Annotated in this window: 114 protein-coding genes and 3 tRNA genes (2 of these 117 only partly in view); 92 read left to right on the top strand and 25 right to left on the bottom strand. The window is 65.3% G+C overall.

Annotation, left to right across the window (positions count from 1 at the left end; all coding sequences use genetic code 11):
* On the bottom strand, nucleotides 1-290 hold the start of the coding sequence (locus AL3_RS02375) for a protein kinase domain-containing protein (protein WP_066296115.1). 1096 nt of this gene lie to the left of the window's left edge; the window shows 290 of its 1386 coding nt (coding positions 1-290); the start codon lies at nucleotides 288-290; its stop codon lies off the left edge, out of view.
* A 236-nt stretch (nucleotides 291-526) separates the two neighbouring features.
* Between AL3_RS02375 and AL3_RS02370 the strand changes: the two genes are divergently transcribed.
* The 6 genes from AL3_RS02370 to AL3_RS02345 all read left to right on the top strand — a co-directional run bounded on the left by AL3_RS02370 (nucleotide 527) and on the right by AL3_RS02345 (nucleotide 6646).
* Nucleotides 527-598, top strand: a tRNA-Thr gene (locus AL3_RS02370).
* Between the two features lie 72 nt (nucleotides 599-670).
* Nucleotides 671-744, top strand: a tRNA-Met gene (locus tag AL3_RS02365).
* Between the two features lie 449 nt (nucleotides 745-1193).
* Nucleotides 1194-1745, top strand: coding sequence for an Ltp family lipoprotein (locus AL3_RS02360; protein WP_066296114.1), 552 nt, complete (start codon nucleotides 1194-1196; stop codon nucleotides 1743-1745).
* Between the two features lie 787 nt (nucleotides 1746-2532).
* Nucleotides 2533-4503: an AAA family ATPase gene (locus AL3_RS18715; protein ID WP_174522106.1), complete on the top strand. Its 1971-nt coding sequence runs from the start codon at nucleotides 2533-2535 to the stop codon at nucleotides 4501-4503.
* A 156-nt stretch (nucleotides 4504-4659) separates the two neighbouring features.
* The gene (locus AL3_RS02350; RefSeq protein ID WP_246168409.1) at nucleotides 4660-5172 is read left to right on the top strand and encodes a type 1 glutamine amidotransferase domain-containing protein; all 513 of its coding nucleotides are present in this window, start codon (nucleotides 4660-4662) and stop codon (nucleotides 5170-5172) included.
* A 250-nt stretch (nucleotides 5173-5422) separates the two neighbouring features.
* Nucleotides 5423-6646 carry a CaiB/BaiF CoA transferase family protein gene (locus tag AL3_RS02345; protein WP_083521419.1) on the top strand — a complete coding sequence of 408 codons (1224 nt, stop codon included), beginning with the start codon at nucleotides 5423-5425 and terminating at the stop codon, nucleotides 6644-6646.
* 48 nt (nucleotides 6647-6694) lie between these two features.
* Here the strand turns inward: AL3_RS02345 and AL3_RS02340 are convergent, their stop codons facing one another.
* Nucleotides 6695-8209 carry a PucR family transcriptional regulator gene (locus AL3_RS02340; protein WP_066296105.1) on the bottom strand — a complete coding sequence of 505 codons (1515 nt, stop codon included), beginning with the start codon at nucleotides 8207-8209 and terminating at the stop codon, nucleotides 6695-6697.
* Between the two features lie 81 nt (nucleotides 8210-8290).
* On the opposite strand from AL3_RS02340, the gene AL3_RS02335 reads away from it, so the two are divergent.
* The 8 genes from AL3_RS02335 to AL3_RS02300 all read left to right on the top strand — a co-directional run bounded on the left by AL3_RS02335 (nucleotide 8291) and on the right by AL3_RS02300 (nucleotide 14629).
* Nucleotides 8291-9484: an acyl-CoA dehydrogenase family protein gene (locus AL3_RS02335; protein ID WP_066296102.1), complete on the top strand. Its 1194-nt coding sequence runs from the start codon at nucleotides 8291-8293 to the stop codon at nucleotides 9482-9484.
* 97 nt (nucleotides 9485-9581) lie between these two features.
* Complete coding sequence (locus AL3_RS02330) at nucleotides 9582-10493, top strand: hypothetical protein (protein WP_066296100.1); 912 nt, start codon at nucleotides 9582-9584, stop codon at nucleotides 10491-10493.
* A 74-nt stretch (nucleotides 10494-10567) separates the two neighbouring features.
* A complete protein-coding gene (locus AL3_RS02325; protein WP_066296098.1) occupies nucleotides 10568-10798 on the top strand; it encodes a hypothetical protein in 231 nt (76 codons plus the stop codon).
* Nucleotides 10795-11244 (top strand): FAS1-like dehydratase domain-containing protein, encoded by a 450-nt coding sequence (locus AL3_RS02320; RefSeq protein ID WP_066296095.1) that lies wholly within the window; start codon nucleotides 10795-10797, stop codon nucleotides 11242-11244. Before AL3_RS02325 ends, AL3_RS02320 begins: the two co-directional genes overlap by 4 nt.
* Before the next feature lie 2 nt (nucleotides 11245-11246).
* On the top strand, nucleotides 11247-11678 hold the full coding sequence (locus AL3_RS02315; RefSeq protein ID WP_066296091.1) for a MaoC family dehydratase: 432 nt from the start codon (nucleotides 11247-11249) through the stop codon (nucleotides 11676-11678).
* 5 nt (nucleotides 11679-11683) lie between these two features.
* A complete protein-coding gene (locus AL3_RS02310) occupies nucleotides 11684-12757 on the top strand; it encodes a UDP-N-acetylmuramate dehydrogenase (protein WP_066297018.1) in 1074 nt (357 codons plus the stop codon).
* A 117-nt stretch (nucleotides 12758-12874) separates the two neighbouring features.
* Complete coding sequence (locus AL3_RS02305; RefSeq protein ID WP_066296089.1) at nucleotides 12875-13360, top strand: MarR family winged helix-turn-helix transcriptional regulator; 486 nt, start codon at nucleotides 12875-12877, stop codon at nucleotides 13358-13360.
* Nucleotides 13361-13387: 27 nt separating this feature from the next.
* Entirely contained in the window at nucleotides 13388-14629 is a 1242-nt protein-coding gene (locus AL3_RS02300; RefSeq protein ID WP_066296087.1) for an MFS transporter, read from the top strand.
* 70 nt (nucleotides 14630-14699) lie between these two features.
* On the opposite strand, the gene asd is transcribed toward AL3_RS02300, so the two are convergent.
* The 10 genes from asd to AL3_RS02250 form a co-directional block, all read right to left on the bottom strand.
* Nucleotides 14700-15845, bottom strand: coding sequence for an aspartate-semialdehyde dehydrogenase (gene asd, locus AL3_RS02295; protein ID WP_066296083.1), 1146 nt, complete (start codon nucleotides 15843-15845; stop codon nucleotides 14700-14702).
* 10 nt (nucleotides 15846-15855) lie between these two features.
* The gene (locus AL3_RS02290; protein WP_246168410.1) at nucleotides 15856-16533 is read right to left on the bottom strand and encodes a dihydrofolate reductase; all 678 of its coding nucleotides are present in this window, start codon (nucleotides 16531-16533) and stop codon (nucleotides 15856-15858) included.
* Between the two features lie 13 nt (nucleotides 16534-16546).
* Nucleotides 16547-17353, bottom strand: a complete 807-nt coding sequence (locus tag AL3_RS02285) for a thymidylate synthase (RefSeq protein WP_066296080.1) — start codon at nucleotides 17351-17353, stop codon at nucleotides 16547-16549.
* Nucleotides 17350-17772, bottom strand: a complete 423-nt coding sequence (locus AL3_RS02280) for a GntR family transcriptional regulator (protein ID WP_066296077.1) — start codon at nucleotides 17770-17772, stop codon at nucleotides 17350-17352. Before AL3_RS02280 ends, AL3_RS02285 begins: the two co-directional genes overlap by 4 nt.
* Nucleotides 17769-19532 carry a hypothetical protein gene (locus tag AL3_RS02275; protein ID WP_066296075.1) on the bottom strand — a complete coding sequence of 588 codons (1764 nt, stop codon included), beginning with the start codon at nucleotides 19530-19532 and terminating at the stop codon, nucleotides 17769-17771. Before AL3_RS02275 ends, AL3_RS02280 begins: the two co-directional genes overlap by 4 nt.
* Before the next feature lie 80 nt (nucleotides 19533-19612).
* Nucleotides 19613-20137, bottom strand: a complete 525-nt coding sequence (locus AL3_RS02270) for a ferritin (protein ID WP_066296073.1) — start codon at nucleotides 20135-20137, stop codon at nucleotides 19613-19615.
* A gap of 104 nt (nucleotides 20138-20241) precedes the next feature.
* Nucleotides 20242-21300 (bottom strand): NUDIX hydrolase, encoded by a 1059-nt coding sequence (locus AL3_RS02265; RefSeq protein ID WP_083521369.1) that lies wholly within the window; start codon nucleotides 21298-21300, stop codon nucleotides 20242-20244.
* An 11-nt stretch (nucleotides 21301-21311) separates the two neighbouring features.
* A complete protein-coding gene (locus AL3_RS02260) occupies nucleotides 21312-23537 on the bottom strand; it encodes an RNA degradosome polyphosphate kinase (protein WP_066296070.1) in 2226 nt (741 codons plus the stop codon).
* Between the two features lie 96 nt (nucleotides 23538-23633).
* A complete protein-coding gene (gene mshD, locus AL3_RS02255) occupies nucleotides 23634-24608 on the bottom strand; it encodes a mycothiol synthase (protein ID WP_066296065.1) in 975 nt (324 codons plus the stop codon).
* A 42-nt stretch (nucleotides 24609-24650) separates the two neighbouring features.
* Nucleotides 24651-25361: a winged helix-turn-helix transcriptional regulator gene (locus tag AL3_RS02250; protein ID WP_066296063.1), complete on the bottom strand. Its 711-nt coding sequence runs from the start codon at nucleotides 25359-25361 to the stop codon at nucleotides 24651-24653.
* A 135-nt stretch (nucleotides 25362-25496) separates the two neighbouring features.
* Here AL3_RS02250 and AL3_RS02245 point away from each other — a divergent pair, with 135 nt between their 5' ends.
* The 4 genes from AL3_RS02245 (at nucleotide 25497) to AL3_RS02230 (ending at nucleotide 28679) form a co-directional block, all read left to right on the top strand.
* Nucleotides 25497-26249: a hypothetical protein gene (locus tag AL3_RS02245; protein ID WP_161599338.1), complete on the top strand. Its 753-nt coding sequence runs from the start codon at nucleotides 25497-25499 to the stop codon at nucleotides 26247-26249.
* A gap of 231 nt (nucleotides 26250-26480) precedes the next feature.
* Nucleotides 26481-27080 carry a nitrobindin family protein gene (locus AL3_RS02240; protein WP_066296061.1) on the top strand — a complete coding sequence of 200 codons (600 nt, stop codon included), beginning with the start codon at nucleotides 26481-26483 and terminating at the stop codon, nucleotides 27078-27080.
* Between the two features lie 79 nt (nucleotides 27081-27159).
* Nucleotides 27160-28263, top strand: a complete 1104-nt coding sequence (gene ygfZ, locus AL3_RS02235; protein ID WP_066296060.1) for a CAF17-like 4Fe-4S cluster assembly/insertion protein YgfZ — start codon at nucleotides 27160-27162, stop codon at nucleotides 28261-28263.
* Entirely contained in the window at nucleotides 28263-28679 is a 417-nt protein-coding gene (locus tag AL3_RS02230; protein ID WP_066296058.1) for an ankyrin repeat domain-containing protein, read from the top strand. Before ygfZ ends, AL3_RS02230 begins: the two co-directional genes overlap by 1 nt.
* A gap of 60 nt (nucleotides 28680-28739) precedes the next feature.
* Here AL3_RS02230 and AL3_RS02225 read toward each other — a convergent pair whose 3' ends face one another.
* From AL3_RS02225 to AL3_RS02205, 5 genes are all read right to left on the bottom strand, one after another.
* Complete coding sequence (locus AL3_RS02225; protein WP_066296050.1) at nucleotides 28740-29456, bottom strand: hypothetical protein; 717 nt, start codon at nucleotides 29454-29456, stop codon at nucleotides 28740-28742.
* A 64-nt stretch (nucleotides 29457-29520) separates the two neighbouring features.
* Nucleotides 29521-30549, bottom strand: a complete 1029-nt coding sequence (locus AL3_RS02220) for a 6-phosphofructokinase (protein WP_066296049.1) — start codon at nucleotides 30547-30549, stop codon at nucleotides 29521-29523.
* A 131-nt stretch (nucleotides 30550-30680) separates the two neighbouring features.
* On the bottom strand, nucleotides 30681-30920 hold the full coding sequence (locus AL3_RS02215; RefSeq protein ID WP_066297009.1) for a PspC domain-containing protein: 240 nt from the start codon (nucleotides 30918-30920) through the stop codon (nucleotides 30681-30683).
* A 72-nt stretch (nucleotides 30921-30992) separates the two neighbouring features.
* The gene (locus AL3_RS18845; protein ID WP_246168411.1) at nucleotides 30993-31298 is read right to left on the bottom strand and encodes a hypothetical protein; all 306 of its coding nucleotides are present in this window, start codon (nucleotides 31296-31298) and stop codon (nucleotides 30993-30995) included.
* Nucleotides 31298-32782 (bottom strand): PspC domain-containing protein, encoded by a 1485-nt coding sequence (locus tag AL3_RS02205; RefSeq protein ID WP_066296047.1) that lies wholly within the window; start codon nucleotides 32780-32782, stop codon nucleotides 31298-31300. The genes AL3_RS18845 and AL3_RS02205 overlap by 1 nt, the downstream gene beginning before the upstream one ends.
* Nucleotides 32783-32917: 135 nt before the next feature.
* On the opposite strand from AL3_RS02205, the gene AL3_RS02200 reads away from it, so the two are divergent.
* Entirely contained in the window at nucleotides 32918-34195 is a 1278-nt protein-coding gene (locus AL3_RS02200; protein WP_066296044.1) for an ATP-binding protein, read from the top strand.
* A complete protein-coding gene (locus AL3_RS02195) occupies nucleotides 34192-34869 on the top strand; it encodes a LuxR C-terminal-related transcriptional regulator (RefSeq protein WP_246168412.1) in 678 nt (225 codons plus the stop codon). Before AL3_RS02200 ends, AL3_RS02195 begins: the two co-directional genes overlap by 4 nt.
* A gap of 10 nt (nucleotides 34870-34879) precedes the next feature.
* Here the strand turns inward: AL3_RS02195 and AL3_RS02190 are convergent, their stop codons facing one another.
* A complete protein-coding gene (locus AL3_RS02190) occupies nucleotides 34880-36103 on the bottom strand; it encodes a pyridoxal phosphate-dependent aminotransferase (protein WP_066296041.1) in 1224 nt (407 codons plus the stop codon).
* A gap of 324 nt (nucleotides 36104-36427) precedes the next feature.
* On the opposite strand from AL3_RS02190, the gene AL3_RS02185 reads away from it, so the two are divergent.
* The 13 genes from AL3_RS02185 (at nucleotide 36428) to rplL (ending at nucleotide 47456) form a co-directional block, all read left to right on the top strand.
* Nucleotides 36428-36500 (top strand) — tRNA-Trp (locus AL3_RS02185).
* A 102-nt stretch (nucleotides 36501-36602) separates the two neighbouring features.
* The gene (secE, locus tag AL3_RS02180; protein ID WP_083521368.1) at nucleotides 36603-36872 is read left to right on the top strand and encodes a preprotein translocase subunit SecE; all 270 of its coding nucleotides are present in this window, start codon (nucleotides 36603-36605) and stop codon (nucleotides 36870-36872) included.
* Between the two features lie 98 nt (nucleotides 36873-36970).
* Nucleotides 36971-37762 (top strand): transcription termination/antitermination protein NusG, encoded by a 792-nt coding sequence (gene nusG / locus AL3_RS02175; protein WP_066296036.1) that lies wholly within the window; start codon nucleotides 36971-36973, stop codon nucleotides 37760-37762.
* 126 nt (nucleotides 37763-37888) lie between these two features.
* Nucleotides 37889-38320, top strand: a complete 432-nt coding sequence (gene rplK / locus AL3_RS02170; protein ID WP_066296034.1) for a 50S ribosomal protein L11 — start codon at nucleotides 37889-37891, stop codon at nucleotides 38318-38320.
* Nucleotides 38321-38454: 134 nt separating this feature from the next.
* Nucleotides 38455-39162 (top strand): 50S ribosomal protein L1, encoded by a 708-nt coding sequence (rplA, locus tag AL3_RS02165; RefSeq protein ID WP_066296030.1) that lies wholly within the window; start codon nucleotides 38455-38457, stop codon nucleotides 39160-39162.
* A 239-nt stretch (nucleotides 39163-39401) separates the two neighbouring features.
* On the top strand, nucleotides 39402-40496 hold the full coding sequence (locus tag AL3_RS02160; RefSeq protein ID WP_066296028.1) for a GNAT family N-acetyltransferase: 1095 nt from the start codon (nucleotides 39402-39404) through the stop codon (nucleotides 40494-40496).
* 68 nt (nucleotides 40497-40564) lie between these two features.
* Nucleotides 40565-41269: a FadR/GntR family transcriptional regulator gene (locus AL3_RS02155; RefSeq protein ID WP_066296026.1), complete on the top strand. Its 705-nt coding sequence runs from the start codon at nucleotides 40565-40567 to the stop codon at nucleotides 41267-41269.
* Nucleotides 41270-41420: 151 nt separating this feature from the next.
* Nucleotides 41421-42842 carry a four-carbon acid sugar kinase family protein gene (locus tag AL3_RS02150; protein WP_066296020.1) on the top strand — a complete coding sequence of 474 codons (1422 nt, stop codon included), beginning with the start codon at nucleotides 41421-41423 and terminating at the stop codon, nucleotides 42840-42842.
* A gap of 11 nt (nucleotides 42843-42853) precedes the next feature.
* The gene (locus tag AL3_RS02145; protein ID WP_066296018.1) at nucleotides 42854-43768 is read left to right on the top strand and encodes an NAD(P)-dependent oxidoreductase; all 915 of its coding nucleotides are present in this window, start codon (nucleotides 42854-42856) and stop codon (nucleotides 43766-43768) included.
* A gap of 78 nt (nucleotides 43769-43846) precedes the next feature.
* Nucleotides 43847-45265, top strand: a complete 1419-nt coding sequence (locus AL3_RS02140) for a GntP family transporter (RefSeq protein WP_066296016.1) — start codon at nucleotides 43847-43849, stop codon at nucleotides 45263-45265.
* Between the two features lies 1 nt (nucleotide 45266).
* Complete coding sequence (locus AL3_RS02135; protein WP_066296015.1) at nucleotides 45267-46136, top strand: class II fructose-bisphosphate aldolase; 870 nt, start codon at nucleotides 45267-45269, stop codon at nucleotides 46134-46136.
* 311 nt (nucleotides 46137-46447) lie between these two features.
* Nucleotides 46448-47017 carry a 50S ribosomal protein L10 gene (gene rplJ, locus AL3_RS02130; protein WP_066296013.1) on the top strand — a complete coding sequence of 190 codons (570 nt, stop codon included), beginning with the start codon at nucleotides 46448-46450 and terminating at the stop codon, nucleotides 47015-47017.
* 61 nt (nucleotides 47018-47078) lie between these two features.
* The gene (gene rplL / locus AL3_RS02125) at nucleotides 47079-47456 is read left to right on the top strand and encodes a 50S ribosomal protein L7/L12 (RefSeq protein ID WP_066296012.1); all 378 of its coding nucleotides are present in this window, start codon (nucleotides 47079-47081) and stop codon (nucleotides 47454-47456) included.
* A gap of 107 nt (nucleotides 47457-47563) precedes the next feature.
* Here rplL and AL3_RS02120 read toward each other — a convergent pair whose 3' ends face one another.
* The gene (locus AL3_RS02120) at nucleotides 47564-48055 is read right to left on the bottom strand and encodes an aminoacyl-tRNA deacylase (protein WP_066296010.1); all 492 of its coding nucleotides are present in this window, start codon (nucleotides 48053-48055) and stop codon (nucleotides 47564-47566) included.
* Complete coding sequence (locus AL3_RS02115; RefSeq protein WP_066296008.1) at nucleotides 48055-49275, bottom strand: acetyl-CoA C-acetyltransferase; 1221 nt, start codon at nucleotides 49273-49275, stop codon at nucleotides 48055-48057. Before AL3_RS02115 ends, AL3_RS02120 begins: the two co-directional genes overlap by 1 nt.
* Nucleotides 49276-49923: 648 nt before the next feature.
* Between AL3_RS02115 and rpoB the strand changes: the two genes are divergently transcribed.
* From rpoB to tuf, 17 genes are all read left to right on the top strand, one after another.
* Nucleotides 49924-53424, top strand: a complete 3501-nt coding sequence (gene rpoB, locus AL3_RS02110) for a DNA-directed RNA polymerase subunit beta (RefSeq protein WP_066296002.1) — start codon at nucleotides 49924-49926, stop codon at nucleotides 53422-53424.
* Nucleotides 53425-53608: 184 nt separating this feature from the next.
* Entirely contained in the window at nucleotides 53609-57499 is a 3891-nt protein-coding gene (locus AL3_RS02105; protein WP_066295991.1) for a DNA-directed RNA polymerase subunit beta', read from the top strand.
* A gap of 114 nt (nucleotides 57500-57613) precedes the next feature.
* Nucleotides 57614-58408: an IclR family transcriptional regulator gene (locus AL3_RS02100; RefSeq protein ID WP_066295988.1), complete on the top strand. Its 795-nt coding sequence runs from the start codon at nucleotides 57614-57616 to the stop codon at nucleotides 58406-58408.
* 133 nt (nucleotides 58409-58541) lie between these two features.
* A complete protein-coding gene (locus AL3_RS02095; protein WP_066295985.1) occupies nucleotides 58542-59738 on the top strand; it encodes a 4-hydroxybenzoate 3-monooxygenase in 1197 nt (398 codons plus the stop codon).
* Between the two features lie 139 nt (nucleotides 59739-59877).
* The gene (gene pcaH, locus AL3_RS02090) at nucleotides 59878-60702 is read left to right on the top strand and encodes a protocatechuate 3,4-dioxygenase subunit beta (protein WP_066295984.1); all 825 of its coding nucleotides are present in this window, start codon (nucleotides 59878-59880) and stop codon (nucleotides 60700-60702) included.
* A complete protein-coding gene (pcaG, locus tag AL3_RS02085; protein ID WP_066295982.1) occupies nucleotides 60702-61268 on the top strand; it encodes a protocatechuate 3,4-dioxygenase subunit alpha in 567 nt (188 codons plus the stop codon). The genes pcaH and pcaG overlap by 1 nt, the downstream gene beginning before the upstream one ends.
* A gap of 4 nt (nucleotides 61269-61272) precedes the next feature.
* The gene (locus tag AL3_RS02080; RefSeq protein ID WP_066295980.1) at nucleotides 61273-62670 is read left to right on the top strand and encodes a lyase family protein; all 1398 of its coding nucleotides are present in this window, start codon (nucleotides 61273-61275) and stop codon (nucleotides 62668-62670) included.
* Nucleotides 62667-63467, top strand: a complete 801-nt coding sequence (locus tag AL3_RS02075) for an alpha/beta fold hydrolase (RefSeq protein WP_066295973.1) — start codon at nucleotides 62667-62669, stop codon at nucleotides 63465-63467. Before AL3_RS02080 ends, AL3_RS02075 begins: the two co-directional genes overlap by 4 nt.
* A 76-nt stretch (nucleotides 63468-63543) precedes the next feature.
* Complete coding sequence (gene pcaC, locus AL3_RS02070) at nucleotides 63544-63930, top strand: 4-carboxymuconolactone decarboxylase (RefSeq protein ID WP_246168471.1); 387 nt, start codon at nucleotides 63544-63546, stop codon at nucleotides 63928-63930.
* Between the two features lie 207 nt (nucleotides 63931-64137).
* Nucleotides 64138-65340: a thiolase family protein gene (locus AL3_RS02065; RefSeq protein WP_066297004.1), complete on the top strand. Its 1203-nt coding sequence runs from the start codon at nucleotides 64138-64140 to the stop codon at nucleotides 65338-65340.
* 16 nt (nucleotides 65341-65356) lie between these two features.
* Entirely contained in the window at nucleotides 65357-66040 is a 684-nt protein-coding gene (locus tag AL3_RS02060; protein WP_066295969.1) for a 3-oxoacid CoA-transferase subunit A, read from the top strand.
* Complete coding sequence (locus AL3_RS02055; RefSeq protein WP_066295963.1) at nucleotides 66037-66717, top strand: 3-oxoacid CoA-transferase subunit B; 681 nt, start codon at nucleotides 66037-66039, stop codon at nucleotides 66715-66717. Before AL3_RS02060 ends, AL3_RS02055 begins: the two co-directional genes overlap by 4 nt.
* A gap of 19 nt (nucleotides 66718-66736) precedes the next feature.
* Complete coding sequence (locus AL3_RS02050) at nucleotides 66737-67528, top strand: IclR family transcriptional regulator domain-containing protein (protein ID WP_066295962.1); 792 nt, start codon at nucleotides 66737-66739, stop codon at nucleotides 67526-67528.
* 349 nt (nucleotides 67529-67877) lie between these two features.
* Complete coding sequence (gene rpsL / locus AL3_RS02045) at nucleotides 67878-68252, top strand: 30S ribosomal protein S12 (protein ID WP_055239341.1); 375 nt, start codon at nucleotides 67878-67880, stop codon at nucleotides 68250-68252.
* Nucleotide 68253: 1 nt separating this feature from the next.
* Nucleotides 68254-68724 carry a 30S ribosomal protein S7 gene (gene rpsG, locus AL3_RS02040; protein ID WP_055239342.1) on the top strand — a complete coding sequence of 157 codons (471 nt, stop codon included), beginning with the start codon at nucleotides 68254-68256 and terminating at the stop codon, nucleotides 68722-68724.
* A gap of 115 nt (nucleotides 68725-68839) precedes the next feature.
* A complete protein-coding gene (gene fusA / locus AL3_RS02035) occupies nucleotides 68840-70954 on the top strand; it encodes an elongation factor G (protein ID WP_066295961.1) in 2115 nt (704 codons plus the stop codon).
* Between the two features lie 227 nt (nucleotides 70955-71181).
* Nucleotides 71182-72372 carry an elongation factor Tu gene (gene tuf / locus AL3_RS02030; protein ID WP_066295960.1) on the top strand — a complete coding sequence of 397 codons (1191 nt, stop codon included), beginning with the start codon at nucleotides 71182-71184 and terminating at the stop codon, nucleotides 72370-72372.
* Nucleotides 72373-72425: 53 nt separating this feature from the next.
* Here the strand turns inward: tuf and AL3_RS02025 are convergent, their stop codons facing one another.
* The 3 genes from AL3_RS02025 to aroA are packed head-to-tail and all read right to left on the bottom strand — an operon-like array spanning nucleotide 72426 to nucleotide 78836.
* Nucleotides 72426-74582: an oxidoreductase gene (locus AL3_RS02025; RefSeq protein WP_083521366.1), complete on the bottom strand. Its 2157-nt coding sequence runs from the start codon at nucleotides 74580-74582 to the stop codon at nucleotides 72426-72428.
* A 34-nt stretch (nucleotides 74583-74616) separates the two neighbouring features.
* The gene (locus AL3_RS02020) at nucleotides 74617-75807 is read right to left on the bottom strand and encodes an acyl-CoA dehydrogenase family protein (RefSeq protein WP_205054078.1); all 1191 of its coding nucleotides are present in this window, start codon (nucleotides 75805-75807) and stop codon (nucleotides 74617-74619) included.
* Nucleotides 75804-78836 (bottom strand): 3-phosphoshikimate 1-carboxyvinyltransferase, encoded by a 3033-nt coding sequence (gene aroA / locus AL3_RS02015; protein ID WP_066295957.1) that lies wholly within the window; start codon nucleotides 78834-78836, stop codon nucleotides 75804-75806. Before aroA ends, AL3_RS02020 begins: the two co-directional genes overlap by 4 nt.
* A gap of 242 nt (nucleotides 78837-79078) precedes the next feature.
* Between aroA and AL3_RS02010 the strand changes: the two genes are divergently transcribed.
* The 39 genes from AL3_RS02010 (at nucleotide 79079) to glmM (ending at nucleotide 109501) form a co-directional block, all read left to right on the top strand.
* A complete protein-coding gene (locus AL3_RS02010; protein WP_066295951.1) occupies nucleotides 79079-84193 on the top strand; it encodes a hypothetical protein in 5115 nt (1704 codons plus the stop codon).
* Between the two features lie 32 nt (nucleotides 84194-84225).
* Nucleotides 84226-84357: a hypothetical protein gene (locus AL3_RS18840; protein WP_255220882.1), complete on the top strand. Its 132-nt coding sequence runs from the start codon at nucleotides 84226-84228 to the stop codon at nucleotides 84355-84357.
* A gap of 553 nt (nucleotides 84358-84910) precedes the next feature.
* On the top strand, nucleotides 84911-85219 hold the full coding sequence (rpsJ, locus tag AL3_RS02005) for a 30S ribosomal protein S10 (protein WP_003803825.1): 309 nt from the start codon (nucleotides 84911-84913) through the stop codon (nucleotides 85217-85219).
* A gap of 16 nt (nucleotides 85220-85235) precedes the next feature.
* Nucleotides 85236-85892, top strand: a complete 657-nt coding sequence (gene rplC, locus AL3_RS02000) for a 50S ribosomal protein L3 (protein WP_066295948.1) — start codon at nucleotides 85236-85238, stop codon at nucleotides 85890-85892.
* A 4-nt stretch (nucleotides 85893-85896) separates the two neighbouring features.
* Nucleotides 85897-86511 (top strand): 50S ribosomal protein L4, encoded by a 615-nt coding sequence (gene rplD / locus AL3_RS01995; RefSeq protein ID WP_066295941.1) that lies wholly within the window; start codon nucleotides 85897-85899, stop codon nucleotides 86509-86511.
* Entirely contained in the window at nucleotides 86508-86813 is a 306-nt protein-coding gene (gene rplW / locus AL3_RS01990) for a 50S ribosomal protein L23 (RefSeq protein ID WP_066295939.1), read from the top strand. Before rplD ends, rplW begins: the two co-directional genes overlap by 4 nt.
* A gap of 30 nt (nucleotides 86814-86843) precedes the next feature.
* Nucleotides 86844-87683 (top strand): 50S ribosomal protein L2, encoded by an 840-nt coding sequence (gene rplB / locus AL3_RS01985; protein ID WP_066295936.1) that lies wholly within the window; start codon nucleotides 86844-86846, stop codon nucleotides 87681-87683.
* Between the two features lie 12 nt (nucleotides 87684-87695).
* Nucleotides 87696-87977, top strand: coding sequence for a 30S ribosomal protein S19 (gene rpsS / locus AL3_RS01980; protein ID WP_066295933.1), 282 nt, complete (start codon nucleotides 87696-87698; stop codon nucleotides 87975-87977).
* A gap of 38 nt (nucleotides 87978-88015) precedes the next feature.
* Nucleotides 88016-88381, top strand: coding sequence for a 50S ribosomal protein L22 (gene rplV, locus AL3_RS01975; RefSeq protein WP_066295929.1), 366 nt, complete (start codon nucleotides 88016-88018; stop codon nucleotides 88379-88381).
* Nucleotides 88382-89221 carry a 30S ribosomal protein S3 gene (rpsC, locus tag AL3_RS01970; RefSeq protein ID WP_066295924.1) on the top strand — a complete coding sequence of 280 codons (840 nt, stop codon included), beginning with the start codon at nucleotides 88382-88384 and terminating at the stop codon, nucleotides 89219-89221. It abuts the gene before it with no gap.
* Complete coding sequence (rplP, locus tag AL3_RS01965) at nucleotides 89222-89638, top strand: 50S ribosomal protein L16 (RefSeq protein ID WP_055239353.1); 417 nt, start codon at nucleotides 89222-89224, stop codon at nucleotides 89636-89638.
* Between the two features lie 2 nt (nucleotides 89639-89640).
* On the top strand, nucleotides 89641-89961 hold the full coding sequence (gene rpmC, locus AL3_RS01960; RefSeq protein WP_066295918.1) for a 50S ribosomal protein L29: 321 nt from the start codon (nucleotides 89641-89643) through the stop codon (nucleotides 89959-89961).
* On the top strand, nucleotides 89958-90263 hold the full coding sequence (gene rpsQ, locus AL3_RS01955; protein ID WP_066295916.1) for a 30S ribosomal protein S17: 306 nt from the start codon (nucleotides 89958-89960) through the stop codon (nucleotides 90261-90263). The genes rpmC and rpsQ overlap by 4 nt, the downstream gene beginning before the upstream one ends.
* 388 nt (nucleotides 90264-90651) lie before the next feature.
* Nucleotides 90652-91020 (top strand): 50S ribosomal protein L14, encoded by a 369-nt coding sequence (gene rplN, locus AL3_RS01950; RefSeq protein WP_055239356.1) that lies wholly within the window; start codon nucleotides 90652-90654, stop codon nucleotides 91018-91020.
* A 3-nt stretch (nucleotides 91021-91023) separates the two neighbouring features.
* Nucleotides 91024-91383: a 50S ribosomal protein L24 gene (rplX, locus tag AL3_RS01945; protein WP_066295915.1), complete on the top strand. Its 360-nt coding sequence runs from the start codon at nucleotides 91024-91026 to the stop codon at nucleotides 91381-91383.
* Nucleotides 91383-91952 (top strand): 50S ribosomal protein L5, encoded by a 570-nt coding sequence (gene rplE, locus AL3_RS01940; protein WP_066295909.1) that lies wholly within the window; start codon nucleotides 91383-91385, stop codon nucleotides 91950-91952. The genes rplX and rplE overlap by 1 nt, the downstream gene beginning before the upstream one ends.
* A gap of 83 nt (nucleotides 91953-92035) precedes the next feature.
* Nucleotides 92036-92434, top strand: a complete 399-nt coding sequence (gene rpsH, locus AL3_RS01935) for a 30S ribosomal protein S8 (protein ID WP_066295906.1) — start codon at nucleotides 92036-92038, stop codon at nucleotides 92432-92434.
* 18 nt (nucleotides 92435-92452) lie between these two features.
* Nucleotides 92453-92989, top strand: a complete 537-nt coding sequence (gene rplF / locus AL3_RS01930; protein ID WP_066295904.1) for a 50S ribosomal protein L6 — start codon at nucleotides 92453-92455, stop codon at nucleotides 92987-92989.
* 2 nt (nucleotides 92990-92991) lie between these two features.
* Complete coding sequence (gene rplR / locus AL3_RS01925; RefSeq protein WP_066295900.1) at nucleotides 92992-93375, top strand: 50S ribosomal protein L18; 384 nt, start codon at nucleotides 92992-92994, stop codon at nucleotides 93373-93375.
* A 29-nt stretch (nucleotides 93376-93404) separates the two neighbouring features.
* Complete coding sequence (gene rpsE, locus AL3_RS01920; protein WP_174522105.1) at nucleotides 93405-94079, top strand: 30S ribosomal protein S5; 675 nt, start codon at nucleotides 93405-93407, stop codon at nucleotides 94077-94079.
* Nucleotides 94079-94291, top strand: a complete 213-nt coding sequence (rpmD, locus tag AL3_RS01915; RefSeq protein ID WP_066295895.1) for a 50S ribosomal protein L30 — start codon at nucleotides 94079-94081, stop codon at nucleotides 94289-94291. Before rpsE ends, rpmD begins: the two co-directional genes overlap by 1 nt.
* Before the next feature lies 1 nt (nucleotide 94292).
* Complete coding sequence (rplO, locus tag AL3_RS01910) at nucleotides 94293-94751, top strand: 50S ribosomal protein L15 (protein ID WP_066295893.1); 459 nt, start codon at nucleotides 94293-94295, stop codon at nucleotides 94749-94751.
* Between the two features lie 269 nt (nucleotides 94752-95020).
* Nucleotides 95021-96334: a preprotein translocase subunit SecY gene (secY, locus tag AL3_RS01905; RefSeq protein ID WP_066295891.1), complete on the top strand. Its 1314-nt coding sequence runs from the start codon at nucleotides 95021-95023 to the stop codon at nucleotides 96332-96334.
* On the top strand, nucleotides 96331-96903 hold the full coding sequence (locus AL3_RS01900; RefSeq protein WP_066295889.1) for an adenylate kinase: 573 nt from the start codon (nucleotides 96331-96333) through the stop codon (nucleotides 96901-96903). The genes secY and AL3_RS01900 overlap by 4 nt, the downstream gene beginning before the upstream one ends.
* An 18-nt stretch (nucleotides 96904-96921) precedes the next feature.
* Nucleotides 96922-97743, top strand: a complete 822-nt coding sequence (gene map / locus AL3_RS01895) for a type I methionyl aminopeptidase (RefSeq protein ID WP_255220881.1) — start codon at nucleotides 96922-96924, stop codon at nucleotides 97741-97743.
* Between the two features lie 277 nt (nucleotides 97744-98020).
* Nucleotides 98021-99016: a carbohydrate ABC transporter permease gene (locus AL3_RS01890; RefSeq protein WP_066295888.1), complete on the top strand. Its 996-nt coding sequence runs from the start codon at nucleotides 98021-98023 to the stop codon at nucleotides 99014-99016.
* Complete coding sequence (locus AL3_RS01885; protein ID WP_066295885.1) at nucleotides 99013-99831, top strand: carbohydrate ABC transporter permease; 819 nt, start codon at nucleotides 99013-99015, stop codon at nucleotides 99829-99831. Before AL3_RS01890 ends, AL3_RS01885 begins: the two co-directional genes overlap by 4 nt.
* A 77-nt stretch (nucleotides 99832-99908) precedes the next feature.
* On the top strand, nucleotides 99909-101279 hold the full coding sequence (locus AL3_RS01880; RefSeq protein WP_066295883.1) for an ABC transporter substrate-binding protein: 1371 nt from the start codon (nucleotides 99909-99911) through the stop codon (nucleotides 101277-101279).
* The gene (locus tag AL3_RS01875) at nucleotides 101276-102073 is read left to right on the top strand and encodes a glycerophosphodiester phosphodiesterase (protein WP_066295881.1); all 798 of its coding nucleotides are present in this window, start codon (nucleotides 101276-101278) and stop codon (nucleotides 102071-102073) included. The genes AL3_RS01880 and AL3_RS01875 overlap by 4 nt, the downstream gene beginning before the upstream one ends.
* Before the next feature lie 158 nt (nucleotides 102074-102231).
* Entirely contained in the window at nucleotides 102232-102453 is a 222-nt protein-coding gene (gene infA / locus AL3_RS01870; protein WP_055239372.1) for a translation initiation factor IF-1, read from the top strand.
* A 68-nt stretch (nucleotides 102454-102521) separates the two neighbouring features.
* On the top strand, nucleotides 102522-102635 hold the full coding sequence (gene rpmJ, locus AL3_RS01865; protein ID WP_012397712.1) for a 50S ribosomal protein L36: 114 nt from the start codon (nucleotides 102522-102524) through the stop codon (nucleotides 102633-102635).
* Nucleotides 102636-102822: 187 nt separating this feature from the next.
* A complete protein-coding gene (gene rpsM / locus AL3_RS01860; RefSeq protein WP_066295877.1) occupies nucleotides 102823-103200 on the top strand; it encodes a 30S ribosomal protein S13 in 378 nt (125 codons plus the stop codon).
* 67 nt (nucleotides 103201-103267) lie between these two features.
* Nucleotides 103268-103669: a 30S ribosomal protein S11 gene (gene rpsK / locus AL3_RS01855; RefSeq protein ID WP_066295874.1), complete on the top strand. Its 402-nt coding sequence runs from the start codon at nucleotides 103268-103270 to the stop codon at nucleotides 103667-103669.
* 190 nt (nucleotides 103670-103859) lie between these two features.
* Nucleotides 103860-104870, top strand: coding sequence for a DNA-directed RNA polymerase subunit alpha (locus AL3_RS01850; protein WP_066295871.1), 1011 nt, complete (start codon nucleotides 103860-103862; stop codon nucleotides 104868-104870).
* A gap of 61 nt (nucleotides 104871-104931) precedes the next feature.
* Entirely contained in the window at nucleotides 104932-105498 is a 567-nt protein-coding gene (gene rplQ / locus AL3_RS01845; protein ID WP_066295868.1) for a 50S ribosomal protein L17, read from the top strand.
* 38 nt (nucleotides 105499-105536) lie between these two features.
* Complete coding sequence (locus tag AL3_RS01840) at nucleotides 105537-106466, top strand: tRNA pseudouridine synthase A (RefSeq protein WP_066295861.1); 930 nt, start codon at nucleotides 105537-105539, stop codon at nucleotides 106464-106466.
* A 285-nt stretch (nucleotides 106467-106751) separates the two neighbouring features.
* Entirely contained in the window at nucleotides 106752-107195 is a 444-nt protein-coding gene (rplM, locus tag AL3_RS01835) for a 50S ribosomal protein L13 (RefSeq protein WP_066295859.1), read from the top strand.
* Nucleotides 107196-107234: 39 nt separating this feature from the next.
* Nucleotides 107235-107732, top strand: a complete 498-nt coding sequence (gene rpsI / locus AL3_RS01830; RefSeq protein ID WP_066295858.1) for a 30S ribosomal protein S9 — start codon at nucleotides 107235-107237, stop codon at nucleotides 107730-107732.
* Between the two features lie 398 nt (nucleotides 107733-108130).
* On the top strand, nucleotides 108131-109501 hold the full coding sequence (gene glmM, locus AL3_RS01825; RefSeq protein WP_066295857.1) for a phosphoglucosamine mutase: 1371 nt from the start codon (nucleotides 108131-108133) through the stop codon (nucleotides 109499-109501).
* A gap of 81 nt (nucleotides 109502-109582) precedes the next feature.
* Here the strand turns inward: glmM and mscL are convergent, their stop codons facing one another.
* Nucleotides 109583-110008 (bottom strand): large conductance mechanosensitive channel protein MscL, encoded by a 426-nt coding sequence (gene mscL, locus AL3_RS01820; protein WP_066295850.1) that lies wholly within the window; start codon nucleotides 110006-110008, stop codon nucleotides 109583-109585.
* A 77-nt stretch (nucleotides 110009-110085) separates the two neighbouring features.
* Complete coding sequence (coaA, locus tag AL3_RS01815; protein WP_083521363.1) at nucleotides 110086-111066, bottom strand: type I pantothenate kinase; 981 nt, start codon at nucleotides 111064-111066, stop codon at nucleotides 110086-110088.
* Nucleotides 111067-111179: 113 nt separating this feature from the next.
* On the opposite strand from coaA, the gene glmS reads away from it, so the two are divergent.
* The 3 genes in view from glmS to AL3_RS01800 are tightly spaced (at most 33 nt apart) and all read left to right on the top strand, a layout consistent with a single transcriptional unit that may run on beyond the window.
* Nucleotides 111180-113057 carry a glutamine--fructose-6-phosphate transaminase (isomerizing) gene (glmS, locus tag AL3_RS01810; protein ID WP_066295848.1) on the top strand — a complete coding sequence of 626 codons (1878 nt, stop codon included), beginning with the start codon at nucleotides 111180-111182 and terminating at the stop codon, nucleotides 113055-113057.
* 33 nt (nucleotides 113058-113090) lie between these two features.
* Nucleotides 113091-113441, top strand: a complete 351-nt coding sequence (locus tag AL3_RS01805) for a holo-ACP synthase (RefSeq protein ID WP_066295843.1) — start codon at nucleotides 113091-113093, stop codon at nucleotides 113439-113441.
* 10 nt (nucleotides 113442-113451) lie between these two features.
* Nucleotides 113452-113856, top strand: the start of a protein-coding gene (locus AL3_RS01800) for a bifunctional ADP-dependent NAD(P)H-hydrate dehydratase/NAD(P)H-hydrate epimerase (RefSeq protein ID WP_066295841.1). The gene runs 1113 nt beyond the window's last position; 405 of the gene's 1518 nt are visible here — the first part of the coding sequence; it begins with the start codon at nucleotides 113452-113454; its stop codon lies off the right edge, out of view.

Genomic DNA, 113856 nt, shown 5'->3' with positions numbered 1-113856 from the left:
TCCATGGCCAGCCACACGATAGACGTTCCGGACGGAGAGACCTCCGTCCCGGCGTCGAACAATGTGATCAGGCTGTGATGGCTCAGGCGTGAAAGCACCTTCGCCTCAGCCTCGTGGCGCTGCCGATCGCCGGCAGTCCGGGCGCGCGAAGCAATGAGCTTCACTGCTACATCGCGGCCCAGCAGTTCATCCACCGCACGGTGTACCGATCCCATGGACCCGTAACCGATCCGTTCCTGGAGTTTGTATCTGCCTCCGACTACCGTCCCGGGTCCCATTTGCTTCGGCATGAGCGTGCTCCTGTACGATTCTTGTCCGTGCAGCGAGGCATCGGCGGGGGCAGGAAACCCAGTCGTCTCCAGCTACGGATTCTATGCCCAGCGGCCATCTCATGTTCAGCACGACAGGCCACCTGACATGCGCAGACAGTGTCTTCGGTCACACTGAGGCACTTTGCCCCGAATCGATTTCGCGATGCGGAGATAGTGCTGGTAGAGTTTTATGTCGTTGCCCCGGTGGGGGCGATGCCCCGATAGCTCAGTGGTAGAGCGCCATCTTGGTAAGATGGAGGTCCCGGGATCGATTCCCGGTCGGGGCTCTCAATGGGAGGGTCCGCGTTTCTAAGCCTGTTGTTCGCAATGGCTTTAGCACGCGGGCTTGACTCATTTATGGCGGTGTAGCTCAGTTGGTTAGAGCGCACGACTCATAATCGTGAGGTCGGGAGATCGAGCCTCCCCACCGCTACTGGAAAACCCCCGGATTGCCGGGGGTTTTTTGGTTCCCGGGCCAAGTTGAGGCCGTTCACTGTAGCCGCCGCTGTAGCCTTCCGCTTTCGGAAGTGGTCAGCTTGCGTCAGCCTACTTCAGCACATTCCAGCGCGCCACTGACGGCCTTTGACGTCCGCGGTGAGTCTGTGTATCTAGTGAGTGTTACGAGTGTCACCGACGCCTCGTACTGTGTGTGGCATGACTACACCGCCCGATGGAGACCAGGCTTTGCTTGAGCTGCTCGAAGAAACTGTTGAGCGACGCCGTGCTGGGAGCCCATCCCCGCTTCCTGCGGGCTGCCCGACGAAGGGCGGCGAGTCGTCGGGATGCGTCGCTGATCCTGAATAAGGTCGCCTAACTAACCGTTGTCCGTGCCGTGTGGCACACTTATTTCGATCTGATCTATCACTCACTTATGGGGGAATTTTGAGCACTGAAACTGTGCAGTCGGCACCGGCTAAAAAGAAGAAGAAATGGCCGTGGGTACTGCTGGCCATCCTGGTCGTCATCATCTTCGCGAGCGTCCTTGGTGGGGGTGGCGATAAGGAGTCGGCTGCTGACAGTGCGCCGGCGACAACCCCGTCCGCTGCAGCTTCGGATGCCCCCGCAACGGAAGCCGCTCCCGCCCCGGCAGCTCCTGCCCCGGCCGAGGCCACGCCCACGGCTGCGGACGTGCCCAGCGAGTACAAGTCCGCACTGAAGCAGGCGCAGACCTACTCGGACATGATGCACCTGAGCAAGGCCGGTCTTTACGATCAGCTGACCAGCGAGTACGGCGGTAAGTTCACTGCTGAGGCAGCTCAGTACGCCATTGACAACGTCAAGGCCGACTTCAAGGTCAACGCGCTGGAGCAGGGCCAGAGCTACCAGGACACTATGGCACTGTCGCCCGAGGCGGTCCGCGATCAGCTCACCAGCGAGTACGGCGGCAAATTTACTCCTGAAGAGGCTGACTACGCGGTGACCAACCTCAAGTAAGGTCCACCCATTCGGGTTGAACAAAGAACGTGCCCCACTCCCTCACTGGGAATGGGGCACGTTGCGTTTGGAGTGTGGGCGCGTTCTTCACTCCGGCAGGTCGTAGGGGTCTCTCCAGTTTGATTCGTCCCGCGGGATCCTTTTGACGGCTGTTTGGGGAATCGGACGCGGATGTAAAGTTCGTGCCTGTGCTGGGCGTGGGCGACGTTCCCGGGAGGATGGTTATCACGCCCGCTGTGGAGTCCCTTGCTGGCCCCTGGCATCCACTTTGTTCACGGTGAGCGGTCGTCAGCCGGCGATGACATAACGACGAAAGGCGCCTCACCTTTCCGATGAGAATGACGGGGATGCGGAGGCGGCCTGACAATGCCAAGCAACCTCGAAGCTTCGTGTAATTTCCCCGTTGTACGGTCCGATAAAATGAAAATGATGGGTTCGCGCGGCGTCAACGTAAGAAACAACACCGTAATGCTTCGGGCCCCTATCTCTGCTTAGTCCATTCAAAATCACAGAAGCCCGAGGCCAGTCGTGTGGTGAATCCGCGGGACCTATTCTCGGAGATGACGTAGTTGTCCATGGAGATAGAACGCAATGCGCTGGAAGGGGTGCTGGCCAGGTTGGAACCGAAGGTGTTGGCAATGAAGTTCCAGCCAGACTCATGATCACCGAGCTCAACTCCCGGCCCCGCGGGCCGTCGGTGAAGGGCATGGGCTTGTAGGATCGTTTGGGAGAAGAGCACACCGTCCCGATCAATCGCACCGAGCACGGAACGAAAGATGCAGACCCGATGACTGAAAACCTGCCCGCCCCGGGACAACCCGAGCCTCTGTCCACCCGGCGGGGCCGCCGGGCCGCGGAGGCCCGGTTGGCCGCACAGACCGAAGACCAGGCACCGGACGGGGACGACGCGGCTGCTGCTGCGCCCGCGGACGCTCCGGCTGAGGGCGCTTGGGAGGCCGTGCAGAACACCAGTGGTTGGGACACCAGCGTCCGGGACCACGGTCAGGATGACGGCGGGACCGCGGCCGCGCCGGCCGTGAGCGGACGCCGGAGCCGTGCAGCCCAGGGCCGCGGGGAAACCGAACCTGCGTATGAATTACGCGAATGGACGGAAGCCGGATCCGCTGTCCAGGAAAACCACGGGGCCGTGGGACCCGACACCCAGGCAGAATTGGCCGGTGCTGGCGTGGGGGCGCCCGGCGCGGGTGCATCGACAACTGAAAGCGATACGAACATCTCTACCGAGCACGCCGCCCCTGTTGAAGAATCTGACTCGGTGGAAGAAACCGACTCCGTGGAGAAAACCGACGCCGCGGAAAAAACCGAGTCGGTGCAGCCGGCCAGTGGGCTGCCTTCCGGCGAGGAACTGCCAAACGAGTTCCCGAACGAAACGGAACCGGCCCGGGGTGCCGGAGAGCTGGAACAGGTGCCCGCACCGGAAGCGCCCACCTATGCCTGGGACGGCCCGGAACCGGCGACGGCCGGCATGTCCCGGATTCCGCTGCTGAGCGATCTTCCGGCGTCGGTTTTCCCCGCCGTCCTTCCTCAGCCCCCGGCTGAACCGCCGGTCAACTCCGAAGAACTTCCCCTCGTGGACGGTTCGGGGCCCGCTGATGACGCTTTCCCTTCCGGGGGCGCTGCCCCTTCCGAGGACGCCGCCCCTTCCGGAGGTGCTCTTCCCTCCGATGCCCCTGCCGCCTCCGGCGATGCTGAAGCACCCGTGGAAGACGGCACCGCGCGCCCCGCGGCCGAGGTTGCGGTGCTGCCCCCGGCCCCCGCCCAGATGCCCGCGGACCTGCGCGAACGCACGCGCCTTGCCGTCCGCGGGGAGCCTAACGACGTCCGCCGGGCGACCTTCCTGGACACCGGCACCGCGAAGATTCCAGCAGCACGCGGATTCCGCGGCTTCCTGGCCTCTATGGGACTGCGCATCGCACCGTCCTCGAAGGAGCTCGCCGAACGGCGGGACACCCGTGCCGTCAGCCAGCACTGGCCGGGACCGCGGACCATTTCCGTGGTGAACGGCAAGGGCGGAGCCAATAAGACCCCCACCACGGTGATGCTGGCAGCGTTGTTTGCCCGCAACGGCGGCGGGCCGGTTTTGGCGTGGGACAACAATGAAACCCGCGGAACCCTCGGCTGGCGCACGGAACAGGCGCAGCACGATTCCACCGTTATGGACCTGCTCCCGGAGACCGGACTGCTGCTCTCACCGGTGGCGCAGTCGGCGATGCTCGCCCGGTTTGTGCACCACCAGACCGATGACAAGTACGACGTCCTCCGCTCGAATCCGAATGTCCTGGCCTCCGAGCAGAAGGTCACCCAGGCAGACTTCGATGCCCTGCATGAAGTGGCCTCGAAATACTTCCGGCTGAACATCGTGGACTCCGGCAATGACGAAAGTGCCGAGCGCTGGCTGCGGATGATTGACCACACCGATCAGCTGGTCATCGCGACGACCACCGTCGAAGAGCATGCCGAGGCTGGGGCCCTGCTGCTGGAGGCGCTCCAGGAACGCGGTGGACGCTCCGCCGAGCTGGCGCGCGGCGCCGTCGTGATTGTCTCCCAGGCTGACCGCAACGGCACCGAAGCCCAGGCCCGCCGGGTGGCCGAAGCCTTTAAGGTGCTGGCCCGGGCCGCTGTGACCATTCCTTATGACCCCGCGCTGGTGAAGGGCCAGATCCGGTACGCCTCCCTGCGGCCGGCAACCCAGCGGGCCTGGCTGAAGGCTGCCGCCGCCGTCGCCGAGGGCCTGTAGCAAAAAGATTAATTCGTCAGCTTGCTTAGTATTGGCTCTTGTTCCTAGGGTGGAAGGCAGCGGCGGTCCAGGCCGGACCGCCTGACCCACGAACGGAGGCAAAATGTCAGCACATGATATTCCGGCAAGAAGGTCGCTTTCCTGCTCACGGACGGTGTGGAGCAGATTGAACTTACAAGCCCCTGGGATGCGGTGAAGCAGGCCGGCGGCCAGCCGGTGCTGGTCTCGCCGGCCAGCGGCACCCTCCAGGGCTTCAACGGTGTGGACAAGGCAGATACGTTCACCGTTGACCTGGACGTTGCCAAGGCCAACGCTGCGGACTTTGACGCACTGGTCCTCCCCGGCGGCGTGATCAACGCCGACTACCTGCGCGTAAACGAAGACGCGCGGCGGTTCACCCGGAACTTCTTCGAAGCCGGCAAGCCGGTGGCGGCGATCTGCCACGGCCCCTGGCTGCTGATCGACGCCGGCGTGGTCAAGGGGCGGGACCTGACATCCTTCCACACCCTCGCCACGGACCTGCGCAACGCTGGCGCGAACTGGTCCGACGAGGAGGTAGTCGTGGATCAGGGCCTGGTCACCAGCCGCACGCCGGATGATCTTCCGGCCTTCAACGACAAGGTCGTAGAGGAAATCTCCGAAGGCCAGCACGCCGGCCAGCACGCCTAGGCCTGCACGCATTTCCGCCCCGGCTGCCCGGGATACCCTGTGGCAGCCGGGGCGGACTGCTGTCTAAACCGGCTTCTGGTCCTGTGCAGGTTGTCCAGCACTGTTGGATGAGAAGTCCCTGCGCTTTTCCGGCCCACTGCCTAGGGTGGAAACATCCGGGGAAATCAGCCTCCCGGGCCTAGCGAAGGGGAGCGTGTCTGTGCCCAGCGAAGAACCCGTACCGGAGGAACCCGCCGCCGGCGGCTCTGCCGTGACAGACGGGCAGCGTCCGCTCGAGGGAATCCTGGTAGCCGATTTCTCCCGGGTCCTGGCCGGTCCGCTGTGCAGCATGACGCTCGCCGACCTGGGTGCCCGGGTGATCAAGGTGGAACGCCCCGGTGCCGGCGATGACACACGCAGCTGGGGGCCGCCCTGGTCGGAAACCGGTGCCACCTACTTCGAGTCCGTGAACCGGAACAAGGAGTCCGTGTGCCTTGATCTGAACGACGACGGCGGCAGGCGGCTGGCGCGGGAGCTCGCCCTCCGCGCGGACGTGCTGGTGGAGAACTTCAAGCCGGGCGGCCTTGCCCGGCTGGGCTTGGCGTACCCGGAACTCAGCGCAGAGAATCCGGGCCTCATCTGCGTCTCCATTTCGGGGTTCGGCGCTGAAGGCGGACGGGACCTTCCCGGCTACGATTTTGTGGTCCAGGCCCTGGGCGGTCTGATGAGTATCACCGGCGAGGTTGACGGGCCGCCCATGAAGGCCGGAGTGGCGCTGGTGGACGTACTGACCGCTAAGGACGCCGCCATTGCCGTTCTTGCCGCGCTGCAGTCCCGCCGCAGCACCGGCCGGGGCAGCCACATCCAGCTGAACCTGCTCTCCAGCCTGCAGGGCGCCCTGGCGAACCAGGCCCAGGCATATCTCGGGGCCGGGTCAGTTCCGGCCAGGATGGGCAACGCGCACCCCTCGATCGTGCCGTACCAGCTGCTGGGCTGCGCCGACGGGCCGCTGGCCGTCGCCTGCGGAAATGACTCCCAGTTTGCCCGCTTGGCTGCAGAGCTGGGGGCGCCCGAACTGGCTGAGGACCCACGTTTCGCCACGAACAGCGCGCGGGTGGAGCACCGGGACGTGTTGATTCCCCTGCTCGAGGAGCTGCTGGAAACCGCACCGGCCGCCGTCTGGCAGCAGCGCCTGACCGGTGCCGGAGTCCCCGCCGGGAGGGTTGCCGGAATCGATGAGGGCATCGCCTATGCCGCGTCGCTGGGCCTGCAGCCCACCATGGAAGTGCGGGATTCCTCCGGACAGGCCGCCGGACGGCAGATCCGGCATCCCGCGCTCTGGGATCCGCCCCTGGCGCCCCGGGCAGAGGCCCCGCCGCGGCTCGGCCAGCACACCGGCGAAGTGGTGGCCTGGCTGCAGGACAGGACGGACGGCGCTGCGGAAGCGATGACGGAAACCACTGGGGCGGAGGCGGGCCTGCCAGCGCAGCGATAGCCTCAGCGCTGGCGGGGTGGGCCTGCCGGCCCCGGAGCAGCCGGTTGGCTACCGCTCGTACTGGCGCAGCTCCAGCCACAGCGGCGCGGAGACATCCGGATCATCCAGATCCACACCCAGCAGGGAAACAGCGATCCCGATGCGGTGCCGCAGCGAGTTGCGGTGCACGCCCAGGGCACGGGAGGTGTTTTCCCAGTGTCCCCGGTGCCGCAGGTACTCGGCGACGGTGCCGACCAGATCAGCCCGCGGATACTGCGCCAGTTTCTGCACCCAGGCCTGCGCCGCGGCGTGGTGCGGATTGCCGGTGCCGGCCAGCACGCCCGGGGGAACCTGGCCCAGCGCGCGGCGCAGCCCCGGAATCAGGCCCGCCACCTCACCCAGGGAAACCGGTTCACTGACGACGCCTCCCCGCCCGGGAACCGCGGTCTCTGCCGCGATGACAGCGGTGTCCGGTCCCGCGTCAGCTTCCGCAGGTAACCCGTCGTTTGGAAGCAGGACATAGAGGACCCCCTCGCGTTCGTACCGGAGGGAGCATGCCGCCAGAGCCCGGGGGAGCGGCTGCACGCCGCCCTCGGGGACCAGTGCCCGGGCACTCCGAACCAGCTCCGGGGCATCGGCGCCGTCGGACGGAAGCGCCAGTACCCGCACCCGCTGTGGAAGCTCGGCCAGCCCAACCTCCTCGGCGAGGAGCCGGGCTGCTTCCGGATGCCCGTGCAGCAGCAGCTTGGCCGCGGCTGAAGCCAGTGCCGAGGTGGTGCCGGAGGCGGCTTCGCGCTGCCTGGCCTTCAGTGCCAGGAGCGTGCAGACGGTCATAATGACCTGGCGGTCCGCCGCAGTGAGCTTCCGCCCCGGACCAACCGCGAGGAAGCCGTGGATCCTCCCGGTGCGCCCGCTCACCGGAATCGGATACTCCACAACGGCCTGCCCATGGATTTCGAACGTCGCGGCAGAATGCGTGCCGGCCCGGTTCAGCCGGATGGTTTCGGTCCGCAGCAGGGGCAGGAGGGATCCAGTGCTTTCCGGCCAGTACCGGGCCGGTCCCTGATCCGCCGGGAGGAAGGCAGCCCAGCCGCCCAGGGCCTGCGCCAGCCCACGGACGACGGCGGAGGTTCCATCCGGCCGCATCGTCGCCTGCGCGAGGGCGGTCTGGGTGCCGAGGCTGCCGAGCAGGTCGGCCTGCCCGCTGCGGGCTGAAAGACCCCAGAAGGCGCGGGAGACCTGCTGGAAGGGCACGCCGTCGGGCACGGTCAGCAGGTGGATTCCGGCCTCGTCGCAGGCCTCGGCCAGCTGCGCCGGAACCTGCTCCAGCCAGGGGCCGAGTCCGATCCCCAGGGCGTGGATACCCCTTGCCCGGAGCCTGGCCACATAGCCGGCTGCGGCGGAGGGGGAACCGCCCAGCGGCATACCCGTGGTCAGGAGGAGCTCCCCGCCTTCCAGATACGGAGTGGGATCCTCAAGCTCGGATACGTGGACGCCGGTGAGCTGACGGGACGGGAGGGTCCGGCGGCTCACGGGCACCAGGCTGGATCCGAGGGCAATGCTGAGCTCAGTGAGTGAAACCATAGGACAAATCATCCGTCATCTGCTGCCAGTGTGGCCGGAATGCTCAATGACGCATGTCGCCGGCGACCGTAGCGTGGGCTCATGACCCAAACTGCATCTGCTGCCACGGGGGAAACCCTGGAACCTGCTGACCTGATTGACTTCGATTCCCTGCTCAGCGGCGAGGAGCTGGCCCTGCGATCCACGGTGCGGACCTTCGTGGACGACGCGATCCGCCCGAATATTGCCGGCTGGTTCGAGGCAGCGCACTTCCCGCTGGAGATCGTCCCGGAGCTGGGCAGGCTTGGCCTGCTGGGGATGCACCTGCAGGGCTACGGCTGCGCCGGACGCACAGCGGTGGAGTACGGCATTGCCGGAGCCGAACTTGAGGCAGGCGATTCCGGGCTGCGGACGTTTGTTTCGGTGCAGGGCTCCCTGGCGATGAGCGCCATCGCCAAATGGGGTTCCGAGGAGCAGAAGTCCCGGTGGCTGCCCGGCATGGCGAAGGGTGAGCTGATTGGCTGTTTCGGCCTGACCGAACCCACGGCCGGCTCCGATCCGTCCGCCATGAAGACCTTCGCCCGGCGGGACGGCGAAGACTGGGTGCTGAACGGAACGAAGCGCTGGATCGGCCTGGCCAATGTGGCGGACGTAGCCGTGATCTGGGCACAGACAGACGGCGGCATCCGCGGCTTTGTTGTTCCCACCGGAACCAGGGGGTTCTCCGCCACACCGATCGAGCCGAAGCTCTCCATGCGGGCCAGCATCCAGTGCGAGATCGAACTCACTGACCTCCGCCTCCCGGCCGGCGCGCTGCTCCCTGACGCGCAGGGCCTGCGCGGTCCGTTCTCCTGCCTGAACGAAGCCCGCTACGGCATTATCTGGGGCGCCATGGGAGCGGCCCGGGACTCCTTCGAGGCCGCCCTCGCCTACTCCAAGGACCGGCTGCAGTTCGACAAACCCCTGGCGGGCTACCAGCTCACCCAGCAGAAACTCGTGGACATGGCCCTGGAAATCAACAAGGGATTCCTGCTTGCCCTGCACCTGGGCCGGCTCAAGGACGCCGGAACCCTGCAGAACCACCAGATTTCCGTCGGCAAGCTCAACAACGTCCGTGAGGCCATCGCCATCGCGCGGGAGGCCCGGACGATCCTCGGCGGCAACGGCATCACCCTGGACTACTCACCGCTGCGCCACGCGAACAACCTGGAGTCGGTCCGCACCTACGAAGGGACCGATGAGGTCCACACCCTGATCCTGGGGCAGCGGCTCACCGGTCTTCCCGCGTTCCGCTGATTCCAGCAGAAGCCGGCGGCAACGGGTGGGGTACCGTGAAATGTTGCCCCACCCCTTTCCGCGCCCGGAGGCCGTGCACGAATGACCGTCCGCTTTGATGAGTGACCTTCGCTGCCTGTGCGCCGGCACGGCCTGGGACGACGGCGGCGCGGCGCTCAGGCTGCAGACACCCGGCGGCAGCACGCACCCGCTGCGGCTGGACCCCGGCACCGAACTGCGTTTCCGGATCCAGCCCGGGTCACCGCGGTACTGCCTGGGCTATGACCTGGTGCGGGAAACCGGCCGCGGGTCCCGCCCCTGCCCGGCACAGGCCCCGGCTGAACGCGGTTACCAGTGCGGGAGCTGCTTTGCCCGCGATGAGGGCCGGCTGGTGCACAACAGCCACCGCGGCGGGCCCCTCCCTACCGGGCTGCGGAGCTATCTTTCCCGGCCGCAGTGGCTGTATATCGCCACCTTTGCCGACGGCACCACCAAGGTAGGAACCGCAGCAGACCAACGGAGGGTGCTGCGCCTGACGGAGCAGGGCGCCGTTGCGGCCCAGTACGTGGCCCGGGCCGCGGATGGGCTGCGGGTGCGGATCCTGGAGGACACGGTGTCCTCCGGCCTCGGCCTCACCCAGGCCGTGCGGTCCGGGGCAAAATGTGCGTCGCTGGCAGCTCCGCTTCCGGCAGAATCCATCACGGACATCAACACCGCCCACGCGGATGCCGCCCGGGCGCTGCTCTTCACCCTGGACCCCGAAGGCTTCCAGGTGGTCAAGGATTCCTGGCCCCGTCCGGCTGCCTTTGATGCGGTGCTGGGCCACGGCGGCGCGGGAATCTATCCGCTGCCGCTGGCATCCGGTGAGCACGGCCTGCTGCTCCACGGCCTGCTGGGCAGCACCGCGCTGGTGTCGACGGACAGCGCGGTGCTCCGATTCCTGGCGGACCTCACCCAGCTCAAGGGGCAGCGGCTGGAACTGGGCCGGTTCCGCACTGCGCTGCCTGCCCTGCAGGAATCGCTCTTCTAAACGCCCGGCTGCTTCGGTGCGGCGCCGGCCACACGGTTTCGGTAACGCCGGGGCCCCGACTGTATTCTGAAACTATGCTTAACACCCCTTGGGAAACCGGATCTCCGCTGTACCGCCGTCTGGTCGTCATTGCGCTCTCCGTGACGGGCGCCGGAATCCTGATGGTCCTCCTCGGGGCGGTGACCAACCAGCAGATCATTATGTACCTTGCCCTGCCGGTGATCGTGGTGGGCATGAGCGCGCACCTCAGCGGTATGGTGGTGCGTGCCCGCGACGCCAAACGCCGGATGAAGGGAAACAAATGAGCATCAACCCCGACCTGCAGGGCCGCAGCTACCCGGCGGGGGAGCCTTACCAGGTGGGGCGGGAGAAAATCCGCGAGTTCGCCCGTGCGGTGAAAGCGACCCATCCGGCGCACTTCGAGACCGCCGCCGCGGAGAAGCTCGGTTATGCAGACCTGGTCGCCCCTCCGACGTTCGCGATCATCGTGGCCCAGCAGGCCGACGCCCAGCTGATCAACGATCCTGAGGCCCGGATCGATTTCTCCCGCGTGGTCCATGCCGACCAGCGGTTCACCCACCACCGGCCCATTGTGGCCGGCGACGAACTGGTGGCTGAACTTCACGTCGACTCCGTGCGTGCCATGGGCGACGGCGCCCTGATCAGCACCCGTGCGGAAATCTCCACGCTGGAAGGCGAAAGGGTCGCCACCACCGTCTCATCCATCCTCGTCCGGGGAGAGGGCCAGTAACCATGTCCATTGCACTCAGTGAACTGGCAGCCGGCCAGGAAATCGGCAGCACCACGCTGGAGATCAGCCGGGCGGACCTGGTCCGCTACGCCGGTGCCTCCGGCGACTTCAACCCGATCCACTGGAACGAGCGGTTCGCCCGGTCGGTGGAACTGCCCGGCGTGATCGCGCACGGTATGTTCACCATGGGCGCTGCCGTCCAGCTGGTCACCGATTGGATCGGCGATCCCGGGGCCGTGCTGGACTACCAGACCCGCTTCACCCGGCCGGTGCTCGTCGAGGACTTCGACGATGCTCCCGGTGCGGTTGTGAACGTCACCGGCACGATCGGGGCACTCGACGCCGACAACTCCACCGCGCGGGTGGATCTGACTGTCACCTTCAACGGCCAGAAGGTTCTGGTCAAAGCGCAGGCGGTCGTCCGGATCTGGTGAGCGCACTGACCTCGATGCAGCTGGCATCACTGACTACATCCCGCGTGGGCGGACCCGCGCGGCGCTATCTGTTGGCCGAAACGCCGGATGAGCTCATCGGTATGGTCCGGGCGGCGGACGAGGCGTCCGAACCGCTTCTGCTGGTGGGTGGAGGATCCAACCTGCTGATTTCCGACACCGGCTTTGACGGTGCAGTAGTGCATGTCGGGAACCGCGGAGTAACCATCCGGAACGGCAAGGGCGGCACCGCAGTCGTCGAAGCCCAGGCTGGCCATCCCTGGGATGAGCTCGTCGCCCACACCGTGGCCGAGGGGTATTCCGGGCTGGAAGCTCTCTCCGGCATCCCGGGCCTGGCCGGAGCGACGCCGGTGCAGAACGTGGGTGCCTACGGAGCCGACGTTTCCCACAGCATCGTCTCCGTGCAGACCTGGGACCGCGAAACCCGGCAGCTGCGCCGCTTCGGCGCCGCGGAACTGGAATTCGGTTACCGCGATTCCCTCCTGAAACGCACCACCGTCAACGGTTCGCCCCGCTATGTTGTGCTGAGCGTGGAGTTCTCTCTCACCCAAGGCACAGCCAGTGCACCGATCCGCTACGCCGAGCTGGCCCGGGCGCTCGGTGTGGAAGTTGGAGACAGCGCCGACGCCACGGATGTCCGCCGCGAAGTGCTTAGACTGCGAGCCGGCAAGGGCATGGTCCTGAACCCTGCCGATCCCGATACCCACAGCACCGGTTCCTTCTTCACCAACCCCATCCTTCCGGCTCCGGACGCGGACAGGCTCCCCGCCGAGGCGCCGCGCTACCCGGTTGCCGAACCGGGCATGGTTAAACTCAGTGCCGCCTGGCTGATCGAGCATGCGGGCTTCGGCAAAGGTTTCGGACTGCCCGGAAACCCGGGGAGTGGGATCGCCGGCGGCCGGGCTTCCCTGTCCGCTAAGCACACCCTCGCCGTGACCAACCGCGGCGATGCGTCGGCACAGGACCTGCTGGCGATCGCCCGTGCGGTGGCCGACGGCGTCGAACAGGCGTTTGGTATCCGGCTGCAGCCGGAGCCGCTGCTGATCAACTGCTCCCTGTAAACCACCTGCTGTAAGCGGCCGTCCGGATCTCCGGGCGGCCGCTTTTTTGCTGCCGCAGGGGGCATGGACTCCGCACTGATTTAAACTTCGGCTCTTGAATAGTTAGACTTTCTAACCATGAGCTTCGATGATTCCCTCGAACTATCCCGGCAGCTGCGCCCGATGCTGCCCCGGCTCTACCATCTGAGCCGCCGGCGTCTTCCGGGGTGGGACCTGACGGCGTCGCAGTCCTCCACGATGACCACTCTGGTGGACCGTGGCCCCCTGCGGATGGGCGAGCTGGCAGCGCTGGAAGGCGTTCAGCTCCCGTCCGCCACGTCGGTGGTCAACGGCCTGGTCAAACTGGACCTGGTCGAGCGCCGGGCGGACCCTGCGGACCGCAGGGCGGTCGTCATTGATCTGACCGGGAAGGGCCGGAAGCAGGTGCAGGAGCTGGTGACCCGGCGGAACCAGGCCTTCGCTTTGCTGCTCGAGCGCCTGCCCGAGGCAGACCGCAGGCTGCTGGAGAGTGCGGTTCCGGCCATAGGGCGCCTGCTGGCGCTGGGGACGGGGCCCGCAGGGGACCGGGCCGGAGCCGTGCCCGCGGATGACGAAGAGAACTAACACGCAACCGGAAAGGCAAACAAGCATATGAGCAAAGCCGCAGCCACTGAACCCCATCCGGCACATCCGCGGCTTACGGATGCGCTGCGGGGGCAGCCGAAAACGGTGTGGGTTACTGCCTTTGCCGCCGTGATCGCTTTTATGGGCATCGGACTGGTTGATCCCATCCTCAACACCATCACGGAAGAACTGGGAGCGTCGCCCACAGAAACCACGCTGCTCTTCGGCTCCTACCTGGGCGTCCAGGTGGTGGCCATGCTGCTGACCGGCGTGATGTCCTACCGGTTCGGAGCCAAACGGACGCTCATCACCGGCCTGGTGCTGATTGTGCTGGCCGCCGGAGCCTGCTCCCTGGTGAACAGCATCGAGGCGCTGGTGTGGCTCCGCGCCCTCTGGGGACTGGGTAACGCCTTCTTCATCGCCACGGCCCTCTCGGTTATCGTCGGCGCAGCGGCCGGCGGCCAGGCCGGCGCCATCCTGCTGTATGAGGCCGCCCTCGGCGTCGGACTCGCCGTCGGGCCGCTCCTGGGTGCCGCACTGGGCACCATCTCCTGGCGCGGTCCGTTCGCCGGCACCGCCGTGCTGATGGCTGTTGGTGTCATCCTCTGCGCCACCATGCTGGCCAAGGACAAGGGAAAGGCCGAGCGTCAGCGGATCCGGCTCATCGACCCGCTCCTGGCCCTGCGCAACCGCAACCTGCTCCTGACCTCCCTGGGATCGGCCTTCTACACGGCGGCGTTCTTCGCCATCATCGCCTGGGCGCCCTTCGTCCTGGAGGAAGGCGCCTTCTACGTGGGCTTCGTCTTCTTCGGCTGGGGCCTGTGCGTGGCAGTCTCCGGCGTGGTGCTTGCCCCCAAGGTGGCCCGGTGGTTCGGCGAACGCGGAGGAGCCGTCCTCGCCGTGCTGATTTACGCCCTGGTCCTGCTCGCCATGGCCGTGGGCAACAAGACCGTTGTGGTCATCGGGATCATTGTGTCCGGTATCTTCTCCGGCATCCTGAACACCCTCTTCACCGGTACCGCCATGAGTTCGGGAACGGCCCCGCGCGCCGTCAACAGCGCCGGCTACAACTTCCTGCGCTGGTTCGGCGGAGCAGTTTCCGCCGTGCTGGTGGGCCACGTGGCCGGGTGGCTGGGCCTGCGGGCCCCGTTCTGGGTGGGTGCCATCTGCTGTGCCTTAGCCGCAGGGCTGCTGCTGCTCCGCCAGGAGGCCGGCGACCCGGATCCGCACACCGTGCCGGAGGAAGCTGCCGCCGTCGGCGCAGACTGACGCCCGGCCCGGGACAGCGAAAAAGCGGCCGTTTGGAACTCCAAACGGCCGCTTTTCGCGTTTTGCGGGGCTACAGGTTTCCGGTCGCGATGCGCAGCATCCGGCGCAGCGGCTCGGCCGCGCCCCAGAGAAGCTGGTCGCCGACGGTGAAGGCGCTGATGTACTGCGGACCCATTTCCAGCTTGCGGATCCGGCCCACGGGAATGTCCAGCGTGCCAGTGACCGCTACCGGGGTCAGCTGCGCCATGGTGGCTTCCTTGGTGTTCGGAACCACCTTTGCCCACTCGTTGTCGGCGTCGATGATCCGCTCAATCTCGCCGATGGAAAGGTCTTCGGTGAGCTTCAGGGTCAGGGCCTGGGAGTGGGAGCGCATGGCACCGATGCGGACGCAGAGACCGTCGAACGGAATCCTGGCAGCTTCAGCGGTATGGCGGCCGAGGATCTTGTTGGTCTCCGCTCCGCCCTTCCACTCTTCCTTGGACTGCCCGTTGCCCAGGTCAGCATCGATCCAGGGGATGACGGAACCGGCCAGCGGAACCCCGAACTGGGAAGCATCCATGGACGGATCCTTCTGCTGGGCCAGGACCGCGCGGTCGATTTCCAGGATGGCCGACGCCGGATCGGCCAGGTTGGCCGCGACGGCGGAGTTCAGGGTGCCGAACTGGTTCAGCAGTTCACGCATATGGCGGGCGCCGCCGCCGGAGGCTGCCTGGTAGGTCATGGAGGTGCCCCACTCAACGAGCCCGTTGCGGAACAGCCCGCCCAGGCCCATCAGCATGCAGGACACGGTGCAGTTGCCGCCCACGAAGTTCTTTACGCCCCGGGCCAGCCCGGCGTCGATGACGTCGCGGTTGACCGGATCCAGCACGATGATCGCACTGTCATCCATGCGCAGCGTGGAGGCGGCATCGATCCACAGGCCGTCCCAGCCGGCGTCGCGCAGCTTGGGGTAGACCTCGGCGGTGTAGTCGCCGCCCTGGGTGGTGACGATAATCGGCAGCTTGGCCAAAGTCTCAATGTCGTACGCGTCTTCCAGGGTGCCGGCACCCTGGGCGAAGGCCGGTGCCTGGCCGCCCGCGTTCGAGGTGGAGAAGAAGACGGGGTTGATCAGGTCGAAATCGCCTTCATCCTGCATGCGCTGCATAAGGACGGAACCGACCATGCCCCGCCAGCCGACGAAGCCCGCGGTGGGAACAGAGGTAGCTGCTGATGTCATGGGAATCAGTCTAGGCCAGTGGCTGGCCGCTGTCCTGATCGGTTACGCCGCGGTTCCGGGTCCACAGGGCAATGCGGTACTGCAGCCCGTTGGCGGAGGTATACCAGTCCTGGGCAGGGCTGACGGCGGTAAAGGTCCAGTCCGGTCCCAGCCGGGGCGCATAGCTGTCCCCCTCGGTCTCCGTGTTGATCACCGTGACGATTGCAACATCAGCCAGCGGTTCAGCTGCGGCGTACAGCTGGGACCCGCCCACGATCCAGATCTGGCTGCTGCCTTCGCTGCCCTCCGCAGCTTCCAGGGAGGCTTCCAGGGAGGGGACGACGACGGCGCCCTGGGGGCCGAGCTCGGCTGCCAGTCCCGGGCGGGAGGAGATCACGATGTTGGTGCGGCCGGGCAGCGGCCGGTAAGCCTCGGGGAAGGATTCCCAGGTGCGCCGGCCCATGATCACCGGATGTCCCTGGGTGCTGGCCTTGAAATGGGCCAGGTCCTCCGGCAGGTGCCAGGGCATCCCGCCGTCCTTGCCGATCACGCCGTCGCCCGTCTGAGCCCAGATCATCCCGACCAGCGGCACGCCCGTTGTGCCGAACCCGCGGGCAGCCAGGGCCTCATCGAGCTCCAGTCCAGGCTTCCCCGGATCGCCGGCAGGGTAGTAGCGGGTGGAAGCAGCGGACTTGTTCTTCTCATTCAAGGCGAATGCCCTTTCACACGGCGATAGGTGCTTTGATACCGGGGTGGTGCTGGTAATCCAGGACCTCGAAGTCCTCAAGCTCATAGTCGAAGATGCTGGCCGGCTTCCGCCGCAGCCGCAGCTGAGGATACGGGAACGGCTCGCGGGACAGCTGTTCGGTGACCTGGTCCATGTGGTTGTCGTAGATGTGGACATCGCCGCCGGTCCAGACAAACTCACCGGGCTCCAGGCCCACCTGCTGCGCCACCATCAGGGTCAGCAGGGCGTAGGAAGCAATGTTGAAGGGGACGCCCAGGAACGTGTCCGCGGAGCGCTGGTAGAGCTGGCAGGAGAGTTTTCCGTCCGCGACATAGAACTGGAACATCGCGTGGCACGGCGGCAGGGCCATGTTCTCCACTTCTGCCGGATTCCAGGCGGTGACGATGTGCCGGCGTGAATCGGGGTTCGTCTTCAGCCCGTTAATGAGCTTCTCGATCTGGTCGATCTGCCCGCCGTCCGGAGTGGGCCAGGAGCGCCACTGGACACCGTAGACCGGGCCCAGCTCGCCGTCGTCGTCCGCCCACTCGTTCCAGATGCTGACGCCGCGTTCCTGCAGCCAGCGGACATTCGAATCCCCGCGCAGGAACCACAGCAGTTCCAGCGCCACGGACTTGAAATGCACCCGCTTGGTGGTGATCAGCGGAAAGGACGTGCTGAGGTCAAAGCGCATCTGCCGGCCGAAAACGCTGCGGGTGCCGGTGCCGGTGCGGTCGGACTTTTGGGTCCCGTTCGCCAGGACGTCGCGGAGCAGGTCTTCGTACGGTGTGGGAATGGTGGTCACTGCTCCAGTGTAGTGGGCGTGCGTTGATGATCCCCGGGCACAGAGCGCAATGCAGTCCCCAGCAGCTGAAGCAGTGCGGGGCCGCTGATGCCGTGCCGGCGGGCGAGTGTGAGGAGGTTCTCGACGGCGGCGGTGAGCTCCGGCGGCGTGGCCTGCACGGACCGTGTTCCCGGCGGCCGCGGGGCGATGACCGTGCCGCGCCGGCGCATGGCGGTGACGGTGCCTTCGGCTTCGAGCTCCTTGTAGGCCCTGGCCACGGTGCCCGGCGCGACGCCGAGGTCCGCGGCCAGCATCCGGATGGTGGGCAGCCGGTCGCCGGGGGAGAGGACGCCGGAAGCAGCCAGCGCGCTGACCTGACCGCGGATCTGCTCATACGGAGGAACTGGAGACTCCAGATCCACACTGATCTCTGCGCTCATGTCCGCAGGGCCGGAGGAACGTCCTCACGGTCGGCGTAGCCCGGCAGGTCCGGAAAGTGGGACGGGCCGAACTGCCGCAGCGCAATGACCAGCGCGGCCAGCAGCCACAGCCAGGCCCCCGCGCCTGCCTGCTGGACCAGCGGTGCCAGCCAGGTCAGCGGCGGTTCGAGTTCGATGCCGTTCCATGAGCTGTGTGCCCAGGCGCTGTGCAGCGAGAGGTTGAAGATGGAGACACCCACGGCCGCAACACTGGCAGCCGCTGTGGTCCGGGCGATCCGGAAGAGCGCCACGCGGCGCAGGCGCAGGTCCACGGTGCGGTCTGCTTCCGGGAAAGCGGGACGCTCCAGGACCCGGCGGGAGAGGAAATCCGTCAACACGGGCAGCAGCAGCACCAGGACGGCTGCGGAAAGGGCGAAGCGCCAGTCAAAGAACGGGTCAATGTCAATGGTGTCAATGGTTAGGCCCGGGGGATTCGTCCCTTGCGGGCCGTATGCGTTCGCGGCAGCATCCACGGCATAGGCGCGGGCTGCCGGGTCAACCGACGGACCAATCAGCGCCGAGCCCAGCTGGATCAGCAGGACGACGGCGGCTGCACCGGTGGGGGTCCACCCCAGCCAGCGGGGCGGCCGGAGGAAATTCAGGTCCTCCGGGTCCAGCTCGCCGATGTTCCCGATGTTCCCGGTGCTCCCGCTGCAGAGGCGCACGGTGCGCCGGGCAATCCAGCGATCCGTGAAGAATGACAGAACCAGGAACACCAGCGCGCCGCCTGCCACGGCCAGCAGCGCACCGACCCGGTCCTGCCAGGTCAGGGCGAATAGGACCGATCCGGCTGCGGCGGCCGCGATGGGACCGGCGAGGGTGAGGCGCAGGCTCGCCGCAAGGGACCTGACCGCCAGCGGCGACCGCGGGGGAGCTTCGGCTTGCCCCAGCGGTTCGTCCTCCGGAGCCTCGGGCAGCGGCACCCGAGGTGCGCGCTTCAGCAGGGCAAACAGGCCGGCGTAGAAGAGGGGCAGGCTGATAATCCTCAGGACATCCCCCGTCTGGCTCAGCCCAGGCGGTGTGGGGTAGTTGGAGAGGAAGATGGCACCGGAGGTGTTCAATGACATCAGGAGGGCGGCGGCCACCCGCAGGACCCGGTGAGCCGAGGCCCGACGCAGTGCGGCGTCCGCTTCCACGGTGGTGCCTGGGACCATGGGCCGCACAGAGATGAGTTTGAGGATTCCCGCCGTGGCTCCGGCCGTCAGCAGGAGCCAGGGCAGCCACCCGAACAGCAGTGCCATGGCTGGTGGCGAGAACGGATCGCGTTGAAGCACGGTCCCGAGGAGCAGCAGATCCAGGACCAGGAAGATCAGGGCAACGCAGGCCATATACCTTGGCACGAGCGTGCGCAGGCTGCGGTGCCGGAGGACGGCGGTGCGGACAGCGCCACGCGGCCGCGGCCAGGTCAGTTCACCGACGGCGAGGACTGCGAGTGCGAAGACTGTGGGCGGCCCCAGCTGCAGGAGCGCGGCGGGGATGCTGAAGTGGCCGTTCCACCACAGGTCCCCGCTCACTTCCACGAGCGCGGGCCGCAGGACACCGGGGAGCCACATAGCCGTTGCCAAAGCAACGATCCCGATCCGCCGGGCGTACTTTTGCGCGGCCTCAGTGACGGTCCGGGCGTCCGTTCCCGGCTTGGGCCGGACGGACAGCACCATCAGGGTGAGGACAACCGCCCAGAACAGCAGGGTGCCGAGTGTGGATAGGACAACCGCTGCCATAAGGATCCCCCGGAGCTATGAATCGAATGTACCGAGTATTTGATACATAACTCCGGGGGTCAAGGGTTTGAGGGCAACCCTTAGAGAGCGCCGCCGGCGGCCTCGGGGGCACCGGCGTCGTCGCCGCCGTCGCCTACGCGCTCGCGGGCCATGAAGTTCTCCAGATCGAACAGGTTGTCCGCCCGGCGGGCCACGGCAAGCAGCGTGCTCATGGAAGCGACTTCCTCCACCTGCTCCTTGAGGAACCACAGCATGAACTGCTCGCCGAGGGCGTCGCCTTCCGTGCGGGCCGCCGCGAACAGCGCCTCGATCTGGGAGGTCACCTGCTTTTCCTGGGCCAGGGCCAGGGAAATCGGCTCCACCACATCGGTGAAATCGTTCTTGACCGGCTCAATCCCGGGAATCCGGACGGGCAGGTCCCGGTCCAGCATGTACTGGACCAGCATCATCGCGTGGTTCCGCTCTTCCACTGACTGCGCGTAGAAGTGGCGGGCCAGCTGCGGGAGGTCCTCGCCGTCAAAGTACACGGCCATGGCCACGTACTGCTGCGAGGCATTGAATTCGTTACCGATCTGGGCTTCAAGGAGTTCAGTGAATTTGCTCATGACGCTAACAATATGCGTGCTGACCTGCGCAGAAAAGGACGGATAGGCTTAGCTCGCCAAGGCTAGGCTAAGCACTCCTGTGGGTTTCCCCAGCCGCCGCAGCCCTAGTCATCGAAGGGCCGGTACCGCTCCAGTGAGACGATCCGCCGCGGATTGCGCCGGCTGACATGGCAGATTACGGCCTCGCCTGGAACCAGATACGGATCCTTGTCCGGAAGCCGGGCTGACATCGCGTCCGCCATGTGCGCTGACAGGACTTCGAAAACCAGGGGCAGGACCGGCCGGTGGGTGCACAGCGCCACCGGTTTGGCTTTCTCAAACAGACTGTCGACGGCGGCGCGGGCCTTGCCGGGCTTGCGTTTGGCGCTGTGCTCGGTCAGGGCGTCCACTGTCTTGAACTTCGGCTTGCGCGCATTTACGTAGGGGCCCATGGTCTGGACGCAGCGGAGCCAGGGGCTCGTGGCCACCCGGTCCGGGCTCCAGGCCACCAGCAGGCGGGCCACCGCCTTGGCCTGGCGCTGGCCGGTGGCTGCGAGCGGACGTTCGCCCTCGGCCCGGGCCCAGGAGGACCGGGGCTTGGCTTTCGCATGCCGGACGACGATCAGCGGCCAGGTAGCCAGGTCACCAGCCTCGTACGCTGCCACCAGGGCCTCCAGCGGCAGCCGGTCGGTGGGGTTGGTCAGCAGCCGGGCAGCTTCCTCGGGGGCGCACCAGCGTACGCCGTCGACCTCCTTGCCATCGGGGCGCGGTTTAGCCGACTCCACGTGGGCGGCCCAGTAATGCACGGCTTTGAGGCCGGATGCCACGGGATACCGGGTCTGGGGGAGCGGGATGCCCAGCCTGATGTGGAGCCCGATTTCTTCCCGCACCTCCCGCACGGCGCACTCAGGAACCGTTTCGCCGGCGTCGAGCTTCCCCTTCGGCCAGGACCAGTCGTCATAACGCGGCCGGTGGATCATCAGGACCTCCAGTTGGTCGGCCTGCACCCGCCAGCAGATAGCTCCGGCGGCCACGACCTTCGGCTCGCCGGACAGATCCAAGGCGTAGGGCGTCTCACCCAGCAGCAGGGCAGCCGTCTCTTCCGGGGCATCCCGGCCGTCCTCCGGGAGGGAGAGCGCCGAAGCGGCCGGTCCCGGCCCATCCGCTGCGGGCGCGGAGCCCATGGAACCCTGTATCAACGGCGGACCAGCGCGCGCTGGCGCGAGCGGGAAGCGAGCAGCCAGGACTGCACGTCCTCCAACAGATTCCCGTCGGCGTCCTTATGGTGCCGGGTCCAGATGCCGTCGGCATCCAGGTGCCAGCTGGCGGTCCCGGGGTCCAGATAACGGTCCATGAGGTCGATCAGGTTGGTGATGTCGTCCGGTGACCCCAGCTGCACCAGCGCCTCGACGCGGCGGTCGAGGTTCCGGTGCATCATGTCCGCGGAGCCGATGAACACCACCGGGTCCCCGCCGTTGGCGAAGGCGAACACCCGGGAGTGTTCGAGGAACCGGCCCAGGATGGAACGGACCGTAATGTTCTCGCTCAATCCCGGAACCCCCGGGCGGACGGAACAGATACCGCGGACGATCACGTCAACCTGGACACCGGCCTGGGAGGCGCGGTACAGGGAGTCGATGATCGCCTCATCGACCATGGAGTTGACCTTGATGATCACCCGGCCGGGAAGGCCGGCCTTCTTGTTGGCGATTTCCCGTTCAATCCGGTCGATCAGTCCCGACCGGACGGAGCGCGGGGCCACCAGGAGGCGTTTGAACGTGGACTTGGGGGCGTAGCCGGAGAGCTGGTTGAAGAGCTTGGTGAGGTCTTCACCCACCTTTTCGTTGGCGGTGAGCAGGCCCAGGTCCTCGTAGTAGCGGGCAGTGCGGGGATGGTAGTTGCCGGTACCGATATGGCAGTAACGGCGCAGGCCGTCCACTTCCTGGCGGACCACCAGGGAGAGCTTGCAGTGCGTCTTGAGTCCGACGATGCCGTACACCACGTGCACCCCGGCCTGCTCCAGTTTCCGCGCCCAGGAGATGTTCGCCTGTTCGTCGAAGCGGGCCTTGATTTCCACCAGTGCCAGGACCTGCTTGCCGGACTCCGCGGCGTCGATCAGTGCATCAACAATGGGGGAGTCACCGGAGGTCCGGTACAGGGTCTGCTTAATCGCCTGCACCCGGGGATCAGCAGCCGCCTGCTCCAGGAACGCCTGGACCGAGGTGGAGAAGGAATCGTAGGGGTGGTGCAGCAGGATGTCACGGCGCCGCATGGCGGCGAAGACATCTGCAGGCTTGGAGGTCTCGGATTCCTTCAGGTGCAGCGAGGTGTGCGGGACCTGCTTGGGGTAGTGGAGGTCCGGCCGGTCGATCCGGCTGATCGGGCTGAGGCCGCGCAGGTCCAGCGGCGCCGGCAGGGTGTACACCTCGTCCTCTTCGACACCGAGTTCGCGCACCAGCAGTTCCCGGACACCCGGGTTGATGTCCGGAGTAACTTCCAGCCGGACCGGCGGGCCGAACCGGCGGCGCAGCAGCTCCTTCTCCAGCGCCTGGAGCAGGTTCTCGGCGTCGTCCTCTTCAACTTCGAGGTCCTCGTTGCGGGTCACGCGGAAGGTGTAATGCTCCACCACGTCCATGCCGGGGAACAGCTGGTCCAGGTGCTCGGCGATCATGTCTTCCAGCGGGATGAACCTCGCGGTGCGTCCCGCAACGTTCCCGGCACGGGGACCGTCCACGGAAATCAGCCGCGGCAGCTGGTCCGGCACCTTGACCCGGGCGAAGAAGTCCTTGCCGCTGACCGGGTTGCGGACCACCACGGCAAGGTTCAGCGACAGGCCGGAGATGTACGGGAACGGATGCGCCGGATCCACGGCGAGGGGCGTGAGGATCGGGAAGACCTTCGCCGCGAACTGCCGGTGCAGCTGGGCCTTCGAGGCGTCGTCGAGTTCCTTCCAGCTGACCAGGTGGATGTTCTCCTCCGCCAGCGCCGGGCGGATCTGCCGCGCAAAAACCTCTGCGTGCCGCTGCTGCAGCCGGTAGCCGGCCTGGGTGATCTCCTCCAGCTGTTCAATGGGGCTGAGCCCGGCTGCGGAGGGAACGGCCAGGCCGGTCGCGATGCGGCGCTTCAGGCCGGCCACCCGGACCATAAAGAACTCATCGAGGTTGGAGGCGAAGATCGAGAGGAAACTGACGCGTTCCAGCAGGTAGAGCTCCGGATCCTCGGCCAGTTCCAGCACCCGGGCGTTGAAGTGCAGCCAGCTGATCTCCCGGTCCAGGAAACGGTCCGGGGTGATGTCGCCGCTCGGCAGCAGGGCAGGACCAAAATCCGGAATGTCGATGCGGTCCTGCGTGGCCCGCGGCGCGGGCATCGCTTCGGCAGAACCGAAGGACAACCGCGTGCTGGCTACGGTCTCGGAATCCATAGTATTTCTCCCTGGCAGTTCTGGCTGGCTGCTTCGGCTCCCGGGAACCGGAGTGCCTGGGCGGCCGTCATTCTCAACACTACAAGCCGCGGACGGCTATTCGGCCGCGTACATGACGTCCACGTCCCAGCGGACAAAACCGAGCCGGCGGTACAGCGCGACGGCGGGAGCATTATCCGCGTCAACGTAGAGCATCACTGCGCGCAGGCCCGCCTGCCGAAGGTGCTCGATTCCGGCCAGGGTCAGGGCCTTGCCCAGTCCGCTGCCCTGCGCCTGAGGGGTCACGCCCACCACGTAGACCTCGCCCATGGCAGGGTGGCTGCCGCTGCGGGGGTGGACCTTTGTCCAGTGGAAACCGAGCAGCTCCCCGTCTGACTCGCGCACGGCCAGCAGGAATCCCGCAGGATCGAACCAGTCCTCTGCCATGCGGGCCTCAAGGTCGGCCCGGGTCATCGCCCCTTGCTCAGGATGGTGGGCGAAAGCGGCGGCGTTGGCCTGCAGCCACGCGGTTTCATCGCGGCCGGGCTCGAACGGCCGCAGCACCACTCCCTCCGGCAGTGCGGGTGCCGGCAGCTCCTTTTCCAGGGCGTCGTGGGAGAGGCGCATCCGCCACAGTTCCCGGACCGGGCGGTAGCCGAAGCGGGCGGCCAGTTCGACGGCGGCCTCATGGTTGCCGTGTGACCAGGCTTTGACGCCCCTGCCGGTATCCGCCTGCACAGCCTGCGCCAGCGCGGTGCCGACACCCTGGTTCCGGTAGTTCGGATGGACCACCAGTTCCAGCACTCCGGCTTCCGGATCGCCCGGCGGGGAGTTCAGCACGGCGACGCCGGCAAGATACTGGGCTGTGGAAGGATCGGAGTGCTCATCCAGGGCCAGGGTCGAGTACACCCGCAGCAGGTCCGGATCGGCGTCCGGGGAGCGCAGGTCAACGAGGGTCTGCTCCGACAGGGGAGGATTCCCGTCGGCTTCGGCGGCCGCTGCGGCCAATTCCCGGATTCCGCGGAGCGCCGCCTCGTCGGGGGCGCCGCGGGTAGTGAGGATAGGCCATCTGGTCAGGGGGTTCTCGCTCATTGAAGAAGCCTAACCGCCCAAGGGCGCGGGAGGGGAGACGCGTCAGCTCTCGTGCCGCGCGGCGGCCGGCTGGTCCTCCGGAGTGCGGGTGCGGGTGAACCGGTATCCCACGTTGCGCACGGTCCCGATGAGGTTCTCATGGTCCGGTCCCAGCTTCGCCCGGAGGCGCCTCACATGGACGTCCACCGTTCGTGTGCCCCCGTAGTAGTCGTATCCCCAGACCTCGTGGAGCAGCTGGTCCCGGGTAAAGACCCGTCCGGGGTGCTGGGCCAGGTACTTGAGGAGTTCAAATTCCTTGTAGGTGAGGTTCAGCGCGGTGCCGCTGACCCGGGCCGTGTAGCTGGCCTCATCAATCACCACACCCGAAGCATGGATTTCGGTGCTGGCAGCACCGGACGCTGCCTGGGTGCGGGAGACGGCCAGCCGGAGGCGGGCTTCGAGTTCCGCCGGCCCGGCACTGTCCAGGACGACGTCGTCCGCGAGCCAGTTCGCTGCCACCGCTGCCATGCCGCCCTCGGTGAGGACCAGGATCAGGGGGGTGTCCAGTCCGGTGGCCTTGAGCAGCTGGGTGAGGGAACGCGCGCCGATCAGGTCTTTGCGGGCATCCACCAGCACAACGTCGCAGGGTTCAATATCCAGCAGGGCGGTCGGTTCCGCGGGGACCACATGGACCTTGTGGTTCAGCAGTTCCAGCGCGGGCAGGATTTCAACAGACGCCCCGGAGCTGTTGGTGAGAAGCAGAATGTGCGGCATAGGTCCTCCGAAAGTTGGGCGCACATCGTCGGGCACGTTATCCATCCGGTCCTCAGCGGCCGAAGAGTGGTGAAAGTATATCCACCGATCCGCCCGCAGGCCGTAGCTTTTATCCGTGCCGCGTAATAAGGCAGTATGGCTAGGGTGAAACTTTGGAGCATTGCGGTGCCGGCGGCAGTTGTCCTGATCGGCATCGTGGTGGCTTCGTACCTTTCAGTCGAGGCGACGGCCATAGTTACGGGAGCCGCCGCGGCGCTCGCGGGATTCGGCTGGCCCTATCTGCTGGGCGTGCCCGCCCGCAAGACCCAGGGCGGCGTCCTGGCGTTTGTCGGCGCCGGCAGTGTCGCAGCCGCCTACCTGGCCCCGGCCACGTCCATGCTGACCTGGCTGCCGGCTTTCACCGCCGTCGGAGTCGGGTCTGTCTTCCTGATCCAGCTGCTGCGCGGCACCGGCCAGGCCCACCGGCTGGAATCGACCATCGGAGTTATTGGCGGCGCCCTGATCTCCGGGATGGCTTCCGGCTGGGTGGCAGCTGACCGGCTGCCTGCTCCGGAGGGATCCTACGGACTGATTACCGCCAGTGGCGCAGCCATCCTCAGTGCCATCCTGGTTTCCCTGATTCCGCTGCCGGACCGCATCACTGCGCCCTTCGCCGTCGTCGCCGGGGCAGTTGCGGGCGGAGCGGCCGCAGCGCTGGTCCCCGGGCTGCCGGTTGCCGCCGGGGCAGTTATCGGCGCCGTCTGTGCCGGAGTGATCGCAGCTGTCCGCCGGCTGGCACTGACCCGGGATGAGGCACCCGGGCTGCTCGGCGTCCTCTCGGCAGGACTCGCCCCGGTCCTCGCGCTGGGCACGGCCGTCTACTTCGCCGGCCGCCTGCTCATCCCCTAGGCGGGGCGGGAGGTATCGCCCCCGGCCGTCACAGGAGACAAAGCATCCGGTGAGCGGGTTAGGATGTAGGCATGTCGCTTGTAGCTCTCGAAATCTTTTTCATCGTCCTCCTGGGTATCACCGGCCTGGCAATGGCCGGCTTCGCAGGCCTCGTAGTGGCGCGCCTGTACAAAGGCCAGAAGTAGCCTCCCACCCCGTATTACCCCGTAATCCAAGGGAAGGGCCCCTGCCATGCCAATGGAGATCCCCACAGATCTGACACCCGGACTGGTTCCGCTGTCCTGGCTCCTTGGAGTCTGGGAAGGCTCCGGCCGGCTCGGTGAAGGTGAAGCCGGCTCCGAGCACTTCACGCAGCGGGTCACGTTTACGCAGAACGGCCTGCCGTACCTGCAGTACACGGCGGAAAGCTGGTTGACGGACGAGGAAGGTACCGTCCTGCGCCCGCTTGCCGTGGAAACCGGTTTCTGGGCTTTGGACCGTCCCCTGAACGACGCCGACGGCGGGCCGGGCCTGATTCCCGCCGACATTGTGCCCGCCCTGCGCAGCGCCGATGAAGTCGAGGCCCTGCGCAACGACGCCGGCGGGTTCGACATCACGGCAACCATCGTGCACCCCGGCGGCATTGCCGAGCTGTACTACGGGCAGATCAAGGGCCCGCAGATCCAGCTGACCACCGACCTGGTGATGCGCGGCGTGAACTCCAAGGAATACACCGCCGCGACCCGCATTTACGGGCTGGTCAACGGTGACCTGTACTGGCGGTGGGATGTAGCTGCCGAGGGCAAAGCCCTGGAAGCACATGCTTCAGCCATCCTGAAAAAGCAGTCTTAGCCGGTCCGGGTGCCCGCCCTGCGACGGGCGGAGTGCCGCGGCCGGAATACTCCTCCACGCCAAGGACGTTGCACTTAACATGAGCCCCAAAAGCCCCTTGCTTGCCCGCGCCGGAGCCGTTGAAGCCGGCGGACTCGATTCCGGTACCGCTGCCCATTACGGGGACCCGCTGCGGGAGCAGCGGGCGCTGGCCCGGGGAGAAGCTGTTACCGACCTCTCCAGCCGGGGTGTTGTCACCGTTTCCGGTCCCGACCGGCTGAGCTGGCTTAACACCCTGTCTTCACAGAAGCTCCTCTCCCTGGCCCCGGGGGAAAGCACCGAGCTGCTGCTCCTGAGCGTGCAGGGCCGGATCGAGCACGACGCCCGGGTCCTTGACGACGGTGAACGCACCTGGCTGATCGTCGAGGGGACGGATGCACCAGCCCTGGCGGCCTGGCTGAACAGCATGAAGTTCACCCTCCGCGTCGAGGTCCAGGATGTCAGCGACGAGTGGGCGGCCGCCGGTTCGGTGACCCAGGTTCCGGCCTGGACAGACTATTTGGTGTGGACGGATCCGTGGCCGCGGGTCTCGCCCGGAGGCTACGCCTACACGGAAGCTGAATCAGCAGAACACCCCGGACTCGAACGGCCCTGGCACGAGTACCTCATTCCGCGTTCCGGCCTTGAGCAGGCAGTGGAGGACTCCGGCCGGACCCTCGCCGGGTCCATGGCGGCCGAAGCCCTTCGCATTGCCGCCTGGCGGCCCCGGCTCGGCGCGGAAACCGACGACAAAGCGATTCCGCATGAGCTGGACCTGATCCGTACCGCCGTGCACCTGGACAAGGGCTGCTACAAGGGGCAGGAGACCATCGCGCGGGTGCATAACCTGGGCCGCCCGCCCCGCCGGCTGGTGTTCCTGCAGCTGGACGGCTCCCAGCACACCCTGCCGGAGGCCGGCAGCCGGATCCTGTTCGGCGAACGGGAGGTGGGGCGCGTGACCTCCGTAGCGCAGCACTATGAGATGGGCGCGGTGGCCCTGGCCCTGGTCAAGCGCTCCGTGGACCCCTCCGCGGACCTGGTGGTGGACGACGGCGGTGAACTGTACGCCGCTGCACAGGAACTGATTGTGTCCCCCGGCGCAGGGCAGGCAGTGGGCCGGCAGACCGGCTTCCTGCGGGCGCCGCGGACGGAAAGGAATAACTGATGACTGAATTCCCCGACGCTTCCCCGGACGCACAGTCCGCAGCCGACCAGGAGACGCTGGCACTGGCGGAACGGCTCTTTGACGCCGCCCGTGCCGGTGACACGGAAACGCTCCGGACCTATGTCAGCGCCGGCGTTCCCGCCACGCTCACCAACGCTGCCGGGGATTCGCTGCTGATGCTCGCGGCCTATCACGGCCATTCCGCGGCCACGGCACTGCTTATTGAGCTTGGTGCGGAGGTTAATACCCTCAACGACCGCGGTCAGTCACCGCTGGCCGGTGCGGTGTTCAAGGGCTACGCGGACGTTGTCCGTGTGCTGGCGGTAGCGGGAGCAGACCCCGACGCCGGAAATCCCTCAGCCCGGGCGGCCGCAGCCTACTTCCAGCGCACAGAGCTGCTGGACATCCTGGCCTAGCGCCCGGTTACCCTGCTCAGGCCGCTGACTTAGCTCAAACCGGGAGGCCGCTGACTTAGCTCAGGCCGGCAGGGCCACGGAGGCCCGGATTCCCGCCGCGACAAATCCCGCACCGGCCGCGGTGCGGGAGGCTCCGACATTGTTGAACGGGGCCCGCCACTGGGGAATCAGGCCCGCTGCCATGGCGTCTTCCACCGCTATGGCGCTGATGTAGCTGCCCAGGCCGCGCATGCGGTGGCCGGGGGCGGTGAGGGCACCCATATCCGCGAGGATGCCGTCCTTGATGCTGTAGCCCGCTCCCGCGAGGGGAGCCGGAACTTCGGGGTTGGCGTCGTCCATCAGCAGGAACAGGGCCTCACGGGCGCTGAGCTTTGCTTCCAGGACGTCGTCCGGAGGGCATAGGCGTTCCAGGGTTTCGGCGAACCGGCGGTCTTCGGCAATGGCCAGTTCGCTGGCGGGCACCTCGGGATAGAAATCCGCGTAGAACAGATGCTCGGTGCCAGTCCCGCGGCCGCCGTGGTCCGCAGAGAGCCGCATCAGCGCCGCGCCGCTGCTGAGTTCAGCGGCACTTTTGGACCTGACCTGCGCAGCCGCCCAGGCGGGACCCGAGAAGACCTCGCGGCCGAAGAGCCTGACGAAGGAAACCTCGCTGGCTTCCTCGTGGACATCGTAGATGCGCTCATCGCTGTCCGCGGCTGCCAGTGCGTCATCGTCAAGACCGAGCCTGCGGGACCAGGCCAGCTGGATGATGGAGATCGTGCTCGTGTCTAGCTGCATGAGCTTCAACCTACACGGGGTGGAGGAGGGCAGCGCAAGCCGCAGGGGCGATTTGTTAGGCCGCCTAACCGAAAAGAATTGCGGCCTCTTCGTAGCGGCGTTCCGGAACGGTCTTGAGGTTGCCCAGCGCCTTTTCGAATCCGACCCGGACAATGTCGGTGCCATGGAGCGAGACCATGGTGCCCCACAGGCCCTCCACCACGGAATCCACGGCCGCCATTCCCAGCCGGGTGGCAAGCACCCGGTCGAACGCGGTGGGAACACCGCCGCGCTGGATATGGCCCAGGACGGTGGCCCGCGTTTCGATGCCGGTCCGTGCCTCGATTTCCGGGGCCAGCAGTTCACCGATTCCGCCGAGCCTCGGCCGTCCGAAGGCATCCAGTCCACGTTCGGAATGCGGAGCTTCCATATCCGTGGTGACGAAGCCTTCGGCGACGACCACCAGGGGCGCGCGGCCACGGTCCCTGGCCTCATTGACCCACTGCGCGATCTGGTCCAGGCTGACGGGCTTTTCCGGGATGAGGATGGCGTGGGCTCCGGCTGCCATGCCGGAGTGGAGGGCGATCCAGCCGACGTGGCGGCCCATCACTTCGGCCACCATGCAGCGGTGATGGGATTCGCCCGTGGTGCGGAGCCGGTCGATGGCCTCGGTGGCGATCTGCACGGCAGTATCGAATCCGAAGGTGAAGTCAGTGGCGTCGAGGTCGTTGTCCACCGTCTTGGGCACACCCACGATGTGCAGTCCCGCGTCGGTCAGCCGCTGCGCGGCTGCCAGGGTGCCTTCGCCGCCGATGGCGATGACGGCGTCGATCCCCAGCCGGTCCAGCGTGGCCTTGATTTTCTCCGGCCCGCCGTTCGGACCTTCGAACGGGTTGGTGCGGGAGGTGCCCAGGATGGTGCCGCCCTGCTTGGAAATACCGCGGACCCGGGTACGGGGCAGGTCGATGATGTCGCCGTCAACCACACCCCGCCAGCCGTCAAGGAATCCTACGAACTCCACGTCATGCGTTTTGATGCCGTTGAGCACCGCTCCGCGGATCACCGCATTGAGCCCGGGGCAGTCGCCCCCGCTGGTGAGAATGCCGATCTTCATTAGCGTGACCCCTGGATCTGGTAGGTGAGCGGCGGCCTCCTACGATTCTAGTCACGAGCGGGCGCCATACTGGCACCCGCGGCGGTCACGGAGCGCCGGGGCAGCGGAATCCTCCCTGCCCCGGCATCGCCTCAGCCGCCGATGAGCCGTTCCAGGACGATTTTTCCGTCCGTGGTGGGCAACAGCAGCCAGGCAACCAGATAGGTGCCGATGCCGATGAACGGGAGCAGGAAGCTCAGCAGCACGGCAATCCGGACCAGTGACACATCCCAGCCGAACTTCTGGGCGATTCCGGCGCAGATCCCGGCGATCCAGCCGCCGCGTGCACGTTTGATCGGTGATGAGCGCAGTGCGTTGTAGAACTTTTCCATGGAGTTTTTCTGCCTGCTTTCCATTCAGTGGTGTTTTCCATACAGCGGGGCGGTTCCAGTAGTGGCGCGCGGTCAGGGGTTCCGGCTCCGGCCCAGGACGGAGATTAGCCCGCCGATCACCAGCGCGGCACCCGCTCCGATGAGTACGCCCAGCAGGACCATGCCTGCATCGAGCCGGATTTCGGTGAGCTGGACGGCCAGGATCAGCCCGCCCAGGGCTGCGAGGACCAGGCCCCAGACGATGGTTCCCACCCGCAGCGGGCGGTGTTCGGTCTCCGGCTCGGGGACGTAGACCCCGTCTGACGGCGAGGCCGGAGACGAAAAGGTGCCGGAGGATGCGGCGTCGTGGTTGCGGGGTTCATTCCTGAATTCACTCATCAGTCGAGGCTGCTTTCATCTGTGGTCACCAGGACGTTGCTGGCGACTCCCTTGATCTGGATGATCATCCGGTTGCCGGTGGCATCCGGATTCAGGTCCGGAAGCTGCCTGCCGGCCCAAAGACCTCCGGTTGACGTGATGGTCCCGCTGCGGTCCAGGTCGATGTTGCCCATGGCCATATCTGCCTCGACCGAAACCCGGACATTGTCCGGAACCAGGATCACCAGGTCTCCGGCTGCGATGCTCACCGGCACCCGGACATCCCCGTCTTTTAGATCGTCGGCCAGACCGCGGAGGTCAAGGTTCCCGCCGGCGGCCGCCATGGAGTAACCCTCCCGGGCTGTGCCGGACTGGCCGGCGTTCCAGTTGACGTCATTGGCGACGGCCACGTTGCGGTAGGCGTAGTTTCCGCCGAACAGCACTGCCGCGATCAGGGACACGACGGCGAGGCCGCCCGCGATTCCTGAGGAGCGGCCCGCCGCACCGAGGCCCACGATGCCAAGGCCCAGCACCACTGCAGCTCCGGCGAGTGCCACGGCCGCAGAGGAACGGAAATCGTAGATCCCGGCGTAATCCAGGGCGAGCAGGACGCCTGCGGCAAGCAGGGCCGTCCCGCAGATAAGCGCAGCCCAGGATGCGGGAGCGGAGGTAGAAGGTTTCACGGCTTTCGGAGCGGGCGGCGGGAACTGTACGTAGGCTCCGCCGAAGCCGCGCTCGGGTGCTCCCGGGGTCCGGCTGTACTCGTGGGCACCGCCCGGGGCTGGCAGCGGCATCGTCGGGGCATCCGGGCCGGGATACCCGGCGGCCGGAAACGCGCTGGTGCGCGGGCCCGGGGTATCTGCGGCATTCCCGTCGAAACCGGCTGGACTTTCTCCGGGGCGGCCGTTTTCTCCGGGCCGGTTGCCGGCCGGATACGGCCCCGGCCCCTGGTTTGGCTGCTGATGCGCGGCCGGACCAGCTGATTTTGCGTGGCTGCGGCTGGTCACCCAGTAGATGCACAGGATGATGGCGGCAATCCAGAACAGTCCCCAGAAGATTCCGCCCAGCCAGCCGTCCTCGGCCCAGAAGGAGACTCCCGGGGCGCCGAAGCCGAGGATGGTGAACGTCAGGGCACCGGTCATTCCGGAGCTCCAGGTGCCGCGGATCGCCTCCTCGAGGTGGATCCGGCCGTCGGGCTCGGGCAGCAGTGCCCAGGCCACGCCGTAAAAGACAACGCCCACACCGAAGAGCGAGAGCAGGATAACCAGTCCGCGGACCAGCGTCGGGTCAAGGCCGGTGCGCTGGGCGATTCCGCCGGCAACGCCGCCGATCCAGCGCTGTGGTGAGCGCTGGATTCCCAGCTGGCGGAGCCAGGTGAAGAAAGAGTTGTCCCCGGAGCTGCGGCGGAAGGGAACCTGGTCCTGGGGCTCCTGTGGTGGCAGATACTGCGTGGATCCCGTTGTGGCGGGCTGCCCGTCTCCGGGCTCGGATGGATGCGAGTTCATGCTTCCAGTCTTCCGTCCGGGACGCCCCGGCGCATCGGGGATCCCCCTGAGGGACCCCTGAACCTGCCCCTGATACCGTGCGCAGGCTTTCCATCGGGTAGCAGTTTTGCCGTCCGGCCGTGTTTGGATTATGGCATGAGACCTCCCCTGCTCCGCTCCCCGGACCGGGTGGTGGCCGGTGTCTGTTCGGGACTGGCCGCGCACCTGGGCATGCCGGTGCGTACCGTCCGCGTGCTCATGGCTGTGCTGTCGCTGCTGGCAGGTGCCGGCGTCCTCCTGTACGCCTGGCTCTGGATCATGGTGCCGACTACGGAGGAAGAGGCGGCGTCGGGTGAACGGAATCCGCGCAGTGTGGCGGAGAACTTTGCCCGCTACCTGCAGGAGGAGCAGGGAAACCGGGCAGCGCCGGGGAAAACCGCAATCGGCACCCGTGAAATTCTGATCGGCCTGCTGCTGCTGCTGGCGGCGGCCGCCGTCGTGGCCCAGCGGCTGGGAGCGGAAATCAACCTTGGGATGCTCCTGCCGTTTGCGGCGATCGCATCCGGAGCCGTTCTGGCCTGGTCCCAGCTGGATGCTTCCCGCCGGGCCGGCCTGGTGGCTGGCGCCGGAGCGGACCGCAAGTCCGGCCTTACCCGGCTGATCATCGGGCTGCTGCTCGTGATCGCCGGTTTCCTGCTGATTCTCTCCGGCTCCATCACCTGGGACGTCCTGGTGCCGGCGGTGCTGGCTTCCCTGGCTGTCCTGGCGGGCATCGCACTGGTCCTGGCTCCCTGGGCCGTGAAGTACTGGCGGGCTTTCCAGACGGAGCGGGCTGGACGCATCCGCCAGACCGAGCGCGCCGAGATCGCAGCGCATCTGCATGATTCCGTGCTGCAGACCCTGGCATTGATCCAGAACCGGGCCGGATCCGAGTCCGAGGTCATCAAGCTTGCCCGGGCCCAGGAGCGTGAACTGCGCCAATGGCTGTACGCCGATCCGGAGAAGGGCACCGGAACCCTGGCAGACGCCCTGAAAGGCGTTGCGGCGGAGGTCGAAGATGCGTACGGCCACCCGGTGGATTTTGTCGCCGTCGGCACGGCTGAACTGACGGTGCAGAGCTCGGCGCTGGTGCAGGCGGCAAGGGCAGCGCTGTTCAATGCTGCCCAGCATGCCGGCGGCCAGATCTCGCTTTACCTGGAGTGCCGGCCGGATGCCGCAGAGGTGTTCGTCCGGGACCGCGGGAGCGGATTCGACCCGGAGGCCGTTCCGGAGGACCGGCTGGGGCTGCGGGAATCAATCGTCGGCCGCATGCAGCGGCACGGCGGTACAGCCAGGGTGAAGAGCAGCAGCGCCGGCACCGAGATACATTTGGCACTGCCCCTGGCCGGCGCGGACGCACCGGCACAGTCTGAACGGGAAACGGAGAACAGGTGAGCAGCGCAGCACCGCCCCTTGAAGCAGCCCAGCCAATATCGGTGGTGGTGGTTGATGACCACGCCATTTTCCGGTCAGGTTTGAAAGCGGACCTGGACGGACGGGTCAACGTCCTTGCCGAGGCAGCATCCGTGGAGGCCGCCGTCGCCGCGATCCGGCAGTCCCGGCCGCAGGTAGTGCTGCTGGACGTGCATCTGCCCGGCGGATCCGGAGGCGGAGGAGCCGAGGTGATTGCCGGCTGCGCAGACCTGCTGGCTACGACCCGTTTCCTGGCCCTGAGCGTCTCCGATGCGGCGGAGGACGTTGTGACAGTGATCCGGGCCGGCGCCCGCGGTTACGTCACCAAGACCATTTCCGGCACGGAGATTTCCGACGCCGTCCTCCGCGTTGCCGGGGGCGACGCGGTGTTTTCCCCCCGGCTCGCCGGATTCGTGCTCGATGCGTTCGGGGCGTCCACCGCCGTCAGCGTAGATGACGAGCTGGACCGGCTTTCGGCACGCGAACGCGAAGTGATGCGGCTGATCGCCCGCGGCTACAGCTACAAGGAAGTTGCCAAGGAACTCTTTATCTCCGTCAAGACGGTGGAAACCCACGTCTCCGCAGTCCTGCGGAAGCTGCAGCTTTCCTCCCGGCACGAACTGACCAGGTGGGCTGCAGCCCGCAGGCTGCTCTAGCGGGCGCGGTTCACTTCTTGGCCTGGCCGAGGAAGTCCTTGAGCCGGTCCATGCCGGTTTTGAGGTCCTCGTCGCCCAGGGCGTAGGACAGGCGCAGGTAGCCGGAGGGGCCAAAGGCTTCACCCGGTACGACGGCGACTTCCACGGTATCCAGGATCATCGCCGCCAGCTCCGCGGACGTCTGCGGACGCAGGGGGCCGGCAGCACCCGGGAATTCCCGCCCCAGCAGCCCGCGCACGTCGGCGTAGGCATAGAAGGCACCCTCGGGCATGGGGCAGTTGACGCCGTCGATGGAGTTCAGTGCCTCGACCATGGCCCTGCGGCGGCGGTCGAAGGCCAGTTTCATGTCATCAACGGCCGTCAGCGGCCCGGAAACAGCGGCCAGCGCTGCCATCTGCGAGATGTTCGAGACGTTGGAGGAGAGGTGGGACTGCAGGTTGGTGGCTGCCTTGATGACGTCCGGTGCGGCAATCATCCATCCCACCCGCCAGCCGGTCATGGCGTAGGTCTTGGCCACACCGTTGAGGATGACAACCTTGTCGCCCAGCTCCGGGCAGCGCGTTGCAATCGAGGTGAAGGGCACGCCGTCGTAGGTCAGGTGTTCGTAGATTTCATCGGTCACGACGAACAGGCCGTGGTCCGCTGCCCACATGCCGATCTCAGCAACCTCCTCCGCCGGGTAGACAGCTCCGGTGGGGTTGGACGGGGAAACGAACAGCAGCACCTTGGTTTTGTCGGTCAAGGCGGCGTCGAGCTGGGAGACGGTCACCATGTAGCCCTGCTCTGGGCCGGCGAAGACCTCGACGGGAACTCCGCCCGCCAGCCGGATGGCCTCGGGATAGGTGGTCCAGTAGGGGGAAGGCACCAGGACTTCATCCCCGGGGTTCAGCAGCGTGGCGAAGGCTTCATAGACGGCCTGCTTGCCGCCGTTCGTCACCAGCACCTGGGCAGGATCGACGCTGTAGCCGGAGTCCCTGAGCGTCTTTTCCGCAATTGCCTTCTTCAGTTCCGGCAGCCCGGCAGCGGGGGAGTAGCGGTGGAACCGCGGGTCCTTGGCGGCAGCCACGGCTGCGTCCACAATGTAGCCCGGCGTCGGGAAGTCAGGCTCGCCGGCGCCGAAACCGATGACCGGACGGCCCGCGGCCTTCAGGGCTTTGGCCTTCGCGTCGACGGCAAGGGTGGCGGATTCCGCAATGGAGGCGATGCGTTCTGAGATTCGGCCGTTGGAAGGCATGGCGTTCCCGTCTGGTTTGGTGCGGTTTGCTTTTGTCAGCCCCGGTGCGGGGCTCTTAGTAAGGCAACGTTTACCGTTCCTTTATGGAAGCCAAGCTTAGACGCGACGCGGTCACATTTCAGTCTTTTACACTGGCACGGCCCGGTGCGTCCCGGGGTTAAAGGCCCTCCGCCGCTGGTCCCGCGCCGGCACTTGGCGGGCCGGTTCGACTCAGGGCAAAAGATTGCGTAGACTTGATCCTCGGTGTTGATCTCTCGATGCTGGTTTATGCCCACGTCCGGTTAGGTCGAGGGCAGGGAAACCGGTAAAGTGGGATTCTCCCAAAGGGTAGTGGCGCAATTGGTAGCGCAGCGGTCTCCAAAACCGCAGGTTGCAGGTTCGAGTCCTGTCTGCCCTGCGCATGACGTCGGTTTCGCCGTCTAACGCAGTCCTTCATGAAGCAGCAGTTCCCCGGCACGCGCTGCGGGACTGTGAACCGAACAGATGAGTGAGGCGAAAGGTGACCGAGACAGCTGCCAGCAGCTCCAAGGGACACCCCTCAGGCAAGTCGCCTAAGAAGCGCGGCTTCTTTGGCGGTATCGCCCTCTTCCTCCGTCAGGTCATTGCTGAGCTGAAGAAGGTGGTGACGCCCACCCGCAAGGAGCTGCTGAGGTACACCATCGTGGTTATGGCCTTCGTGGTCGTCATGATGATCATCGTGTCGGTTCTGGACTTTGTCTTTGGTACTGGCGCACTGTGGATCTTCGGTTCGGGCAGCGGCGAAAGCTAGCCCCCGACGGCGTTTCGTCCGCAGCTGCGGTGGTTATGCCGAAGAACTGAGCTAGTGACAAACCCAATAAGGCTCTGAAGAAGAAAGCAGGAATCTACGTGTCCGAGCAAGAACTCGAATCACAGATCAATGAAGAAACCGCTGATCTGGATGCCGAGGAGCAGGTTACCGAAGCAGACGCCGCGGCGGCTGACGGTGACGCATCGGCCGAAGACGCGGAAGAAGCCCCTGTTGAGGAGGCTTCAGCCGACGACGCCGCGGATGCCGCGCCTGCCGACGAGCCCGAAGAAGACCCTGTTGTTGCCTTCAAGGCAAAACTGCGCCGCCAGGAGGGTGACTGGTACGTCATTCACTCCTACGCCGGCTATGAGAACCGCGTAAAAGCGAACCTCGAGACCCGCATCCAGACCCTGGACATGGAAGAGAATATCTTCGAAATCCAGGTTCCGATGGAGGAAGTCGTCGAGATCAAGAACACCACCCGCAAGATCGTCAACCGTGTGCGCATCCCGGGCTACGTCCTGGTCCGCATGGAACTGACGGATGCTTCGTGGGGCGTTGTCCGCCACACCCCCGGTGTCACCGGCTTCGTGGGCAACGCACACAACCCGGTCCCGCTGAGCCTGGATGAAGTTTTCTCCATGCTTGAGCACACCGTGGTATCCCCGACGACTGCCGGCGGTGCTCCTGCGAAGGCAGCCCAGTCCGAAATTGCCGTGGACTTCGAGGTTGGCGAATCCGTCACCGTCAACGAGGGACCGTTCGAGACCCTCCCCGCGACGATTTCCGAGATCAAGCCTGAATCGCAGCAGCTCGTGGTCCTGGTGACCATCTTCGAGCGCGAGACTCCGGTAACGCTGGGCTTCGGCCAGGTCACGAAGATCCAGTAACCAGAACTTCGCTGCCCCAGGACCGCTTTATCCTGGCCGGCAGCGTACGGCCGCCACGCCATGGCGGCCACCACCCGGATGGACGCTCCTGTCCTTCGGGAACATAATTTAGAGAAGGACCCTTTCATGGCCCCCAAGAAAAAGGTCACCGGCCTTATCAAGCTGCAGATCAATGCAGGTGCCGCCAACCCGGCTCCTCCGATTGGTCCTGCGCTTGGCCAGCACGGTGTCAACATCATGGAATTCTGCAAGGCGTACAACGCTGCAACGGAATCCCAGCGCGGCAACGTTATCCCGGTTGAAATCACGGTCTACGAAGACCGCTCCTTCACCTTCATCACCAAGACGCCTCCGGCAGCTGAGCTGATCAAGAAGGCAGCCGGCGTCGCCAAGGGCTCGGGCACCCCGCACACCGTCAAGGTCGCGAAGCTGACCCAGGCACAGGTGGAAGAGATCGCCACCCAGAAGATGGACGACCTGAACGCCAATGACGTGCAGGCCGCAGCGAAGATCATCGCCGGCACCGCCCGTTCCATGGGCATCACCGTCGAAGGCTAATCAAGCACCACCCGCACGGGTCCGCCCGGGCAAAACCAAAACATCATCGCCGCACCACCCCTGACGGGACGGGCGGCACGTGGCAGGGCCGAGCGCGGTCCGACAGACCACAACTGCACAAGGAGAAAAAGCAGATGGCAAAGCGCAGCAAAGCATATGAAGCCGCTGTAGCTAAGATCGACGCGGACAAGCTGTACGCGCCGGTTGAAGCTGTAGCACTGGCGAAGGAAACCAACCCGTCCAAGACGGACGCTACCGTTGAGGTTGCCTTCCGCCTGGGCGTCGACCCCCGCAAGGCCGATCAGATGATCCGCGGCACGGTCAACCTTCCCAACGGCACGGGCAAGACCGCCCGCGTCCTCGTCTTCGCCACCGGCGAGAAGGCTGAAGCAGCTATCGCTGCCGGCGCCGACTTCGTTGGTTCCGACGACATGATCGAAAAGGTCGCAGCAGGCTGGACCGACTTCGACGCAGCCGTGGCTACGCCGGACCTCATGGGCAAGGTCGGCCGCCTGGGCCGCGTGCTCGGCCCGCGTAACCTCATGCCGAACCCGAAGACCGGCACGGTTACCCCGAACGTTGCCAAGGCAGTGTCCGACATCAAGGGTGGCAAGATCGACTTCCGCGTCGACAAGCACTCCAACCTGCACTTCATCATTGGCAAGACGTCCTTCGATGCGCAGAAGCTGGCCGAGAACTACGCCGCTGCCCTCGAAGAGGTCCTTCGCCTGAAGCCGTCGGCTGCCAAGGGCCGCTACATCCAGAAGGCAACCGTGACCACGACCTTCGGCCCCGGCATCGCCGTGGACCCGAACGTCACCAAGGTCCTCGCCGACGCATAGCATTTTCCCCAGGCCCTCTGCCTGGCTAAAAAAGCGGCCGCAGCATTTGCTGCGGCCGCTTTTTTGTGTGCCGGACGGATCTGGACCGTGTCACCGGACGCACCGGAGAGCTGCAGGGAATATCCGGCCGCCGGGCTGCCGCCTAGATGGCCGCCGCGCAGATGGCCGCCGCACCGATCACGCCGCCCAGGTGACCGGCCACAGGTGACAGGAAGCAGCGATACCAGCAGGATTGATTCATGGATTTCCATGCTCAGCCCGTCCGCGAAAACCCGATCCCCCGAAGGCTGGGGGAGGAGGGCACCGAAGGGTTCCTCACCGTCGCCAGGTTGGTGAACGAACGGAACCAGCGGTTCTGGGGCAACTCGGACTTTGCTGAGTCGCCCGAGGCCCAGCTGGCAGTGATGCAGCCGCGGAAAGCAGGCCGGAGGGTGATCCTGCTGCCGGACGGGCCAGAGCCGGCCGGAGCGGCGCTGCTGATCGTTCCGCTGACCGATAACACCCACGCCGTATGGGTGGATGTGCTGGTGGATCCGGCCGCCCGGAACGCCGGCCTGGGGCGCAGCTTGCTCCTGGCCGCCGAGGAGTACGCCGCCGCCCTTGGGCGAAGGGTGCTGGACGCGGAAACCGAGCACCCGCTGACCCTATCCGGCGCCGGCGGGTCCGTGCTTCGCCCGGCCACCGGAACGGGCGAGATCCCGGCGGACGCTTCGGCCCGTTTTGCCCGGGCCGCCGGGTTCGTTTTGGAGCAGGTGGAACGGATCAGCCTGCTCCGGCTGGAAGAGGCCGCGGACTTTGCAGCACAGTATGCGCAGGCCAGCGCGGCTGCCGGAGCCGGCTATGCGCTGGAAACCTGGACCGGACAGTGTCCGGACGCCCTGGTGGACGACTATGCGCACCTGAAACAGCGGATGAGCACCGATGCACCGATGGGCGGCCTGGACTGGGAAGAGGAAGCCTGGGATGTGGAGCGGGTACGGGAGAGCGAGGCAGCCCAGGCCGCAGCCGGTGTGGACCTGCTGTGCTGCGCTGTCCGGGACCTCGCCACCAATACCCTGGCCGGCCACACCGTCCTGTGGGTGCAGCAGGAACAGCCGCCCGCCGCGATGCAGGACGACACACTGGTTCTCCGGGCCCACCGCGGGCACAGCCTGGGCATGCTGCTCAAGACGGCGAACCTGCGGCGGCTTCAGCAGGAACGGCCGCAGGTGCGGCGCGTCTACACCTGGAACGCCGAAGAGAACACGCACATGCTCCGCATCAACGAAGCCCTGGGATTCCGGGCCGCGGCCTGGGGCGGGCAGTGGCAGCGGCACCTGGCGGCGGGACACTGAATGCCGGGTCCGGGTGGGTAGGATTGGTTATCTGACATCCGGACGGATGACTGCACTTCAGGGGGAGCATGGAACGCAAGACGCTGGTGGATACCGTCGCGGACCAGCTGCTCGACCGCATCATCGATGGGGATATCGAGATCGGATCGGCCCTGCCCTCGGAGGCCGACATCGCCGAGGCTGCCAACGTCAGCCGGCTCACCGTCCGTGAAGCCCTGAAGTCGCTGCGGGCCAAAAATGTGGTCAACGTCCAGCGCGGACGGGGTACCTACGTCAACCCACCCCGGGCCTGGACCTCGCTGGAAGCCACGGTCCGTGCCGCGGCCCACGGTGTCGGCGAAAACAACGTCTCCGTTCAACTGCTGGAAGTCCGGCGCATGATCGAAACCGGCGCAGCCGCCCTGGCTGCGCTCCGCCGGGAACCAGAGGACCTGGACCTGCTGGAGCGGCATCTGGCCGGCATGTGTGAGGCGGCGGACGCGGGCGACGTCGATGCGTTCGTCCGTGAGGACATCGCGTTCCACGAGGTGATCCTCCGGGCCTCCGGGAATGTGCTGGTGCCCGCGATGTATGAGCCCCTGGGACGGCTGCTGTCCGCAGGGCGCAGGGAGACTTCGGCAGTTCCCGTTATCCAGGAGCACGCGATCGCCATGCACCGGGCGGTCCTCAAAGCCATCGCTGCGGGCGACGCCGAAGAATCCCGGCTCGCCATGGACGCCCACATGGACCAAACCCAGGCGGATCTGATCGAGCACGTCCTGCGTTCGTCCTAGCCAAAGAGCTGCACCCGAATCCACTGCCCTGCCCCGCCGATCCTGGCGCGGTGCCTTCCTGAACCGGCGGCTGTAGCCGGCTGTCCTGCCAGTCTTCGGCCTCCAGCTTCCATGTGTAAGATGTCAGACATCTGATTACAAAGGAGTGTTCATGGAAGACCTGAGGAGCCTGCTCTCCGGTTACCCCGAAGCGGTATCCGTTTCCGCGGCGGAGGTGGCCAAAGGTGCCACCGGTGCCGTCTTCATCGTCCTTGACGATGACCCCACCGGGACACAGTCCGTTGCCGGACTCCCGGTCCTGACCTCCTGGGAAGAAGCGGATTTCGCCTGGGCGCTTTCAACCGGGGCAGCTGCCGTCTACGTCCTGACGAATTCCCGCAGCCTGGCCCCTGCCGACGCCGCCCGCATCAACCGCGAAGTCGTCGCGAACGCCCAGGCCGCCGCAGCTGCGCAGACCGCCCGTCTTGCCTTCGTTTCCCGCAGTGACTCCACCCTGCGCGGACACTTCCCGCTGGAAACCGACGTCCTGGCCGAATCCATGGTGGATTCTGGACTGCGGGCCCCGGACGCCGTCGTGCTGGTCCCGGCCTTTCCCGACGCGAACCGGGTGACGATCGGCGCTGTCCACTACATGCGCAGCGGCGCAGGCCTGCAGCCCATCGCCGAGACTGAGTTCGCCAGGGATGCCACCTTCGGCTATGCCAGCTCCCACCTGGCGGCCTACGTCGAAGAGAAAACCGGCGGCCGGATCGGCGCCGCCGAGGTTGTGACGCTCACCCTGGACATCCTCCGCGGGGGACCGGAGAAAATCGCTGCCGCCCTGGCCGGTGCCGCCAACGGAGTCCCCGTCGTTGCCGATGCCGTTTCCGAGGACGACCTGCGCCTGCTGGCCCTGGGCCTGCAGCGTGCGGAAGCCGACGGCAAGACGTTCCTCTACCGGGTCGGCCCGCCCTTCGTGCGCGCCGCGATCGGCCAGGAACAGCATGCCCCGCTGACCGCGGAAGAGGTCTACGGGAACGACCCGGCAGGCCGCAGCCGCGGCGGCCTGATCGTGGTCGGATCCCACGTTGGGGTGACCACGCGTCAGCTGAACCACCTGCAGGACGTCCGCCCGCCCTCGCTCACCGTGGAAATTGACGTTGCCTCCGTCATTGACCCGGAAGCCCGCGAACGGCACCTGGCCGCTGTCAGCGACCAGGTGGCCGCCGGGCTGAAAGCCGGGGACGTCGTCCTGCACACCAGCCGCCAGCTGGTCACAGCCTCGACGGGGGAGGAGTCCCTCGATATCTCGCGCCGCGTTTCCGCAGCAGTGGTCGACGTCGTCCAGCGTGTCCTTGCCGCAGCCCCGCCCCGGTTCGTCATCGCCAAGGGCGGCATCACCTCCTCCGACGTTGCGTCCAAGGGCCTGCAGATCGGCCGCGCCATCGTCCGCGGTCCGATGCTGCCCGGAATCGTTTCCCTCTGGGAGCCGATGGACGGCCCCGCCGCAGGCATTCCCTACATCGTTTTCGCCGGCAACGTCGGCGATGACTCCTCCCTCGCCGCCGTCGTCGACATCCTCTCGGAAAAGTAAGGACCCCCCTCATGCAGACCAACACAGCCAATACCGCCTACACCGTCGCCGTCCTGGGCCTTGGCGCCATGGGACTGCCGATGGCAACCCGGCTGGCCACCGGACTCACGGTGCACGGGTTCGACATCGCCGCCGCACGGCTGGAACTGGCCGAGGCTGCCGGCATCAGGACTTTCGGCTCCGGCGCGGACGCCGCCGCCGGTGCCGACGCCGTCCTGCTGGCCGTGCGCAACGGCGCGCAGCTGAACGACGTGCTCTTCGGCGACACCGGCATCGCCCCGGCGCTGAAACCCGGCGCCGTGGTCGTGATGACCAGCACCGTCGGCGTCGCCGCGGTCACCGACGTCGCCGCCCGCCTCGCTGAGCAGGACGTTGAACTCGTCGACGCCCCGCTGTCCGGCGGCCCGGTGCGTGCCGGTGAAGGCGACCTGCTGATCGTGGTTGGTGCTACCGAAGCAGCCCAGGCGGCAGCCAAGCCCGTCCTGGAACTGCTCGCCTCCACCCTGAGCATCGTCGGGAACAAGCCCGGTGACGGCCAGGCCCTGAAGACCGTGAACCAGCTGCTCTGCGGTGTCCACATCGCCGCGGCTGCCGAGGCTATGGCCCTGGCCGACGCCCTCGGACTGGACCGCGAAAAAACGCTGGATGCGCTGCAGGCCGGCGCCGCTGCGTCCTTCATGCTCGGCAACCGCGGACCGCGCATGCTCCAGGCCTACGAGGAAGAAGGCGCCGAGGTGCTCTCCCGGCTCGACATCTTCGTCAAGGACATGGGGATCGTCACCAAGGCTGCCCGCGAAACTGCGCTGCCGACTCCGGTCGCCGCAGCCGCCGAACAGCTCTACCTGCTGGGCCAGGCAGCCGGCCTGGGCGCAGCGGATGACTCCGCCGTCATCAAGGTCGTTGCACCGGTCCGCCCCGCACCGTAACCGGTTCGCCCCGCACCGTAACCGGGCACATCTTCCACAGTTCAAAAACATCACCCGCACCTGTCAAAGGAGACACCCATGAGCGCTATGACGCTCTTGATCATTGCGGTGGCCGGCGTTGCAGTCCTGCTGCTCGCCGTCATCAAGTTCAAGATTCCGGCCTTCCTGGCCCTGCTGACTGTCAGCGTCCTGGTGGCGATCGCCGCCGGCATCCCGCTGGACGAAGTCATCACCTCAGTCCAATCCGGCCTCGGCGGAACCCTCGGATCCGTCGCCATCCTGGTGGGGCTGGGCGCCATGCTCGGCAAGATGATCGAGCTTTCCGGCGGCGCTGAGGCGCTGGCCGGCAAGTTCACCAAGATCCTCGGCCCGAAACGGGTTACCGCCGCCCTGACGGCCGCGGCCTTCCTGCTGGCCATCCCGGTGTTCTTCGACGTCGGCTTCATCATCCTGGTGCCGATCGTCTACGGCTTCGCTAAAGCCGCCGGTGTTAACCCGCTCAAGGTGGGCCTGCCCGTGGCAGCGATCATGCTTGCCGTGCACGTGGTTGCCCCGCCGCACCCGGGAATTGTCGGCGGCGCGGGCGTCATCGGCTCGGACATCGGCTGGATCACGATCATTGCCCTGGCCATCTGCGCCGTCCTGGGCGTGCCGGCCTACTTCACGGCCAAATGGATGAACCGCCGTGACTACCCCATGCTGCCTGCCACGGCAGAGCAGTTCCGCCTCTTCGGCAGCGGCAAGTCCGAAGTGGAGCTGGAATCCGGTGCCGGCGGCACCGCCGTCAAGACGAAGACCGAAGTGCAGGCACCGCCCAGCCCGGCCATGATCATCGCACTGATCGTCCTGCCGATCGTGATGATCATGCTCGGCACGGTCAGCGCCGTCGTCCTTCCCGAGGGATCCGCTGCCCTGCCGGCCCTGGGCCTCATCGGTTCACCCGTCATCGCACTCCTGGTGACCGTGTTCCTGGCCTTCATCTTCCTCGGCATCCGCCGCGGCTGGAGCGCCTCCACAACGGGCGAGGTCATGGACGCCGCCCTGGCTCCGGCCGCAATCGTCATCCTGGTGACCGGTGCCGGCGGTGCGTTCGGCAAGGTCCTTACCGAATCGGGCATCGGTACCGCTCTGGCGGACACGCTGTCTTCAGCCGGGCTGCCGATCCTGCTGATGGGTTACCTCCTGGCCGCAGTGCTGCGTGCTGCCCAGGGCTCGGCGACGGTCGCCATCGTCACCACCGCCGGCCTGCTGGCCGCATCGGTCGGTGCGGGGGAGTACTCCGCCCTGCAGATGGCCCTGATCACCATTGCCATCGGATTCGGCGCGTTCGGTTTCTCCCACGTCAACGACTCAGGTTTCTGGATCGTGACCCGTTACCTCGGGCTGTCCGTCGCGGACGGGCTCAGGACCTGGACGGTCCTCACCACCATCCTGGGCCTCTGCGGCTTCGCGCTGACCAGCCTCCTGTGGCTGGTCCTGTCCCCGCTGGCAGGCTGACTTGCGGGCCCGGCTGAACGACGTCGTTGCGGGTGAACTGGCGGGCGGCGGTGCCGTACCGGCACTGACCTGTTACGACTTCACCACGGCACTGGCTGTGGTGGGCGCAGCAGAGGAGGCCGCTCGACCGGTCATCCTGCTGGTGGCGCCCAAGACCGCCGCGGGACCTGGCGGGATGCGGTTCATTACGGCTCTGCGCGGCCTGGCCGACGCAGCGTCCGTGCCGGTCCTGGTCCAACTGGACCACGCCGCCGACCCGGAACTCATCCTCGCCGCGGCCACAGCCGGTGCGGACAGTGTCCTCGCCGACGGATCGCCGCTGGAACCCGCGGCGAACGCGGCGTTCGTGGCCGGCGTCGTGCGCTCACTGGCCGGGCTGGACATTGTCGTAGAGGCTGAGCTTGGAGCCCTGCCCGGTGACGAGGATGACGCCTCGGCAGCCGCGGAAGCAGACCGCTTTGCCGGAATGACGGACCCGGCACTGGTGACCGGGTTCCTTGCGGCCTCCGGCGCCGGCCTGCTGGCAGTCGCCGTCGGCAACGTCCACGGCAACTACAAGGGTGCGCCGCACCTGGACTGGAACCGGCTCGGTGCGGTGAAGGCCGCGGCCGGGACCGTTCCGCTGGTCCTGCACGGTGCCTCGGGCCTCGACGAGGCGGACCTGCGCCGCGCTGCCGGTGCCGGGATCGGCAAAGTCAATATCAACACGGAACTGCGGACCTCCACGCTTGCCGCGGTGGCCGAAGCCCTTCCGGGCATGCAGGCAGCGGGCCAGAACATGCTGGGACTGCTGGGTGTCTGGAGCGGCTCCGCAGCGGCGACGGCCGCCTGGGCGCTGGAACTGCTGCGCCCGGGGGTCCGGAACCTGTAGGGGCGTGAATCGCCGGCGCGGCCATGGCTGCGCCGGCGATTTGGCCTCCCGGGGATTCTCCCCTAAGCTTGAACTACCAAAGACCGTCGGTCGATGTGCATTCAATCCCACCGTTTGGCTGAACCATCAGTCTTCCACGTGTGGAACCCGGTTGGAGAAACATCCGAAAGTCCCTTTATAGGGCGGCCTGCGCAGGTGAACGAACTGAACTCCGGACCCAGGTCTGTTGAGTAAAGCCCCGTGCATCTGCCCGGGGCGTTTTTTATGTTCGGGACCCGATCCACCGGCACTATTTCCCCGGAAGGAGGGTTATGGCAACGCCAACAAAGGTGTCAGCAGTCGAAGAGATCGCCAACGATTTCAAGGATTCGACCGCTGCTGTCCTAACCGAATACCGCGGGCTCACCGTTGCACAGCTCAAGGAGCTGCGCCGTTCGCTCGGCCAGGACACCAAGTACTCGGTCGTGAAGAACACCCTGACGGGCATTGCAGCCAAGGAAGCCGGCATCGATGCATTCGATGGCCAGCTCTCCGGCCCCACTGCAATCGCCTTCATCAAGGGTGACGCAGTTGCGGCTGCAAAGAGCCTGACGGATTTTGCCAAGACCAACCCGCAGCTGATCATCAAGACCGGTGTCTTCGAGGGCAACAACCTCGACGCAGCCGGTGTTGCTGCCCTTGCTGCGCTTGAATCCCGTGAGTTCCAGCTTGCACGTGTCGCCGGTGTCCTCAAGGCTCCGATGTCCATGCTGGCCCGCACGGCAGATGCACTGCGTCTGAAGCTCGAAGAGGAGAGCGGCGCTCCCGCTGCTCCTGCTGCAGAAGAGGCCCCGGCCGCTGCAGAAGAAGCTCCCGCCGCAGAAGCAGCCACCGAAGAGTAGAACCTCTTCTCATCCAATCTCCGGTGCCTGCGAGCACCAACTATAGGAAGGACGCCACATCATGGCGAAGCTCACCAACGAAGAGCTCATTGAGGCTTTCAAGGAACTGTCCATCATCGAGCTCTCCGACTTCGTGAAGCTCTTCGAAGAGACGTTCGACGTCACCGCTGCTGCTGTTGCAGTTGCCGGTCCGGCTGGCGGCGGCGCTGCTGAAGCTGCTGAAGAGCAGAGCGAATTCGATGTTGTTCTCGAATCCGCTGGCGAAAAGAAGATCGCAGTGATCAAGGAAGTCCGCGCGCTGACTTCCCTGGGCCTGAAGGAAGCCAAGGACCTGGTTGACAGTGCTCCGAAGGCCATCCTCGAAGGTGCCAACAAGGAGACCGCCGAAAAGGCAAAGGAAGCCCTCGAGGCTGCCGGCGCAACGGTTACCCTCAAGTAGCACTGCCTTGCGGCCCAGCCGTATTGCTTCGAAAACCCCCGCTTCCTGCACAGGAAGCGGGGGTTTTTGCTTTGCCCCGGACGGCAGCCTTCGGCTATGGAAGCAGGCTAGGGGAGGGGCAGCGGTTCGGTGATGTCGATGACCTGGGCGTCCAAGACAGCGAGCAGGTCATCACCGTTTACGAAAAGGCTGGCCCCGTGCTCGCCGGCACCCATCGACACCCGTTTGCCCCGGATGGCGGGAGCTGCGAAGACCGGCCAGCTGATGGTGCTGCCCAGCGGCGTAATCGTGCCGCGGGCGTAGCCTGTGGCTTCGAAGGCTTCCCCGGCCGGTGGCAGGGTGAGCTTGTTGGCGCCGGCCGCCGCCCGCAGTTTGGGCCAGGAAATCTGCTCGTCGCCGGGGACCAGCACAAACAGGTACTCCCCGGCCTTCCGCCGGACCACCAGGGACTTCACAATCTCCCCGGGGCTGATGCCCAGTAAAGCGGCCGCTTCGGCCAGGGAGGACGCATCCGGGCGGTCAATGATCTCGACGTTCAGGCCCAGTTCCCGGGCGGCAGCCTGCACCCGTTCCCGGCCCCGGACCGGCTCGGCGGCCACTACGCGCGGTACAGCAGGAGGGCTTCGCCCTGGCCGCCGCCTCCACAGAGCCCGACGGCGGCACGCCCCGAGCCGCGCCGGTTGAGTTCGTGTGCGGCGTGCAGGGCCAGCCGTGCCCCGGACGCCCCGATCGGGTGGCCGAGGGCAATCGCTCCGCCGTGGATGTTGCAGTCGGCCAGGTCCATGCCCAGCTCCTGCAGCGACTGCACCGCAACGGAACCGAAGGCCTCATTGATCTCCACGAAATCCAGGTCACCGGCAGTCCACCCGGCCCGCTTGAGCGCCTGTGATATTGCGTTGGCCGGCTGGGAATGCAGGCTGTTGTCCGGTCCGGCAACCTGGCCGGGCATACCCACCACGGCGAGGATCTGCAGACCCTGCTCCTCGGCGAAGGCCCGCGAGGTCAGCACGACGGCGGCAGCGCCGTCGGAAAGCGGAGAGGAGTTACCTGCCGTGATGGTGCCCTCCTCGGCGAAGGCCGGACGCAGGCCGGCAAGTGTTTCCACTGTGGTGCCCGGACGGATGCCTTCATCCGCCGTGAGCACCAGCGGTTCACCCTTGCGCTGCGGCACGCTGACCGGTGTTATCTCGACGTCGAAAATTCCCGCCGCTGCCGCCGCTGCGGCGCGCTGGTGGGAGGCAGCCGCCACCTCATCCTGAGCGGTGCGCCCGATACCCAGGGCGGCATTGCCCCGTTCGGTGGAGACACCCATCGATTCGTTGTCGAAAGCGTCGGTAAGGCCGTCGTGGGCCACGGAATCCAGCACCGACATGCTGCCGTAGTTCCAGCCCTGCCGTGAACCGGGCAGGACGTGCGGCCCGCGGGTCATCGATTCCTGCCCGCCGGCTACGGCCACCGTAGCCTCCCCGCTGCGGATCAGGCGGGCTGCATCGGTAATCGAGGCCAGCCCGGAGAGGCAGACCTTGTTGATGGTCACCGTCGGCACGTCCCAGCCCAGGCCTGCCTTGATGGCCGCCTGCCGCGCCGGATTCTGCCCGCACCCGGCCTGGACCACGTGCCCCATGATCAGCGTGTCCACCTGGGACGGATCGACGCCGGAACGCTCCAGCGCGCCGGCGATGGCGAAGGCGCCCAGCTCGACGGCGGTAAACGGGGCGAGCTGGCCGTTCAGCCGGCCCTGCGGGGTGCGGGCTCCACCCACGATCACCACGTCTGTGGCTCGGGTTGATCCGGGTTCTGCAGTTGCGGGGGTGCTCATGCGGCCAGTCCACTCTCGTCGAAGGGAATCAGTTCCTGAAGGAAACAGCTGCCCCTAGGCTACCTTTTGGACGTGGTGCGGGACACACCGTTGGAAGAGCGCCCGGGCGGGTCATTCCCGCACCGCCCTCCCGCACCGCACTCCCGCCGCTTTGCGGTCCGGGCTGCCCGGCTCAGGAAGCGGGAGAGGGCCGGCAGAGGATGCGGCACGGGCCCGGTTCAGGACGCGGCGCAGGTAAATCGCGCACACCCGGCGGACTTGGGGTACGCTTATTCCTAGCCAGCCACAAATCGGTACGCTGGCACCACGCCCGTAGCTCCCCGGACAGGAAGCCGCAGTCAGGAACCTTTTGGTTCAGAGCTGCTGGATCCAGGGTTGAGCTGGCAGGGGTTTCGAATACCGGGTAGACTTCTGTGTCCCCAATGCCATATAGTAGATATTTGCTTCCCTCTCTTAACCTTCAGCCTTCATATAGCGGTGGGCTGTGTCACGGGCCAGGCGGCGTCCGGATCGTTCAAATGCATGGTAAATGCTCCCTTTTGAACCATTCCGACGTGCGTTACGCCCGGTCAGGACGCACGCGGACCAGGTCCGTCAGTGCAGAGGGGGAGCGTGAAACACGCCTGAAGGTCTGTGGAAGGATCCCTCTTGGTCGCCTCGAGCACCTCTAATAATGCAACCGCTACCAATCCGGAGAACGCAGCGTCCCGGATTTCATTCGCAAAGATTCACGAACCGCTGGATGTTCCCAATCTTCTTGCCCTGCAGACGGACAGCTTTGACTGGCTCGTCGGCAACGAGCGCTGGAAGGAACGCGTAAGGAAGGCGCAGGAAGCGGGCGAGGCAGGCTTCGCCACAACCTCCGGCCTCTCGGACATCTTCGAAGAGATCTCCCCGATCGAGGACTTCCAGGGCACCATGTCCCTGAGCTTCTCCGAGCCGGAATTCGCGGACCCGAAGTACACCATGGCCGAATGCAAGGACCGGGACGCAACGTACTCGGCTCCGCTGTACGTCAAGGCCGAGTTCATGAACAACAACACGGGCGAAATCAAGCAGCAGACCGTGTTCATGGGCGACTTCCCGCTGATGACCGACAAGGGCACCTTCGTCATCAACGGCACCGAGCGCGTCGTCGTCTCCCAGCTGGTCCGTTCCCCGGGCGCCTACTTTGAGCGCACCGCTGACAAGACCAGCGACAAGGACATCTACACCGCGAAGATCATCCCTTCCCGCGGTGCATGGTTCGAACTCGAAATCGACAAGCGCGACCAGGTGGGCGTCCGCCTGGACCGCAAGCGCAAGCAGTCCGTCACCATCCTGCTGAAGGCTCTGGGCTGGACCGAGGGCCAGATCCTGGAAACCTTCGGCGAGTACGACTCGATCCGCGCCACCCTGGAGAAGGACCCCACGGAGACCCAGGAAGATGCCCTGCTGGACATCTACCGCAAGCTCCGTCCGGGAGAGCCGCCCACGGTCGAGGCAGCGAAGACCCTGCTGGAGAACCTGTACTTCAACCCGAAGCGCTACGATCTGGCCAAGGTTGGCCGTTACAAGATCAACCGCAAGCTCGGCGTCGAGAAGGCCATCACCGATTCCGATGCCTCGGTCCTGAACATCGACGACATTGTCGCCATGATCAAGTTCCTCGTTGCGCTGCACGCCGGCGAGAAGACTGTTCCGGGCAAGCGCAACGGCGAAGACGTGGACATCCGCGTTGAGGTCGACGACATTGACCACTTCGGCAACCGCCGTATCCGCGCCGTGGGCGAGCTGATCGAGAACCAGATCCGCACCGGCCTGTCCCGCATGGAGCGTGTGGTCCGTGAACGGATGACCACCCAGGACGTCGAGGCCATCACGCCTCAGACCCTGATCAACATCCGTCCGGTCGTGGCTGCGATCAAGGAGTTCTTCGGAACCTCCCAGCTCTCGCAGTTCATGGATCAGAACAACCCGCTGGCCGGTCTGACCCACAAGCGCCGCCTGTCCGCGCTGGGCCCGGGCGGTCTGTCCCGTGACCGTGCAGGCATGGAAGTCCGAGACGTCCACCCCTCGCACTACGGCCGTATGTGCCCGATCGAAACCCCTGAAGGCCCGAACATCGGCCTGATCGGTTCGCTGGCATCCTACGCCCGGATCAACGCCTTCGGTTTCATCGAAACCCCGTACCGCAAGGTTGTGGACGGCGTCGTTACCGACCAGGTCGACTACCTGACGGCAGATGACGAAGTCGAGCGCACGATCGCACAGGCAAACGCCCCGCTGCGTGCCGACAACCACTTCGAAGAGGACCTGGTCCTCGTCCGTGCCCGCGGCGGATCCGGCGAGCCCGTGCTCGTCGAGCCCACCGAGGTCGAGTACATGGACGTTTCCCCGCGCCAGATGGTGTCGGTGGCAACCGCCCTGATTCCGTTCCTTGAGCATGACGATGCCAACCGTGCCCTCATGGGTGCGAACATGCAGCGCCAGGCCGTGCCCCTGCTCCGCTCCGAGCGTCCCGTGGTGGGCACCGGCATGGAGAAGTACGCAGCCATCGACGCCGGCGACTCCGTCACCGCCGTCAAGGCCGGCGTCGTCACCGAGGTGTCCGCTGACCTCGTCACCGTCATGAACGACGACGGCACCGAGACCAGCTACCCGATCATGAAGTTTGCGCGCTCGAACCAGGGCAACGCCTACAACCAGCGCGTGATCGTTTCCGAAGGCACCCGGGTTGAGGTCAACGACGTTATCGCCGACGGCCCCTCCACCGACCAGGGCGAACTGGCACTGGGCAAGAACCTGCTCGTGGCATTCATGTCCTGGGAAGGCCACAACTACGAGGATGCGATCATCCTCTCCCAGCGCATGGTCTCCGACGATGTCCTGACCTCGATCCACATCGAGGAGCACGAAGTTGATGCCCGCGACACCAAGCTCGGTGCCGAGGAAATCACCCGTGACATCCCGAACGTGTCCGAGGAAGTGCTCTCGCAGCTCGACGAGCGCGGCATCATCCACATCGGTGCCGAGGTTGAAGCAGGAGACATCCTGGTTGGCCGCGTGACGCCGAAGGGCGAAACGGAACTCACTCCCGAAGAGCGCCTGCTGCGCGCCATCTTCGGCGAGAAGAGCCGCGAAGTCCGCGACACCTCCCTGAAGGTTCCCCACGGCGAGTCCGGAACCGTCATCGGCGTGCGTATCTTCGACCGCGACAACGACGACGAGCTGCCCCCGGGCGTCAACCAGCTGGTGCGCGTCTACGTTGCCCACAAGCGCAAGATCACCGACGGCGACAAGCTGGCCGGCCGCCACGGCAACAAGGGCGTTATCTCCAAGATCCTGCCGATCGAGGACATGCCGTTCATGGAAGACGGCACCCCCGTCGACATCGTCCTGAACCCGCTGGGTGTTCCGGGCCGAATGAACGTTGGCCAGGTCCTGGAAATCCACCTGGGCTGGGCTGCCAAGCAGGGCTGGAAGATCGAGGGAGAGCCGGACTGGGTCAAGGACCTGCCCGCACTGCCGCGTGAATCCGCTCCCACCACGGTTGCCACCCCGGTGTTCGACGGTGCCAGCGAGGATGAAATCACCAACCTCCTGGATGCCACGAACGTGACCCGCGACGGCGACCGCCTGATCGGTGCTTCCGGTAAGGCCCGTCTGTTCGACGGCCGCTCCGGCCAGCCGTTCCCGGATCCGATCTCCGTTGGCTACATGTACATCCTGAAGCTGCACCACCTTGTCGACGACAAGATCCACGCACGCTCCACGGGTCCGTACTCCATGATCACCCAGCAGCCGCTGGGTGGTAAGGCACAGTTCGGCGGCCAGCGCTTCGGTGAAATGGAAGTCTGGGCCCTGGAAGCCTACGGTGCCGCGTACACCCTGCAGGAACTGCTCACCATCAAGTCCGATGACATCCACGGCCGCGTCAAGGTCTACGAAGCCATCGTGAAGGGTGAGAACATCCCGGAGCCCGGCGTTCCGGAATCGTTCAAGGTGCTCATCAAGGAAATGCAGTCGCTCTGCCTGAACGTGGAAGTACTCTCCACCGAGGGCAACACGATTGAAATGCGTGACTCGGATGAAGAAGTCTTCCGGGCCGCGGAAGAGCTGGGTATTGATCTGTCCCGCGCAGAGCCGAGCTCAGTCGAAGAAGTTTAGGTTTTCCATCCCGGCTGGCGCCGGGAGGCCCGGAACGGCGGCAACGAAATTCCGCAGCTCGCAGAGCTCGCCCGGAATATTAAAGCCGCCTAACCCGGACCACCCGGCGCCGTTGGGGTAGTCACCTTAGTTCTTCCCGTACCCGAGACATTCAGATTTAGAGAACAAGAGAGAACAGGGACCCATGTCCAACGATTCCACGTTCGGCCTCATGCGAATCGGCCTTGCCACTGCGGACGAAATCCGCAACTGGTCTTACGGCGAGGTCAAAAAGCCGGAAACCATTAACTACCGAACCCTGAAGCCGGAGAAGGACGGTCTTTTCTGCGAGAAGATCTTCGGTCCGTCCCGCGACTGGGAATGCTACTGCGGTAAGTACAAGCGTGTGCGCTTCAAGGGCATCATCTGTGAGCGCTGTGGTGTTGAAGTAACCCGTGCCAAGGTCCGCCGCGAGCGGATGGGCCACATCGAGCTTGCTGCTCCGGTTACCCACATCTGGTACTTCAAGGGTGTTCCCTCCCGCCTGGGCTACCTGCTGGACCTGGCACCGAAGGACCTGGAGAAGGTCATCTACTTCGCTGCCTACATGATCACCTCGGTGGACGAAGAGAACCGCCACACCGAGCTGCCCAACCTGCAGGCCGAGCACGACCTGGAGCGCAAGCACCTCGTCGACCAGCGCGACTCCGACATCGCCGCGATCGCCAAGGACCTCGAGAACGAGCTTGCCCGTCTCGAAGGTGAAGGCGCCAAGGCTGCCGATAAGAAGAAGGCCCGCGACTCCGCCGACCGCCAGATGGCCAAGGTCCGCCGCGACGCTGACAACAACATCGAACGCCTCGAGCAGGTCTGGGAGCGCTTCAAGAACCTCAAGGTCGGCGACCTCGAGGGCGACGAAGGCCTCTACCGCGAACTGCGCGACCGTTACGGCCTGTACTTCGAAGGCTCCATGGGTGCCGAAGCCATCAAGAAGCGTCTTGAAGACTTCGACATGCAGGCAGAGTCCGAGAACCTGCGCGAGATCATCCAGAACGGCAAGGGCCAGCGCAAGACGCGTGCCCTGAAGCGCCTGAAGGTTGTCAACGCGTTCCTGACCACGACCAACAGCCCGATGGGCATGGTCCTCGACGCCGTACCGGTGATCCCGCCGGAACTGCGCCCGATGGTTCAGCTCGACGGCGGCCGTTTCGCGACGTCCGACCTCAACGACCTGTACCGCCGTGTGATCAACCGCAACAACCGCCTGAAGCGGCTGCTTGACCTCGGTGCTCCCGAGATCATCGTGAACAACGAAAAGCGGATGCTCCAGGAAGCCGTTGACTCCCTGTTCGACAACGGCCGCCGCGGCCGTCCGGTCACCGGACCGGGCAACCGCCCGCTGAAGTCGCTCTCGGACATGCTCAAGGGCAAGCAGGGCCGGTTCCGCCAGAACCTGCTCGGCAAGCGCGTTGACTACTCCGGCCGTTCCGTGATCGTGGTTGGTCCGCAGCTGAAGCTGCACCAGTGTGGCCTGCCCAAGCAGATGGCACTGGAGCTCTTCAAGCCGTTCGTGATGAAGCGCCTGGTTGACCTCAACCACGCACAGAACATCAAGAGCGCCAAGCGCATGGTCGAGCGTTTCCGTCCGCAGGTCTGGGACGTACTGGAAGAGATCATCACCGAACACCCGGTGCTGCTCAACCGTGCACCTACCCTGCACCGCCTCGGTATCCAGGCCTTCGAGCCGCAGCTGGTTGAGGGCAAGGCCCTGCAGCTGCACCCGCTGGTCTGTGGCGCCTTCAACGCTGACTTCGACGGTGACCAGATGGCAGTCCACCTGCCGCTGAGCCCCGAAGCACAGGCTGAAGCCCGCATCCTGATGCTGTCCTCGAACAACATCCTGAAGCCGTCCGACGGCCGTCCGGTGACCCTGCCTTCGCAGGATATGATCATCGGCCTGCACCACCTGACCACCAAGCGTCAGGGCGCAGCCGGCGAAGGCCGCGTGTTCTCCTCGATGGCGGAAGCCGTGATGGCACACGACCTTGGCGAACTGCACCTGAACGCACCGGTCCGGATCCGCGTCGAGGGCTTCATCCCCAGCGAGGACCAGCCGGCTCCGGAAGGCTGGGAAGAAGGCACTCCTGCCCTCATCCCGACCTCCCTTGGCCAGGTCCTCTTCAACCAGACCCTGCCGGCGGACTACCCGTGGGTTGAGTCGGTTGCAGACAAGGGCCAGCTCTCGAAGATCGTCAACGATCTTGCCGAGCGCTACCCGAAGGTCGTCACCGCGGCAACGCTGGATAACCTGAAGGATTCCGGTTTCTACTGGGCCACCCGCTCGGGCGTCACCGTCGCCATCTCGGACATCGCTGCTCCGATCGACAAGCCTGCCATCATGGAGGTTTACGAAGCACGTGCCGCCAAGGTTGAAACCCAGTACGGCAAGGGCCTGATCGCTGAAGACGAGCGCCGTCAGGAACTGATCGACATCTGGAACCAGGCAACGAACGAAGTTGCCAAGGCTATGCGCGACAACATGCCGATCGAGAACAACATCAACCGCATGGTTTCCTCGGGTGCCCGAGGTAACTGGCTGCAGGTCCGGCAGATCGCCGGTATCCGTGGCCTGGTGGCCAACCCGAAGGGCGAGATCATCCCGCGCCCGATTAAGTCCTCCTACCGTGAGGGCCTGTCGGTGCTGGAATACTTCATCGCCACGCACGGTGCCCGTAAGGGCCTGGCTGACACCGCCCTGCGTACCGCCAACTCGGGTTACCTGACCCGTCGTCTGGTGGACGTTTCGCAGGACGTTATTGTCCGCGAAGAGGACTGCGGCACCGAGCGTGGCCTGAACGTCACGATCGCTGTTCCGGATCACAACGGTGAGCTGCAGCTGCACGAAGAGGTCGAGAACTCGGCGTACGCCCGTACGCTGGCCACCGACGTCTCCGATGCGGAAGGCAACGTCCTGGCCAAGGGCGGCGACGACGTCGGCGATGTGCTGATCGAGAAGCTGTTCAACGCCGGTGTCACCGACATCAAGGTCCGCTCCGTGCTGACCTGTGAGTCCGCCGTTGGTACCTGTGCCCTTTGCTACGGCCGTTCGCTGGCCACCGGCAAGACCGTGGACATCGGCGAGGCCGTCGGCATCATCGCCGCACAGTCCATCGGTGAGCCCGGTACCCAGCTGACCATGCGTACCTTCCACACCGGTGGTGTTGCTTCCGCGGAAGACATCACCCAGGGTCTGCCCCGTATCCAGGAGCTCTTCGAAGCACGTACCCCCAAGGGTGTTGCTCCGATCTCCGAGACGGCCGGACGGGTCACCATCGAAGAGACCGACCGCCAGATGCGTCTGGTTGTCACTCCCGATGACGGCTCCGAGGAAATCGCCTACCCGGTTCTGCGCCGTGCCCGCCTGCTGGTTGCCGACGGCGACCACGTTGAGGTTGGCCAGCAGCTGGTTGCAGGTGCAGTGGATCCCAAGCAGATCCTCCGCATCCTCGGCCCGCGCAAGGCACAGGAGTTCCTGGTGGACGAAGTCCAGCGCGTGTACCGCAGCCAGGGTGTAGGCATCCACGACAAGCACGTGGAAGTCATCGTCCGGCAGATGCTGCGCCGCGTGACCGTGATCGAGTCCGGCGATTCCGACCTGCTCCCGGGTGAGCTGGCCGAGCGCCGCCGCTTCGAGAGCGAGAACCGCCGCGTGGTCTCCGAAGGCCGCCGTCCGGCTGCCGGGCGTCCGGAGCTGATGGGTATCACCAAGGCATCCCTGGCGACCGAGTCCTGGCTGTCCGCTGCTTCCTTCCAGGAAACCACCCGCGTCCTGACGCAGGCGGCCATGGAAGGCAAGAGCGATCCGCTGCTCGGCCTCAAGGAAAACGTCATCATCGGTAAGCTGATCCCGGCCGGAACGGGCCTGCCCCGTTACACCGAGGTCACTGTCGAACCGACGGAGGAAGCAAAGGCCAATCTCTTCACCGGCCCGAGCGCCTTCAGCGACTTCGACTACGCCGGAGTTGACGGCGGCCTGAGCCCTGAGTTCCACGCCATCCCGCTGGATGACTACGACATGGGCAGTGAGTTCCGCTAAACCGGAGCAAAGCCAAGTGGAAGGACCCCGCCTTTGGGCGGGGTCCTTCCCCGTTTAAGCCCGCGCCCGCCGCTTCCAGGCGTTGCGCCAGAGCAGTTGTGCCAGAGTATGGGTATGGCCAATTCACCTTCCGGCGACTCCATGGCCGAGCGCATCCTGCGGCTGATCTCGGCTTTCGACGCCGAACACCCCACCATGCCGGCGGCCACGCTGGCCCGGCGGGCCGGGCTTCCGCTGTCCACCACCCACCGGCTGGCCGGTGAGCTGGTGGCGCTGCAGGTCCTGCAGCGTGGGGACAGGGGCGAACTGCGCCTTGGCCTGCGGCTCTGGGAACTGGCCAACCGGAGTTCCGCCGCCCTGGACCTGCGGCAGGTTGCGATGCCCTTTATGGAGGACATCCAGGCGGTCATCCGCCAGCACACCCAGCTCTCCGTACTGCAGGAGGATGAGGTGCTCTTCATCGAACGGCTCTCCAGCCGCGGCTCGGTCTCCAACTTCGCCAAGGTCGCCGGCAGGCTGCCGCTGCATATCTCTTCCTCGGGCATGGTGATGATGGCCCATTCGCCCCGGCACGTGCAGGAAGCGTTCCTGGACCGCCACCGAGGCGACCCCACCCCCTTTCCTGCGCCGGATATCCTCCGGCGGCAGTGGGCGGGTATCCGGCGGGAAGGCAGCGCCACCCTGCCCGGCGTCGTCGACCCGGAAACCACCGGCATCGCCGTGCCGGTTTTCGGTCCGCTGGGCACCGCGGTGGCTGCGCTGGGGGTGGTGGTGCCGCTCGGCCGGGAGAACACAGCGGCCACCGTGCCGGCACTGATGACTGCCGCCCGGGGCATCTCCCGCGGACTGGGCACCTACACCGCAGGCGCCGGCCCGCGGCCCGGTGTTTCGGAGCAGGCAGCTACCTGAGGGGCTCCGACATCCGGCGCCGCCTATTCTCATTGAATGAGAACCGCCTCGCCGTGCCTATGTGCGTGTCCTCACACTTGAGTCAGGGGCATCCGTTCCCGGAGTTTTAGCTTGTCCATAAAGGAGTTCAGCGTTGGCTGCAGAGCGTACCGTCATCAAGACCCAAGTCGGCATCGTTGGAGGTGGTCCCGCAGGCCTGATGCTCTCGCATATGCTCGCAAAGTCCGGGATTGAGAATATCGTCGTGGAAAAGCGGGACCACGAAACCATCCGCACCACCCACCGCGCCGGCATCCTGGAACACGGCAGCGTGCGCATGCTCACCGAGGGTGGTGTCAGCGACCGGGTCCTGACGGAGGGTTACAAGCACGACGGCATCGACCTGCGCTTTGGCGGGGTAAGCCACCGCATCGACTTCGAAGAGCTGGTGGGGGAGTCCGTCTGGCTCTACCCGCAGAACGAGGTCTTCGTTGACCTCGCGGCTGCCCGCGAGCGGGATAACGGCGACGTCCGGTACGCCGTCACCGGCACGGAGGTGCTGGACCAGACCACATCGGTTCCCAAGATCCGTTTCACGGACGCTGAAGGTACCGACTTCGAACTCCACTGCGACATCCTGGTCGGCGCTGACGGATCCCAGGGCATCTGCAAACGTTCCATCCCGAAGGAACTGCGGACAGATAACTTCATCGAATACCCGTTCGCCTGGTTCGGCATCCTGACCGAAGCACCCCCGAGCGCCCCGGAACTGATCTACGCCAACTCCGACTACGGCTTCGCCCTGATCAGCCAGCGCAATGACAACGTCCAGCGCATGTACTTCCAGTGTGATCCGAATGAGGACGCCGGCGCCTGGAGCGATGAGCAGATCTGGGCAGAGCTTCAGCGCCGGGTGGACGGGCCGGACGGATTCCAGCTCAAGCGCGGCCCGATCTTCGAGAAGACGGTCCTGAAGTTCCGCTCCTACGTCTGCGAACCGATGCGCTACGGCAACATGTTCCTCGCCGGCGATGCCGGACACACCGTTCCGCCGACCGGCGCCAAGGGCCTGAACCTGGCCCTCGCCGACGTCAAGGTGCTCTTCGAGGCCATCGACTCCTTCTACGCAACGAATTCCCCGGAACTGCTCGACGGCTACAGCGACAAGGCGCTCCAGCGGGTCTGGCGCGCGCAGAACTTCTCCTACTGGATGACCTCCATGCTGCACACCCGGACGGACGCCAGTCCGTTCGAGCGCAAGCGGGCCCTCGGAGAGCTTAACGGTGTTGTTTCCTCCCGCCACGGTCAGTCCTACCTGGCCGAGGCCTACACCGGCTGGCCGGAAAAGTAGCACCGCCAGGCACCACCCGCGTTCGTATTGTGAACGCACGTCCACAAAGTGAACAAGCGTGTAATGTGGTAGAAACCACTGGGATGCTTGGACGATGACGAGGACGCGTCGTGTACGCATCCTGTTGAAAGGAAAAATCATGGAGACGGAAAACGGCCTGTTCCCCCAGGACCAGCCAGTGGAGGGCCCGGACTCGGCGCAGAGCTCGCAGGATGAGATCACCGCGGAGATCCAGGATGTCCACGCTGCCTACCGCAAGGGACTGGAAGACGGCGACGCCGAAGAGACCCAGCCCCGCCTGGACTTCCGCCCGTACCGCAGTTCCATCCTGCGCCACCCCACCAAGGACCCGCACCACACGGATCCCGAGACGATCGAACTCTGGTCACCGGCCTTCGGCCACCAGGATGTCCACGCCCTCGAATCGGACCTGACCATCCAGCACAACGGGGAACCCCTCGGCGAGCGGATCGTCGTCGCAGGCCGCATCCTCGACGGCGACGGCCGCCCTGTACGCAACCAGCTGGTGGAAATCTGGCAGGCCAACTCCGCCGGCCGCTACATCCACAAGCGCGACCAGCACCCTGCACCCATCGATCCCAACTTCACCGGCGTGGGCCGCTGCATCACGGATGACGACGGCAACTACAGCTTCACCACCATCAAGCCCGGACCGTACCCGTGGAAGAACCACTACAACGCCTGGCGCCCGGCGCACATCCACTTCTCGCTGTTCGGCACCGACTTCACCCAGCGCATGATCACCCAGATGTACTTCCCCGGTGATCCGCTGTTCTCCCTGGACCCGATCTACCAGTCGATTACCGACCAGAAAGCCCGGGACCGGCTTGTGGCCACATACGACCACAACCTCACCCAGCACGAATGGAGCACCGGCTACAACTGGGACATCGTGCTGACCGGCAGCAACCGCACCTGGATGGAAGACGAGGACGCAGAGTAATGAGCGAGCAGAAACTCACCGCAACCCCCGGCCAGACGGTCGGACCGTTCTACGGGTATGCGCTGCCTTTTTCGAAGGACAACGAACTGGTCCACCCCGGTGCCAAGGGCGCCATCCGGGTCCAGGGCACGGTCCGCGACGGTGCGGGCGGAGTCATTCCCGACGCTCTGCTGGAAATCTGGCAGGCAGATGAAGACGGCAGCATTCCGCAGCAGACCGGTTCGCTGGTCCGGGACAGCTACACCTTCACCGGCTGGGGCCGCGCCGCCGTCGACAACGTGGGCAACTACACCTTCACCACGGTGAATCCGGGCCCGACAGAGGAAGGCTCCGCACCGTTCATCTCGGTGGTGATCTTCGCCCGCGGCCTGCTGAACAAGCTGCACACGCGCATGTACCTGCCGGACGACGAAGCCGCCCTGGCCAAGGATCCGCTGCTCTCCTCCCTCCCCGAGGACCGCCGCCGCACCCTGATCGCCGCGCGCGAGGCCGACGGCGGCCTGCGCTGGGACATCAAGCTGCAGGGCGAAGACGAGACCGTCTTCCTCGCCTACCCGGGAGCGTAATCCCTTGGGCTCCGCGGAAACTGCCGACTACGGACTACTGTCGCCGGCATGGGCCGGCACCCGCGCCGCAGTGCTGACCTCCGACGAGGCACTGCTGCAGGCCATGCTCGACGTCGAACTCGAGTGGCTGCGGGTGCTCGCCTCCGTGGGCCTGATCAAACCCGGGATTCCAGACGCCGTTGCTCCCGCCTGCCAGGCTTCGCGATATGACATCGCGGACCTGGCAGCGCGGGCGCAGGGCGGCGGAAACCCCGTTATTCCCCTCCTGGCCGACCTGCGGGCGCTGGTCCGCGCCGAGGCCCCGGACGCCGCCGGTCCCATCCACAAGGCGGCCACCAGCCAGGACATCCTGGACTCAGCCCTGATGCTGATGGCCTCCCGCACACTGGAGACCATCCTGGCGGACGCACGCCGGGTGGAAACCGCCCTCGGGGCGCTGGCACGCCGGCACGCCGGAACCGTCAGCGTGGCCCGCACCCTGACCCAGCATTCCCTGCCGTCAACCTTCGGCTTGAAAGCCGCGCAGTGGCTCCACGGAATCGGGCAGGCCACTGCGGCGCTGGACACCACTGCGGCGGCCCTGCCCCTGCAGTGGGGCGGCGCCTCCGGCACCATGGCGGCCCTCACTGCCGCCGCCGATACGGCGGACCTCAGCCCCCTGGACCTGTCCGCGGACCTGGCCGGCAGGCTGGGCCTCGCCGATCCTGTGGCCCCGTGGCAGACCAACCGGCTCCCGGTCACCCGCCTGGGCACATCCCTGGCGGACCTGCTCGCCGCGGCGGGAAAGATCTCCAACGACGTGCTGCTGCTGAGCCGTCCGGAAATCGGCGAAGTCAGTGAACCGCGTGAAGCCGGCCGCGGCGGTTCCTCGGCCATGCCGCAAAAGCAGAATCCGGTGCTCTCCGTTCTGATCCGCAGCGCCGCCCTGGCGGCACCCGGCTACACCGTGATGCTGCAGGCAGCAGCCGGAGCAGCGGACGACGAACGGCCCGGCGGATCCTGGCACGTCGAGTGGCAGGCCCTGCGCCAGCTGCTGCGGCTGGCCGGGGGAGCGGTGGCGAAACTGGCTGAACTCACCGAGGGACTGACAGTCCACACCGGTGCCGTGGCCAGGAACCTGCAGCTCGCCGGCCCACTGGTCGTGAGCGAAAAAGTCATGGCACGCGTTGCCCCGCTGCTGGACGACGGAGAGCCCGGGCAGGGCAAAAAACGCGTCCAAGAGCTGGTGGGCCGTTCCCTGGCCGGTGAAGACTTTGCCGAGCTGCTGCGCGGGGCCGTTCCCGCCGGACAGCTCGGGGACCAGGAACTCACCGAACTCCTGGACCCTGCCAACTACCTGGGCCAATCAGCTGCCCTGATCGACCGAATTGTCTCGGCCTACCCCGGAAGGACGAACGCGTGAGCGTCCCGCAGATTAAAGCAACACAACTCTCCAACGCCGGCCCGGACGCTCCCGTCCTGATCGCCGGACCGTCCCTCGGCACCTCCGGCACAGCACTGTGGAGCAGCACCGCGGCGCTGCTCGACGGGTACACGGTCATCGCCTGGGACCTGCCCGGCCACGGCAACAGCCCGGCAGCAGCAGAAGGCTTCAGCCTGGCGGAACTGGCCGCAGCAGTCAGCGGTCTCGTGGACAGTGCGGTCTCGGCCGGAGACATCTCCGCCGCCCAGGACCGTTACTACGCCGGGGTCTCCCTGGGCGGAGCAGTCGGCCTGCAGCTGGGACTCGACTTCCCGGAGGCTTTCCGGAAGCTGGCGATCCTGTGCTCGGGAGCCAAGATCGGCGACGCCGAGGGCTGGGAAGCGCGCGCGGAAACAGTGCGCGGCCAGGGCACACCGGCCGTCCTGATCGGTTCGGCGCAGCGCTGGTTTGCCGAAGGCTTCATCGAGCGGGACAAGGACACCTCGGCTGCCCTGCTGCATTCCCTGCAGGACGCCGACCGCTTCTCCTATGCCTACTGCTGCCAGGCCCTGGCCGGATTCGATGTCCGTGAACGTCTGGGCGGAATCTCAGTTCCCGTGCTGGCGGTGGCCGGCGCGGAGGATGCCGTCACCCCCGCATCCTTCGCCGAGCTGATCGCAGCCGGCGTTCCCAACGGACGGTCCGCCGTCGTCCCCGATGCCGCGCACCTGGTGCCGGCCGAACAACCCGCGGAGACCGCGAAGCTGCTCAGCAGTTTTTTTGGCCCCGCCCAGTAAATCCGGCACAGAACAAGAAAGCGATTCCGTGAGCGAGAACAGCGCCAAAACCCAGCAGGACATCTACGACGAAGGTATGGCGGTCCGCCGCCAGGTGCTCGGAGATACCCACGTGGACCGGGCCAACGCAGCAAAAGACGAGTTCACCTCTGACTTCCAGGACATGATCACGCGTTATGCCTGGGGCACCATCTGGACCCGTCCGGGCCTGGACCGGACCATGCGCAGTGCCATCACGCTCACCGCCCTGATCGCCCATGGCCATCTGGAGGAACTCGCGATGCATGTGCGCGCGGCGCTGCGCAACGGCCTGACCCGGGATGAAATCAAGGAAGTCATCCTGCAGTCGGCCATCTACTGCAGCGTTCCCTCCGCGAACTCGGCCTTCAAGGTAGCGCAGGGTGTTTTCGCCGAACTGGACGCCGCCGAAGTGAGCGCCGAAGCCGGCAGCACCGAAGCCTGACGCAGCCAAGGCCATCCGGGGCGGCTTCCGCCGTCCGTCTTAAACCGCCATGTCCGGAAAGGGCTGGCGGTTTCGGACATTCTTAGATAAATTCGCATCTTGTACGCATGTTCGGTCCGCGAACATTTTTGGAAGCTGTACGCAGTACGGATGTTCGCGGATTCGTCCGCGGATATACCGCATGCAGCACCCAGCAAAGGAGCCATGGTGAATCAGGCCTACATTTACGACGCCGTCCGGACCCCGTTCGGACGCTTCGGCGGAGCCCTCGCAGCGGTGCGCCCCGACGATCTCGCCGCCCAGGTGGTCCAGGCCGCCGTCTCACGGGCACCGGGACTCGACCCCGAGCGCATCGATGAGGTGATCTTCGGAAATGCCAACGGCGCCGGCGAAGAAAACCGCAACGTCGCCCGCATGGCCACCCTGCTGGCCGGGCTGCCGGTCTCCATCCCCGGCACCACGGTCAACCGCCTGTGCGGCTCCTCCCTGGACGCCGCAATGATCGCCTCCCGGCAGATCAACGCCGGTGACGCTGACCTGATGCTGGTCGGCGGCGCCGAGTCCATGAGCCGCGCGCCCTGGGTCCTGCCGAAGAACGAAAAGCCCTACCCGGCCGGAGACCAGACCCTGGCCTCCACCACGCTGGGCTGGCGCCTGGTCAACCGGAACATGCCCAAAGAATGGACAGTGTCCCTCGGTGAGGCCACCGAGCAGCTCCGGGAGAAGTACAAAATCACCCGGGAACGCCAGGATGCCTTCGCGGCGCGGTCGCACGAGCTGGCGGCCAAAGCCTGGGATGAAGGGTGCTACGGTAACCTGACCGTCGCCGTGGACGGCGTTGACCTCTCCCGCGACGAGAGCATCCGGGCCGGGTCCACCGTGGAGAAACTGGCCACGCTGAAGACGGTCTTCCGTCCCGTCTCCGAAGAACCCTCCGGCGGCACGGTCACCGCCGGCAACGCCTCCCCGCTGAACGACGGTGCCTCCGCCGCCTGGCTGGGCAGCGAAGCCGCAGCACAGATGCTCGGACTTGATCCGCTGGCCCGCATCGCCGGCAGGGGAGCGGCCGCCAACGAACCGCAGTACTTCGGCTACGCACCGGTTGAAGCAGCCAACACCGCCCTGAAACGGGCAGGCATCTCCTGGAGCGACGTTTCCGCCGTCGAACTCAATGAAGCCTTCGCGGCGCAGTCACTGGCCTGCATGGATGCCTGGGACATTGATCCCAACATCGTCAACGCCTGGGGCGGCGCCGTCTCGATCGGCCACCCGCTGGGCGCCTCCGGAACCCGGATCCTCGGCACGCTGGCCCGCCGCCTGGAATCCTCCGGTGAACGCTGGGGCGTCGCCGCCATCTGCATCGGCGTCGGCCAGGGCCTCGCCGTCGTACTCGAAAACACCAAAGCCTAACTTTCCAGGGAGAACCGTGCTGAATATTCTGCAGGACGCTGACGAAGCAGTCGCGCCAATCTATGACGGGGCCACCGTGATGATCGGCGGCTTCGGCAAGGCCGGGCAGCCCGTCGAGCTGATCGAGGCCCTGCTGCGCCAGGGCGCCAAGGACCTGACCGTGGTGAACAACAACGCCGGCAACGGTGAGGAGGGACTGGCTGCACTCATCGGTGCCGGCCGGGTCAGCAAGATCATCTGCTCATTCCCCCGCCAGTCCGATTCCCACATCTTCGACGCCAAGTTCCGCGCCGGGGAGATCGAACTCGAGCTGGTGCCGCAGGGCAACCTCGCCGAGCGCATCCGGGCTGCCGGTGCCGGAATCGGCGGTTTCTTCACGCCCACCGCCTACGGCACACCGCTGGCAGAGGGCAAGGAAACCCGTATGATCGACGGCCGCGGCTACGTCTTCGAAATGCCGATCCACGCTGATTTCGCGCTGGTGAAGGCGCTGAAGGCGGACCGGACCGGCAACCTTATCTACCGCAAGACCGCACGGAACTTCGGCCCGATCATGGCAGCCGCCGCGAAGAACGCCATTGTCCAGGTCCGTGAAATCGTCGAAACCGGGGATCTCGATCCGGAAATCATCGTCACCCCCGGGATCTACGTGAACTCCCTGGTCCAGGTATCCAGCGAGAAAGCACCGGCAGCAGCATGAGCGAGAAGGCAATGAACACCATCGTGAGCGAAAAACTGGACCGCGACCAGCTGGCAGAACTGGTCGCCCGGGACATTGCACCCGGCTCCTTCGTGAACCTGGGCATCGGCCAGCCGACCCTCGTTTCCAACTATCTCCGGCCGGAGCAGCACGTCACGCTGCATACCGAGAACGGCATGCTCGGTATGGGTCCGGAAGCCCATGGCGACGAAATTGACGGCGACCTGATCAATGCCGGCAAGATTCCGGTCACCGAACTGCCCGGCGCCTCCTACTTCCACCACGCTGACTCCTTCGCGATCATGCGCGGCGGGCACCTCGACGTTTGTGTGCTGGGCGCCTTCCAGGTCTCGGCAACGGGCGACCTGGCGAACTGGCACACCGGCGCACCGGACGCGATTCCAGCAGTGGGCGGTGCCATGGACCTGGCCACCGGGGCCAAGGACGTCTACGTCATGATGTCCCTGTTCACCCGGGAAGGCGTCAGCAAGCTCGTCGCGGAGTGCTCCTACCCGCTGACAGGAGTGGGATGTGTCACCCGCGTCTACACTAATGAAGCGGTGTTCCTCCTGAAGGAGGACGGCGTCCATGTCCGCGAGACCTTCGGGATCAGCTTCGAGGAGCTTGCCGCCAAGATGGACGTGCCGCTGACCGCACCTTCCGCGGACGCAGCCTAGGACCTTCAATGGGGGATAAATGAGCGAAACCATCGCGGCCAGCGACCAGTTTGTACAGTCGCTGGCCCGCGGACTGTCCGTCATCCGGGCTTTCGATGCCGAACACGTGCAGATGACGCTCAGCGATGTCTCCCGCCGCACCGGACTGACCCGGGCCACGGCCCGGCGGTTCCTGCTGACCCTGGTCGAGCTTGGTTATGTCCGGACCGACGGCCGGAGCTTCGAACTGACAGCCCTGGTCCTCCAGCTCGGTTACTCCTACCTTGCCGGACAGACCCTGCCCCAGCTGGCCCAGCCGCTGCTCGAGGATCTGTCCCGGGAAATCCATGAGTCCACCTCAGCTTCCATCCTCGATGGAAACGAAATCGTCTACGTGGCCAGGATCCACACCCGGCGGCTGATGACCGTCGGGATCACCGTCGGAACCAGGTTCCCCGCCTACGCCACGTCCATGGGCCGGGTCCTGCTGGCAGGCCTGCCGGAGGACCGGCTAACGGCCTACCTGGCGGAGGTGGAGCTCAAGCCCCTCACCGAGCGGACCCTGACCACCGAAGCCGATCTGCGCGCAGAAGTGCAGCGGGTCCGCGACCAGGGCTGGGCCGTGGTGGACCAGGAACTCGAACGGGGCCTGCGCTCGGTGGCGGTCCCAATTTTCAGCCCGTCCGGTGAAGTGGTTGCTGCGCTGAATACCTCGATGCAGGCAACGCTCGGACTGGATGGTCCTACACTGGAGGAAGCGGCGGCCTCCGTGCTGCCGCATCTGCAGGAGGCTTCACGGAAAATCACGCAGGCCCTGGCGGCGCGGAGCTAGGCTTCGACCGCCGTGCCGGCTGGCCGGAATTCAACCCCGGCCAGCACCGGTCACAGGCTGCGGGTGGAGTCTGCTAGACTTATTACAATTGTTTGTGTGGCAGTGGATGAAGGCCGCTCGCATGTTCTCCGGATTTATCCGAAGTGCGGGTGGGGGCCTGTTTCCGGGTTGCAGGGTTCTTGTGCAACGAATGCCACACTTTTGCACGCCTACGGTCGCTTCGGTTCAACGGAACGTCTCGGGGCACTGCGGCAACAAACTTTGAAAAGCGTCGCCTGAGGCTGCAGACAGCCGGCAGCCCGGCGTTGCAACCAGAGAATCTATCTCGAGATAAACGGAGAACTGATAAGTGCCTACGATTCAGCAGCTGGTCCGGAAGGGCCGCTCACCCAAGGTCTCCAAGACCAAGGCTCCCGCCCTTAAGGGCAGCCCGATGCGCCGTGGTGTGTGCACCCGTGTTTACACCACCACCCCGAAGAAGCCGAACTCGGCTCTGCGCAAGGTAGCCCGCGTCCGCCTCAACGGCGGCGTTGAAGTTACCGCCTACATCCCCGGTGTGGGTCACAACCTGCAGGAACACTCCATCGTGCTGGTCCGCGGTGGCCGTGTGAAGGACCTGCCCGGTGTCCGTTACAAGATCGTTCGCGGCGCGCTTGACACCCAGGGTGTCAAGAACCGCAAGCAGGCTCGCAGCCGCTACGGCGCGAAGATGGAGAAGAAGTAATATGCCCCGCAAGGGTCCGGCCCCCAAGCGGCCGCTCGCAGTTGATCCCGTCTACGGCTCCCCGCTGGTCACGCAGCTGATCAACAAGGTCCTCGTCGACGGCAAGAAGTCCACCGCCGAGCGCATCGTTTACGGTGCCCTCGCCGGAGCACAGGAGAAGACCGGACAGGATCCGGTTGCAGCCCTGAAGAAGGCCATGGACAACATCAAGCCGAGCCTTGAGGTCAAGTCCCGCCGCGTTGGCGGCGCCACCTACCAGGTTCCCGTTGAGGTCAAGCCCGGCCGCGCAACCGCCCTGGCACTGCGCTGGCTCGTCGGCTACTCCAAGGCCCGCCGCGAGAAGACGATGACCGAGCGTCTCCGCAACGAAATCCTGGATGCCTCGAACGGTCTTGGTGCTGCTGTCAAGCGTCGCGAAGACACCCACAAGATGGCCGAGTCCAACAAGGCCTTCGCCCACTACCGCTGGTAATAAGCCTTTCCACGATTCTCTTCAGCCCAGGCCCTGCGGCCCGCTTCGGCGGGCCTCGGGGCCGAAGGCCGAATAGATGACCGGCGGGGCCCAGAACCAAAACTAGGGAGAAACCGTGGCACTCGACGTGCTTACCGACCTCAACAAGGTCCGCAACATTGGCATCATGGCCCACATTGATGCCGGCAAGACCACTACCACCGAGCGCATCCTGTTCTACACCGGTGTCAACCACAAGATTGGTGAGACGCACGACGGCGCCTCGACCATGGACTGGATGGCACAGGAGCAGGAGCGGGGTATCACCATTACCTCCGCAGCTACCACGTGCTACTGGGACAACAACCAGATCAACATCATCGACACGCCGGGTCACGTTGACTTCACTGTCGAGGTTGAGCGGTCCCTGCGCGTGCTCGACGGCGCCGTAGCCGTCTTCGACGGCAAGGAAGGCGTGGAGCCGCAGTCCGAGACTGTCTGGCGCCAGGCTGATAAGTACAACGTTCCGCGTATCTGCTTCGTCAACAAGATGGACAAGCTCGGCGCTGACTTCTACTTCACCGTCGACACCATCATCAACCGCCTCGGCGCCAAGCCGCTGGTCCTCCAGCTGCCGATCGGCTCCGAAAGCGAATTCGAGGGCGTTGTTGACCTCCTCGAAATGCGTGCACTCACCTGGCGCGGCGACGCCAAGGGTGACGTGACCATGGGCGCCAAGTACGAAGTTGAGCCGATCCCCGCAGACCTGCAGGAAAAGGCCGAAGAGTACCGCGCAATGCTGGTTGAGACCGTCGCTGAGGCCAGCGACGAGCTGATGAACAAGTACCTCGAAGGTGAAGAACTCACCGTTGAGGAACTGAAGGCCGGCATCCGTAAGCTGACCGTCAACTCCGAGGTCTACCCGGTGCTGTGTGGCTCTGCGTTCAAGAACCGCGGCGTACAGCCGATGCTTGACGCCGTCGTCGCCTACCTGCCGAGCCCGCTTGACGTCCCGAACATCACGGGCCACGACATCCGCGACGAAGAGGTCACCCTCGAGCGCGCCGCTGATGCCAACGCTCCGTTCGCGGCACTGGCGTTCAAGGTTGTGACGCACCCGTTCTTCGGCCGTCTGACCTACATCCGCGTGTACTCCGGTCACGCTGCTTCCGGCACCCAGGTCATGAACTCGACCAAGCAGAAGAAGGAGCGCATCGGGAAGCTCTTCCAGATGCACGCCAACAAGGAAAACCCGGTCGACGAGATCACGACGGGTCACATCTACGCTGCTATCGGCCTGAAGGACACCACCACGGGCGACACCCTGTGCGACCTTCAGAACCCGATCGTGCTGGAATCCATGAGCTTCCCGGAGCCCGTGATTTCCGTGGCCATCGAGCCGAAGACCAAGGGTGACCAGGAGAAGCTCTCCACGGCCATCCAGAAGCTCTCCGAAGAGGACCCGACCTTCCAGGTCTCCCTCGACGAGGACACCGGCCAGACCATCATCGCCGGCATGGGCGAGCTCCACCTGGATATCCTGGTGGACCGCATGCGCCGCGAGTTCCGCGTCGAAGCCAACGTGGGCAAGCCCCAGGTTGCTTACCGCGAGACGATCCGCAAAACGGTCGAGCGCTACGATTACACGCACAAGAAGCAGACCGGTGGTTCGGGTCAGTTCGCAAAGATCCAGATCGCGATCGCGCCGCTGGATACCGCCGAAGGCGCTATGTACGAGTTCGAGAACAAGGTCACTGGTGGCCGTGTTCCGCGCGAATACATCCCCAGCGTCGACCAGGGTATCCAGAGCGCCCTCACCGACGGCATCCTTGCCGGCTACCCGGTTGTCGGCATCAAGGCAACGCTGATCGACGGCGCTTACCACGACGTTGACTCTTCGGAAATGGCGTTCAAGATCGCCGGCCGCCAGGCTTTCAAGGAAGCCGCACGGATGGCCAGCCCGGTTCTGCTTGAACCGATCATGGATGTTGAAGTCCGCACCCCTGAGGAATACATGGGTGAGGTCATCGGTGACATCAACTCGCGCCGCGGGCAGATGCAGTCGATGGAAGATGCCAGCGGCGTAAAGGTCATTCGTGCCCTTGTTCCGCTGTCCGGCATGTTTGGGTACATCGGTGACCTGCGGTCCAAGACCCAGGGACGCGCCGTTTACTCGATGTCGTTCAACAGCTACGCAGAGGTCCCGAAGGCAGTAGCCGACGAGATCATCCAGAAGACGCGCGGCGAGTAAGACCCTGGCCGGTGTCCGGAGCAATCCGGACACCGGCCGTGCGCAGCCTGTTCCAGGGACCAAAATCCCGAAGACACAGGGTGTGCGGCCAGACTGAGCGGAACCTGCAAGGATCCGCAGCACAAGGCAATTTCATCAAAATAACAGCCCCCCAGTAGACTTGTATCGGATCAGTTGCGAGAAGCGCGGCTGGTGATTCAGTCTTCTAACCTTTCTAGGAGGAACCCGTGGCGAAGGCAAAGTTCGAGCGGACTAAGCCGCACGTCAACATCGGCACCATTGGTCACGTTGACCATGGAAAGACGACGTTGACCGCTGCCATTTCAAAGGTGCTTGCTGACAAGTACCCTGACCTGAACGAGCAGCGCGACTTCGCTGCTATCGACTCCGCGCCCGAAGAGCGCCAGCGCGGTATCACCATCAACATCTCGCACATCGAGTACCAGACCGAGAAGCGTCACTACGCACACGTTGACGCTCCCGGCCACGCTGACTACATCAAGAACATGATCACTGGTGCAGCTCAGATGGACGGCGCAATCCTCGTGGTTGCCGCTACTGACGGCCCGATGGCTCAGACCCGCGAGCACGTTCTGCTCGCCCGCCAGGTTGGTGTTCCCTACCTGCTGGTCGCACTGAACAAGTCCGACATGGTTGAGGACGAGGAACTTCTCGACCTCGTGGAAATGGAAGTTCGCGAACTGCTGAGCTCCCAGGAGTTCGACGGCGACAACGCTCCCGTCGTGCGCGTTTCCGGCCTGAAGGCACTGGAAGGCGACCCCAAGTGGGTTGCCTCCGTCGAAGAGCTGATGGAAGCCGTTGACAACAACGTTCCTGACCCCGTCCGTGACAAGGACAAGCCGTTCCTCATGCCTATCGAGGACGTCTTCACCATCACCGGCCGTGGCACCGTTGTAACGGGCCGCGCCGAGCGCGGTACCCTCGCCATCAACTCCGAGGTCGAGATCGTCGGCATCCGTCCGGTCCAGAAGACCACGGTTACCGGTATCGAGATGTTCCACAAGCAGCTTGACGAAGCATGGGCCGGCGAGAACTGTGGCCTGCTGCTCCGCGGTATCAAGCGCGAAGACGTAGAGCGTGGCCAGGTTGTCGTGAAGCCGGGTTCCATCACCCCGCACACCGACTTCGAGGCCAACGTCTACATCCTGTCCAAGGATGAAGGCGGCCGCCACAACCCGTTCTACTCGAACTACCGCCCGCAGTTCTACTTCCGCACCACCGACGTCACGGGTGTTATCACCCTGCCCGAGGGTACGGAAATGGTTATGCCCGGTGACAACACCGAAATGACCGTTGAACTGATCCAGCCGATCGCAATGGAAGAGGGCCTCGGCTTCGCTATCCGCGAAGGCGGCCGCACCGTTGGATCCGGCCGCGTCACCAAGATCATCAAGTAATTTGATGTTCTGACGCTCGGACCGTTCGGTTCAGCATTGAGAAGGCCCCGCTGCTACGGCAGCGGGGCCTTCTTGCGTTCCGGGAGCAGCGGGCCCGGCCGGGTTCCCAGGGTGGTGGCCAGCACGGTGCCGCACTCCAGGCCGTCAGCGAAAGCGCGTACGGCGTTCAGACCGGCGGCGGAGGCTGCCCCGCCAATGACCGTGAACGGAATTCCTTCCGCCTCCAGCCCGCGGGCCAGTTCGGTGTTCTCCACCTGGCCGGCGGCGACGACGACGGCGTCAGCGGGGATCAGAAGGTCTCCGCCGTCCGGGCGGGTCACCAACAGTCCCCGGTCGCTCAGTTGCCGGTAGGAAATTCCAGTCAGCATGTGCACACCTGCGCTGCGCAGCGCCTGGAGCGCAGCCCAGCGGGTGGAAGGCCCGATTCCCGCGCCGATGCGTCCGCTTCGGCGCAGCAGGGTAATCTGCGCTGATCCGCTGCCGGCCGCCGTGGCCCCCGGCAGCTCCCGCACAAAACGTTCAACCGACTGCTCTTCCGTCTCCGGCCGGCCCGGGTCCGGAGATATAAGCAGGTGGGCCAGGTCCACAGCGATACCTCCCGCGCCCACGACGGCGATGCGGTGTGCGGCTCGCAGGGCTGCCGGATCGGCAAACGCCTCCCGGTAGTCCAGGACCGGAATCCGGCCCTGACCGGGCAGGGGCACGGAGCGGGGGAGTACCCCGGTGGCGTCCACCACATGGCTGAACCCGGCCAGATCTGCCGCCTGGGCCTGCACACCGGTGCGGATCCGGACACCGAGCCGGGGCAGTTCCCGGCTGAAATACCTGACCGTCTCGAGGAAGTCCGCCTTCCCCGGCACCTTTCCCGCCATCAGGAACTGTCCGCCGATACCCGGCCCAGCCTCAAACAGGACCACCTGCACACCGTGCCCGGCGAGGGTTGCGGCTGCCTGGAGGCCCGCCGGGCCCGCACCCACAACCGCTACGGCAGCGCGGGCAGGCAGCCGGGCGTGATCCGGGAACCGGCCGGCGCCCCGGGAGCGGATCGGGTCCTCTCCCGGAGCGGACCTCCCACCGGCAAACTGCACCTCCACGGGGAAAGCCGATTCGCGTCCGGCCCGCGGGTTGACCAGACAGGACACCGGTTCCGTGCCAAAAGACCGGTCGATGCAGGCTTCGTTGCAGGCAATGCAGGTATTGACCAGCTCCGGCCGGCCGGCGGCGCTTTTAGCCACGATCCGCGGATCGGCCAGGAAAGGCCGGGCCATGGACACAAAATCCACCTGTCCGTCGGCCAGAGCGGCGTCTGCCTGGGCCAGGGAGTTGATGCGGTTGGACCCAATCACCGGGACCGGGCGCTCCTGGAGGGCCAGGGCAGCCCTGATCCGGGCGGCAACCGGAAGCCAATGACCGTGCGGCACCAGGGCCTGAACTGTGGGAACCCGCGACTCATGCCAGCCGATGCCGATGTTCAGGGCGTCCGCACCCGCCGCAGCGAGGGCGGCAGCCAGCCGCCGGTATTCCGCCGGTGAACTGGACCCCGGCAGCAGGTCGTCGCCGGACAGCCGGAAGATGACCGGGCAGCCCGGTCCGGCGGCGTCCCGTACGGCGGCCAGTACTGCCAGCGGAAAGGCCTGCCGCCGCACCGGGTCTCCGCCCCAGGCATCATCGCGGAGGTTGGTCGCTGCTGACGCAAACTGATTCACCAGATATCCCTCGGAACCCATAATCTCCACGGCGTCGAAGCCAAGCGCCTGCGCCAGCCGGGCAGCGCCGGCAAAATCGGCCAGAGTCTGCGCTATCTGCTCCTGGGTCATGGCGGCAGGCATGCTTCGGGAGTAGTCGGACCAGACAGCTGAGGGTGCCAGGGGCTGCAGGCCGAAGGTGTCTTCGAAGGCGTACCGGCCGGCGTGGAAGAGCTGGAGCGCCAGCCGCCCGCCGGCGTCGTGCACCGCCTCCAAAGCCGCACCGGCAGCGTCCTGGAAAGCACCGCCGGTTGTCACCAGATAGGTCCTGCCGCCGGAGCCTTCCCGGTTGACCGCGGCGCCGCCGGTGGTGATCAGGGCTGCGCCCCCGGCTGCCCGCTCGGCGTAGAACGCGCCCAGCGCACGGGGATCGGCTTCGAAGTTCAGGTGCATGGAACCCATGAGGATCCGGTGCGGCAGCTCCATCGTGCCGATCGAGCCGGGCGCGAAGGCAGCAGGAAACATCCGGGCTCCGGGGCGGGGATCCGTAGGCACCGGCCTACCGCCGGCCGCCCGCGCGGTCCAGGAGATCCCTGGCGATCACGGCCTTCTGGATCTCGTTCGTACCTTCCTCGAACCGCTGCGCCCGGGCATCGCGGTAAACCCGTTCGATCGGCTGGGTCCGCCAGTAACCGATGCCGCCGTGCACCTGCAGCGCTTTGTCGGTGACCCGGGTCAGCATGTCGACGGCGGTCAGCTTGGCCATTGAGGACAGCGCTGCTGCCTCCGGTTCGGAAGCCTGCCAGGCGGCTGCGGCCGTCAGGGTGAGTGCCCGGGCGGCGGCAATATCGGCTGCGTTTTCGGCCAGCATAAAGGCGATGGCTTGCCGGGAAGCCAGCGGTTTGCCGAAGGTTGTGCGTTCCAGGGCATAGTGCACCGCCAGCTGCTGGGCACGCTGGGCCAGCCCCACACAGCTCATGGCCACGGAAATCCGGCTGGGGGTGAGGAACCCGCCCAGCGCCACCAGCAGGCCGTCGCCCTCGGCGCCCAGCCGGTTCGCCACCGGAACCGGCGAGTCTGTGAACGTCAGGGACGCATGGTCGGTGCCGCGCACCCCCATGGTCTCCGAGGTATCTTCGACCAGCGCTCCCGGCACATTGCGGTCGACCAGCAGGGCCACGGTTCCGTCCCGGCCGGTGCTGCCCGCCAGCCGGGCGAACAGCAGCCAGTAGTCGCAGCGCACTCCGAAGGTGATGAGGTGCTTGCGGCCCGTGAGGTAGTAGGTGTCCCCGTCGCGTCGGACAGTGGAGGTGATATCCACGCCGGTTCCGTTGCCCGGCTCGGTGAGGGTGAACGCGACCGTGAGATCCCCGGCCACCGCCGGGCGGATGACGTCCCGGCGCTGCCGTTCGTCCGCGAACGGGTTCATGGCACGCCAGGTTCCGTTCAGTACGTGCACGATCATGCGGATCGAAGCGTGTGAGCGGGAGAAGACCTCCATCAGCCCCATCCACTGCACAAAGCTCAGTCCGGTCCCGCCGAGATCCCGCGGTGCGGCCAGGGACAGGAAACCTTCAGTCCGCAGCTGTTTCCACAACGCATCCGGTGTGCTGCCCGCCGCCTCGATCTCCTCCGCCCAGGCTTCGCCGGGCCCCTCAACCCAGTCCGTGACCCTTTTGAGCAGGCTTTGGTACTCGGGTTCGGGAACGGAGCTGCCCCGCCCATCCGCAGTAATGCCACTGGTCTTCACGCCTGGCTCCTATCCTCGCCCGCCTGGTCACCTGCGAGTTCGCGCGCCCGTTCACGCAGCAGGAATTTCTGTACTTTGCCGACGGGGTTGCGGGGAATGGCCTGAACCACTTCCAGATGCTCGGGCCAATAGTGCTTCGATACCTGGAAACTGTCCAGGTATCCGGTGAGGTCCGCGAGCGTCAGGTCCGCCCCGCCGGCGGGGACCACAAACGCGCAGGCCCGTTCGCCCAGCCGCGGATCGGGCATCGCGGCCAGCGCTACGTCCTCCACCCCCGGGTGGCGGTAGAGCAGCTGTTCAATCTCCGCCACCGGGATCTTCTCTCCGCCGCGGTTGATGACATCCCGCACCCGTCCGGTGATGCGCAGGTACCCGGCGTCGTCGAGCGTGGCCAGGTCCCCGGTGCGGTACCAGCCGTCCTCTGTGAAGGCTTCCTTGGTCAGGTCCGGGCGGTCCAGGTACCCCTCGAACAGGGTGGGACTCAGGAGCTCGAAGTTACCTTCGGTGCCCGCCGGCAGCAGCTGCCCCTCGTCACTGACGATCCGGGCCCGCACACCGGGGAGCAGGCGTCCATCCGTTCCCCAGACCAGCGCCGGCTCGCCGCCGGGGGAGGAGACCGAGCCCAGGCAGGTTTCAGTGGTCCCGAAGGCTCCGCAGACGGCGGTGTCCAGCACACGGGTTGCACGTTCGGCCAGGTGGCGCGGAACGGCTGCACCGGTATTAACGAAGATCCGCAGGCTCGGGGGAGCTGCGGCGCCGGCCTCGACCGCCTTGACCAGGTCGGAGAGGAAGGGGGTAGCAGCCTGGACGAAGGTGCCTTTCCAGCCCCGGAGCATGGTCAGCGCCCGCTCGGGCTCCCACACCGCCTGCAGGATCTGCGGCGCTCCCAGCACGAAGGACAGCCACATTCCGTAGAGGAAACCTGTCTGATGCGCCAGTGGAGAGGGAATGAAGACGGCGTCCGAGCTGTCCAGCTCCAGCTGGTGTGCCTCCATAGCCGCAGCCCGGCTGAGTGTGCTGTGCCGATGGAGCACTCCCTTGGGCTCACCGGTGGTCCCGGAGGTGAACAGCAGCTGCGCCGGCGCATCAGGAGCCGGGGCTGCAGCGTCAATCAGCTCCCGGTCCACCTCCGTCTCGGCCAGCTCCTGCTCCCACCCGTGCCAGACGACGCCCCGCTCGCGGACCGGCAGCGGCGGAGCAGCGCCGCCGACGACCACCACATGCCGGACCGCCAGATCGTAGTCAGGATCGGCGCCTGTTCCGGCGGCCAGGATCCCGGAGAGCTCGGCAGCGTAGTGCCTGCCGCGGAACTCTTCGGGAACAACAACGACGGCGGCCCGCGAGCGGTGCAGGGCAAAGGCGACCTCCCGCTCGCGGAAGATCGGCATCAGGGGTGCGGCCACGGCCCCGATCCGAAGGACCGCAACCGTGAGGAGGACGAATTCGCTCCAGTTCGGCAACTGGAACGCCACCCGGTCCCCGGGCCGGACGCCCAGGCTAAGCAGCATCGCCGCGATCCGGTCCGCTCCGGCATCCAGGCCGGCCCAGGTCAGGTGCCCGGTGCCGGCCGGGCGTCCGTCCACGACGGCGGTGTCCGCCGGACGTTCCTTCGCCCACCGGCGGACCCAATCAGGTCCGGTCACGGCGGAACTTTCCTCGATACCGCGAACCGTGAGCTGCGCCGGACGGTGTCCTTGGCGGGAACGCGGGTTCTTCCGGCGAAGGACCCGGCCCTCCTCGACCTGCATGGACAACCCGAAGGAGTTCATGGCTTCCAGGAACTCGGGATAGGAGATGCGGTAGGCGTTCGGATAGGTAAGGGTTGACCGGCCCTCCGCCGCCGATGCCGCGATGGCCAGGGACATGAGCACCCGGTGGTCGTTGAAGGAGGAAAGATCCGCACCGGCCAGGCGGGCCGGGCCCCGGACACGCAGTTCATTGCCGGTGATCCGAACGTCCGCGCCCATGGAATTCAGCTGCAGCATCGCGGCGACCCGGTCCGATTCCTTCAGGCGCACGTGCTCCACATTGCGGAACACGCTCTCGCCGTCCGCACAGGCGGCCATGACCGACAGGATCGGCAGCATATCCGGCACGAGGCGGCAGTCGATGTCCGCCGGACCCAGGCGCAGGCCGTCGTGCCGGACCCGCACGGCGTCCGAACCGGCGTCGTAAGCCATCGGCAGTCCCATGCCCGCTGCGATGTCGAGGAAATCAGCCTCCGGGTGATCGGCGCCCGCAGCGGTGACGGAGGTCAGCCCGTGCAGCAGCAGATCGGCTGGATGGAGCGCGGCCGCGGCCAGGCCGAAGGCCGCGGACCCGATGTCCGGGGGCATCCGCAGGTCTGTGGGCACGGCCTGCTGCCCCGGCGGGATGTCGAACCGGTGCCAGTCCTGCTGGACTTCGACCTGCAGCCCGAACCGGCGCATCATCTTGACCGTCAGTTCCAGATAGGTACGTTCGTTCAACGTTCCGTCCACCACCACGGTGGTGGGTGCCGACGCGAACGGCGCGAGCAGCAGGAGACCGGAAATCCACTGGGAAAGCGTTCCGGCGATGTGGACTTCGCCGCCGGTCGGGGCATGGGCACGCACCCGCAGGGGCGGGCAGTCAGTGGGGGAGTCGACGTCGACTCCCATTTGCCGCAGCGCCGCCAGGAGCGGGCCGATGGGCCTGCGCTGGAAGTACTTTTGACCGGTGACCGTAACGTCCCGCGACCCCAGGGATGCGAGACCGGCCATGAAGTAGAGGGTGGTGCCGGAGCTGCCGGCGGAGATGCTCTCTCCGGCGGGGACGTACGGACCGCCGTGGACCACGTAGGTTCCGCCGTCAACGTCTATCCGGGTACCGAGCCGGCGCAGCATTGCCACCGTGTAATGAACATGCCGCGCGTCGGTCAGCCCGGTAATACGGCTGGTCCCGGGTGCGAGGGAAGCCAGGATCAGCGCCCGGTGGGCATGGTATTTGGAGTTGGGCACCTGTGCTTCCCCACAGATGCGCTGCTGTGTTCCCAGGACCGAAAGATGCATGGCGATATAGCCCTTCCACCGGCTGCTGTACGCGTCCAGGCGGCCACCCCGGAGCCGAGGCTATCAGTTCGGGAAGACCCCCGGAACAGGCTGCGCATCCAGCACCGGTGAGGGTCCGTCAATTTGTTCCAGGCAGGGTCCGCGGCGGCGTTGTCCACAGGGTGGGACTGGCAGTCCCCGGTCCGTGTCCGCCCGCCTAGGATGGGGAGCAGCACCGACGGTAGAGGGGAACACGGCTGGTCATGGGGGAATTCATCTTAGTTTTGGCTGTCGCGGCGGCCGGGTTCACGGTGGGGCGGTTCTCCACCCGGAAAGACGCATCCGCCAGGAACAGCACCGCTTATGGCCGGGACCTTCCGCATCCCGCACAGATTTTCGAAGAGGGTTATCAGGCGGGCCTGTTGGACGCCGCCTCCGTCCAGGCTGATACTGCTGCCGGGGCCGGATACACGATGTCCCAGGGGCTCGCCAAGCCGCAGCCCCAGACCCGGTCCAGGCAGCAGGGCCGCAGCCAGCCCCAGCAGAGCGCCATTCCCCAGCAGAGTGCCACACCCCAGCAGCGTGCCCAGTCCCCGGACAGTGCAGGCCGCCACCCTGCTCCGCCCCCACCAACCTGGCCACCAGCCCCCGCTCCCGCAGGTTTCGTCTCCCGCCCGGCGCCTCCGGTGGCCTTCGACGGTCCGGCCGCCCCGGCGCCCGTATCTTCCGTCTCCGCCCCGTCTTCCGTCCCCGCCCCGCGGAATATTCCGGTTCCGCCGAACGCATCTGCCCCGCCGTCCTCCCTCCCGGTGCAGCCCCGCAGCCCCCGGCCTCCTGCGCCGCCCCGGCCGCGGACCGAGTCCGAGCTGGCTGCGGACAAGCGGCGCCGGGACCTGCGCAACATCAACATCACCCTGTACTCAGCGAGCCTGCTGCTGGTCGCTGCGGCTGCGCTCTTCATCGGTATCTCCATCCCCGAAGAAGCCCGGTTTGCCGGGATCGTTCTTCTCACGGCACTGTTCTACTCCTCCGGGCTGGTGATCCACTCACGCCGGAAGAGCCTGCGGCCGGCAGCCGTTGCCTTTACGGGCACCGGCCTGGCCCTGATCCCGGTTGTAGGGCTGGCGCTGCACAACTTCCTCCTGCACGATCCGGCCCTGGCCTGGCTGGCCACGTCTCTGGTGGGCACCGCGGCTTTTGCCTACGCTGCTGCCCGGCTGGACAGCCGGGTCGTGACCTACCTGGCCCTGACCTTCCTGCTCTCCACCGCGCTCGCCTCCGGCGCAGCGGTCCGCTCCGGGATCGTCTGGTATTTCGTCTTCACCGTTCTTCTCGCAACCCTGGTGAGCCTTGCCGCGGTCCGCCGGCCGGGGTGGCTCAGGAACGTCTACCTCGACGCCTTCGTGCGCTCCCACCGCTACCTGGTCCCGGCCACCGCCGCTGCGGCTTTGCTCACGGCCGCCGAACTGGGATGGGGTCCGCTGTCCGTCCTGTTCCTGGCCATCGCCGGGTACTACGCCGTCCTGGTGTGGCAGGGACCCGCAGAACAGGCCCTGGTGCACAGCTACGGGGTCCGCGCCGGAGCGACTGCCGGGCTGGTGTCCGCGGCCCACTACTTCCTCGGTTCCGTGCCACTGACCCTCCTGACGGCCGTGGCGCTGCTGGCGGCGCAGGCCGCAGCCCTCTTTGTCTATGAGCCGCGGTATGCCGCAGCAGCACGCCAACACACCACGCCCTCCCGGGCCAGCCGTTATTTCCACGTCGATGCCGCCGCGGTCCTGGGGCTGCAGTTCCTGGCAGGGGTGCTGGCAGCCCTGGTATTCGGCTTCGACGTCCGCGGCGGAAACGGCAACCTGTTCGCCTACGCCGGTTCGGTGGTCCTGGTCTTCGCCGCATTCTGTGCAGCGGCCTGGAAATTCCGGGGCGCCGCTGAGCCCGCTGCCGGTGCTGCCCTGCTGCTTGGCGTGCTTCCCCGCGTGTTGACCGGGCAGGCGCCGCTCTGGCCGCTGCTGCTGGTGCTGGCACTGCTCACCGGATACACCGTGCTGCGTGCCGGCCGCGCCAGCGGGGATGAACGTGGATCGTTCGTGCTGGCGGCGCGGTGCGCAGGGATCCTGCTGGTTCCGCTCGCTGCTTACACTGTCCTTGAATCCCAGGCTCCTGATGCCGCCTGGACCTGGACGCTGGCCGGAGGAATTGCGGCCGTGGCAGCGAACCAGGCCGTCTCCGCAGTGCGCCTGGCGGCGGGCCGAGCGGAGAAGTTCCCGAACGGCGAGCTCGCGTCCTCCATCTGCATCGGCATTGTGCTGGCCGCCGCGCTGCGCTTTGTGGAAGCCCCCGCATCCGTCCTGGCGCTGTCCGCCCTGTGGGTCCTGGTGGGCGTCAACGTCCTGTCCTCGCTGCTGCGCCGGCCGGGAGCCGCCGCCGCGGCGCCTGCAGGCTTCGCCGCCGCCGCAGTGCTCGGGGCCGGGATGATGGGGCTGACCGGATACGAACTGCTGACCGCAGCGGCCTTGGGCTACTGTGCCCTGCAGATGCTGAAGTTCTCGCCGCAGCCGGTCCGCGGGGTCTATCTGGCAGCAGCACAGGCCCTCTTCACACTGCTCACCGGCCTCGTTGCCGCCGATCTGGGACTCAGCATCCATGGAGTCTTCACCGCCATAGCACTTTCGCTTGCGGTGCAGCACGTTCTCCGCATCGTGCTGCACCGCAGGCTCGCCGCAGTCGGGCTGGGCCGGGTGCTGGACTGGGGAACCCTCGTGGCTCTGGCCGTGCTTCCGCTGGCGTACTACGCAGTGCGCGCGGATGCCGAGGCAGGTACCGGAACCGTGCTGCTGCTCATTGCCGCAATCAGTGCCGTCACCACCCAGGCAGTCTTCGCGTTGGTGCCCAATCGAACCGCTGCGCCCGGACGGAGCATTCTCCAGGACACGGCCGAAGCCGCGGTCCTGGCGCTGCTGCTCACGCTGGGCCTCCGGCTGGCGGACGCACCCGCAACCGCGCCGGCCCTGGCCGGACTGTGGGCGGCGTTCAGCGCGAACCTCTTGACTGCCGTTCTGCACCGCGGCACCAGGCTGGCGCTGGCGGCCCCTGCAGGGCTGCTGGCAGCGGCCCTGCTTGGCGCAGGCCTGCTGGGACTGCGTGGCTACCAGCTCCTCTTCGCCGCCGCCCTGGCGTACTGCGTGGTGCTCCTGCGTGACCGGGGCAACGCGTTCCGCGGAGCCTATCTGGCGGCGGCGCAGGTGCTTGGCAGCCTCGTCGCAGCCCTGGTGGCTGCAGACCTGGTGGGGCATATTAACGGGTTCTTTATCGCGCTGGCAGTCTCCTTCGCTGCGGCACAGATCCTGCGGACTCTGCTGCACCGGCGGGTGGAACCACTGGGCCTAGCGGAACCTTCCCGGTGGGGCGGGCTGGCGGTGCTGGCACTGCTTCCCCTTACCTACGCGGCGGTGCCCGGTCCGGCGGAAACGGAAGTGCTCCTTGCGCTCATCCTCACGGCCGCCGCAACCGCCCTGTTCACGCAGTGTTCCACCGCCGCAGGAATCCGGAGGAAAGCTCCGCTGCCCCACGCTTCGGTCCTGACAGTCTCCGCTGCCGTGGCCGTGCTGGCAGCGGAGCTTGCTGTCCGTTCCCTCGAGCACCCGCAGACCGGCTGGACCCAGGTGCTGATCTGGGCTGCGCTGGGCGCGAACGCCGCCACCGCGCTGATGCTGCGCCCGGGCAGGTGGGAAGGACTTGCTGCCGGCGGCTTTGCGGCAGCAGCCCTGGCCGGAGCCGGCGTCTGGGGCCTGCGGAGCTACGAGCTGCTGCTCCTGCTGGCGGTGGCGTACGGCGGATACCTCGTGACGCGCCGCAGCCAGCCCAACCGCGGGCACTATCTGCTGGGCGTACAGATCCTGGCCGCCGTCCAGGCCGGCCTCCTTGCCGCTGACGCCGGAGCCGGAATGCATGGGGTGTTCGCTGCCGCCGCGGTGGTCCTGGCCGCGGCCCAGGCCGTGCGTGCTGGTCTGGAACCCCGGCTGGGCGGCATCGGCTTCGCAGCCCCCGCCCAGTGGACGACCATGGCCCTGCTGGCTTCCGCCCCGGTTATATATGCCGGCTATGCATGGGCAGCCGGGACGGGAGCGCACCGGGATGTTGTGGTGGCCCAGCTGCTGCTGCTCCTGGCCGTTGCTGCCGCCGGATTTGCCCGCTGGCGTGCAGCCGCGTTCCTCTACCCGGGTGTTTACGCGCTCGGAGCGCTGCCCCTGCTCCTGACTGGCCTGGCGCGGTTCAGCGGGCAAGGCATACTGCCCGGACCGGTGCTGGGCCCGCTGGCAGCAGGTCTGGTGCTGACAGCCCTGGCCGCAGCAGCCCTCGCAGGTGAAGCCCGGCCCGCGCTTGCCCTGCCGGTCCGCACTGCCCTTCTCACTGCTGCAGCGGCTTACCCGGCTGCCGTACTGCTCCTGGCAACGGGGAAGTACGCCCTGATGCTGACCGCGCTCTCACTGACCGCACTCGCTGCCGTCTTCCTCACGGTTTCCTACACCCGGGCCCGTCCATGGCTGGCGGTGGGTGTGCCGCCGCTGCTCTGCATCGCAGCACTGGCTGCCGTGGGGGAATTCCAGCGCTCCGCACTGGGGGGTCCCCTTCCGCAGGGGTACGGATATCTGTGGCCGGCCTGGGCCGCTGCCCTCCTGCTCCAGGCGCTGCGGATGTTCATTTCGCTGGCTGACGGGGTGCCCGGGAGGCAGCTGCGCTCCCGGATTATGGGTTCAGCCGCTGCCTTCGCGCTTGTTGCCGGATCAGTTCCCGCCATGGGGGAGTGGAACCATGCAGCCCTGGCCGGTTCGCTGACCTTGCTGGCGGCACTGGCGCTTGCTGTCCGGGAAGCGCCGGACACGCTGCGGGAACAGGCCGCGCAGGCGGCCGTCCTCCCGGCGGCGCTCGCTGTGCAGCGGATGGGCTGGTACCTCGCCGGAGATCCTCTCGACGCCTTCTGGTCCGTTCAGTACTGGGCTTTCGTCCTGGCGGGCCTGGCTGCCTGGGAGTATCTGCGGAAACGGGAATCCAGCTTCACCTTCCTGCTGGGAGCATCGGCGGTAATTCTCTCCGGCAGCGGCCTGACAACCATTGGGTCCGGAGGGACGGCCGAGCAACTGTGGGCGCTGGTGGCGCACGCCGGGCTGCTTGCCTTCGGCCTGCTCGCCAGCCGCAGGCTCTTCACTATCTGGGGTGCCGCGGGAGTCGCATTGGCGGTCCTCTGGTATCTGCGCGGCTACACGTTCCTGCTCCTGGCCCTGCTTGCCGCCGGGTTGATTGCCCTCGCCGTCTGGCGGCTGACAAGGGTTCGAAGCGAACCGGAAGAGGTCCGCGAAAAGGAAGAGAGCCGGTCCTGACACCGGCGGAGGTCCTCCGCTAGGCTCGATGCATGGAAATCCTTATCCTGTTGGTCATTGCCGCCGCGATCGTCGGTGGCTTCATGTGGAGCCGCCGGCACTTTTCCCATGAGATCGACCGGGCGAAGCGGATCCGGCGCGCTAACCGGGAGGACCGCCCCTGAGCGGAGCCGTCTCAGGGCGGAACGCTTTGACCGGAAGAACCGGAACGCATGTGCCTGCTGGGCACCGGTTTTTCGGGCCGGACGGGCGTCTGGGCTAGACTGAAGAAAATGACGCGCCAGGCACACGGGTATCCCGCAGGCAGGCGCGGCCATCTGCTAGTCGTCAGGCTGGGAAGCTGTGCGCTGATTCGCGTTATGCCCACCGATCTGGCAAACTAGAGAAGTTGTTCAAGCGCTTTTGTGCCCGCACGCGCTGAGCAGGCCGTGGTAAACGGCACTGTGTGCGTGTTGAGATTGCGTCCCGGCCAGGATAATGCCTGGCGCAGGGTCCGGTCCTTCAGGGGAAAAGCCCATATATGACCCGCCCCCATTCTTGTACGGGTGTTGCCAGTTTCGAATCTGCGACACGCCCGAGCGCGGGGGTCGGAGCCTCGGCAGGTTGAGGAACCCGGAGCTTCCGGATTCAGCTTGTTGGAGGAGCGCCGGGGCCACCATGGCCGCCAGGAGCAAAAACTGTACAGAGAGCAATACTCGAAGAAAGAGGCACGACGCCATGGCGGGACAAAAAATCCGCATCCGGCTGAAGTCGTATGACCATGAGGTCATTGACGTATCAGCACGGAAGATCGTTGAGACGGTCACGCGTGCAGGCGCAACGGTAGTAGGCCCCGTGCCGCTGCCCACGGAAAAGAACGTGTACTGCGTTATCCGTTCGCCGCACAAGTACAAGGACAGCCGCGAGCACTTTGAAATGCGCACGCACAAGCGTCTGATCGACATCATTGACCCCACGCCTAAGGCCGTTGACTCGCTGATGCGTCTTGACCTGCCTGCAGACGTGAACATCGAAATCAAGCTGTAGGGGGGAGCAGATACTTATGTCTTCTTCACTTACCCGCCAGGTTAAGGGCCTCCTGGGCACCAAGCTGGGCATGACCCAGGTCTGGGACGAGAACAACAAGCTCGTCCCCGTCACCGTGGTCCAGGCTGATTCCAACGTCATCACCCAGCTGCGCGACGCGGCCAAGGACGGCTACACCGCCGTTCAGATCGGCTACGGCCAGATCGATCCCCGCAAGGTCACCAAGCCGCTGGCAGGACACTTCGAGAAGGCCGGCGTTACGCCGCGCCGCCACGTTGTTGAACTGCGTACCGCTGACGCCGACACCTACGAACTCGGCCAGGAACTCTCTGTTGAGATGTTCGAAGCCGGCCAGAAGGTCGACGTCACCGGCACCTCCAAGGGCAAGGGCTTCGCCGGTGTCATGAAGCGTCACGGCTTCCACGGCGTCGGTGCCTCCCACGGTGCCCACAAGAACCACCGCAAGCCCGGCTCGATTGGTGGCGCATCCACCCCCGGCCGCGTCTTCAAGGGTCTTCGGATGGCCGGCCGCATGGGCGCCGTCCGTCACACCACGATGAACCTCACCATCCACGCCGTGGATGTTGAGAAGTCGCTGCTGCTGATCAAGGGTGCCGTTCCCGGCGCCCGCGGCCAGGTCGTCCTCGTACGCACCGCCGTGAAGGGAGCTTAGTCTCATGGCTAACGAAACCACTGTTGAATTCCCCGCAGCGATCTTCGACGTTCAGACGAACGTACCGCTGCTGCACCAGGTTGTAGTGGCACAGCTTGCCGCTGCACGCCAGGGCACGCACAAGACGAAGACCCGCGCAGAGGTTAGCGGTGCAGGCCGCAAGCCGTTCAAGCAGAAGGGTACCGGCCGCGCCCGTCAGGGCTCGATCCGTGCTCCTCACATGACCGGTGGCGGCGTTGTCCACGGACCGACGCCCCGCGATTACAGCCAGCGCACCCCCAAGAAGATGATTGCCGCCGCCCTGCGCGGAGCACTCTCTGACCGGGCCCGCAACGGCCGCATCCACGTGCTGGAATCCCTGGTTGCCGGCGAGACGCCGTCGACCAAGGCCGCACGCGAATCGCTGCGTTCACTTTCCGACCGCAAGAACATGCTCGTTGTTATCGAGCGCGCCAATGATGTTGCTGCACTCTCCGTGCGCAACCTCACCGATGTTCATGTGATCTACGTAGATCAGCTGAACACCTACGACGTGCTCGTTGCTGACGACGTGGTCTTCACCCAGGCTGCCTACGACGAGTTCGTCGGCAAGAACACTGTCAAGGAGGACGCCAAGTGAGCGCGACCACCGCAAAGGACCCTCGCGACGTGGTGCTTGCACCCGTCGTCTCGGAAAAGAGCTACGGCCTGATCGACGAAGGTAAGTACACCTTCCTGGTCGACCCCCGCTCGAACAAGACCGAGATCAAGCTGGCCGTGGAGAAGATTTTCTCCGTCAAGGTCGACTCGATCAACACCATCAACCGTGCCGGTAAGCGCAAGCGGACCAAGTTCGGATGGGGCCAGCGCAAGAGCACCAAGCGTGCGATTGTCACCCTGAAGGACGGCACAATCGACATCTTCGGCGGTCCGCTCAGCTAGAGCGGAGACCACTTTAACGAGGAATAAATAATGGGAATCCGTAAATACAAGCCGACTACCCCGGGCCGCCGCGGCTCGAGCGTAGCCGACTTCACCGAAATCACGCGGTCAACGCCGGAAAAGTCGTTGGTTCGCCCGCTCCCGAAAAAGGGCGGCCGTAACAACACCGGTAAGATCACGACCAGGCACAAGGGTGGCGGACACAAGCGCCAGTACCGCCTGATCGACTTCCGCCGGCATGACAAGGACGGCGTCGACGCCCGCGTTGCTGAGATCGAATACGATCCGAACCGCACCGCCCGCATCGCGCTCCTGCACTATGTTGATGGCACCAAGCGTTACATCATTGCGCCGAACAAGCTCAAGCAGGGCGACTTCGTCGAGGCCGGCGCCGGGGCTGACATCAAGCCCGGCAACAACCTGCCGCTGCGCAACATCCCCGTGGGTACCACCATCCACGCCGTTGAACTGCGTCCGGGCGGCGGTGCCAAGATGGCCCGCTCCGCCGGTGCGTCCGTTCAGCTCGTTGCCAAGGAAGGCCGCTTCGCACAGCTGCGGCTGCCCTCCGGCGAAATCCGCAACGTTGACGTGCGCTGCCGCGCAACCGTCGGCGAAGTTGGCAACGCCGAGCAGTCCAACATCAACTGGGGCAAGGCCGGCCGTATGCGCTGGAAGGGCGTTCGCCCGACCGTCCGCGGTGTCGCCATGAACCCCGTTGACCACCCGCATGGTGGTGGCGAAGGCAAGACCTCAGGTGGACGCCACCCGGTCAACCCGAACGGTAAGCGCGAAGGCCGTACCCGCCGCCCCAATAAAGAGAGCGACAAGCTTATTGTGCGTCGCCGTCGTTCCGGCAAGAACAAGCGATAGGAGCCTGGAAACATGCCACGCAGCCTGAAGAAAGGCCCCTTCGTCGACCAGCACCTGTTCCTTAAGGTGGCGGCCGAAAACGAAAAGGGCACCAAGAACGTCATCAAGACGTGGTCCCGCCGCTCGATGATCGTCCCCGACATGCTCGGACACACGATCGCCGTGCACGACGGACGCAAGCACATTCCGGTGTTTGTCACCGAGTCGATGGTCGGGCACAAGCTCGGCGAATTCGCTCTGACGCGGACATTCCGCGGCCATGTGAAGGACGACCGCAAGGGCAAGCGCCGCTAGGCGCTGCTCTTTCGGCAGAAGACGAGAGAAGGAAAGCAATGGAAGCCAAGGCAATTGCGCGTCATATCCGCGTAACGCCTATGAAGGCCCGGCGCGTCGTCAACCTTGTTCGTGGCAAGCAAGCGAATGAGGCTCTGGCAATTCTGAAGTTTGCCCCCCAGGCAGCTTCGGAGCCGGTATTCAAGGTAGTTCAGTCGGCAATGGCCAACGCACGTGTCCTCGCGGACCGCGATGGCGTGGCCTTCGACGAAGGTGACCTCTACATCAGCGAAGCATTCGTTGATGAAGGACCCACCATGAAGCGGTTCCAGCCGCGTGCCCAGGGCCGCGCCTACCGCATCAACAAGCGCACCAGCCACGTCACCGTGGTAGTCGCAACCCCGAAGAACGAGGAGGACCGTTAAGTGGGACAGAAGGTAAACCCGCACGGGTTCCGACTCGGCATCACCACTGACCACGTTTCGCACTGGTTTGCTGACAGCAACAAGCCGGGCCAGCGTTACAAGGACTTCGTCCGCGAGGACATCAAGATCCGTCAGCTGATGTCCACCGGTATGGACCGCGCCGGCATCGCCAAGGTTGAGATCGAGCGCACCCGCGACCGTGTCCGTGTGGATATCCACACTGCACGTCCGGGCATCGTCATCGGCCGCCGCGGCGCCGAAGCAGACCGCATCCGCGGCGAGCTCGAGAAGCTCACGGGCAAGCAGGTTCAGCTGAACATCCTCGAGGTCAAGAACCCCGAGATGGAAGCTCAGCTTGTTGCCCAGGGTGTTGCTGAGCAGCTCTCTTCCCGCGTGGCTTTCCGCCGTGCGATGAAGAAGGCTATCCAGTCCGCACAGCGTGCAGGTGCAAAGGGTATCCGTATCCAGTGCTCCGGCCGTCTGGGTGGCGCTGAAATGAGCCGTTCCGAGTTCTACCGTGAAGGCCGTGTGCCCCTGCACACCCTCCGCGCGAACATCGACTACGGCTTCTTCGAAGCAAAGACCACCTTCGGCCGCATCGGCGTGAAGGTCTGGATCTACAAGGGCGACGTCACTTCCAAGGAACTGGCTGCACAGCAGGCTGCTGCACCGTCCCGCGGACGTTCCAACGACCGTCCGGGCCGCGGCCCGGCCGACCGTGGGGACCGTGGCGGCGACCGTCGTCGTCGTCCCGAGCGTGCCGAGAAGGCCGCCGCGCCTGCTGCAGAGGCTCCGGCCGCTGAGGCAGCCGCCCCCGCAGCAGAAGGAGGACAGGCTTAAATGCTTATCCCACGTCGAGTCAAATACCGCAAGCAGCACCACCCGGGTCGTTCCGGCGCTGCAACCGGTGGCACCGCAGTCAGCTTTGGTGAGTGGGGTATCCAGGCACTTACGCCTGCGTACGTAACCAACCGCCAGATTGAAGCTGCCCGTATTGCCATGACGCGCCACATCAAGCGCGGCGGCAAGGTCTGGATCAACATTTATCCGGACCGTCCGCTGACGAAGAAGCCGGCCGAAACCCGCATGGGTTCCGGTAAGGGTTCTCCGGAGTGGTGGGTTGCAAACGTCAAGCCGGGGCGGGTTCTGTTCGAACTCTCCGGTGTTTCCGAAGAGGTAGCTCGCGAGGCACTGCGCCTGGCGATCCATAAGCTGCCGTTGAAGGCACGCATTGTGCGTCGCGAGGGTGGTGAATAGCAATGGCTATCGGTTCAAAGGAACTTGCAACTGATCAGCTGGACGGGTTCGACAACGAGCGTCTCGTTGAAGAACTGCGTAAGGCTAAGGAGGAGCTGTTCAACCTCCGCTTCCAGTCCGCCACCGGGCAGCTGGAAAACAACGGCCGTCTCCGCGCAGTCAAGCGCGACATCGCGCGCATCTACACGGTGCTGCGTGAGCGCGAGCTGGGAATTCGTCCCGAGGCAGTAGCTCCCGTCGAGGAAGCTGCTCCCGAAAAGAAGAAGTCCAAGAAGAAGGCTGCCGAGTCCGAAGCGACGGTTGCCGAGGATGATGCCAAATGAGCGAAAACAAGAATGAGGCAGCAGTGACAAACGACGCAAACGGAGCCGATGCCCGCGGGTACCGGAAGACCGCTCGCGGCTACGTGGTCTCGGACAAGATGGAAAAGACCATCGTTGTTGAGGTTGAAGACCGCGTGAAGCACGCACTGTACGGCAAGGTTCTTCGCCGCACGTCCAAGCGCAAGGTGCACGACGAGGAAAACTCGGCCGGCATCGGCGACATGGTTCTGATCGCTGAAACCCGCCCGCTGTCCGCTACTAAGCGGTGGCGCCTGGTCGAGATCATCGAAAAGGCCAAGTAGCCACAGGCCGAAAGGCACAGTAGCTGCAAAGCAATAAATGGCCGGTCAGCAGGACGGCAGGAACAGCCCAGGTTGTTCTTGCCGGCCCGCGGACGCCGTCCGAAGCGTCAGGGCCCCGGCCGCGAGATCAGACGATTTCGCTTCCGGGGCTCTTTCGCGATAAACTTGAAATCTTGTCTGTGCGGTGCGGAAGTGTGTCCTCTTTTGAGCGCCTTCCTCACCGCCGAATAAGACAAAAGCCCGATAATCTTGTTCAGCATGGTGCTGCGGCTTGCGCTGCAGAGCGGCCCGTCAGGGGCCGGTGCTGAGTACCAGTATTACGGGGTCCACCCATATCCGTTCCGCAAGGCTCAACTACTGAGAACCGGCGCGACGACAGGAGTACTAAGTGATTCAGCAGGAGTCGCGACTGAAGGTCGCCGACAACACGGGTGCCAAGGAAATCTTGACAATCCGCGTTCTCGGTGGATCCGGCCGTCGCTACGCAGGCATTGGCGACACCATTGTTGCCACCGTCAAGGATGCAATCCCCGGCGGCAACGTCAAGAAGGGCGATGTGGTCAAGGCCGTCATCGTCCGCACCAAGAAGGAACGCCGCCGCCAGGACGGTTCCTACATCAAGTTCGATGAGAACGCTGCAGTGATCTTGAAGAACGACGGCGACCCCCGCGGTACCCGTATCTTCGGCCCGGTCGGCCGCGAGCTTCGCGACAAGAAGTTCATGAAGATCATTTCGCTTGCTCCGGAGGTGCTGTAGACCATGGCAAAGATTAAGAAGGGTGACCTGGTTCAGGTCATCACCGGCGCAAAGGCAGAACGCGGCGGAGACCGCGGCAAGCAGGGCAAGGTACTGAAGGTTTACACCGACACGAACCGCGTCCTGGTTGAAGGCATCAACACCGTCAAGAAGCACACCAAGGTCGGCCAGTCCTCCAAGGGCTCCAAGACCGGTGGCATCGAGACCGTTGAGGCTCCCATCCACGTTTCCAACGTTGCAGTTGTTGACCCGGAAACGAAGAAGCCCACCCGCGTTGGCTACCGCACCGAAACCGTCACGAAGGACGGCCGGACCCGCACTGTGCGCATCCGCGTCGCCAAGGGCTCTGGGAAGGACCTCTAATGACTGAGACCGTCACCAAGATCGTTCCCCGTCTGAAGACCCGCTACGCAGCGGAGATCAAGAAGACTCTGCAGGACGAGTTCAACTACGCAAACGTCAACCAGGTTCCGCGCCTCGTCAAGGTCGTTGTGAACATGGGTGTTGGAGATGCCGCCAAGGACTCCAAGCTCATTGACGGTGCCGTGCGCGACCTGACCGCGATCACCGGCCAGAAGCCGCAGATCACGAAGGCACGCAAGTCGATCGCACAGTTCAAGCTGCGCGAAGGCATGCCGATCGGTGCGCACGCAACACTGCGTGGCGACCGCATGTGGGAATTCGTAGATCGCCTGGTCACCCTGGCGCTTCCGCGTATCCGCGACTTCCGCGGCCTGAGCGGCAAGCAGTTCGACGGCAACGGCAACTACACGTTCGGTCTGACCGAACAGTCGATGTTCCACGAAATCGATCAGGACAAGATCGACCGCGTACGCGGCATGGACATCACCGTGGTCACCACCGCCAAGACCGATGACGAGGGACGCGCGCTGCTCAAGGCGCTCGGCTTCCCGTTCAAATCCGAAGATTAATTACTACGTAAAAGGTCTGCTGCGCGTCACCGGTCACGCCGGTGCTGCAGCAGAAACCGTTACGAGGGAGGGCTAGAGCCCACATGACAATGACAGATCCTGTCGCAGACATGCTTACGCGTCTGCGCAATGCAAACTCGGCATACCACGATTCCGTGTCCATGCCTTACAGCAAGCTCAAAGCACGCGTTGCCGACATCCTGAAGGCCGAAGGCTACATCGCCGGCTGGAAGGAAGAAGAGGCTGAGGTTGGCAAGACGCTGACCCTGGACCTCAAGTTCGGTCCGAACCGTGAGCGCTCCATTGCCGGCATCCGCCGCATCTCCAAGCCCGGCCTGCGTGTCTACGCAAAGTCCACCAACCTGCCCCGCGTGCTGGGTGGCCTGGGTATCGCAATCCTGTCGACGTCGTCAGGTCTCCTGACCGACCGCCAGGCCGCCAAGAAGGGTGTGGGTGGGGAAGTCCTCGCCTACGTCTGGTAGCAGGGAAGGGAAAGAAAAATGTCACGTATTGGACGTCTGCCCATCTCTGTCCCCGCCGGAGTCGACGTTGCCATTGATGGCAACACCGTTACGGTCAAGGGTTCCAAGGGAGAGCTGAGCCACGTTGTGGCCAGCCCGATCACGGTTTCCCTGGACGAGAACACCATCACCGTCGCCCGCCCCAATGACGAGCGCGAATCCCGTTCCCTTCACGGCCTGACCCGCACCCTGATCAGCAACATGATCACCGGTGTGACCGAAGGCTACAAGAAGGACCTGGAAATCGTTGGCACCGGTTACCGTGTGCAGGCCAAGGGCTCGGACCTCGAGTTCGCCCTGGGCTACAGCCACCCGGTTTCCGTGAAGGCTCCGGAGGGCATCACGCTCACCGTCACGGCCCCCACGAAGCTCACTGTTTCCGGCATTGACAAGCAGCAGGTGGGCGAGGTTTCCGCCAACATCCGCAAGCTGCGCAAGCCTGACCCCTACAAGGGCAAGGGCATTCGTTACGCCGGCGAGATTGTCCGCCGCAAGGTCGGAAAGGCTGGTAAGTAACCATGGCCATCAGCATTAATAAGAAGCGCAATTCCAAGAGCAAGTCCGCTTCCCGGAGCCGCCGCCAGCTGCGGATCCGCAAGCGCATTGCCGGCACCGCGGCTCGTCCGCGCCTGGTCGTCAACCGCTCTGCCCGCCACATTTTCGTCCAGGTTGTTGATGACAACCTCGGCGTTACCGTCGCGTCCGCGTCGACCATGGAAGCAGATCTGCGTTCCATGGAGGCCGACAAGACTGCCAAGGCCAAGCGCGTCGGCGAACTCGTTGCCGAGCGCTCCAAGGCTGCCGGCGTCGAAGCCGTTGTGTTCGACCGCGGCGGCAACCGCTACCACGGCCGCATTGCGGCTGTTGCAGACGGCGCACGTGAAGGTGGGCTGGCACTGTGACCGAGGTAAACAAGGAAAAGGAAAATCAGGTGACTGAAGCTACATCTGCTGAGGCAACTGAGACCAAGGAAACCGCTGCCGCAGGCACCGACGACCGCCGCGGCGGACGCCGGGGCGAGCAGCGCTCTGACCGTGGAGGCCGTGACCGCGGCGGACGCGGCGGACGCGACGGCGGACGTAATGATGAGAAGGACAAGTTCATTGAACGCGTCGTGACCATCAACCGCGTCGCCAAGGTTGTCAAGGGTGGTCGGCGCTTCAGCTTCACCGCCCTGGTTGTTGTCGGTGACGGCAACGGCATGGTCGGCGTTGGCTACGGTAAGGCAAAGGAAGTTCCTTCGGCTATCGCCAAGGCAGTCGAGGAAGCGAAGAAGACTTTCTTCCGCGTTCCCCGCATTGGCGGCACCATCCCGCACCTCGTCCAGGGTGAAGCTGCTGCAGGCGTCGTCCTGCTGCGTCCCGCTTCCCCGGGTACCGGCGTTATCGCTGGTGGTCCGGTCCGCGCCATCCTTGAGTGCGCCGGAATCCACGACGTTCTCTCCAAGTCGCTGGGTTCCTCCAACGCGATCAACATCGTGCACGCCACGGTTGCAGCCCTTAAGGGTCTCGAAGAGCCGAAGGCAGTGGCTGCCCGCCGCGGCCTGCCGCTGGACGAAGTTGCTCCCGCAGCGATGATCCGCAACATGCAGAAGGCAGGTGCCTGATGAGTACTCCGAAGCGCGTTGCCGTCAGCTCGGCACAGCTGGAAATCACTCAGATTAAGTCCACCATCGGTGGTAAGCAGAATCAGCGAGACACGCTGCGTTCACTCGGGCTCAAGCGCATCGGCCACACCGTGGTCCGCAGTGCTGATTCCGTGACCGTTGGCATGATCAACACGGTTCCGCACCTCGTGAAGGTTGAGGAGGCGAAGTAACATGGCCGAAGAAAAGAACAATGCTCTGAAGGTCCACCACCTGCGTCCCGCACCGGGTGCCAAGACGGCTAAGACCCGTGTTGGCCGTGGTGAAGGTTCCAAGGGTAAGACTGCTGGCCGCGGTACCAAGGGTACGGCTGCCCGCTACCAGGTCAAGGCCGGTTTCGCAGGCGGGCAGCTTCCGCTGCACATGCGTCTGCCGAAGCTGCGCGGCTTCAAGAACCCGTTCAAGGTCGAATTCCAGGTTGTCAACCTGGACAAGATCTCCGAACTGTTCCCCGAAGGCGGTGAGGTCACCGTTGAGGCCCTCGTTGCCAAGGGTGCCGTGCGCAAGAACCAGCCTGTCAAGGTCCTGGGCACCGGCGACATCACCGTCAAGGTTGATGTGAAGGCTGATGCCTTCTCCGCCAGTGCTGCAGAAAAGATCGCAGCAGCAGGCGGATCGGTTACGGCGCTCTAAAGCACCGTGACGGACCGCATGATCTTCGTTCCCGGTGTCCGGTTTCTCCGGGCACCGGGGCGGGTTATGCATTCCATCTGCTGACCACTTAGCTCCGGGTGAGCCGCGCGAGCGGCCCACCGGGAGCTAAGTGTTTTTAACACGTTGGCAATCCCCGGTCACAGCTGTTGGTGCAGTTAACACAACAGCGGGTTTGAACGGATAGACTCAGTTTCTGTCACCAGTCCCGCCGGGACTCATTCCACTTCAGGATTACTTCAGGAGGACGCTTGCTTAGCGCTATTGGCCGGGCTTTCCGGACGCCAGACCTGCGACGCAAGCTGTTGTTTACGCTGGGAATCATCACTATCTTCCGCATGGGTGCGTTTATCCCGGCCCCGGGTGTTGACTACGGCAATGTGCAGCAGTGCTTGGCTCTCGGTGCCACCTCAGGCGGCCTCTATGAGTTCGTGAACCTCTTCAGCGGCGGTGCCCTGCTGCAGGTCTCAGTCTTCGCCCTCGGCATCATGCCGTACATCACCGCGAGCATCATCGTGCAGCTGCTCCGCGTCGTGATCCCGCACTTCCAGGCCCTTCATGAAGAAGGCCAGCAGGGGCAGTCCACGCTGACCCAGTACACGCGCTACCTCACGATTGCGCTGGGCCTGCTGAACGCGACCACTGTTGTGTCGCTGGCCCGCTCCGGAGCGCTGTTCAACAACATGTGCTCCGTGCCGATCATCCCCGATGACAGCATCATTACCATCCTCCTGCTCATCATCACCCTGACGGCCGGCACCGGCCTGATCATGTGGATGGGCGAGCTGGTAACGGAAAAGGGCGTCGGCAACGGCATGTCCCTGCTCATCTTCACCTCGATCGTCGCGAGCTTCCCCAGCGCCCTGGGCGCCATCCTCTCGGCACAGGGCTGGACCGTGTTCCTGGGCGTGATCGTGATCGGAATCGTCACGGTGGCCCTGGTCATCTTCGTTGAACAGTCCCAGCGCCGGATCCCCGTCCAGTACGCCAAGCGCATGGTTGGACGGCGCACCGTAGGCGGCACCAACACCTACATCCCGATCAAGGTCAACATGGCCGGCGTGATCCCCGTGATCTTTGCGTCCTCCATGCTGTACCTGCCTTCGCTGCTGGCCCAGTTCAACACCCCGTCCGACGGCACCGCTCCGCCGGAATGGGTGGTCTGGATCAACAACTACCTGACATCGGGCGACCACCCGCTGTACATGGCCGTGTACTTCCTGATGATCGTGTTCTTCACGTACTTCTATGTGTCGATCACCTTCAACCCTGAAGAAGTCTCGGAGAACATGAAGAAATACGGCGGTTTCATTCCCGGCATCCGTGCCGGCCGCCCCACCGCCGAATACCTGCAGTACGTGCTTTCCCGCATTACCCTGCCCGGCGCCCTCTATTTGGGCCTTGTTGCCCTTATTCCGCTGATTGCCCTGGTGCTGGTCGGGGCAAACCAGAACTTCCCGTTCGGCGGAACCTCGATCCTCATCATGGTTGGTGTGGGCCTCGAGACGGTCAAACAAATTGACGCACAGCTTCAGCAACGTCACTACGAAGGGTTATTGCGATGACACGACTGCTCATTATCGGGCCTCCCGGCGCCGGCAAGGGAACACAGGCTTCCCGGATCTCGGACCGCCTCGGTATCGCAGCCATCTCCACTGGTGACATCTTCCGCTCCAACGTCAAAAACCTGACGCCGCTGGGCGTCGAGGCCAAGAAGTACATCGACGCCGGCAACTTTGTTCCCGACGAGGTCACGAACAACATGGTCCGTTCGCGCCTCAAGGAAGACGACGTCACCGAAGGCTTCCTGCTCGACGGTTACCCGCGGACCACGGCACAGGTGGAAGAGCTCGACGACATCCTGGCTTCCAGCAACCAGAAGCTCGATGCTGTCCTGCTGCTGACCGCCGATGACGAGGAACTCGTGGCCCGCCTGCTGAAGCGGGCGGAAATCGAAGGCCGCACGGACGATAACGAAGAAGTCATCCGCCACCGCCTCGACCTCTACAAGCAGCAGACGGCCGACGTCGTCGCACGCTACGAGGACCGCGGCATCGTCACCCGTGTCAACGGCCTGGGCGATATCGACGAAGTCACCGAGCGCGTGATGCAGGCGCTCAAGGACCACAGCTAACAGATAGAAGGCGAGACGTTGGCCCAGCCACGGATCCAGTACAAATCCAACGCACAGATGCGCACCATGCGGGAAGCCGGCCTGGTGCTGATCAAAGCCCTGGACGCAGCGGTCGCAGCCGCCCGCCCGGGAGTGACCACGGCTGATCTGGACAAGGTTTTTGCTGGGGTCCTGGCTGAAGCCGGTGCCACGTCAAACTTCCTCGGGTACTACGGTTTCCCGGCGACCATCTGCACCTCGGTCAATGAGGAAGTCGTCCACGGCATTCCCGGTTCCCGGGTGCTGGGCGACGGCGACATCATCTCCATCGACGGCGGTGCGGTTGTCAACGGATGGCATTCGGACTCAGCCCGGACCGTCATCGTCGGAACGGCCGATCCCGAGGACCAGCGCCTCTCCGACGTCACCGAGAACGCCATGTGGCACGGCATCGCAGCCGCTGCGAAGGGCCGCTTCGTGGGTGACATTGGTGCCGCCGTGGATGACTACGTCAGCAGCGTGCCGGGGAAGCCCCTGGGCATCCTCGAGGACTATGTAGGCCACGGCATCGGCTCGGAAATGCACCAGGCGCCGGATGTGCTCAATTACCGGACCAGCCACCGGGGCCCGAAGCTCAAGCTCGGAATGTGCCTGGCGATCGAACCAATGCTGGTGCGCGGCGGAATCGAAACCCGGACGCTGGAGGATGACTGGACAGTCGTCACCACCGACGGCGCCCGCTCCTGCCAGTGGGAACACTCCGTGGCCATCCATGAGAAGGGCATCTGGGTGCTGACAGCCCCCGACGGCGGTGCCTCCCGGCTGGCGCCGCTGGGTGTTACTCCGGTGCCGATTCCCTAGCAGCTGTTTTGTGAAAGGCCCGTTCCGCCTCTTGGCGGAACGGGCCTTTCGCGTCTCCGGGCTGCCCGGCACCCCTGGAGGCTAACGCTGAGACCACCGGACTAATCCGGCACAGGCGCAGTGTCCGTCACAAAATGAACGCCGGCTGAACGGACGCTGAAAGCCTGGGCAACGCGTGCTGAAGACTCTCCGCAAAGCGGTTTTTTACCGTTTTGCGGGGCCCTGGCGAACCTACGCTGAAGGCATCCACCAACTGCCGACGAAGGTTCTTCGCCCCATGTCATCTTCCACTTTGTCCCCGGCGCTGGCAGCGCACCCGGAGCGCTCAGCGCCCGGCAGCTCCAGCCCCGGGGGAGGGCCACCGGCACCCCGGACCAGCCGGCCGGCCGCCCGGACCTCCCGGCGGCGCAGCAACTGGCTGCTGTTCCTCCTGCTTGCCGGCCCCAACATCGCGCTGCTGCTGGTTTTTACCTACAAGCCGCTGCTGCAGTCCCTCTACTTTTCCACCCTCCAGTGGAACATCGGCTCCAGTATCGCCAGGCCCGTGGGCCTGCGGAATTACACGGACTGGCTCACCGCATCCTCCACGCCCCAGATCGTGGGCGTCACGGTCATCTTTACCCTGGCCACAGTCGGCGGCGGCATGGTCATTGGGCTGCTCCTGGCCCTGCTGCTCAACGGCAGGCTCAAGCTCCGGGGAGCGGCCAGGACGATCATCGTTGCGCCGTATGTGTTGTCCGGCGTCGCGGTGGGACTGCTCTGGCTGTTTGTCTTCGACCCGAACTTCGGCGTCACCTCGGCGCTGCTGAAAGCACTCGGTATGCAGTCCCCGGACTGGTACAACGATCCGGACTACGCACTCGCCATGGTGATCATCGTCTACCTCTGGAAAAACGTCGGCTATGTGGCGCTCATCTACCTGGCCGGGCTCCAGGCCATCCCGAAGGATCTGCTCGAAGCAGCCTCCCTGGACGGCGCTGGACGGATCCGCCGGCTCTTCGGGATCGTCCTTCCGCTGCTCGGCCCCACAACGTTCTTCCTCTCGGTGACCACCCTGCTCAGCTCGCTGCAGTCCTTTGACATCATCCAGGCGATGACCAAGGGCGGACCGCTGGAAGGCACCACCACCATGATGTACCAGATCTACCAGGAGGGGTTCAGCAACGGAACGGCAGGGTACTCCTCGGCGATCGCCACCATCCTCTTTGTGGTGCTGCTGGCCATCACCCTGGTCCAGCTCAAATTCGTAGAAAAGAAGGTGCACTACTCATGAGCCGCACCCGGATTGCCGGTTACGGCACCCTGCTGGCCGCCGTCGCCGTGATGGTCCTGCCGTTGGCCTGGATGCTGCTGGCCAGCTTCAAGGAACCCGACGAAATCTACACCGTTCCCATTCAGTGGTTCCCGGCCGCGTGGGACCTTTCCAACTATGCCGACGCCCTGGAACGCGTGCCGTTCGGCAGCTTCTTCGCGAACTCGCTCCTGGTGACCTTCATCGGCGCCTCGCTCAAGATCTTCCTGGGCCTGACGACGGCGTATGCACTCGTGTTCCTGGACGTTCCGTTCAAGAAGGTGTTCTTCGCAGTGGTGATCTTCGCGCTCCTGATTCCCCAGCAGATCGTGATCATCCCCAACTACACCCTGGTCGCAGGGCTGGGGTGGCTGAACACCTACCAGGGCATGATCCTTCCGGGACTGGCCAGCGCGTTCGGCACCTTCCTGTTCCGCCAGCATTTCCTTTCGCTTCCCGCCTCAGTGCTGGAAGCGGCAGGGCTCGACGGCGCCGGGCACCTGCGGAGGCTCTTCCAGTTCGTGGTGCCAATGTCCGCGCCGACCATCGCCGCCGTCGCCCTAGTCTCGGTGGTCAACGAATGGAACGAATACCTGTGGCCGCTGCTGGTCGTGGACAAGGCGGAGATGATGACCCTCCCCGTCGGCCTGACCCTGCTGCAGAACAACGACGGCGTCACCAACTGGGGCGTGCTGATGGCGGGCACGGTCCTGGTCACCGTGCCGGTGCTTGCCCTCTTCTTTGTGCTCCAGCGCCGGATTGTCTCCGGCCTGACTGCCGGCGCCGTCACGGGCTAAGGCCCCGCCGCCAACCTCTTCCCGACCCGCCCTTTCCACCAATCCGTCCGCAAGACCCAAAACCCAAGAAGGTAACCATGAACAAGCGACTCGCCCCTGCCTCCCTTCCCGCCGCCGGACTCTCCCGCCGCAACATCCTTGCCCTTGCCGGAATCCTCGGAGGTGCTGCCGCCCTGGCCGCCTGCGGCGGACCCTCCACTGCCGGTGAAGGCGGAGCTGTAAAGGCCGCCGGGACTGACTGGTCCGCGGTGACCCCGGCGAAGAAGATCACCTGGTGGTCCAACCACCCCGGAGCCTCCAAGCCGATTGAAGAGGAACTGATCCGGCGGTTCACCCAGGAATCGGGTATCGAGGTGGAGCTGGTCACGGCCGGCGCCAACTACGACGAAGTCGCCCAGCGCTTCCAATCCTCGGCCGGCACGGACAACGTTCCGGACCTGGTCGGTGCCAGCGACGTCTGGTGGTTCCGCTACATGATCAACGGCCAGATCATCCCAGTGGACAGCCTCGCAGCGCACCTGGAAATCGACACCACGGATTACAACACCGGACTGTACAACGACTACCAGTTCGGCGAGGATCACTGGGCCTTCCCCTACGCCCGGTCCACGCCGCTGTTCTACTACAACCGGGACCTCTTCAAAGCCGCCGGCCTGCCCGACCGCGCCCCGAAGACCTGGACCGAATACAACGAGTGGGCACCGGCCCTGGCCGCAGCCAACAACGGGGCAGTGCCGATGTCCCTGGGGAAGGGCACCTCCTGGTCCGCCTGGTGGTTCTGCAACATCATGTGGGGCCTGGGCGGCTCCTACTCCGACGAGTGGACGCTGACGCTTGACGACCCGAAGACGATTGAGGCCGGCGAATTCCTCCGCCGCATGATGAACCAGGACAAAACCCTCACCGTGTCCGCCGCTGACTACGTTGCCGACTTCACGGCAGGGGTCAGCACCTGCACCATTGCTTCCACCGGATCACTGACCGGCATCCTGGAAGCCGCGAAGTTCGACGTCGGCACCGGGTTCCTGCCCGAAGGCCCGGAAGGTGCAGCCTGCCCGACCGGCGGCACCGGCATCGCCATCGCAGCGGACAAGACTCCGGAACAGCAGCTGGCAGCAGCAATGTTCCTGAAGTTCATCGGCGAACCGGAACAGACCGCCTACTTCTCGGCGAACACCGGGTACATGCCGGTGCGCACCTCCGCAGCCGACGGCGAAACCATGAAGGCCGTGTACGCGAAGGCGCCGCAGTTCCGGACGGCAGTCGACCAGCTGGCCACCACCCGGGTGCAGGACTGGGCACGCTCCTTCGTCCCCTCCGGCGACCAGGCACTGACCACCGCGCTGGAGAAAATCATGCTGCAGGACACCCCGGCGGCTGAGGCCTTCGCGGCAGCAGCGGAAGCCATCGGCAAGTCCTTTGAACAGAACGTCGAGCCGTACCTGTGAACCTTCCGCTGACCGGCCCCGGGGAGATGCTGAACATTGCCCACCGTGGAAACTCCTCGCAGGCCCCCGAAAACACCCTGGCCGCCTTCGCCTCAGCGGCGGCGGCCGGGGCCGGAATGATCGAGACCGACCTGCAGCTCAGCTCCGACGGCACCGCCATGCTCATCCATGACGCCAGCCTCTCCCGGACCGCCGGCAGCGGTGCGCTGGTGGGGCGGACACCGGCCGCCCGGCTGCGGGAAGCCGACGCCGGTTCCTGGTTCGCGCCGGAGTTTTCCGGCCAGCGGATCCCGGATCTGTTTGATCTGGTTGCCTTCGCGGCAGAACATCCGGAGGTGGCCTGGCTGCTGGAGTTCAAGGGGGAGTGGACCGCCGGCGGGCTGGCCTCCGTGGCGGAACAGCTGCGGGCCGCCGGGCTGGGCGCCCGCTGCCTGCTCCAGGGATTCTCCCGTCAGACGGTGCGGAACCTCTTCGCCGCGGCACCGGACCTGGAGCGGGGGCTGCTGATCGCCGCGGCGCCAGGGCCGGAACAGGAAACCGAGCTGCTGGACTTCCTGGCCGGGGTCGAAGCCACCGCCTGCAATCCGCATGGCGCTGTCCTTGCGGCCGCTCCGGGCCTGGTGGAAACCCTGCATACCAACGGGCAGCGGGTCTACACTTGGACGCTGAACGAACAGTCTCATTGGGCAGCAGCGGCCGCGGCCGGTGTGGACGGAATTATCACGGACCGTCCCGCTGAACTGCAGGGCTGGATGCGGCAGTCCGCCGGGGCCGGGAGTGCTGCGGGGATTTAACTTATCGGGCATCGTACCGTAGAGTTATCTGTTGGTTGTCTCTACATTCGTGCCCTTTTCCATCCGGTATTTTCCGGGCGGGCGGGGCACAGTGGGACCGCCAAAAACCAAAACCGCTGCCCGCGCAAACAAGGGCGGCACAGACGTTAGCGGAGGATATGGCCAAGAAAGACGGCGTCATAGAGATTGAGGGCTCGGTCAACGAAGCCCTGCCCAATGCGATGTTCCGCGTTGAGCTGGCCAACGGCCACATTGTGCTCGCACACATCTCGGGAAAGATGCGTCAACACTACATTCGCATCCTCCCCGGAGACCGCGTTGTGGTGGAACTTAGCCCGTACGACCTCACCCGGGGCCGTATCGTCTACCGCTACAAGTAACAACAAGGCTCCGGTGTTTTCCGAAGGGAGACCCGGAGTTCATCCCTGCAACCACGCAAAGGAAAACCATGAAGGTCCAGCCGAGCGTCAAGCAGATCTGCGATAAGTGCAAGGTGATTCGCCGTAACGGCCGAGTCATGGTGATCTGCGAGAACCCGCGCCACAAGCAGCGCCAGGGCTAATTAGCGGTTTTCGTCCAAGGACCCGCAGGGGGCCTTCGGGCACGCTAAGCCCACGCGTAGTAGTAATTGAATATGGCAGTACAGCGTCTGATACGCGTGACGCATACCCCCGGCACGGAGGCCGGGGACCTGGAAACGGGGACGTACTGCCTCAGACCTCCGGTAATACAAAAGGAGAACCGCCAATATGGCACGTCTCGCCGGCGTAGACATTCCCCGCGAAAAGCGGGTTGTCATTGCGCTTACCTACATCTACGGCGTGGGCAAGACCCGTGCAGAGCTGACCTTGGCAGAGACCGGCATCAGCCCGGACACTCGCGTCAAGGACCTCACCGATGCTGAGCTCGTTCAGCTGCGTGACTACATCGAGGGCAACTTCAAGGTTGAGGGTGACCTCCGCCGCGAGGTAGCAGCAGATATCCGCCGCAAGGTTGAGATTGGCAGCTACCAGGGCATCCGCCACCGCCGCGGCATGCCTGTCCACGGCCAGCGCACCAAGACCAACGCTCGTACCCGCAAGGGCCCGAAGCGCACAGTTGCCGGTAAGAAGAAGGCCGGCCGCTAAATAACGCGGTCCAGGCCATGACCTGCACCGTCAGGTCACCTATTCCAAACTCTTTGTAGGAGAAGTAATGCCCCCCAAGACTCGTGGAGCGGTACGCAAACCGCGTCGCAAGGATAAGAAGAATATTGCGCTCGGCCAGGCGCATATCAAGAGCACTTTCAACAACACCATCGTGTCCATCACGGACCCTTCCGGTGCTGTGATCTCATGGGCTTCCGCCGGTGAGGTTGGCTTCAAGGGCTCCCGCAAGTCCACCCCGTTCGCTGCGCAGATGGCTGCTGAAGCTGCTGCCAAGCGCGCCCAGGAACACGGCGTCCGCAAGGTCGACGTCTTCGTGAAGGGCCCGGGTTCGGGACGCGAGACCGCCATCCGTTCGCTGCAGGCCACCGGCCTGGAAGTTGGCACCATCCAGGATGTCACTCCGAGCGCACACAACGGCTGCCGTCCCCCGAAGCGCCGCCGCGTCTAATTCGCATTCGTTGCCGGTGCCGGCACCGCCCGTCGGGTCTGTTCTGCTTAGTGCAGGCAGGCCCGAAGGGCGGTCCGGCCCGGGTGCGAGGCTGCTAGCCGTCCAAGACGCGCGCGGGGTGTCCCCGTCGTCGTCGTTTCCACCATTTGTGCTGCGTCATATAGCGGACGCTCGCTGAAAGGAAATGCAAGTGCTCATTGCACAGCGCCCCACCCTCACAGAAGAAGTCGTAGCCGACAACCGGTCCCGGTTCATCATCGAACCGCTGGAACCCGGCTTTGGCTACACCCTCGGCAACTCGCTTCGCCGTACGCTGCTTTCCTCCATCCCCGGTGCTGCCGTAACCAGCATCCGGATCGACGGAGTGCTGCACGAGTTCACCACCGTTCCGGGCGTTAAGGAGGATGTCACTGAGATCATCCTGAACGTCAAGAACCTCTCGGTGTCCTCCGAGCACGACGAGCCCGTCGTGGCTTACCTGCGCAAGCAGGGCCCCGGCGTCGTCACCGCTGCGGACATTGCTCCGCCGGCCGGCGTGGAGTTCCACAACCCGGATCTGCACATCGCCACCCTGAACTCGAAGGGCAAGTTCGAACTCGAACTGACCATCGAGCGTGGACGTGGCTACGTTTCCGCAAGCCAGAACAAGTCCGGCGACCAGGAGATCGGCCGTATTCCGGTTGACTCCATCTACTCGCCGGTCCTGAAGGTGACCTTCCGCGTGGAGGCCACCCGTGTCGAGCAGCGCACCGACTTCGACCGCCTGATCGTCGACGTCGAAACCAAGGATGCCATTGCACCGCGCGACGCCGTCGCCTCTGCAGGCACCACCCTGGTTGAGCTCTTTGGCCTGGCCCGTGAACTGAACACCGCAGCTGAAGGCATCGAAATCGGCCCGAGCCCCACGGATGCCGCACTGGCAGCCGATATGGCCCTGCCGATCGAGGACCTTGAGCTGACCGTGCGCTCCTACAACTGCCTCAAGCGCGAAGGCATCCACAGCGTGGGTGAACTCGTAGCCCGCTCCGAGGCTGACCTGATGGACATCCGTAACTTCGGTGCGAAGTCCATCGATGAGGTGAAGGCGAAGCTGGTTGAACTGGGTCTGTCCCTGAAGGATTCCCCTCCCGGGTTCGACCTTGCAGCCCGCGCCGCAGCCATTGAAGAGGACGAGTCCGAATTCTCGGACGACGAGCTCTAACTACGCAAAATCTTGCCGCCGTGCCTGAGCACAGTGCGGCACCGTTTGAGGAGAAAAAGTAATGCCTACACCCACCAAGGGTAAGCGCCTCGGAGGCAGCCCGGCACACCAGCGCCTGATGCTGGCGAACCTGGCCGCCCAGCTGTTCGAGCACAAGCAGATCACCACCACGGTGACCAAGGCCAAGCGCCTGCGTCCCTACGCAGAACGCCTGATCACGTTCGCAAAGCGCGGAGACCTGTCTTCCCGCCGCCGCGTCCTGGCCCTGATCTCTGACAAGGGCCTCGTTCACGAGCTCTTCACCGAGATCGCACCGGCCGTTGCCCAGCGCGACGGCGGCTACACCCGCATCACCAAGATCGGCAACCGCAAGGGCGACAACGCTCCCATGGCTGTCATCGAACTGGTGCTGGAACCGCTGTCCGCCAAGCAGTCCGTGGTTGCCGAGGCATCCACCGCTGCTGCGGCTGCCGCACCGGCTCCGGTTGCTGCTGAGTCTGCCGATTCCGCTGACTCGGCTGAGTCCGGCGAATCCGCTGACTCGGCTGAATCCGCTGACTCTGCAGAGTCCGCTGACTCGGCTGATTCCGCCGATGAAGCTGCTGAGGCAACCGAAGAGAAGAAGTAATTCTCTGATTGATTCACCGTGCCCTTAATATTGAGGGTATGAGTATCGAGAGACCCGCCGTTCTGAACCAGGACGGCGGGTCTTTTCGTATCCGGCTGGACCTGGCCTACGACGGCGCGCCCTTCTCCGGCTGGGCCACCCAGCCCGGGTTCCGCACCGTCCAGGGGACCCTGGAAGCCGCCCTGGCCGTGCTGATCCGCCGGCCCGTCCGGGTCACTGTGGCCGGGCGGACGGACGCCGGCGTCCACGCGCGTGGCCAGGTGGTCCACTTCGACCTCACAGCAGCGGAATGGCAGGCGCTGTCCCGGGGCAAGGACCTGGATCCGTCCACGGCGCTGCAGCGCAGGCTGCGCGGCGTCATCAACCGGGAACTGACCCTGCCGCTGAAGGTAGCCGGAACCTCCGGGCGGGCGGCGGAGTCGCTGGCCGGCGCAATCGAGGTCCGGGCCGTCTCTTTGGCGCCTGAGGGCTTCGACGCCAGGTTCTCGGCCCTGTGGCGCCGGTACAGCTACCGCATCGCGGACCGTGACGAAACCTGGGACCCGCTGCTGCGCAGCATCAGCCTCTGGTACAAGGTCCCGGTCGATGAGCGGGCCATGAATGAGGCCGCCGCAGGTGTGCTGGGAATCCAGGATTTCCTGTCCTTCTGTAAACCCCGGGTGGGAGCCACCACCATCCGGGAGCTGCAGGAATTCAGCTTTGTCCGCGGTCCCGACGGAGTCCTGACTGCGCACCTGCAGGCTGACGCCTTCTGCCACAACATGGTGCGCTCCCTGATTGGCGGGGCGCTGCTGGTTGGCGCGGGGGAGCGGCGGCCGCAGTGGCTGGCGGAACGGATGTTTGCCCGCATCCGGGACTCCAAATCCATCCTGGCCGCGCCGCATCCGCTGGTCCTGGAAGAGGTCCGGTACCCCGATGCGGACCAGCTGCTGGCACGGGCGGAAATGACGCGTGCCCGGAGGGCATAAAGAAGGGCCTAGAATAGTCAGGACAGTCGCGTGCGCCGGACTTTGACCTGGCCCGGCAAGCAAGCTATTGTTTATAGTCGTTGTGCGTGTCCTACCTCGATAGGTCTATGCCCACGGGAGCGGCTCAGTTGCAGAGCCACCTGGCCCCGGGGAGATAGCCGAGAACTCAGGACCACTGGTTACATCAGTCCTCACCTGACCGTCCGGTAACGCATAGAGAAGCTGCGCGGCGTATGGCATCCATACGCGGCGCGCCACCTAAGAAGAAGAAACGAAGGCAAAAACGTGCGTACGTACACCCCGAAGCCCGGCGACATCAACCGCCAGTGGCACGTCATTGACGCCACCGACGTTGTCCTAGGCCGTCTTGCCAGCCAGACCGCAACACTGCTGCGCGGAAAGCACAAGCCGACCTTTGCCCCCCACATGGACATGGGCGATTTCGTCATCATCATCAACGCTGAGAAGGTTGCCCTGACCGGCGCCAAGCTCGAACAGAAGCGTGCCTACCGCCACTCGGGTTACCCGGGCGGTCTGTCCTCCGTCAACTATGCCGAACTGCTGGAAAAGAACCCGGTGCGCGCAGTTGAGAAGGCCATCCGCGGCATGCTGCCCAAGAACTCCCTCGCTGCACAGCAGATGGGCAAGCTGAAGGTATACGCAGGTGCTGAGCACCCGCACGCCGCCCAGCAGCCCAAGACCTTCGAAATCACCCAGGTCGCCCAGTAGTTCTGGCCCGCCAACTAGGAAATTAATTCAAGGAGAATCGTGGCTCAGAACACTGAAGAGCTGAATGACAACACCGAGGAGCTCACCAGCTACACCTCGGAAAGCACCGACGCAGCCCAGGCGGAGGTCAAGGAGCGTCCGGCCCTGACCGTTGCCGGGTCCGCTGTTGGCCGCCGCAAGGAAGCCATTGCACGCGTCCGGGTTGTCCCGGGCACCGGCAAGTGGATCGTCAATGGCCGCGAACTGGCCGACTACTTCCCGAACAAGCTGCACCAGCAGGAAGTCAACGAGCCGTTCAAGCTTCTTGACCTCGACGGTGCTTACGACGTTATCGCCCGCATCCACGGTGGCGGCGCATCGGGCCAGGCAGGCGCACTGCGTCTGGGTGTCGCTCGCTCGCTGAACGAGATCGACCGCGAAAACAACCGCCCCGCGCTGAAGAAGGCCGGCTTCCTGACCCGTGACGCCCGCGTCATCGAGCGTAAGAAGGCTGGTCTCAAGAAGGCCCGCAAGGCACCTCAGTACTCCAAGCGCTAAAAAGCGCCTGCCCTCCTTGCTGCCGCTGGCGCGTCAGCAAGGAGGGGCCCGCGGCGCTTTTTGGCGCTTGGCTCCACAAGCGCTGATTCAGCGCTCCGGAGCTCAAGAGCAGGATCGCCGCTCAGGGGATGGGTGTTATCAAACGCTCATCCACCTGCAAAATACCCCCGGCTTCGGCCGGGGGTATTTTGCTTAAAACACTGGTCAGCTGCGGCAGGGGCAGACGGAATGGCTGAGGGCCGGCATGGAGCGATCCGGCCCATCCGGCCCGGCAGGCAGGTCAGCGTTTGGGCGCAGGCCTTGCAGGGGTGGCAGAATAGGCGCGGGGGTTGCAAGCGGGAACCCCTGCTGGGCACCTGCATGCTTGGTTACTACATGCTGCTAAGGATTCTTTGAACATGACACGACTGTTTGGCACCGACGGCGTCCGGGGGCTGGCCAATGGCCTGATCACCGCCGAAGTGGCACTGGGGCTGGCACAGGCTGCCGCCGTCGTTCTGGGGCACCGGCAGGTTCCTGCGGGCAAGCGTCCGGTAGCTGTCGTGGCACGGGATCCGCGGATCAGCGGCGAGTTCATTTCCGCCGCGGTTGAGGCTGGGCTGGCGAGCTCCGGCATTGACGTTTTCGACGCCGGCGTCCTCCCGACTCCCGCAGCGGCCTATCTGGTGGCGGACCTGGACGCCGACTTCGGCGTGATGATTTCCGCTTCGCACAACGCCGCACCGGATAACGGCATCAAGTTCCTGGCACGCGGGGGACAGAAGCTGGACGATGCGCTGGAAGATGCGATCGAAGCAGAGATGGACGAGCCGAACCCCCGGCCCACCGGTGCTGCCGTGGGCCGGATCCAGCGCTTTGCCGACGCTGAGGACCGCTACATTGTTCACCTTCTGCAGACCCTTCCGCACCGCCTGGACGGCCTGAAAGTCGTCCTGGACTGCGCGCACGGAGCCGCGAGCGGATGCTCGCCTCAGGTTTTCGCCGACGCCGGTGCCGAAGTAGTTGTCATCGGCGCTGATCCGGACGGCATCAACATCAATGACGGTTACGGCTCAACCCACCTCGGGCCGCTGCAGGAAGCGGTCCTGCAGCACGGCGCGGACCTCGGTATCGCGCACGACGGCGACGCCGACCGCTGCCTGGCAGTGGACGCCGAAGGCAACGTCGTCGACGGCGACCAGATCATGGCCATCATGGCCGTCGCCATGAAGGCGTCCGGGGAACTGAAGGACGACGCCCTTGTGGCCACGGTCATGAGCAACCTCGGTTTGAAGCTCGCGCTGCGGGAAGCCGGAATCAGTATCCGGGAAACCGGAGTGGGAGACAGGTACGTACTGGAAGCCATGCGGGAAGGCGGTTACAGCCTTGGCGGAGAACAATCCGGGCACGTGATTTTCTCCAAGTACGCAACCACCGGTGACGGCGTCCTGACGGGCCTCCAGCTGGCCGCCCAGGTGGCCAAGACCGGCCGCAGCCTCCAGCAGCTGGCCAGCATCATGGAAAAACTGCCCCAGGTGCTGATCAACGTCAAGAACGTTGACAAGTCCGCCGCTTCCACCAATGAAGCGGTGCGGCGTGCGGTAATCGACGCCCAGGAGAAGCTCGGCGAGACGGGCCGCATCCTGCTGCGCCCGTCGGGGACCGAACCGCTGGTGCGGGTCATGGTCGAAGCGGCAGATATGGAAACCGCACGGACGGTGGCCGAAAAGCTGGCGGCAACTGTGGAAGCCAACCTCTCGCTGGCGGCCTCTGAAGGCGCCGGCGTCTGAGACCTGACGCCCTTCCGGCCCGCCCTGCACAGCAGGCCGGCCGGCAGAGCAGCCCGGAGTTAGGTACGGCAGCAGCCGGAATCAGGCGCGGGGGCTGCCCGGGAACTGGCTGGGCTCATCCGCACGCGTTTTGAGGGCGTCCCGGATTTCGGTCAGCAGCACGATCTGCGGGTCCACGGCAGCAGTTGGTTCAATGCCAAGGCGGCGGTTGCGCCGCTCGATCATTTTGTTCATCGGCAGCACAACCACGAAGTACACGGTCGCAGCAACCAGCAGGAAGTTAACGACGGCGGTCAGCAGCACGCCGAACTGCACCACGTTTCCGTTCAGCTCCAGGACAGCGAAACTGTCGAAGTTCGGTGATCCGGCCAGGGCTGAGATGAACGGCATCAGCACCGCAGAGACCATCGCATTAACAACCGCGGTAAAAGCGGTTCCGATGATGACGGCAACGGCCAGGTCCAGGACGTTGCCTTTCATGATGAAGTTTTTGAACCCATTAAGCATTGGCCCAGACTACCGGTTTCGGCTCACCCGGCTGCGGAGGCAGCGGAGGCAGCCGGACCGGTCCGGCAGGGACGGCTCTACGTTTTGCGCAGCAGCATGCGGCGGACGGAGTGGTCTGCGTCCTTGGTGAGCACCAGCTGGGCGCGGCCGCGGGTCGGCAGGACGTTTGTCACGAGGTTGGGCTCGTTGATGCGCTTCCAGATGTCCAGCGCCGTTTCCCGTGCTTTTTGGTCGGTAAGACCGGCGTAGCGGTGGAAGTAGGACGCCGGGTTGGCAAAGGCTCCGCTGCGCAGTGACTGGAAGCGCTGGACGTACCACTCCTCGATGTACGCGGTCCGCGCATCAACATAGATGGAGAAGTCAAAGAAATCGCTGAGGGCCAGGCCGGACCGTCCGTCGGGGCGGGTCCGGGCGGGAGCCAGGACGTTGAGCCCTTCGACGATCAGGACATCCGGGCGGCGGACCACAATCTCGGAATCCGGAACAATGTCATAGGTGAGGTGTGAATAGCGCGGGGCACGAACCTCTTCGGCACCGCTTTTTACCGCACTGACGAAGCGCAGCAGCCGCCGGCGGTCGTAGCTTTCCGGGAAGCCCTTGCGTTCCATGAGGCCGCGCCGTTTGAGCTCCGCATTCGGGTAGAGGAAACCGTCGGTGGTAATAAGTTCGACGTTCGGGGTGTCCGGCCAGCGCCGCAGCATCTCCCGGAGCACGCGTGCCGTGGTGGATTTACCCACCGCCACCGAACCGGCGACCCCGATGACAAAAGGTGTCCTGGTGGTTTGTTCGCCCAGGAAAGTGGTGGTGGCATTGTGCAGTTTGCCTGCCGCTGCCACGTAAAGATTCAGGAGCCGGGAGAGCGGCAGATAGACCTCCCGCACCTCATCCAGGTTCAGCTGGTCGCCGAGCCCGCGCAGGCGCGTAATGTCATCCTGGTTCAGCGGAGACTCAATTTCGTGGGACAGGCGTGACCAGGTCTGCCGGTCCAGTTCAACGAAGGGGGTGACGTTGGTCTCATGGCCGTTTGCCGGCGAGGACTTCGGAGTTGGTTCGGTCACTCTAGGAATTGTGCACTGCCGCGGCGGTCAATCCAAACAAGCCTCCGGTGCCCGGCGGCAGGAAGGGACCGGCGTTTAGACCCTCCCCTGCCGCTGCCGGTACTCTTGGGAGCATGTGTGGAATCGTAGGTTATACCGGCCGCCCGGGCTCTGCCGCAGCTATCGGGCACAGCGCCCTCGACGTCGTCATGGAGGGGCTCCGGCGGCTGGAATACCGCGGCTACGACTCCGCCGGCGTTGCCGTGCTCACCGGGACCGGCATGGAGTCCCGCAAGAAGTCGGGCAAGCTGGCGAACCTGGTTGCTGAGCTGGAAGCGGATCCGCTTCCGGAAGCCACTACAGGCATCGGCCACACCCGCTGGGCCACGCACGGCGGACCGACCGACGGAAATGCCCACCCGCACCTGGCCGACGGGGACCGCCTTGCCGTGATCCACAACGGCATCATCGAGAACTTCGCCGAGCTGAAGGAAGAGCTCCTCGCCGCCGGCGTCGAGTTCCGGTCGGAGACCGATACTGAAGTTGCCGCAGCACTGCTCGGCCGCATCTACGCCTCCACCGGCGGGCAGGACCTGGCCCGCAGCATGCAGCTCGCCTGCCAGCGCCTCGAAGGTGCCTTCACGCTGCTGGCTGTGCACGCCGACTCCCCGGACACCGTGGTTGCCGCCCGCCGCAACTCGCCGCTCGTCGTCGGACTCGGTGAGGGCGAGAACTTCCTCGGTTCAGACGTCTCCGGCTTCATCGACTTCACCCGCCGCGCCGTGGAACTGGGCCAGGACCAGATCGTCACGATCACGCCGGAATCCGTCGACATCACCGACTTCCACGGCCGTCCGGCCGAAGGCACCGAGTTTGAGGTCAACTGGGATGCAGCCGCCGCGGAAAAGGGCGGCTACGGCTCCTTCATGGAGAAGGAAATCAACGACCAGCCCCAGGCCGTCGCGGACACCCTGCTGGGCCGCTTCGACGCCGATGGGCGCCTCACCCTGGACGAACTGCGGGTCAGCCCCGAGTCGCTGAAATCAATCAACAAGATCATGGTCCTGGCCTGCGGCACCTCCGCCTACGCCGGGCAGGTGGCCAAGTACGCCATTGAGCACTGGTGCCGGATTCCCGTGGAGGTCGAGCTCAGCCACGAGTTCCGCTACCGGGATCCGATTGTCGATTCGAACACCCTGATCGTGGCGATCTCGCAGTCCGGCGAGACCATGGACACGCTGATGGCCGTTCGGTACGCGAAGGAGCAGGGCGCCAAGATCCTGGCTATCTGCAACACCAACGGCTCCACCATTCCGCGTGAAGCCGATGCCGTGCTGTACACCCACGCCGGGCCGGAAATCGCCGTCGCATCCACCAAGGCCTTCCTGGCCCAGATCACTGCCACCTACCTGCTGGGCCTCTACCTGGCGCAGGTCCGCGGCAACAAGTTCCAGGGCGAAATCAAGGACATCCTGGCTGACCTGGCCAAGGTACCCGCCAAGATCCAGCAGGTCCTGGACAGCGCCGGTTCCATCAAGGAACTCGGACAGCTGATGGCCGGCACCTCCTCCGTCCTCTTCCTGGGCCGCCATGTGGGCTTCCCCGTCGCCATGGAAGGCGCCCTGAAGCTGAAGGAACTGGCCTACATCCATGCCGAGGGCTTCGCCGCCGGCGAGCTCAAGCACGGACCGATCGCGCTGATCGAAGAAGGCCAGCCAGTGTTTGTGGTTGTGCCCTCGCCCCGCGGCCGGGATTCGCTGCACGCCAAGGTGGTTTCCAATATCCAGGAGATCCGGGCCCGCGGCGCGAAGACCATCGTCATCGCTGAAGAGGGTGACGACGCCGTCAAGGCCTACGCTGAGCACGTTTTCTACGTGCCGGAGACGCCTACCCTGCTGGCGCCGCTGCTGACCACGGTTCCGCTGCAGATCTTCGCCTGCGCCCTGGCCACCGCCAAGGGCTTCGACGTCGACCAGCCGCGTAACCTGGCCAAGTCCGTCACAGTCGAGTAGCGGACCGGAATAAACCTGCCGAGGGGGGGACCAATGATTGTCGGTATTGGCGTGGACGTCGTAGACGTAGAGCGTTTCGGGCGCCAGCTTGAGCGCACTCCCGGACTCCGGGCGCGGCTCTTCGTGCCGGCGGAGCGGGAATTGAACCTGCGGTCCCTGGCGGCACGGTTTGCCGCGAAGGAAGCGGTGGCCAAGGCCCTCGGGGCCCCCGCCGGCATGAACTGGCAGCACTGCCAGGTGGAGCTCGATTCCTCGGGCGCGCCGCGGATCCTGGTCGAAGGAACTGTCCTGGCGGCGGCCGAAGCCAAGGGCGTCCGCACCTGGCACCTTTCGCTCAGCCACGACGGCGGCGTTGCCACTGCCATGGTGGTGGCCGAGGGCTAGTCTGGTACGCATGATCAGTGCGTACTCCGGAACCGCGGTCCGGGCAGCAGAACAACCGCTCCTCGACGCCGGTGCCGGGGCAGAGCTGATGCAGAAAGCGGCCTACGGGCTGTACCAGGCCGCCGCTGCGCTCCTGTCCCGCAGGCGCGGCCGGATCTACGGCTCGCAGACCGTGGTCCTGGCAGGTGCCGGCAACAACGGCGGGGACGCGCTGTACGCTGCGTCCCGCCTCCTGTCCCGCGGGGGCAGCTCCACCGCTGTGCTCACGGCAGCGGAAGTCCACCCGGCCGCGCTGGCTGCCTTCCGCGCCCGCGGCGGGCGGGTCCTGTCCCTGACCCGGGAAAATACCGGGGTGGTCCTGGCGCTCTGCAGGGCCGCGGACCTGGTGCTCGACGGGATTCTCGGGACCGGCGGC

This window comes from Arthrobacter luteolus NBRC 107841 (assembly GCF_001552075.1).
Lineage (GTDB): Bacteria > Actinomycetota > Actinomycetes > Actinomycetales > Micrococcaceae > Arthrobacter_B > Arthrobacter_B luteolus.
Note: the sequence above shows the minus strand (reverse complement) of the source record. Positions and strands in the feature narration are given on the sequence as shown.

What these genes read in the sequence shown, in the direction of transcription:
- AL3_RS02205 (WP_066296047.1), bottom strand. Translation starts at nt 32,782, where the DNA reads ATGAACTCGCATCCATCCGAGCCCGGAGACGGGCAGCCCGCCACAACG.
- rpsQ (WP_066295916.1), top strand. Translation starts at nt 89,958, where the DNA reads ATGAGCGAAAACAAGAATGAGGCAGCAGTGACAAACGACGCAAACGGA.
- rplF (WP_066295904.1), top strand. Translation starts at nt 92,453, where the DNA reads ATGTCACGTATTGGACGTCTGCCCATCTCTGTCCCCGCCGGAGTCGAC.
- pcaG (WP_066295982.1), top strand. Translation starts at nt 60,702, where the DNA reads ATGAGCGAGCAGAAACTCACCGCAACCCCCGGCCAGACGGTCGGACCG.
- AL3_RS02190 (WP_066296041.1), bottom strand. Translation starts at nt 36,103, where the DNA reads ATGCCTTCCAACGGCCGAATCTCAGAACGCATCGCCTCCATTGCGGAA.
- rplC (WP_066295948.1), top strand. Translation starts at nt 85,236, where the DNA reads ATGTCTTCTTCACTTACCCGCCAGGTTAAGGGCCTCCTGGGCACCAAG.
- AL3_RS02325 (WP_066296098.1), top strand. Translation starts at nt 10,568, where the DNA reads ATGCTTAACACCCCTTGGGAAACCGGATCTCCGCTGTACCGCCGTCTG.
- AL3_RS02115 (WP_066296008.1), bottom strand. Translation starts at nt 49,275, where the DNA reads ATGAGCACCCCCGCAACTGCAGAACCCGGATCAACCCGAGCCACAGAC.
- AL3_RS02265 (WP_083521369.1), bottom strand. Translation starts at nt 21,300, where the DNA reads ATGGGCTCCGCGCCCGCAGCGGATGGGCCGGGACCGGCCGCTTCGGCG.
- AL3_RS01880 (WP_066295883.1), top strand. Translation starts at nt 99,909, where the DNA reads ATGAACAAGCGACTCGCCCCTGCCTCCCTTCCCGCCGCCGGACTCTCC.
- AL3_RS01900 (WP_066295889.1), top strand. Translation starts at nt 96,331, where the DNA reads ATGACACGACTGCTCATTATCGGGCCTCCCGGCGCCGGCAAGGGAACA.
- rplV (WP_066295929.1), top strand. Translation starts at nt 88,016, where the DNA reads ATGGAAGCCAAGGCAATTGCGCGTCATATCCGCGTAACGCCTATGAAG.
- rpmJ (WP_012397712.1), top strand. Translation starts at nt 102,522, where the DNA reads ATGAAGGTCCAGCCGAGCGTCAAGCAGATCTGCGATAAGTGCAAGGTG.
- aroA (WP_066295957.1), bottom strand. Translation starts at nt 78,836, where the DNA reads ATGCATCTTTCGGTCCTGGGAACACAGCAGCGCATCTGTGGGGAAGCA.
- AL3_RS02280 (WP_066296077.1), bottom strand. Translation starts at nt 17,772, where the DNA reads ATGAGCGCAGAGATCAGTGTGGATCTGGAGTCTCCAGTTCCTCCGTAT.
- rplX (WP_066295915.1), top strand. Translation starts at nt 91,024, where the DNA reads ATGGCAAAGATTAAGAAGGGTGACCTGGTTCAGGTCATCACCGGCGCA.
- AL3_RS02230 (WP_066296058.1), top strand. Translation starts at nt 28,263, where the DNA reads ATGACTGAATTCCCCGACGCTTCCCCGGACGCACAGTCCGCAGCCGAC.
- AL3_RS02330 (WP_066296100.1), top strand. Translation starts at nt 9,582, where the DNA reads ATGAGTGACCTTCGCTGCCTGTGCGCCGGCACGGCCTGGGACGACGGC.
- AL3_RS02010 (WP_066295951.1), top strand. Translation starts at nt 79,079, where the DNA reads ATGGGGGAATTCATCTTAGTTTTGGCTGTCGCGGCGGCCGGGTTCACG.
- rplJ (WP_066296013.1), top strand. Translation starts at nt 46,448, where the DNA reads ATGGCAACGCCAACAAAGGTGTCAGCAGTCGAAGAGATCGCCAACGAT.
- rpsG (WP_055239342.1), top strand. Translation starts at nt 68,254, where the DNA reads ATGCCCCGCAAGGGTCCGGCCCCCAAGCGGCCGCTCGCAGTTGATCCC.
- AL3_RS02140 (WP_066296016.1), top strand. Translation starts at nt 43,847, where the DNA reads ATGAGCGCTATGACGCTCTTGATCATTGCGGTGGCCGGCGTTGCAGTC.
- AL3_RS18715 (WP_174522106.1), top strand. Translation starts at nt 2,533, where the DNA reads ATGACTGAAAACCTGCCCGCCCCGGGACAACCCGAGCCTCTGTCCACC.
- AL3_RS02145 (WP_066296018.1), top strand. Translation starts at nt 42,854, where the DNA reads ATGCAGACCAACACAGCCAATACCGCCTACACCGTCGCCGTCCTGGGC.
- AL3_RS02245 (WP_161599338.1), top strand. Translation starts at nt 25,497, where the DNA reads ATGGCTAGGGTGAAACTTTGGAGCATTGCGGTGCCGGCGGCAGTTGTC.
- AL3_RS02300 (WP_066296087.1), top strand. Translation starts at nt 13,388, where the DNA reads ATGAGCAAAGCCGCAGCCACTGAACCCCATCCGGCACATCCGCGGCTT.
- ygfZ (WP_066296060.1), top strand. Translation starts at nt 27,160, where the DNA reads ATGAGCCCCAAAAGCCCCTTGCTTGCCCGCGCCGGAGCCGTTGAAGCC.
- rplQ (WP_066295868.1), top strand. Translation starts at nt 104,932, where the DNA reads ATGCCTACACCCACCAAGGGTAAGCGCCTCGGAGGCAGCCCGGCACAC.
- AL3_RS02050 (WP_066295962.1), top strand. Translation starts at nt 66,737, where the DNA reads ATGAGCGAAACCATCGCGGCCAGCGACCAGTTTGTACAGTCGCTGGCC.
- rplB (WP_066295936.1), top strand. Translation starts at nt 86,844, where the DNA reads ATGGGAATCCGTAAATACAAGCCGACTACCCCGGGCCGCCGCGGCTCG.
- AL3_RS02155 (WP_066296026.1), top strand. Translation starts at nt 40,565, where the DNA reads ATGGAACGCAAGACGCTGGTGGATACCGTCGCGGACCAGCTGCTCGAC.
- rpsS (WP_066295933.1), top strand. Translation starts at nt 87,696, where the DNA reads ATGCCACGCAGCCTGAAGAAAGGCCCCTTCGTCGACCAGCACCTGTTC.
- glmS (WP_066295848.1), top strand. Translation starts at nt 111,180, where the DNA reads ATGTGTGGAATCGTAGGTTATACCGGCCGCCCGGGCTCTGCCGCAGCT.
- AL3_RS18845 (WP_246168411.1), bottom strand. Translation starts at nt 31,298, where the DNA reads ATGAGTGAATTCAGGAATGAACCCCGCAACCACGACGCCGCATCCTCC.
- AL3_RS02105 (WP_066295991.1), top strand. Translation starts at nt 53,609, where the DNA reads ATGTCCAACGATTCCACGTTCGGCCTCATGCGAATCGGCCTTGCCACT.
- AL3_RS02270 (WP_066296073.1), bottom strand. Translation starts at nt 20,137, where the DNA reads ATGAGCAAATTCACTGAACTCCTTGAAGCCCAGATCGGTAACGAATTC.
- AL3_RS01840 (WP_066295861.1), top strand. Translation starts at nt 105,537, where the DNA reads ATGAGTATCGAGAGACCCGCCGTTCTGAACCAGGACGGCGGGTCTTTT.
- AL3_RS02335 (WP_066296102.1), top strand. Translation starts at nt 8,291, where the DNA reads ATGACCCAAACTGCATCTGCTGCCACGGGGGAAACCCTGGAACCTGCT.
- AL3_RS02025 (WP_083521366.1), bottom strand. Translation starts at nt 74,582, where the DNA reads ATGTTTCCTGCTGCCTTCGCGCCCGGCTCGATCGGCACGATGGAGCTG.
- rpsJ (WP_003803825.1), top strand. Translation starts at nt 84,911, where the DNA reads ATGGCGGGACAAAAAATCCGCATCCGGCTGAAGTCGTATGACCATGAG.
- AL3_RS02055 (WP_066295963.1), top strand. Translation starts at nt 66,037, where the DNA reads ATGAGCGAGAAGGCAATGAACACCATCGTGAGCGAAAAACTGGACCGC.
- mshD (WP_066296065.1), bottom strand. Translation starts at nt 24,608, where the DNA reads ATGAGCGAGAACCCCCTGACCAGATGGCCTATCCTCACTACCCGCGGC.
- AL3_RS02305 (WP_066296089.1), top strand. Translation starts at nt 12,875, where the DNA reads ATGAGCTTCGATGATTCCCTCGAACTATCCCGGCAGCTGCGCCCGATG.
- AL3_RS18840 (WP_255220882.1), top strand. Translation starts at nt 84,226, where the DNA reads ATGGAAATCCTTATCCTGTTGGTCATTGCCGCCGCGATCGTCGGTGGC.
- infA (WP_055239372.1), top strand. Translation starts at nt 102,232, where the DNA reads ATGGCCAAGAAAGACGGCGTCATAGAGATTGAGGGCTCGGTCAACGAA.
- AL3_RS02100 (WP_066295988.1), top strand. Translation starts at nt 57,614, where the DNA reads ATGGCCAATTCACCTTCCGGCGACTCCATGGCCGAGCGCATCCTGCGG.
- AL3_RS02320 (WP_066296095.1), top strand. Translation starts at nt 10,795, where the DNA reads ATGAGCATCAACCCCGACCTGCAGGGCCGCAGCTACCCGGCGGGGGAG.
- AL3_RS02200 (WP_066296044.1), top strand. Translation starts at nt 32,918, where the DNA reads ATGAGACCTCCCCTGCTCCGCTCCCCGGACCGGGTGGTGGCCGGTGTC.
- asd (WP_066296083.1), bottom strand. Translation starts at nt 15,845, where the DNA reads ATGACATCAGCAGCTACCTCTGTTCCCACCGCGGGCTTCGTCGGCTGG.
- rpmC (WP_066295918.1), top strand. Translation starts at nt 89,641, where the DNA reads ATGGCTATCGGTTCAAAGGAACTTGCAACTGATCAGCTGGACGGGTTC.
- rplE (WP_066295909.1), top strand. Translation starts at nt 91,383, where the DNA reads ATGACTGAGACCGTCACCAAGATCGTTCCCCGTCTGAAGACCCGCTAC.
- AL3_RS02150 (WP_066296020.1), top strand. Translation starts at nt 41,421, where the DNA reads ATGGAAGACCTGAGGAGCCTGCTCTCCGGTTACCCCGAAGCGGTATCC.
- AL3_RS02220 (WP_066296049.1), bottom strand. Translation starts at nt 30,549, where the DNA reads ATGAAGATCGGCATTCTCACCAGCGGGGGCGACTGCCCCGGGCTCAAT.
- AL3_RS02340 (WP_066296105.1), bottom strand. Translation starts at nt 8,209, where the DNA reads ATGGTTTCACTCACTGAGCTCAGCATTGCCCTCGGATCCAGCCTGGTG.
- AL3_RS02240 (WP_066296061.1), top strand. Translation starts at nt 26,481, where the DNA reads ATGCCAATGGAGATCCCCACAGATCTGACACCCGGACTGGTTCCGCTG.
- AL3_RS02260 (WP_066296070.1), bottom strand. Translation starts at nt 23,537, where the DNA reads ATGGATTCCGAGACCGTAGCCAGCACGCGGTTGTCCTTCGGTTCTGCC.
- pcaC (WP_246168471.1), top strand. Translation starts at nt 63,544, where the DNA reads ATGGCGGTCCGCCGCCAGGTGCTCGGAGATACCCACGTGGACCGGGCC.
- mscL (WP_066295850.1), bottom strand. Translation starts at nt 110,008, where the DNA reads ATGCTTAATGGGTTCAAAAACTTCATCATGAAAGGCAACGTCCTGGAC.
- glmM (WP_066295857.1), top strand. Translation starts at nt 108,131, where the DNA reads ATGACACGACTGTTTGGCACCGACGGCGTCCGGGGGCTGGCCAATGGC.
- AL3_RS02160 (WP_066296028.1), top strand. Translation starts at nt 39,402, where the DNA reads ATGGATTTCCATGCTCAGCCCGTCCGCGAAAACCCGATCCCCCGAAGG.
- rpsK (WP_066295874.1), top strand. Translation starts at nt 103,268, where the DNA reads ATGCCCCCCAAGACTCGTGGAGCGGTACGCAAACCGCGTCGCAAGGAT.
- AL3_RS01805 (WP_066295843.1), top strand. Translation starts at nt 113,091, where the DNA reads ATGATTGTCGGTATTGGCGTGGACGTCGTAGACGTAGAGCGTTTCGGG.
- AL3_RS02215 (WP_066297009.1), bottom strand. Translation starts at nt 30,920, where the DNA reads ATGGAAAAGTTCTACAACGCACTGCGCTCATCACCGATCAAACGTGCA.
- pcaH (WP_066295984.1), top strand. Translation starts at nt 59,878, where the DNA reads ATGGAGACGGAAAACGGCCTGTTCCCCCAGGACCAGCCAGTGGAGGGC.
- rplL (WP_066296012.1), top strand. Translation starts at nt 47,079, where the DNA reads ATGGCGAAGCTCACCAACGAAGAGCTCATTGAGGCTTTCAAGGAACTG.
- rplA (WP_066296030.1), top strand. Translation starts at nt 38,455, where the DNA reads ATGGCAAAGCGCAGCAAAGCATATGAAGCCGCTGTAGCTAAGATCGAC.
- AL3_RS02275 (WP_066296075.1), bottom strand. Translation starts at nt 19,532, where the DNA reads ATGGCAGCGGTTGTCCTATCCACACTCGGCACCCTGCTGTTCTGGGCG.
- rpmD (WP_066295895.1), top strand. Translation starts at nt 94,079, where the DNA reads ATGAGTACTCCGAAGCGCGTTGCCGTCAGCTCGGCACAGCTGGAAATC.
- AL3_RS02315 (WP_066296091.1), top strand. Translation starts at nt 11,247, where the DNA reads ATGTCCATTGCACTCAGTGAACTGGCAGCCGGCCAGGAAATCGGCAGC.
- AL3_RS01890 (WP_066295888.1), top strand. Translation starts at nt 98,021, where the DNA reads ATGTCATCTTCCACTTTGTCCCCGGCGCTGGCAGCGCACCCGGAGCGC.
- rpsM (WP_066295877.1), top strand. Translation starts at nt 102,823, where the DNA reads ATGGCACGTCTCGCCGGCGTAGACATTCCCCGCGAAAAGCGGGTTGTC.
- rplP (WP_055239353.1), top strand. Translation starts at nt 89,222, where the DNA reads ATGCTTATCCCACGTCGAGTCAAATACCGCAAGCAGCACCACCCGGGT.
- AL3_RS02250 (WP_066296063.1), bottom strand. Translation starts at nt 25,361, where the DNA reads ATGCCGCACATTCTGCTTCTCACCAACAGCTCCGGGGCGTCTGTTGAA.
- rplR (WP_066295900.1), top strand. Translation starts at nt 92,992, where the DNA reads ATGGCCATCAGCATTAATAAGAAGCGCAATTCCAAGAGCAAGTCCGCT.
- AL3_RS02225 (WP_066296050.1), bottom strand. Translation starts at nt 29,456, where the DNA reads ATGCAGCTAGACACGAGCACGATCTCCATCATCCAGCTGGCCTGGTCC.
- rplD (WP_066295941.1), top strand. Translation starts at nt 85,897, where the DNA reads ATGGCTAACGAAACCACTGTTGAATTCCCCGCAGCGATCTTCGACGTT.
- AL3_RS01885 (WP_066295885.1), top strand. Translation starts at nt 99,013, where the DNA reads ATGAGCCGCACCCGGATTGCCGGTTACGGCACCCTGCTGGCCGCCGTC.
- rplK (WP_066296034.1), top strand. Translation starts at nt 37,889, where the DNA reads ATGGCCCCCAAGAAAAAGGTCACCGGCCTTATCAAGCTGCAGATCAAT.
- rpsH (WP_066295906.1), top strand. Translation starts at nt 92,036, where the DNA reads ATGACAATGACAGATCCTGTCGCAGACATGCTTACGCGTCTGCGCAAT.
- rplO (WP_066295893.1), top strand. Translation starts at nt 94,293, where the DNA reads ATGGCCGAAGAAAAGAACAATGCTCTGAAGGTCCACCACCTGCGTCCC.